Origin of the sequence: Rhizobium sp. TH135 (genome assembly GCF_002855515.1) — a bacterium.
Classification (GTDB): domain Bacteria; phylum Pseudomonadota; class Alphaproteobacteria; order Rhizobiales; family Rhizobiaceae; genus Allorhizobium.
In genome coordinates this window covers 283145-392135 of the sequence record NZ_PKRP01000004.1, presented here as the reverse complement: position 1 = coordinate 392135, position 108991 = coordinate 283145, and the positions used below count along the sequence as shown (strand labels likewise).

The following is a 108991-nucleotide window of genomic DNA, read 5'->3' as shown; positions in this document are numbered from 1 at the left end:
CTGGAACGATACCGAGGGCACGATCGACTTCCTCGTGTCCGGCATCGGCACGGGCGGGACGATAACCGGTACGGGCCAGGTTCTCAAAGGCCGCAAGCCGGAGATCAAGATCATCGCGGTCGAGCCGGCCGACAGCCCGGTTCTGTCAGGCGGCAATCCCGGCCCGCACAAGATCCAGGGGATCGGGGCGGGCTTTGCGCCTGCCATCCTCGACACCCATGTCTATGACGAAGTGGTCACCGTGACCAATGACGAGGCTTTTGAGAATGCACGGCTCGTCGCGCGGCTCGAAGGTGTGCCGGTCGGCATCTCCTCCGGTGCCGCCCTGACTGCCGCGATCAAGGTTGGCCAGCGCGAGGAAAACGCCGGCAAGACGATCGTCGTGATCATCCCGTCTTTCGCTGAACGTTATCTCTCGACCGCCCTGTTCGCAGGCCTCGGCGAGTAAGCCACCACCGGAAGCGCCGGCGCTCGATCGGCGCTTCCTCCATTGCGGGCGTCTCTTTCCCCGGCTAGATTGCCTCACAACAAATTGATTTCGTTTTTCAAGTTCTCCCCGGGGATCCATGCGCGCACTTCTTCACCGGCTGCCTGCCTTCGCTTCCGTCAAAGAGCGACTGTCTGCCGGCGGCCTGATTGCCACCTATGTGGCAAGCCTGATCGTCTTTGCGGTGGCGCTTGCGGTCCGCGCGTGGTTCGATAACGTCCTGCCGGCCGGCTTTCCCTTCCTGACCTTCTTCCCTGCGGTGATCATCTGCGGCTTCGTCTTTGGGCTTCGCCAGGGAGTGCTCGTTGCCATCCTGTCGGGTCTATCCGCCTGGTATTTTTTCATCAGTCCAGGACGGTTCGACTTTTCCATGGGCACGTTGCTTGCCATGGGCCTCTATCTTTTCGTCGTCACCACCGAACTGACCATGATCTATCTGGTTACCCGGGCCTACCGGCAGGAGATCGACACACGCGAAGAAATTCAACGGCTGGCCGAGCAGCAGGAGGTCATGGCGCAGGAGCTCGACCACCGGCTCAAGAATATCTTCGCCACGATCAATGCGATCATCAGCCTCTCCCTGAAGAATGCCTCAAGCGCCGATGAACTCGCCGCCCGGCTGCGTGACCGGCTGGCCGCACTCGGCCGCTCGAACCTTCTGCTGCGGGGCTTACGCGAAGGCGAGGACGCCTCACTGCAGAGTGTCGTCTTCCAGGCGCTCGAGCCTTTCGCGATCGTCGGCACGCCACGGTTCGACGCGAGCGGGCCACGGGTTCCAATCGGCGGACAGACTGTGGTCGTCTTAAGCCTCATCCTGCACGAGCTTGGAACCAATGCTGCCAAATATGGCGCCCTCAGCGTAGCTACCGGTCATGTCGATCTCGCCTGGTCGATCGACGCTCGCCCGGAAGCCGACGAGCAACTCGTGATCACCTGGCGCGAAAGCGGCGGTCCAGTTCCCACCCCGCCGCTCGCCGGTGCGGGCGGGTTCGGCTCCACCTTGATGAAGCGCGTGATCGCCGGCGTGCGTGGACAGACCGAGATCAGCTATCCCGAAACCGGCGCCGTGATCCGCCTGACGCTGCCGGTCGACATGTTGCGCCCGACTGCCGAGCCGCCTTCCGACCATCACTGACAACCGCCGCCGCCCTGCGCCTCATAGCCTTCACATCGCCGCCGTCATGCCGCCGCCGCGAGGCGTTCGGAGGCGATGCGATAAGAGATGGCCTCGGCCAGGTGAATGCGCCCCAACGTATCGACGCCATCGAGATCCGCCAGAGTGCGCGCAACCTTCAGCACCCGGTGATAGCCGCGCGCCGAGAAGCGGAATTTCTCGGCCGCATCGCGCAGCAGCTGGAGCCCTGAGGCATCCGGCTCGGCCAGCGTCTCGATCAGCGCCGTCGAGCACCGGGCATTGGTGCTGAAGGTGAGACCGAGCCGCTCGAACCGATCACGCTGGCGGGCCCGGGCGGCCGCCACGCGTTTCGCCACTTCAGCGCTGCTTTCGGCTGCGCGCGGCTTGATCAGGTCCGTCGCCGAGACCGCCGGAACGTCGATCCTGATGTCGATGCGGTCCATCAGCGGCCCGGAAATGCGCCCCTGATATTCGGTCTGGCAGCGCAATCCACGGGCGCAGACATGTCCGGGCTCCCCCGCCATGCCGCAGCGGCAGGGGTTCATGGCCGCGACCAGCTGGAAATCGGAGGGGTATGACACACGGTGATTGGCCCGGGCGATGATGCACTCGCCGGTTTCGAGCGGCTGGCGGAGAGCATCCAGCACGGGCGGCGCGAATTCCGGCAGTTCGTCGAGGAACAGGATGCCGTGATGAGCGAGCGAGGCTTCCCCGGGCTTGGCCCTGAGCCCGCCGCCGACCAGCGCCGCCATGGTGGCGGAATGATGTGGCGTGCGGAAGGGACGGCGGTCCGACAACTTGCCGCCGGAGAGCTGCCCGGCGATCGAATGGATCATGGAGACTTCGAGCAGTTCGGGCGCTGACAGCGGCGGCAGGATCGAGGGCAAACGCGCGGCCAGCATCGACTTGCCTGAACCTGGGGGGCCAACGAAGAGCAGATTGTGCCCACCAGCGGCTGCGACCTCCAGAGCGCGCTTGGCGCTTTCCTGGCCTTTGATATCGGCAAGATCAGGCAGATTGGCAGGAAGTGCCCGGATCGAAGGCTCGGGTCTGGACAGCACCTGCGTGCCACGAAAATGGTTGGCCAGCGCGATCAGGCTGCGGGGCGCGAGGATGTCGATCTCGCTGCCGGCCCAGGCGGCTTCCGCGCCGCTGTCGGCCGGGCAGATGAGCCCCTTCTCCACGGCATTTGCACTGATGGCCGCCGGCAGCGCGCCGGCGATCGGGGCTATGGTGCCATCCAGATTGAGTTCGCCGATGACCAGGAAGCCGGAGAGTGCGTCTCCGGGGATCGCCCCGAGTGCGGCCATGAGGCCAAGCGCGATGGGCAAATCGAAATGTGAGCCCTCTTTTGGAAGGTCCGCTGGCGCCAGATTGACCGTCACGCGCTTTGCCGGCAGGGCAAGTCCCGAGGCGTGCAGCGCCGCCTGGACCCGCTCGCGGCTTTCCGCAACCGCCTTGTCGGGCAGGCCGACGATCTGCATGCCGGTCTTGCCGGGGGCAACCATGACCTGAACCTCGACGGGCACGCCCTCGATGCCCTGGAATGCAACCGTACTGATACGCGCTACCATCGCCCGCCCTCGCCGATCGACCTATAGTCGCCAATGCAACTTCATATTGCGTGTGGCGACGAGAACAATCTCGCACAAGAGGCATTCGAGTGCAAGAACATTTGCGGAACATCCGCATCTTCAGATAAGGCGTGCGGTTGCATCCGGTTGAACAACCGGAACAACCGCTGAACTTCTAAAGAGGATTCAGAGCGTTAGGCGCGCTTGCGCTCGATCGCATCCCAGAGAAGGGCTGCGATGTCGGCGCCGCCGAACTTCTTTACTTCCCGCAATCCGGTCGGCGAGGTGACGTTAATCTCGGTCATGTAGTCGCCGATGACGTCGATGCCGACGAGCAGGAAGCCGCGTTCGCGAAGCGCAGGGCCAATGCGGGCGCAGATTTCCCGCTCGCGTGCCGTCAGTTCGGTCGGCTCGGGCCTTCCGCCGGCATGCATATTCGAGCGGGCGTCGTGTTCGGCGGGCACGCGGTTGATCGCGCCGACGGGGTCGCCGTCGACGAGGATGATGCGTTTGTCACCCTTGCGTACGGCCGGCAGGTAGCCTTGAGCGATGAAGGGTTCGCGGAACATCTGGCCGAACATCTCCATCAGCGAGGAGAAGTTGCGGTCGTCGCGGGTCGAGTGGAAGACGCCGGCGCCGCCATTGCCGTAGAGCGGCTTCAGGATGATGTCGCCCTGTTCTTCCCGGAAGCGCGCGATCTCGGCCGGATCCTTCGTGATCAGCGTCGGGGGCATCAGGTCGGCGAATTCGGTGACGAAGATCTTCTCCGGCGAATTGCGCACCCAGGCCGGATCGTTGACGACAAGCGTCTTCGGGTGAATGCGCTCCAGCAGATGGGTCGAGGTGATATAGGCCATGTCGAACGGCGGATCCTGGCGCAGCAGAATGACATCCATGGTCGAGAGGTCCACCCGCTCGGGCGCGCCGAGGGTGAAGTGGTCGCCCTTGACGTCGCGGAGTTCCATCGGCTCGACGGTGGCAAAGACCTTGCCATCGCGCATCGAGAGCCGGTCCGGCGTGTAGTGGAAGAGCTTGTAGCCGCGCGCCTGGGCCTCCAGGCTCATGGCGAAGGTGGAGTCGCCCGCGATGTTGATCGTGGATACATGGTCCATCTGGACCGCGACATTGGTAATCTTCGCCATGTGGTCTGTCTCCGTTCGGAAGTCTCGGAGATTTAGGCCGTGCGGCGGGCGATAGCAACGCCGCGCGGCCTCAATTTTGCTGAAGGAGCATTCAGATCAGAGTGCCGAATATTTGCCGCGCCGCAGCGCATTGCGGATGCGGTAGAGCGTTGCCAGCGGCTCGGGGAAGGGTTTGCGCAGGAAGGCAACCTTGCGGACGTAAGTGTCCACCCGCCAGGTGGACCAGGTGCCCTGGCGGAAATAGGCGATGTCGCCGGCCTTCAGCAGACGCTGAACGCCGTCCTCGGCGGTGACATGCACCTCGCCCTCCTGGATGACAACAGTCTCGTCCCAACCGAAGAACCAGCGAAACTCGCCTGCGGTACAGTCCCAGACGGCCGTCAGGCTCGCCTCGTCGCCGCTTTGAGAATGCTCGCCGATGCGAGCGAGCGGCGTGCCGCGAATGATCCAGTCTGGGTTGATCGGTGCAGCCTTGAGTGCCAGATGATCACAGTTGGCGGCGATCACGGGCGGCTGGGCGTCGGCACGGCGGTTCGGCGCCGCCAGCGCCACGCTCGCCATTCCCGCCAGAAGAAGCTTCAGAGCCATCATTTCCCCCTTAAAAGTCGCTGCGGACGTTAGCAGCAAGCTTCTAAGGACGCGTGTTCCCGATCGCTAAAATGCTTCGGATCTGATCAGGCCAGGACCGGGCTTCGCTCGGCCATTGCGGTCTCGGTAGCGCCATCGCGTGCGACAGCTTCAAGGCGCCGACCGGTGTCGAGCGCGAAGAAGTGCAGAAGCTCCGGCGCAATGCGCAGGGGCAGACGATCGCCGAGCGGGACGTTGGAGCCGAGAACGGCGGTCAGAGGCTGATTGCCGACCAGTCCATGGACAAGACGCTGGGCACCCAGCTCTTCGACATAGTCGATCGCGAGGTCAAACATGGTTTCGCTTTCGCTGGCGACGACCAGATCTTCCGCCCTGATACCGACTCGGACCTCGCCCTGAGGCCAGGCACCGCTCAAGGGGATGCGTGCGTCACCGATTGCGAGCTCGGCTCCATCGATGTGGCCTTCAACGAGGTTCATGGCTGGCGAGCCAATGAAGCTTGCAACGAAGGTGGAGGCCGGTCGGTTATAGACCTCGAGCGGCGTGCCGATCTGCTCGATGCGACCGCCGTTCAGGACCACGAGGCGATCGGCCAGCGTCATGGCCTCCAGCTGATCGTGGGTGACGTAGATCGCGGTGGTCTTCAGCCGCTTCTGCAGCTTGCGGATTTCGCCGCGCATGGTGACACGCAGCTTGGCGTCGAGGTTGGACAGCGGCTCGTCGAAGAGGAAGACGGCGGGCTTACGGACAATCGCGCGGCCCATGGCGACGCGCTGGCGTTGTCCGCCGGACAACGCGCGCGGCTTGCGGTCGAGATATTTCTCGATCTCCAGCATCTTGGCGGCTTCCGCCACGCGCGCGGCGATCTCGGCCTTCGGCGTACCGCGGTTTTTTAGGCCATAAGCGAGATTGTCGAAAACGGTCATGTGCGGATAAAGCGCATAGTTCTGGAAGACCATGGCAATGTCGCGGTCCGCCGGCTCGACCTCGTTGACGACGCGGTCGCCGATCGAAATCGTGCCCTGCGAGATGGCTTCCAGGCCGGCCACCATGCGCAGAAGCGTAGACTTGCCGCAGCCGGAGGGGCCGACGAGCACGATGAACTCGCCGTCCTCGATCTGGATGTCGACGGCATCGACGGCCTTAGCGCCGCCCTTGTCATAGATCTTGGAGACCTCGGTGATGTCGATGGACGCCATGGTCGGCACTCCCTTTACTTGTCGGTTTCGGTGAGGCCCTTGATGAACCAGCTCTGGAACACCACCACCACGATGACGGGGGGCAGGAGTGCGAGCACGGCCATGGCAAAGGCTTCGTTGTAATCGGGGATCTGCGAGCCGACCCAGACCTGCAGGATCTGCTTGATGCCGCGCATCAGGGTGTAGAAGCCTTCGTCTGTCGTCATCAGCATGGGCCAGAGATACTGGTTCCAGCCATAGACGAACATGATGATGAAGACGGCGGCGATCATGGTGCGCGAGAGCGGCAGCAGGATATCGATGAAGAATTTGAAGGGACCCGCACCATCGATGCGCGCGGCCTCGAGCAATTCGTCCGGCACCGACTTGAAGAACTGGCGGAAGAAGAAGGTGCCGGTGGCCGATGCCAGAAGCGGCAGGATCAGGCCCTGGTAACTGTTCAGGAGCGAGAGTTCGCTCATGACCTTGTAGGTCGGCATGATGCGCACTTCGAGCGGCAGAAGCAGCGTGGTGAAGATCAGCCAGAAGGCGAGCGTTGCAAAGCGGAAGCGGAAATAGACGATGGCATAGGCCGCCAGCATCGAGAGCACGATCTTGCCGATCGCGAAGCCCAGGCCCAGGATCAGCGAGTTCATCGCCATGGTGAGCCCGGTTACCTGGCCGGTGAAGCCGCCAGACTTGAACAGGACCTTGTCGTAGGTCGTGGCGAAATCATCGCCGATCGACAGCATCAGGCCGTTGGTGTGGATCTCGGCAGCGGAGTGGGTCGACGTCGTGAAGGCGACGACCAGCGGGCCGAGCATGAAGATCACGCCCGCGCTCAGGATCAGGTGGTCGAAGAATTTGGTGCGGTACATGGCGCTCTCCTCAACCGTAATGGACGCGGCGTTCGATGAAGCGGAACTGGATCATGGTCAGGACCAGAACGACCAGCATCAGGATGACCGACTGGGAAGAAGACGAGCCGAGGTCGTTGCCGCGGAAGCCGTCGAGATAGACCTTGTAGACCAGCGTGATCGGGTTGTTCGCCGCCTTGTCCTTCACGATGACATCGATGACGCCGAAGGTGTCGAAGAGCGAATAGGTCATGTTGATGACGAGCAGGAAGAAGGCCGTCGGGGTGAGCAGCGGCAGTATGACCGTCCAGAAACGGCGCGTGCCCGACTTACAGTCGATGGCGGCCGCCTCGCGGATCGAGGCCGGTATGCCCTGGAGGCCAGAGAGGAAGAAGATGAAGTTGTAGGGGATCTGGTTCCAGACCGCGACAGCGACCATGGCGAAGGCCGTGTCGAAATAATTGAGGCCGACCTTCATCTCCCAGCCGAAGAGGGCAGCGAATTTGACGAAGGGGCCGATATGCTGGTCGAAGAGCATCATGCCGATGAGGCCGGCGACCGGCGGGGCAATCGCATAGACGACAATCAGCAACGTCTTGTAGGCCGACTTGCCGCGGATTACTGCATCGGCCTTCAAGGCGAGCAGCATGCCGATCGACAAAGCGAGAAAGGTGACGATCAGGCTGTAGCCGATCGTGAAGCGGGCGATCCGCTGGTATTCCGGCGAGGTAAGCGCATCCGTGTAATTGTCGGCCCCGACAAAGCTCGAACCGAAGCCGAAGGGATCCTCGATATAGAAAGACGAGGTGATCGCCTGCATCGAGGGCCAGTAGAAGAAGATCGAAATGATCGCGAACTGCGGCAGCAGGAACAGATATGGCAGATATCGCGAGTTGAACTGGACGCGCTTCATGGAGCCCTCTCAATGCAAGTCCCGGGGGTTTGTCGCCCCCGGGTCCCAATCAAGTTTCAGAAATGATCAGCCAGCCGTCTTGGCGAAGCGGGCGAGAAGCTCGTCGGCTTCCTTCTTGATCGTTTCCATGGCGTCCTTGGCCGTGGTCTCACCGGCGAAGAGGCGGTTGTATTCGCGCTCCATCACGGCGCGGATCTGCGGGTAGAAGCCCAGGCGATAGCCCTTGTTCCACTCGGCGGTCGGCAGCTGCAGCTGCTGGATACCAACTTCGGCAGCCGGCTTTTCGTTGTAGTAGCCTTCCGACTTCGACAGTTCGTAAGCAGCGTTGGTTATAGCAACGTAGCCGGTGGCCTGGTGGTAGAACTTCTGGACCTCGGTCGAGGTCAGGAAGTTGAAGAACGAGGCCGAGCACTTGTTTTCTTCAGCCGACTTGCCAGCCATTGCGAAGAGGGCAGCGCCACCGATGAAGGAGTGGACGCCAGCGCCTTCGATCGAGTTCCAGTAAGGCAGGAAGGTTGCCGAGAAGGGCATGGTGGCGGTCTTCTGCAGGCCGCCGAACGAACCCGAGGAACCGATCCAGAGAGCTGCCTTGCCTTCTTCGAAGACCTTCTGGTTGTCGTTCCAGGCAGCGCCGTAGTAGCCGAACAGGCCCTGATCGTACCAGGCCTTCAGCTTGTCATACATCATGACGTGGTTTTCGTCGGTGACGTTGATCGTCGTGTCGACGATGCTGTCATAGCCGTTGTTGTTCGAGGCGAACTGGAGGTTGTTGCGCGAGAAGAAGTTCTCGGTGAACTGCCAGGTCAGCTGCGACTGGACGAGCGGGATAAAGCCGGCTTCCTTGAGCTTCGGAGCGATGGCTTCGAACTCTTCCCAGGTCTTCGGGGCTTCGACGCCGGCCTTCTTCAGGGCTTCGTCGTTGATGTACATGATCGGAGCCGAAGAGTTGAACGGCATGCCGACGAACTTGCCGTCCGAGTCAGCGTAGAAGTAGCGGACGCCTTCGATGAAGGCTTCACGGTTGAACTCGAAGCCGTTGTCCTTCAGGAGGTCTTCGGCTGCGATGGTCGCGCCCTTGGCGTTGATGATGGTGGCGGCGCCGGCGTCGAAGACCTGCAGGATGTTCGGCTGTTCGCCCGAACGGAAGGCGGCGATACCGGCCGACAAAGCTTCTTCGTAAGAGCCCTTCGAGACGGGCGTCAGGACGCATTCGGCCTGGGCAGCGTTGAACTTCTGGGCGATCTCGTTGATCACTTCGCCGTTGCGGCCGCCCATGCCGTGCCACCAGGTGATGTTGGTCGCGGCAAGCGTCGTCGATGCGGTCATGGTCAGGGCCAGAGCGGCCAGGGAAATCTTCTTGATCATGGGATAGATCCTCTCCACCGGTTGTTGCGGTGAGGGCTCCATTAGGCGCGCTCCGTGACAGCGACTTGAAAGTTTTATGTCACGGCTGTCACAAAACGAAGGTTTCACTCTCTCCAGGTCGAAGGTGAAACGAAGCTAAAATGCACTCTCAAAATGGGTTGGCCAGCGCCAGGGCCGTACCACGATGATATCATGGCGAAGTGACAGCCGTGTTGCATCAGATTGCCTGCGAAGCCAATGATCTGCGGCATTCGCGATGCGCCGCTCGGCTGCATAGCCGACGGCATCGACGCCGGCGCGCAGGTCTCGTCTGGCTTTCACTTCGACGAAAATGACGAGATCGCCGCGGCGGGCTATGATGTCCACTTCGCCGGCCTTCGTCTTGTAGCGCAGCGCCACGATCCGGTAGCCTTTGAGAAGCAGCGCGAGCGCCGCCCGGTATTCCGACCAGCGGCCCAGCCTCTCGGCGCGGATGCGTTTTCGATCCGCGCCCTTGGGCGTCATGCGGCCCCCTTGAGTTCCAGAAGGCGCTGGTAGAGGTCCTTGCGCGGCAGGCCGGTCAGCTTTGCAGCCTCGGTCGCGGCCTTGGCCGTCGGCATGGTGGCGGAGAGTTCGGAAAGCAGGCTGTCGACGTCGGCAGCGTCAGGGGCAGCATCGGGGGCCGGCGGGCCGATGACGAGGACGATCTCGCCCTTGACCGTTTTGTCGGCATAATCGGCGGCGAGATCGCCGAGCGGGCCCCGGCGGAATTCCTCGAAAGTCTTTGTCAGTTCCCGGCAGACGGAGGCCGGGCGATCATTGCCGAGCTCCTCGGCTGCCGCGACCAGCGTATCGCCGATGCGATGCGGGGACTCGAAGAAGATGAGCGTCGCCGGCACCTTGGCGAGCTCGCGCAGCCGGTCGCGCTTCGCCTTGTCCTTGGTCGGCAGGAAGCCGGCAAAGAGGAAGGCGTCGTTGGGCAGGCCCGAGCCGACCAGGGCTGCGAGCGGAGCAGAGGCACCGGGGATCGGCACGACGCGATGGCCCGCCTCGATGGCGAGTTGGCCGAGGCGATAGCCGGGGTCGGAGACGAGCGGCGTGCCGGCATCGGAGACGAGTGCCACGGACTTCCCGGCTTCGAGTGATGCGAGCAGCCGGGCACCGGCCTCGTCGGCATTGTATTCGTGATAGGCGTAAGGCCTGTTCTCGATGCCGTAGCGGTCGAGAAGGACGCGGGTGACGCGCGTGTCCTCGCAAGCGAGCACATCGGCACCAGCCAGCGTTTCCAGCGCGCGGATGGTGATGTCGCCGAGATTGCCGATCGGCGTCGCCACCAGATAGAGCGCAGGCTCGAGTGGTCGGGCAACAATCAGCGTGTCGTTGAGGCGATAGCGCTTCGAAGTGGCCGCGACCGGCGCATTTTTGTCTTCAGTTGTCATCCGGCCTTTATCCTCCACACCCATGCTCGCGGCAAGGGTGCCGCCGCCATAAACCATTCCGGCAAGCTCTGCTGGGGACTGGCGTGGAAAACCTTGGAGCCTCTTGCTTTTCCCGCTCTTTTACTGCCATTTTGCCCGTCCACATCGTCCGGCCCGGGGACTGCCCGGCCCCTTTTTCCGATCCGGAACTCCGGAAGACGACACGTCGAAAGCGGTAGCATCCCATGCGTATAACTCTTGAACGGTCCAATCTCCTCAAGTCTCTGAACCACGTGCACCGCGTGGTCGAGCGCCGCAACACGATCCCGATCCTGTCGAACGTGCTGCTCAAGGCCGAAGGCGCGGCACTGGACATGAAGGCGACGGACCTCGACCTTGAGATCACCGAAAGCACGGCTGCCATGGTCGAGCAGGCCGGTGCCACAACCGTTCCGGCGCACCTGCTCTATGAAATCGTGCGCAAGCTGCCCGACGGTTCCGAGGTTTTGCTCGCCACCAACCCGGATGGCGGCACGATGACGGTGGCTTCCGGCCGCTCCAAGTTCTCGCTGCAGTGCCTGCCGCAGTCGGACTTCCCGGATCTCACCGCCGGCACCTTTACCCATTCCTTCAAGATGAAGGCCGCGGACTTCAAGATGCTGATCGATCGCACCCAGTTTGCGATCTCGACGGAAGAGACGCGCTACTATCTCAACGGCATCTTCCTGCACACGATCGAAGCCGGTGGCGCGCTGAAGCTGCGCGCCGTTGCCACTGACGGTCACCGGCTGGCGCGCGCCGATGTCGATGCGCCCTCGGGCTCGGAAGGCATGCCGGGCATCATCATTCCTCGCAAGACGGTCGGCGAGTTGCAGAAGCTGATCGACAATCCGGAACTGATCATCGGCATCGAGATCTCCGATTCCAAGATCCGCCTTTCCATCGGCTCGGTCGTTTTGACCTCCAAGCTGATCGACGGCACCTTCCCCGATTACCAGCGCGTCATTCCGCAGGCGAACGACAAGGAAATGCGCGTCGACTGCCAGACCTTCGCGCGTGCCGTCGACCGCGTCTCGACCATCTCGTCCGAGCGTGGCCGCGCCGTAAAGCTTGCGCTGGCCGACGGCCAGCTGATGCTGACGGTCAACAATCCGGATTCCGGCAGTGCTACGGAAGAAGTCGCCGTCGGCTATGAAAGCGATGCGATGGAGATCGGCTTCAATGCCAAATATCTCCTCGACATCACCGCCCAGCTTTCGGGCGAGGATGCGATCTTCCTGCTGGCGGATGCCGGCTCCCCGACGCTCATTCGCGACACCGCCGGCGCCGACGCGCTCTATGTCCTGATGCCGATGCGCGTTTAACGCTTCAAGGTTTCTGGCGGGCATTTTGCCCGCCAGCGTCATTCTCTCTTGCGTTTGCGACAAACTGGCCCAAAATTGTCGCAATCGGCTCGCAGCAATCGAGCAGCAAAAAGAAGAGGGACGATCATGGCCATTCGACTGAAGGAACGGTTCGAAAAGAAATTCGACGAGGAGATCCGTTTCTTCAAGGGCATGATGCAGGGACCAAAGACCGTCGGCGCCATCGTTCCGACGTCTTCCGTGACAGCCAAGCGCATGGCGAGCGTCATTGATGTGAAGTCGGGCCTGCCGGTCCTCGAGCTTGGGCCCGGTACGGGCGTGATCACCAAGCAGATCCTGGCGCGCGGCGTCGCGCCCGAGAAGATTGTCTCGGTCGAGTATTCCGAAGACTTCTACCGCCGCTTGGTGGAGGATTATGCTGGCGTCAACTTCATCCACGGCGACGCCTTCGACCTCAAGAACATCCTTGGCGGCTTTGCCGACCAGACCTTCGACTGCGTCATCTCCGCAGTACCGATGCTGAGCTTCCCGATGGAAGCCCGTATCCAACTGCTTGAAGACCTGCTGTCGCGCATCCCGGAAGGGCGCCCCGTGGTCCAGATCACCTATGGACCCGTCTCACCGATCATCGCCAAGCCGGACCGCTACCACATCCAGCATTTCGACTTCGTCGTGCGCAACATCCCGCCCGCCCAGCTCTGGATCTACCGCAAGGCCTGATACCAAGTGAACGGCCACTTTTGCGGAGAACGGGGGATCGTCGATCCCCCTGCCCCAGTCATGCTTGCGATTCCGCGCGCGGCATGCGAGTGGACGGGCATGGAGATCTGGCAGGAGTCTTTGTCTTGAGCGCACGTCACCGTCTCATCGTCGGACTGGATGTTCCGACAGTCCAGGAAGCGGAGCGCGTCGTCTCGACGCTCGGCGACAGCATTTCCTTCTACAAGATCGGCTACCAGCTGGCTTTTGCCGGCGGCCTGGAATTCGCCCGTGATCTTGCAAGGGACGGCAAGCAGGTCTTCCTCGACATGAAGCTGCTCGACATCGACAATACGGTTGCGTCCGCCGTCGAGAACATCGCGCGCATGGGCATGACCATGCTAACGCTGCATGCTTATCCGAAGGCCATGACAGCCGCTGTCAAGGCAGCCGAGGGATCCGGCCTTTGCCTGCTCGGTGTGACTGTGCTCACGTCGATGGACGAGCAGGATCTGACAGATGCCGGCTACGAATACGACCCGCATACGCTGGTTCTCAGGCGCGCAGAACAGGCACGCGCCGCCGGCATGGGCGGGATCGTCTGCTCGGCCGAAGAAGCGTCCGCCGTACGCGGCATCGTCGGGCCGAAAATGGCGATCGTCACCCCCGGCATCCGGCCGGCCGGTGCTGACAAGGGCGACCAGAAGCGCGTCATGACGCCATCAGACGCGATTGCGGCCGGCTCCAGCCATCTCGTCGTCGCGCGCCCGATCGTCAAGGCCGAGGATCCGAAGGCAGCCGCCCTTGCGATCCTTGCCGAGATGGACGAGGCACTCGCCAAACAGCCATAACGAAAGACAACCCGGGAGGAAGACATGGCCAAGGGCTATTGGATCGCACGCGTGGATATCCGGGACCCAGAACGCTACAAGGACTATGTCGCTGCCGCGAAACCCGCCTTCGAGAAATACGGTGCGAGCTTCATCGCCCGTGGCGGCGCCTTTACCCAGTTGGAAGGCCAGGCCCGGGCCCGCAACGTGATCATCGAGTTCCCGTCACATCAGGCAGCCGTCGATTGCTACAACTCGCCGGAATACCAGATTGCCGCCAAGATCCGCCAGGAAGTGGCGGATGCCGAGATGGTGGTCGTCGAGGGCGTTTGAGCCCCTCCACGCCTTCAGCGGAATGTCCCCAGGGTGCGGCTTTGACGGGCCTTTCCCCGGTCGGACGATTCGGCTAAGAGAGGCCAGATCGCGCATATCGTATGCGCCCATACAGTTCAGGGGAGCCGTCCATGACCTTGTCCAACCTTCCGCCGCTCGTCACCGTTTTCGGGGGCTCGGGCTTCGTCGGTCGGCATGTGGTGCGCACGCTCGCCAAGCGGGGCTACCGTATTCGCGTTGCCGTTCGTCGCCCTGATCTCGCCGGCTTCCTGCAGCCGCTCGGCAATGTCGGCCAGATCTCCTTCGTTCAGGCCAACCTGCGCTACCGCTCGTCGGTCGATGCCGCCGTCCAGGGCGCAGACCATGTCGTGAACTGCGTCGGCATCCTGTTTGAAAGTGGTCGCAACGGCTTTGATGCCGTGCAGGATTTTGGCGCCCGCGCTGTCGCGGAAGCCGCCCGTTCGGTCGGCGCGACGCTGACGCATATTTCGGCGATCGGCGCCGATGCCAAGTCGGACTCGGTTTACGCCGCCACCAAGGGGCGCGCAGAAGCTTCCGTGCAGTCGATCCTGCCTGATGCCACCATCCTGCGTCCTTCGATCGTTTTCGGCCCCGAGGACGGCTTCTTCAACAAGTTCGCTGCCATGGCCCGCATCGCGCCTGCGCTCCCGTTGGTTGGTGGTGGCAAGACGAAGTTCCAGCCGGTCTATGTGGAAGATGTCGCCGAAGTCGTGGCACGCGCCGTTGATGGCTCCATCGCCCGCGGCAAGATCTACGAACTCGGCGGCCGCGACATCGCGACCTTCAAGCAGTGTCTGGAAACCATGCTGGAGATCGTCGGCCGCAAGCGGCCCCTCGTGACGATCCCCTTCGGTATCGCCTCGATGATGGGCAGCATTGCCTCTGCCGTGCCGCTGATCACGCCGCCGCTGACCAGCGATCAGGTCAAGCTCCTGAAGAAGGACAATGTCGTCTCCGCCGCTGCCAAGGCCGAAGGGCGCACGCTCGAAGGTCTCGGCATCCAGCCGGTGACGATGGCCGCAATCCTGCCGACCTACCTCGTGCAGTACCGCGTGCATGGCCAGTATACGGGATCCGGCAAGGCGGCGTGAGCCGCCTTTTCCGGCGCTTCCGATCGGCTGCAACCTGCACCAGCGTTGCACAAAAGACGCAGCTAAACAAAGACCTGCGTTAACTCAGGATAAAGCAAAGTTCGCCTATTGATGGCGATCGTGGCAATGCGTAAAGACTGGCCCCCAACGGTCGGCCGGCGGCGGTTGCCGGCCCCTTATTTCAGACAGTCTCAAGAGGCATTTCATGGGCAAGTCCATCGCACTGTTCTTCGCATGTGCGGCGCTGGTTATCATCGCTGGCTCCTTCGTCGCGCCGACCACGGTTGCGGCCCGCAAGGACAATTGCTCGCCAGCCTATGGCATCGACCCCTGCTCGACGGCGTCTATTCCGTCGACCAACTGATTTCCCAAAATCAAAAAGGCTGCCCCTCGGGACAGCCTTTTCTCTTGTCTCGGACCTGTCGGCCTCAGCCGAACATCAGCAGCCCGAGAATACCTGCCAGGCCGACGGCGATCCGCCACCAGGCGAAGGGCGCATAGCCCCGTTTCGAGACGAAATTCAAAAGCCCCCGCACCACGAAGAGCGCCGACACAAAAGCGGCCACGAAACCGATCCCGATGATCATGGTGTCGTCGACCGTCAGCGCATTCCGGTTCTTGTAAAGATCGAGCGTGAAGGCGCCGAGCATGGTCGGCATGGCGAGGAAGAAGGAAAATTCGGCCGCCGAGCGCTTGTCTGCGCCGAGCAGCAGCGCGCCGACGATCGTGGCGCCCGAACGCGAAGTGCCCGGGATCATTGCCACGCACTGGCAAAAGCCAATCTTGAGCGCGAGCGACAGCGGATATTCTGTGACGTCGTGATATCGCGGCTTCAGCGGCAGACGGTCGATCCAGAGCAGGACGAAACCACCCAGGATCAGGACGATGCAGATGAGCATCGGTGTCTCGAAGAGCACGGTCTTGATGAAATCATGCGCGATGACACCGATCACGGCAGCGGGCAGGAAACCCAGAAGGACCGCACCGACAAAGCGGCGGCTCTCAGCACTTGTCGGCAGCGACAGCGCGATGCCTAAGAGCTTGGCAAAGTAGACGCTCAGGATCGCCAGGATCGCGCCCAGCTGGATAAGCACCGCAAAGGTGTTGCCGGGCGATTCAAAGCCGAGGAAATGGCCGGCCAGCAGGACATGGGCGGTGGAGGATACCGGCACGAACTCGGTCAGGCCTTCAATCAGGCCCAGGACCAGCGCGCTGATAATCGATTGATCTTCCATGAGGTCTCCTTCTAGGGGAAGGCAAAGTGATTTGCTTGTATTGCGGGAGCCGAAACCCTATAGCTTGGAAGCCGCGCTGATGACCAGCCGCTTCGACAGCCTGCGCTGCGGCCACTGAAAATTCCGAGAATCCGAGTTCCGATGCCGACCCTGTATCATCACACGATGTCCACCGCGTCCCGTTTCATTCGCCTGGTTCTGTCCGAATACGGCTTCCAGACGGATCTGGTGGAAGAGCAGACCTGGGAGAAGCGCAAGGAGTTCCTCGCCTTCAATCCCGCTGGCACGCTGCCCGTGTATGTCGACGACAACATGCGGGCGCTTTGCGGTCCGATCATTATCTCCGAATTCATCGACGAGACCCACGGCGTCTTGAAGCGCGACCGGCGGCTCTTTGCGGAAGACCCGTTCCAGCGCGCCGAGATCCGCCGGCTGACGGAATGGTTCCTGCAGAAGATGGAGCAGGACGTGACGAAGCCGCTGGTGCGCGAACGCGTTCACAAGCTGATCATTCCGAACGGCCTCGGTGGCGGTGCACCCGACTCGAAGGTGCTGCGCACGGCACGGTCCAACATCCGCCATCACATGAAGTACCTCACCTGGCTGTCCGGCTCGCGCCAGTGGATCGCCGGTGAGCGGTTGAGCTATGCGGACCTTTCGGCCGCCGCCGCCGTTTCCGTGCTCGACTATCTCGGCGAAATCGACTGGAACGAATTCCCGGTCGCCAAGGAATGGTATCAGCGGATCAAGTCGCGGCCATCCTTCCGGCCACTGCTTACCGAGCGCGTGCGCGGCATCACGCCTGTGTCGCATTACGCCGACCTCGACTTCTGACGGTTACTGTCATGGACGAGCCGCAGATCGATCCCAAGATCCGGAAGCGGCGGGCAGATCTCACGCGGTTTCTGCGCCAGGAGGCAGAAGCTCAAGGCTTCGATCTCTGTCGCATCACGCTGCCGGATGCCATTCCCGAAGCGCCGGCCCGGCTTGAAAGCTTCCTCGAGGCCGGCCGCCACGGCACCATGGCCTGGATGGAAGAGACTAGGGAGCGCCGCGCCGATCCACGCGTGCTCTGGTCCGAAGTTCGCTCCATCGTCATGTTCGGCATGAATTACGGCCCGGACGAGGATCCGCGCCTGCTGCAGGCGCAGCCGGAGCAGGCCGCGATTTCCGTCTATGCCCGTAACCGGGATTATCATGACGTCATCAAGGGGCGCCTCAAGGAAGTCGCGACACGCTTTGCCGCGCGCGCAGGCGCAGACGTCAAGGTCTTCGTCGACACGGCACCGGTGATGGAAAAGCCGCTCGCGGCGTCAGCCGGCCTCGGCTGGCAGGGCAAACACACCAATCTCGTCAGCCGCGACTTCGGCTCCTGGCTATTTCTCGGCAGTCTGTTCACCACGGCGGAACTCGAAATCGACGAAGCCGAGCCCGACCATTGCGGTTCCTGCCGGGCCTGTCTCGACGCCTGCCCGACAGACGCCTTCCCCGCGCCTTACCAGATCGATGCGCGGCGCTGCATTTCCTACCTCACGATCGAGCACAAGGGGCCGATCGACCCTGCACTGCGCCCCGCCTTCGGCAATCGCATCTATGGCTGCGACGACTGTCTGGCGGCCTGTCCGTGGAACAAGTTTGCCGCCGCGGCGCGCGAGATAAAGCTTATCGCGCGCGACGACCTGAAGGCCCCTGACATCGCCTTCTTCCTGACGCTGGACGATCCCACCTTCCGCACCTATTTCAGCGGCTCGCCGGTCAAGCGGATCGGGCGGGATCGCTTCGTGCGCAATGTGCTGATTGCTGCCGGCAATTCCGGCTCTCGCGATCTGGCGCCCGCCTGCGAAGCGCTGCTGGACGATGTCTCGGCGGATGTGCGCGGCATGGCGGTCTGGGCGCTGTCGCGGCTTTTGGCCGAGGAAGGCTTCCAGAGGCTCCGGATGGAGCATCTGGGAAAAGAAACGGACGAGACAGTCCGACAGGAATGGACGAGGGGGAGCTGACGCATGCGTTTGATGATTTTCGGAGCGGGATATTCGGGCAAGGCCATCGGCAAGCTCCTCGGCAGCGAGGGCGCCTCGGTCGCCGGGACCACACGGAGTGCCGAGAAGGGCAAGGCGCTCGAGGAGATGGGCATCCGGCCCTTCGTCTTCGACGGTGCGAGCCTGTCGGAGCCACTTCGTGCCGAGCTCTTGGAGACCACGCATCTCGTTCAGTCGATTGCCCCCGGCAGCGAGGGTGACCCGCTCATCCGCCTCTGCGGACAGCCGGGCATCAAGGCCTTGATGCCGAAGCTCGAATGGATCGCCTATCTGTCGACTGTCGGCGTCTATGGCGACCATCACGGCGCCTGGGTGAACGAGGATAGCGAGTTGAAGCCGGTCTCGGTACGCTCGGTGGAACGCGTCGATGCCGAGCAGGCCTGGCAGGTGGTGGCGGCGCGCGCCGGGCTTCCGCTTTCGATCCTGCGGCTCTCGGGCATCTATGGTCCCGGTCGCAACACCTTCATGAATCTGGCCAACGGGACCGCGCGCCGACTGGTGAAAAAGGACCAGGTATTCAACCGTATCCGCGTCGAGGACATCGCATCGGCGACCGCCTTCCTCGCCGGCCCGAAGACCGGCGGGATCTTCAATGTCACCGACGACATGCCCTCCCCGCCGCAGGACGTGGTGACCGAAGCCGCCCGCCTCATGGAGATGGATGCACCCGCCGAGCAGCCGTTTGAGACGGCAGAGCTGACCCCCATGGCGCGCTCCTTCTACGGCGAGAACAAGCGGGTTTCGAACGCCAAGATCAAGTCCCTCGGATTCAACTTCCAGTACCCGAATTACATTATGTCCCTGGCCGATCTACTTGGCTCCGGCACATGGAACCAACGGGGCTAAAACCGCGTTTCACGGGGTCAAACTTTGCGCTCAGAGCGCCAGAAAGCCTGCGCAGACGAGCGTCTGGCCCCGTCCGCACCACAATTTGGGCAGCAAATATGACGAATGAGCAAAATTTTTCTTTGCCGATTCCGTGAATGCCGCAAAAGGTGGAATCGTGAGTTTTTAATTCCGCGAAGAGTCATGGAATCAAACGATTTTTCCGTAAAATTCATATTTCGTTAAGGTAAAGATCCCACTCGCACTCATCACGAATGTTACATTTCGTAACTTTTCGTGATCGACTATGGGCACGTTTTTGCCATTTTTGACCCTGCCTAGCCGATGCCACGCAAAAAACCGCTCGTGTCAACGACTAGGGACGTAAAACTTGACGATCAACCGACGCTCTATTTTCGCCGCTGCAACTATTGCTGCACTCTGTGCTTTCGCGCCTCACAGTGCAAATGCGAAGTCTTCCTGCGGTGGTGCCTCCTGGTACGCACTGCATTCGAAGACCGCTTCCGGCGAACGTATGAACCCGGCCAAGCTGACGGCAGCCCACAAGAGCCTGCCTTTCGGCACCAAGGTGAAGGTCACCAATTCGCGAAGCGGCAAGAGCGTCGTCGTTCGCATCAATGATCGTGGCCCCTTCATCCGTGGCCGTGTGCTCGATCTTTCCAAGGCAGCCGCGCAGAACATCGGCATGATCCGCTCTGGCCACGCCAAGGTCTGCTACGAAATCCTGGGCTAATACCAAGTGTCGATGATAGGAACCCATAGGATCGGCTCGACCGCCCTTTCTGGCTAGGAGAGGTGCGAAGAGCGATGCTCTCGCATCGGTCAAGGAGCTCGACGACGCCAGAATGGGCGGGAAGCCGACCAAAGGTGGCTTCTTGCAGGCCCCTGGCGTTGTTGCGCCGCTTGGACGATGCGACAGCATCGCCCGGCGCGCCGCGCCGAGCCAGAGACCTGCAATAAGCCATCCTATCGGTTCCGATCATCGACACTTGGTATAAGTGCCCCGACATCCGGGAGCGGCGATCGATCACTCGGGCTTTAGGCGCTTGCTCTTGCCCGTGATCGCCGCTACCACGCTCTCTTCTTTCAGAGGAGAATAACCATGCGTCTGGGCGGCCGTCTTGCCGGTGCGATTGAAGTCTTGAGCGATATCGAGACCCGTCGCCGTCCCGTTGCCGATGCCCTCAAGGATTGGGGCCTTTCGCATCGCTTTGCCGGCTCCGGCGATCGTGCGGCAATCGGCAATATTGTCTACGACGCACTGCGCATGAAGCTCTCCCATGCGTGGCTGATGGACGACGACAGTGCCGGTTCGCTCGGCTGGGCCGTTCTCCTGCGCCAATGGGGCATGAGCCTTGAGGCTCTGCAGGCCGAATTCGAAGGCGACAATTTTGCGCCCACAGCCCTGACCGAAAGCCAGATCCAGGCCTTTTCGAGCCGTGATCTCTCCGACGCACCCTTGCAGGTCCAGGCCGACATTCCCGACTGGGTGCAGCCATCCTTCGAGCAGGCCTTCGGGGACGACTGGCTGGCAGAGGCACAGGCGCTGGCCACGCGCCCGACGCTTGATCTGCGCGTCAACACGCTGAAGGCCAATCGCGACAAAGTCGTGAAGGCGCTCGACCGTTCCGGTGCCCAGGCCTCTCCGATCGCCCGTTTCGGCATGCGGGTGCCGGCCGGAGAAGGTCCGTCGCGGCTGCCGAACGTCACGGCCGAACTTAGCTTCCAGAAGGGCTGGTTCGAAGTGCAGGACGAGGGTTCGCAGATCGTGGCCGATCTCGTGACACCGCGCGAAGGCGACCAGGTGCTCGACTTCTGCGCCGGCGGTGGCGGCAAGACGCTCGCCATGGCGGCTGCCATGAACAACAAGGGTCAGGTTCACGCCTATGACGCCGACCGCAAGCGGCTGGCGCCGATCATCGAGCGGTTGAAGCGCGCCGGCACCCACAATGTCCAAGTCCATGACAGCACCAAGGGGCTTTCAAGCCTGAAAGAACGCTGCGACCAGGTGCTGGTCGATGCGCCGTGCACCGGTACCGGCACATGGCGTCGTCGTCCCGACACCAAGTGGCGCCTGACCGACCGGAACCTGCAGGAACGCGTGGCGCAGCAGCAGGAGGCGCTCACCGAGGCCTCGACCTTCGTCAAGCCGAATGGCTCCCTGCTTTATGTCACCTGTTCGGTGCTGCCGGAAGAAAATGACCGCCAGGTCCAGGCCTTCTGCGAGGCCAATCCGAGCTTCGAGATCGTCTCCGTGGTTGAAGACTGGACGCGTCTGTTCGGGTCGTCAGCGCCGAAGCCGCGCTCGGCGGATGGCAAGACCGTGACGCTCAGCCCCGCCAGCATGGACACAGACGGCTTCTTCTTCTGTCGCATGCGCCGTCGCCCGACGTGATTTGACCATCGTCAATTCCAACGGTTGTTTCTTATAGTCGACTGTTTGACACCAGTTTCTTTTTGCGCGAAGACATGGCGGTCCGTTCAATACGAGGCGCCATCGGCGCCGCAGGGAGACACCATGATCCGGAAATCCGTCATCGGCGCATCGATCGCGCTGCTGGTCACATCGGCTGCCATCTTCGCTGGTCCGGCGCTCGCCGCGCCGGCACCCAAGGACGTGCTGACCCACTACAGCGCGCTGGCTGAAGCCAAGTTCCAGGATGCGCTTTCGACCGCCAAGGCACTCGATGCCGCCATCGACGCGCTGATTGCCAAGCCGAGCGACGAAACGCTGAAAGCCGCACGCGCGGCCTGGATCGCCGCCCGCGTGCCCTATCAGCAGACCGAGGTCTATCGCTTCGGCAACCCGATCGTTGACGATTGGGAAGGCAAGGTGAATGCCTGGCCGCTGGATGAAGGCCTGATCGATTACGTCGATGCTGCTTACGGCACCGAAAGCGACGGCAATGCGCTTTACGTCGCCAACGTCATCGCCAGCCCGAAGGTCAAGATCAACGGCGATGAGGTCGATGCCTCCGAGATCACGCCGGAGTTTCTCGCCGAGACGCTGCATGAAGCCGGCGAAGTCGAAGCCAATGTCGCAACCGGCTATCATGCCATCGAATTCCTGCTCTGGGGCCAGGATCTGAACGGCACCGGTCCGGGTGCCGGCAACCGCTCCTTCACCGATTACGACACGGCCAATTGCACCAATGGCAATTGCGACCGCCGCGCCGCCTACCTGAAGGCCGCTTCCACGCTGCTGGTCCAGGACCTCGAAGAGATGGTCGCTGCCTGGGCGCCAGAGGGCGAAGCGACGAAGGCTGTTCTCGCCGACGAGCAGAAGGGCATTTCCGCGATCCTCACCGGCATGGGCTCGCTCTCCTACGGCGAACTCGCCGGCGAGCGCATGAAGCTCGGCGTGCTCTTGCATGATCCGGAAGAGGAGCATGATTGCTTCTCCGACAACACGCATGCCTCGCATCTGAACGACGCCATCGGCATCGCCTCCGCTTATACCGGCGAATACACCCGCGTCGACGGCACCAAGATGACAGGTCCATCACTCTCGGAGCTGGTTGCCGCCAAGGATGCCGCACTCGATGCGGAAATGAAGGGCAAGCTTGAGAAGACGCTCAATGCAATGAACACGATGGCCGAGCGCGCTCAGGCCAAGGAAGCCTATGACCAGATGATTGGCGAAGGCAATGCCGAGGGCAATGCCACCGTGCAGGCCGCCATCGACGGCCTGATCGACCAGACCCAAACCATCCAGCGCGTCATTGCGTCGCTGGATCTTGGCACGATCGAGCTTGAAGGCTCCGACAGCCTTGATAATCCTGGCGCCGTCTTCCAGTAAGTAGCAAAGGCGGGCCGCCCCTTTCCAAGGGAGCGGCCCGATCCCCCTCATGAGAACTCGCAAGGCCATCCTCGCCGGCCTCGGCATGCTTTTGACGACGGGCCTCACGATCTCGCCCGTTGCCGCCGAAGAGGCTGTCGGGCGGACCGACCTGACGCCGAAGGACACGTCCCGCGTCATCGCCGTGACCCGTCCGACTGGCGACTTCAGCAAAGCCGAGAGTTTCGAACTGATGCAAGGCGGGGCCGGCACGTCCCCACGCGGTGTAAGCGCGGACTCCTTTTCCGATTTTTCCGCCAATATCACCTTTGCCGAGGAGCAGGAGTTCAAGCTCGGGAACGCACTGTTCCGCAAGCTCTGGGTTTCCTCCCCTTCCTCCACCCAGGCGTCCGACGGCCTTGGGCCCCTGTTCAACGCGCGGGCCTGTCAGAGCTGTCACCTGAAGGACGGGCGCGGCCATCCGCCGGAAGGCGATCGCGACCATACCTCGATGTTCTTCCGCCTCGCGCGGCCGGCCGCCACGGCAGAGGAACAGGCAAGGCTTGATCGGCTCGACATCGCCTCGTTGCACGACCCCGTCTATGGTGGCCAGCTTCAGGACCAAGCGATCCCCGGCATGGCAGCCGAAGGGCGCATGGAGATCACCTATGCCGAGGAGCCGGTGACGCTATCAGGCGGCGAGACGGTGATGCTGCGCCGCCCCAGCTATTCCGTCAGCGATCTGAATTATGGGCCGCTCGATCCGGGCACGGTGCTGTCGCCACGTATCGCCAATCCAATGATCGGGCTCGGCCTGATCGAAGCCATCCCCGAGGAAGACATCCGGGCGCTCGCCGATCCCGATGACCTCGATGGTGACGGCATTTCCGGACGCGCCGCCCGCGCCCGCGATCACCGCACGGGTGAGATCAAGCTCGGCCGCTTTGGCTGGAAGGCGCAGAACGCTTCGGTGCGCGACCAGAGCGCCAGCGCCTTTGCCGGCGACATCGGTATTTCGACGCCGGATGATCCCAGGCATTTCGGCGACTGTACCGAAAAGCAGACCTCGTGTTTCGAGGCAGCGACCGGCGTACAGCCGCGGCTGGGCGATACCGAAGGACCTGATCCGGTGCTCGATCTCGTGACCTTCTACGCCAAGAACCTTGCCGTGCCGAAGCGCCGCAATGTCGACGACGCCGAAGTCCTGAGCGGCAAGGAAATCTTCTATGCGAGCGGCTGCACCGCCTGCCACCGACCGAAATTCGTCACCAGCCGGAAGGCTGAAAACAAAGCGCAGGCCTTTCAGCTGATCTGGCCCTATTCCGATTTTCTGCTGCATGACATGGGCGAAGGTTTGGCCGATGGCCAGGCCGTGGGGGATGCCACCGGGCGGGAGTGGCGCACGCCGCCGCTCTGGGGTATCGGTCTGACGCAGGTGGTCAGCGGCCACAGCTTCTTCCTGCATGACGGCCGGGCGCGAAACCTGACCGAGGCTATTCTCTGGCATGGCGGCGAGGCTGAAGCCGCCCGCAACGCCTTTGCCGCTGCCAACCCCGAGGACCGCAAGGCCCTGATCACGTTTCTGGAGTCTCTCTGATGCGGTTTTTCACGCGCCTTGTGCTTCTCTCCACGATGTTGCTGCCCCTGCCAGCCCTGGCTCAGGAATCGAACTCGACCGCTGGCGTGCTTGACGCCGCCAAGGTGCCGGCCGTGATGGCGCGGGCCGTCGACGGTTTCATCCGTCCCGGCTACCGCCATTTCACCGAAGAGGCTGCGACCATGGAGGAATCCATGGCCATGCTGTGCGAGGCGCCCTCCTCTGAAAGCCTGCTGAATGCGCAGTCGACCTTCGGCGATCTCGTCGAGGCCTGGTCGCGGATCGAGATCGTGCGGGTCGGCCCCGTACTCGATGACAACCGCTTCGAGCGGATCCTGTTCTTCCCCGACCGCAAGGGAACCGGGCTGAAGCAGGTTCAGTCTGCCCTTGCCAAGCCCGATCCGAGCGTCACCTCGGTTGAGACACTGAAGGGCAAGAGCGTTGCCATGCAGGGGCTTGGCGCCCTCGAATTCGTGCTCTTCGGCACGGGCTCGGAAACGCTGACGGCCACCGAAAGCAATTATCGCTGCCAGTATGGCACAGCGATCGCAGCCAACCTGCAGCGCCTCGGCTCAGAACTCTCTGCCGCCTGGGATGCCCCCGATGGTGTGGCAGCCGCCTGGAAGGCACCGGGGCCCGACAATCCGCTCTACCGCGACGAGGCGGAGGCCGCCAAGGAGCTGCTCGGCGTGCTCGTGCATGCGGCCGAGACGATCCGCGACCAGCGCATCGAGCAATTCTACAAGGGTGACCCGAAAAAGGCACTGCCGCGCCAGGCGATCTACTGGCGCTCGGGCAATACCTTCCGCTCGATCACCGCCAATATCGAGGCTGTGCGTGCGCTGCTCGACACGTCGGGCATGGTGGAGCTTCTGGCGGAGAGCAATCGTTCGGTCGTCTCCTCGACCGATTTCGTCGCCCGTTCTCTGTCGCGGGTGTCAGCCGACATCAAGCCCGATGTGGCGAAGGTCTTCGAGGATCCGGCCCAGATCGCCAAGCTCGACTTCCTGCTGCTCAACAGCCGCGACCTGATCCTGAGGCTCAACAACGATCTCGGTGGCGGGATCGGGCTTGCCGCCGGCTTCTCCTTCTCCGACGGCGACTGAGATGATCGCAACGCCGCTGATCAATCGCCGTGCCTTCCTGCGCTCTGCAGGCCTCGCCTTTATGGCAGGCCTGGCGCCCCGTTCCGCCTATGCGCTTGAACGGACGGACGCGGTCTATGCCAGTGGCCTCAAACGTGCAGACGGCAGGTTTGCCTTAGGGCTTGTCAGCGAGGCCGGCAGCCTGATCGACGAGTTCGCGCTGCCGGGTCGCATCCATGGTCTCTGCCACAGTGCCGCAAACGGGCTTTCGGTTGCCTTTGCCCGCCGACCGGGGACCTTTGCCGTCATCTTCGACGCCAAGAAGGCTGTTGAGCCGCGCATCATCGCCGCTGCGGAAGGCCGTCACTATTTTGGCCATGGCGCCTTCTCGCCGGACGGTCGGCTCTTCTATGCGAGCGAAAACGACTTCGACGCCAATGCCGGCGTGATCGGGATCTACGACTGCATCTCCGGCTTCGAGCGCGTGGGCGAGGTGCCGGCCCATGGCATCGGCACGCATGACATCACCGTCACGGCAGACGGTCTCCTGGTCATCGCCAATGGCGGGATCGAGACCCATCCCGATTTCGGCCGGACCAAACTCAATCTCGACCATATGGAGCCCTCGCTGGTTCTGGCCGATGCCAAGACCGGTGCGCTGATCGAGAAGCACACACTGCCTCCGGAACTCCGCCAGCTCTCCACCCGGCATCTCGACGTGGCCGCCGACGGCCGCATCTGGTTTGCCTGCCAGTATGAGGGGTCGCGCACGGATCGGCCGCCGCTGGTTGGATATTTCTCCAAGGGTGAGCCGGTTTCCTATGTCCAACTGCCGGACGAGACGACCGACCGGCTCGGCAATTATGTCGGCGCCATCGCCGTCAACCGGACAGAAGGCCTCGTCGGTATCGCTTCGCCAAAGAATGGCCTCTGGGCGGTGCTGGATGGCAAGGACGGCCGGCTGATTTCAAAGACGGTTTTGGTGGATGCAGCGGGCATCGCGCCCTCGCCCACAAGCTTTGCCGTCTCGTCCTATCGCGGCGATTTTCTCGACCAGACGAGCAAGGTCGCCTGGGATCAGCATATCATCCGCCTTTGAGATGCTGGCCAAGCCCGACCTTCCGCCCTAGGTTCCCACTATGTCCAAGATCCTGAGCTACATTCTCTTCATCGGTTTCGTCGTCGGCGCGGGTCTTCTCGCCGGCCTCACCAACACGCCGGGCGACTGGTATCAGTCCCTCGAAAAGCCGTTCTTCAACCCTCCCTCCTGGCTGTTCGGACCGGTCTGGACCACACTCTATGTGCTGATCGGTATCGCCGGCGCCCGGATCTGGCAGCGCGCGCCGAAATCGGCTGCCATGCAGCTCTGGTTCGCCCAGATGGCGTTCAATCTGATGTGGTCGCCGGCGTTTTTCGGCCTGCAGAACCCGGAATTGGCGCTCATCGTCATCGTGGGCATGCTGGTGACGATCATCGCCTTCATGGTCAAGGCAAAGCCGATCGACCGGGTCTCGATGCTGCTCTTCGTGCCCTATCTCGCCTGGGTGGCCTTTGCCAGCCTGCTCAATCTCTCGATTGCCTGGCTGAACTGAATTTCCATTTCGCTGGCTTGCTTGCCCCGAACGGCCATGCCAATTTCGCCGCCGAAGGGGACAATGCATGGTGGACTACGATCAGGAAGCGGTCGAGGCGCGCATTCGGCAAAGCTTTGCGCGCCAAGGGGCGATGGAGACACTCGGGGCAGAGCTCACGCGGATCAGCCCCGGCGTCGTCGAGATCGAGCTCGCCTATGACCGCAAGCTCACCCAGCAACACGGCTTCCTGCATGCCGGCGTGATTTCGGCCGCACTCGACACCGCCTGCAGCTATGCGGCCTATACCGTGATCGAGCAGGAGGCCTCGCTGCTCACCATCGAGTTCAAGGTCAACCTGATGTCGCCGGGGCGCGGCGAGCGTTTCCTGTTTCGCGGCGAGATCACCAAGCCGGGCTCCAACATCATCGTCGCCGACGGGCGCGGCTATGCACTCACCGACGGTCCGGCCAAGCTGATTGCCTCGATGACCAGCACGATGATGGTGATCCGCGGACGAGAGGGGATTTCCGGATGACCTACGAGATGAAGCCGATCGCCGGCAAGAATGTCCTCTTCGTCATGGCAGCCGATGCCGAATATGGCGTCTTTCTGCGCACCCGGATCTCGCCGCTGATGACCGGCGTCGGACCGGTGGAGGCCGCCGTCGTCCTGACGAAGGAACTCGCCCGCCTCTTAAGCCATGACGATCTGCCGGACCTCGTCGTCTCGCTGGGTTCAGCCGGATCGGCAACGCTCGAACAGGCCGAGATCTACCAGGTCTCGGCCGTCTCCTATCGCGACATGGATGCCTCGGCCTTCGGTTTCGAGAAGGGCAAGACGCCGTTTCTCGACCTGCCGGTTTCCGTCGAACTGCCACTCCGGATACCCGGTATCCCGGCGGCCACGCTTTCGACCGGTGCGAACGTCGTTTCGGGTGCTGCCTACCAGTCGATCGACGCCCAGATGGTCGACATGGAGACCTTTGCCATCCTGCGGGCCTGCCAGAGCTTCGGCATTCCGCTGATCGGGCTGCGCGGCATTTCCGATGGCCGCCATGACGTCAACCACATCGACGACTGGACGCAATATCTGCATGTCATCGACAAGAAACTGGCGCTCGCCGTCGACGGCTTGCAGACGGCGCTGGAAGACGGCGTCTTCTGGTTCTGAGCAGGCGCACAAAAAATCGAGATTGTCTGGGCATTCTGCCATTGAAAGATGGGCCCGTTTTCTTTAAAGGCTCGCCATGACCCAGACAGCACATCCCGACAGTGTTCTCATCGTCGATTTCGGCAGCCAGGTAACGCAGCTGATCGCCCGCCGCGTTCGTGAATCCGGCGTCTATTGCGAAATCGTCCCCTTCCAGTCCGCCGAAGAAGGCTTCCACCGGTTGAAGCCCAAGGCGATCATCCTGTCGGGAAGCCCCGCTTCCACGCTCGATGAGGGCAGTCCCCGCGCGCCGCAGGTTCTGTTCGACAGCGGTCTTCCAATCTTCGGCATCTGCTATGGCCAGCAGACCATGTGCGCCCAGCTCGGCGGCAAGGTCGAAGGCGGCCATCACCGCGAATTCGGCCGCGCTTTCCTCGAGGTCGAACAGGATTGCGAACTCTTCAGCGGTCTCTGGTCTGTCGGCTCCCGCCACCAGGTCTGGATGTCCCATGGCGACCGCGTCACCGCGATCCCGCCGGGCTTCAAGGTGCTCGCCACCTCTTCCAACGCGCCGTTTGCCTTCATCGCCGACGAGGCACGCAAGTATTACGCCGTGCAGTTCCATCCGGAAGTTGTTCACACGCCCGATGGCGCGAAGCTCATTCAGAACTTCGTGCAGAACATCGCCGGCGTGAAGGGCGACTGGACCATGCATGCCTATCGCCAGAAGGCGGTGGAGCAGATCCGTGCCCAGGTCGGCGATAAGCGCGTCATCTGCGCTCTCTCGGGCGGCGTCGACTCGTCGGTCGCAGCCTTGCTGATCCACGAGGCGGTCGGCGACCAGCTGACCTGCATCCTCGTCGACCACGGTCTGATGCGCAAGAACGAGGCAGCCGACGTCGTTGCCATGTTCAAGGAACACTACAACCTGCATCTCATCCATGTGGATGCCGTCGACAAGTTCGTCGGCGAGCTGGAAGGTGTCAGCGACCCGGAAACCAAGCGCAAGATCATCGGCCGCCTGTTCATCGAGACCTTCGAGGACGAAGCGAAGAAGCTCGGTGGCGCGGATTTCCTCGGTCAGGGCACGCTTTACCCTGACGTCATCGAAAGCGTCTCCTTCACCGGCGGTCCGTCGGTGACGATCAAGAGCCACCACAATGTCGGCGGCCTGCCCGAGCGCATGAAGATGCAGCTTGTCGAACCGCTGCGCGAACTCTTCAAGGACGAAGTGCGCGTGCTCGGCAAGGAGCTCGGTCTGCCGGATTCGTTTATCGGCCGCCACCCCTTCCCGGGTCCGGGCCTTGCCATCCGCTGCCCGGGTGGTGTCACCCGCGAAAAGCTCGACATCCTGCGCGAAGCCGATGCCATCTATCTCGACGAGATCCGCAAGGCGGGCCTCTATGACGCGATCTGGCAGGCCTTTGCCGTGCTATTGCCGGTCCAGACCGTCGGCGTCATGGGCGATGGCCGCACCTACGAGTTCGTCTGCGCCTTGCGCGCGGTCACCTCGGTCGACGGCATGACCGCCGATTTCTACCACTACGATATGGAATTCCTCGGACGGGCTGCTACCCGCATCATCAACGAGGTCCGCGGCATCAACCGCGTCGTCTACGACGTGACGTCGAAGCCTCCGGGCACGATCGAGTGGGAATGAGGCGCAGGCCTCAACTCTGACAACGTCAATAGAACGGAGGGCCATCGCCCTCCGTTTTTTCTTGGCCCCTTTTCAGAAGCCGAAGGATTGCTGGGCCGGGGTGGTGTCCGGCAATTCGACACCTTCCAGCTCCAGCATACGCTGCTTTGAGTCCGATCCGCCGGGGCCGGAAAAGCCACCGATCTTGCGACCCGCCGCCAGAACCCGGTGACACGGGATGATCAGCGGGATGGGGTTCTTGGCCATGGCCTGGCCGACCGTCCAGGCGCCTGCCGGCCCAAGCTGAAGCTCTCCGGCGAGGCCGCCATAGGTCGTCGTGCTGCCCCAGCCGAGACGAAGAGTGGCCAGGTAGATCTGTCGGTACAGTTCCGTCTGGGCGGAAAGGTCGAGGCGTAGATCGGAGAAGTCGCTGCGTTCACCTTCAAAGTAGCCTCGCACACGATCGATGACGACTGCGATGTCCGCGGTCGGAGACAAGCGCTCCGCACCCGTAAAGCGCCGACGAATGGGGCGCTCTGCCTGCTCCGGCTCGTCACCCGGCAGATGAAAGCCGCAAATGCCCGCATCGGTCCAGGCGATCGCACAGGTGCCACTCTTCGTTTCGAACACCGCAAAAGCGTGGTTGGTCGCCATGATCAAGCATCCTCTCCTGACGCCACAGGTTGGCCCGCTCTCCGCGATCGATCAACCCGTTTTTGCCGGGCCTGCAAAGACTTTCCAACGGGGTGTGCCGCGAGGCCAAGCGGTCGGCTTGCCAGCCGTGGGATCGACTTGCTATCCGTCGGTCACGAACAGGAGACCTGCGGCCCATGGCAATCACCATCTACGGTATCAAGAACTGCGACACGATGAAGAAGGCGCGCACCTGGCTTGAGAGCCAAGGCGTGACCCATGACTTCTACGACTACAAGGCCAAAGGCATCGACGCGTCGACCCTCGACAGCTGGATCGGCAAAGTCGGCTGGGAGGTGTTGCTCAACAAGGCCGGCACGACCTTCAAGAAGCTCGAGGACGCGCAGAAAGAGAACCTCGACGCCGCAAAGGCCAAGGCGCTGATGCTGGAGCAGCCCTCGATGATCAAGCGGCCGGTGCTGGATGTGGACGGCAAGCTTACGGTCGGCTTCAAGCCGGAGATCTATCAGCAGATCTTCAAGGCCTGATCCCATGGCCAAGACCACCCGCGCTACGCAGTTTCTCGACAAGGCCGGTGTGGCCTATACCACCGCGACCTATGACTACGAACCGAATGCCGAGCGTATCGGGCTGCAGGCGGCGGAAGCGATCGGCGAGCATCCGTCGCGGGTGCTGAAAACGCTGATGGCGGAACTCGATGGCAAGCCGGTCTGCGTGGTCGTGCCCTCCGACAAGGAGGTGTCGATGAAGAAGCTGGCGAGCGCCTTCGGGGGCAAATCGGCAGCGATGATGAAACCGGCCAATGCCGAGAAGCTCACGGGCTTCGTGGTCGGCGGCATCAGCCCCTTCGGGCAGAAGAAGCCGGTACCGACGGCCATCGAGATCTCGGCCATGGATGAGGCGCTCGTCTACATGAATGGCGGGCAGCGCGGGTTGCAGGTGCGGCTGTCGCCCAAGGATGCGCTGAAGGCACTTGGCGCCATCGCGGCGGCTCTCACGGCCTGACCTGATCCATGGTTTGGCGCCCATGGTCTGGACTTCGCCATCTTTCCCCTTAAGTCTGGCGTGACAGCCACAACAGGAATACTTCATGACCCTCCCCGATCTCTCCGCCTCCATCGATCCGCACAAGCTCGACAAGCTCGCCGAGGTGGCGATCAAGGTCGGGTTGCAGCTGCAAAAGGGCCAGGACCTGGTACTGACGGCACCGCTGGTCGCCGTGCCGCTGGTGCGACTGATCACGGCGCATGCCTACAAAGCCGGAGCGTCGACGGTCACCACCTTCTATTCGGACGAAGAGACCACGCTTGCGCGTTATCGCCATGGCCACGACGAAAGCTTCGATCGCGCACCGAACTGGCTCTATGACGGCATGGCCAAGGCCTATGAGAATGGGGCAGCGCGTCTTGCGATCGCCGGCGACAATCCGATGCTTCTGGCGCATGAAGACCCTGCCAAGGTCGGCCGTGCCAACAAGGCGACCTCGATCGCCTACAAGCCGGCGCTGGAGCATATCTCCAATTTCGACATCAACTGGAACATCTGCTCCTATCCGAACCCTTCCTGGGCGAAGCTCGTCTTCCCGGATCTGCCGCTAGAAGAGGCCGTGCGCAAACTGGCGGATGCCATCTTCGCCGCGTCCCGCGTCGATCGCGACGATCCGATCGGCGCCTGGGCGGACCACAATGCGGAATTGAGGAAGCGGTCGACCTGGCTGAACGGCGAGCGTTTTGCAGCCCTGCATTTCACCGGCCCCGGTACCGATCTGACCGTTGGCCTCGCAGACGGCCATGAATGGCATGGCGGCGCCTCCACGGCGAAGAACGGCGTGACCTGCAATCCGAACATTCCGACGGAAGAGGTTTTCACCACCCCGCATGCGCTGAAGGTGGAGGGCCACGTCTCCTCGACCAAGCCGCTTTCCCATCAGGGCACACTGATCGACGACATCCAGGTGCGTTTCGAAGGCGGCAGGATCGTCGAGGCCAAGGCCTCGAAGGGTGAGGCCGTGCTCAACAAGGTGCTCGACACTGACGAGGGTGCACGGCGCCTGGGCGAAGTGGCGCTCGTGCCGCATTCCTCGCCGATCTCGGCCTCCGGCGTGCTCTTCTACAACACGCTGTTCGATGAAAACGCCTCCTGCCATATCGCGCTCGGCCAGTGCTATTCGAAGTGCTTCCTGGATGGTGCCTCGCTCAGCCAGGACCAGATCAAGGCGCAGGGCGGCAATTCCTCGCTGATCCACATCGACTGGATGATCGGCTCGGACAAGGTCGATATCGATGGCATCCGGGCGGATGGCTCGAAGGTTCCGGTCATGCGCAAGGGTGAGTGGGCCTGAGGCCCCCGCCTCAACCACGGACAACAAAAAACCCCGTCCTGTTGCCAGGGCGGGGTTTTGTTTTCAGCGTGCTTAGGGCCGATCAGCGATAGTAGACGACCTTGCCGCCGTTGAACGCCGTCTGCACCCAGAGCACATTGTGCGGGGCAATGCCGCGGACTTCGAGGGCAGCCGAAAGGCTCGGGTCTTCCGTCACCATAGCCTGGGCCAGACGCATGCTGTTACCAGTCGGGTAGATGGCCTGCTGGGGGTAGGTATGGCGCTCAAAGCTGCCACGATCAACGCGGATCGCGGTGACATTGCCATTGTACTGCTTGCCGAACAGGATTTCGCGGGGTGTCCAGCCGCCGGCTTCGACATAGGTCGCGGCCTGGGCTGAAACGCCACCGACAGTGGCCGCAGCCAAGGCTGCGGCGAGAACAAGTTTCTTCATCATAGTCATGCTCCGTTTGACCGGATGCTTGGGAGCACATCCGGCTTCTGGCGCAGATGTGGCAATGATGAAGATAGTTGTCTAGTATAATCACATGAGATTGATCGATTGCGCGCAATCGATCTTCACATCATCGATTTTCACATCGGGTGGGCCACCGACTGTCGCGATGGCCTGTCTTCACGGATGGGCTCGATCGCTCATCCGACGGCTGAGATCAGCTCTGGCGCGCCTTGCGGGCGGCGTAACGACGGTCGCGCTCGGCCTTGCGGGCTGCTTCGTCTTCGACGACACGGCTGATGCGCGAAGCTTCTGCGTGTTCGCGTGCGTCCTTTTCGGCGTTGGCCTCGGCAATCAGGGCTTCCTCGCGTTCGCGGGCTTCCTGTTCGGCGCGGGCCTTTTCTTCGGCCTTCAGGCGGGTGCGCTCGGCATGGCGCTGCTCGCGCTCTTCGGCGCGTGCGACACGCTCTGCCATGCGGGCTTCGCGTTCGGGGTCGGCTGCGGCATGGGCCGCCTTATAGGCCTGAAGCAATGCCGCCTTGGCGTCGGTTGCTGTGGTGCGGCGTTCGGCCAGGCCATGGTCTCTGCTGAATTTCATCGGTGCTCCGATCTCTTGGACAATAGGGGGTCAGGTGCGGGCGCGCTTGGCGACGAGAGCCGCCGTGGCGCTTTCGCGCGCTTCGCGTTCGCGGGTGAGGCGAGCCTCGCGCAGGCGGATAGTCTTCTCATCGCGCGCCGAGGTAATCGCGTCCTGCTCGTCGATCGCGCGACCGCGCGCGAGAAACTGAGACTGCGTCTTCGCAAAAGCGATTTCGGCGGTCTGGCGCGACTTGGTGAGTTGTTCGGTCATGTCGTCTCCTTTCAGGAGCACTGCCCTTCCGGGCAATAAAAAAAGGCCAGGCGAACCGCCTGACCTTCCGTGGGATCGTGCCTTCGACAGTGCCAGTACATCCGTGGTCAAAGGAAAGCGGATCCCGGATCTATCAGGCTGCCTGCAGGTTGCAGGCCGACATCTTGCCCGACTTGTTGTCGCGCTCCATGTCGTAAGCCAGCTTCTGGCCTTCAACGATTTCGCGCATGCCGGAGCGTTCGACTGCCGAGATGTGAACGAATGCGTCCGGGCCGCCGTTGTCAGGCTGAATGAAGCCGAAGCCCTTGGTGGAATTAAACCATTTTACTGTGCCAGTGGTCATGATGAACCCTTTCATAGCGCATAGAGTGCCGCAGCGCGGATGCGCTGTGGAGGTAACGATTTTTGAAAGGAAGGTTCGACAGGGCGCGGGCTGTTCCGCGCGATAACCAAAGCTTAGCAAGCAACAATCGATGAGCAATAGATAGAGGCAATCCTAATGAAAGTCAACCATCGGTTTTCATTCTAGCCAAAACCTCAATCAAAAGTGTAACTCGACACAATGCAACCGAGATGCTCTCGGCGTCGCTACAGACCGCCAAAAGCGGCCTTGATCCTTGCCAGGAAGGTCCGGCGCTTCTCATCCGTCGCACGGTCCATGTCGTGAATGGCGAGCATGCGGAAATCCACGCCCTTGGCACAGAAGGCGGCGACGCCGCGCTTCAGGATGCGCTTGACCGGATTGCCCATATAGAGATGCACCACCCACCAGGGTGAGCCCGTCGAGGTCACGACCCAGAAGCTGCGAATATTGGTCATCAAAGGCACGATCCGCCCGCCGGCCTTGTCGTGGCCGAAGGCGACGCCAGGGACGAAGATGCGGTCGATGAAGCCCTTCATGATGGCCGGCAGATTGAACCACCACTGCGGAAAGACGAGCACCAGACCATCGGCCGCCTTCAACCTGTCGACAATGCCGGAGACTTCGCTCGGCTGATATCCCGGTTCCATGTGGGCGGCGCGCTCGGCTGCCGTCAGGCGCGGATCGAAATCCTCGGCATAGAGATCGAGCAGGTCGACTGTGTGGCCCTTGGCTTCCAGCGTTTCCACCACCGCCCGTGCCGCAGACGCGGCAAAGCTTTCCGGCAGGGGATGGGCGAGTACGACGAGGAAGCGTCGGGCGCCCATCAGAAGAGACTGCCCTGCCCGGCCGGCGGCTCGCTTTTGCGGACCGGCTTGGAGACGGCTGCGGCGCGGGCCGGCTGCGCTGCCGACGGTTCCGGTGGTGCTACACCTTCGCCGGCGACGGCGGCAACGCGACCATCGGCAAATTCGATCGCGATCGTCTGGCCATGCGAAAGTCCTTCGGCACGGGACAGCGGGCGATCGTTTTCGTCACGGATCACGGCATAACCGCGGGCGAGCACGTTCTTGTAGGACAGCGACTGCAGGACGCGATCCTGCGAGACCAGGGCCTGACGCGCGCGACGGAGGTCGTTCATCACGGCACTGTCGGCACGACGGCCAAGGCTTTCGAGCCTGTCCTTCGAGCGCTCCGTCATCGCCTTCAGTCGCCCCGGCACCGCAGTCAACGTCGCGTCGAAGCGGCCGAGGCGCGCCTTGTTGCGCTCGATCAGCCGTTCGATGACCCGTTCGGCGCGAACCGCGTTTTCGGATAGTTTCTGCTTACGCTCCACCAATTGCCGCGCCAGCATATCCGGCGAGAGCTTGGCCGCCGCGCGCTCGAAGCTGCGGCGCTTGTTCATGGTGTTGCGCTCGAGGCTCCGTCCCAGTCCGCCGGCCGCCTCGTCGAAGCGGCGGCGCGGCAAAGCCAGCAACTGGTCGAGCGAGGGCAGCGCCCGCACCAGGCTGCGCAGGTTCTGGCGGCGATTGTCCATCTGGCGGTTCATGGCACCGGACAGCCGCGCGGAAAGTGTCGCGACCTGGGCCTCGAGATCGGCTTTGACCGGGACCGCCATTTCGGCTGCCCCAGTTGGCGTCGGTGCGCGGACATCGGCGGCGTAGTCGATCAGCGTCCAGTCGGTCTCGTGGCCGACGGCGGAGATCAGCGGAATGGTGCTGGCAGCCGCCGCACGCACCACCGCCTCGTCGTTGAAGCTCCAGAGATCCTCAAGGCTGCCGCCGCCGCGGGCGACGATCAGCACGTCCGGTCGCGGGATCGGCCCGCCAGGCTCGAACGCGTTGAAGCCGTGGATGGCATTCGCCACCTCATCGCCGGAGCCTTCGCCCTGCACCTTGACCGGCCAGACCAGCACATGCACCGGGAAACGGTCGGAGATGCGGTGCAGGATATCGCGGATGACGGCACCGGTCGGTGAGGTCACCACGCCGATCACCTTCGGCAGGAAGGGCAGGAGCTGCTTGCGCGCCGGGTCGAACAGGCCTTCCGATGTAAAGCGGCGCTTCCTCTCCTCGATCAGTGCCATCAGGGCGCCAGCGCCGGCCGGCTCCATCTGCTCGATGACGATCTGATATTTCGACGAGCCGGGGAAGGTCGTGACCTTGCCGGTCGCGATCACTTCCATGCCCTCTTCCGGGCGATATTTCAGCTTCGAGAAGGAGCCTTTCCAGATCACCGCATCGATACGGGCCTTGTCGTCCTTCAGGCTGAAATAGGCATGGCCCGAGGAATGCGGCCCGCGATAGCCGGAGATTTCGCCGCGCACGCGGACATGATCGAAAGAGGTTTCGATGGTGCGCTTTATCGAGCCCGAGAGTTCCGAAACGGAGAACTCGGTGAGGTTCGTCGGCGAATCGCTGTCGAAGAAATTGCTCATGGCCATTTCCTAGCGGAAAATCGGAGCGAGATCAGCCCGCCTACGCAGGTGATCCCGCGCTTTCCGTCAGGGCAGTTCGACGCTGTAGATCTGCATGCTGGAGGAAGGGTCGACCGGTAACCGTCGGAGATAGGCCGGGACCTCGCCCTTCATCATGCCGGCATAGAGACCGTCGGCCTTGGTCAGGGCGATCTTCTCCGTCTGCGGGAAATCCGGGCAGAAGACGAGGATCGTCGCGCCCGCGCCACGCAGGAAGGCTGCCGCCTCCTCGGGCTTGGAAAGGCCGACATGCAGCTCGGTCAGCATGCCGCCCTGGTTGCGGTGGTAAGGACCGGAGAGCGCCCGGTGGCGGGTCAAGCGAAGGATCTCCGGTCCCATGTCGGATGCGGCCACGACGACGCCGGTCGGCAGGCCATTCAAGGCGGCGAAGCCGGCCGGTGCATCGCAGGCGGCTGTCTGCTCGGTTGTTGCAGCCGGCGTCTGGGACAGGCCCTTCACCCGATTGGTGACACCCGCCGTGCCCTCGACGAAGAGCACGCCGAACAGCGCCCAGGCGCTCGGGACAGAAAGAAAGGCGGCGAGCGCAAAGAGCAGGCCCGTCCCCAGCTGATCGGGTTCTTCGCGCGCCTTGCGACGGAGCTCTGCGATGAGCAGGGCCAAGGGCGGGATGGCCAGCAGATTGGCGAAGATGGCACCGCGCACCTGGATGAGCGCGATCAGCCAACAAATCGCGACCAGTGCCAGGACAATCGCGTGGGCACGCACCCGATCACCGTTGAGGATGCGGAACAGGCAGACACAGATCGCGAAGAAGCCGACGGCATAAAACCCACCAAAGGCAGCCGGCTCCTTGGAGATCTGGTCGAGGAACGACTGCGCTTCGATGACACCGGCAAGCCACATGGACTGGAGAAGCGGGTCGAGTTCGCTGAGCGGGTTTTGCAGGCATTGCGGCGCAATCGTCACCGCACCGAGGCTGACCAGCACGCCGGTGACGCCAATCGCTGCGATGCGAAGGCGCAGATTGCCCATGCCCGGCAGCTGGGTTGCGATGAAGAGCGAGGCGGCGCCGATGCCGACCACGGCGTAAAAGCCGACCGAGAGACTGTCACAGGTGACATCGGCATATTGTGACGGCGGAACGGTCGCAAAGAAGAAGGCCGAGAGGCTGACGAGAAGTGTGAGCGAGAAGGCGCGGGCGGCTCTCGCATAATCCTCGCCTTCCACAGCCCAGAGCACACCGACGATGGCGCAGGCCGCGGCCACGAAAGGCGTTGTTTCGGCACCGATCGCGATGGCCGCGGCGGCCGCGATGCCGGCAAGGGCATGCCCGGCCAGGCCGCGCGCGGGATCGATGAGGCCGGCTGCGATGGTCGCGACCAGGACAAGCTGGACATTGTGATGGTCGATCGAGCCCGGCAGGAAGCGATTGCCGGTGATGACGAAGACGGAGGTCAGCAGTAACGCGAGATGCATGGTGACATCGTCGCCGATCCGACGCGCAGCAATTGCGATGGCCGCCATCAGCGGCAGGATTAGTATGAGCGGCCAAACCAGCAAGGCCAGGGCCTCGGCCTGTTCCATGGGCACGATCTGGGCGAAAACGCGGATCAAAAGCGCGATAGGCAGATCGATCAGCCGCGACCAGTGCATCAAAGTGCCACCGTCGAGCCCCAACCGATACTGCGTCAGGTCGAACCAGGACTGCCCGGCCAGGAGATCGCGCACCTGCACCAGGCGCATGACATCGTCATTGTCGTTGCCGACATAATCGCTGGCGGCCGGCAGGTTGAGCAGGGCGATCACGGCCATGGTGACGAGGCCATAAACCAGCGTCCAGAAAAGAAGCGGACGCGCAGCAGCGGGTTTTGACGCGCTCGGCAGGGTGATGTCGGCCATGCTTGGTCAAACCTCCAGGCCCACCAGGCAATATCCCCTCCGGGAATACAGCGGCAGACCATATTTCAAAGACTGATCGTTCCCGAAACCTAGCCTTAACCTTCTCAAGAAATAGTAAAATCAATGGTGGCCTCAGGGCTGCCCGAACCCCAGCGTTTTGAGCAGGTCCCCATGAGCCGCGCGGCCACCCCTTCCCTCGACATCGCCGTTCTCCTGCCATGCTATAACGAGGCAGCCACGATCGGGCAGGTCGTGACCGATTTCCGCACGGCACTGCCGGAGGCGAAGATCTACGTCTACGACAACAACTCGACCGACGGCACGGCGCTGAAGGCCATGCTGGCGGGTGCGACCGTCGTGCGGGAACGCCGCCAGGGCAAAGGCCATGTAGTGCGCCGGATGTTCTGCGACATCGATGCCGACATCTACATCATGGCCGATGGTGACGGGACCTATGGCCCCGCCGACGCCGAGGAACTGATCCGCACGCTGATTACCGAGCGCGCCGACATGGTGGTCGGCACACGGCGCGGCGTGCATGATGATGCGGGCCGTAACGGCCATGCCTTCGGCAACCGGCTGTTCAACCTGCTGTACCGCGTGCTGTTCGGCAACGACTTCACGGATATTCTTTCGGGCTACCGCGCGTTTTCGCGCCGCTATGTGAAGAGCTTCCCGGCCGTTTCCGCCGGCTTCGAAATCGAGACGGAAATGTCGGTGCATGCCTCACGGCTGAAGCTTCCGGTCTGCGAGATCGAGCTCGATTACGGCCGCCGGCCGGAGGGTTCGCATTCGAAGCTCTCGACCTTCAAGGACGGCTTCAAGATCCTCTGGATGTTTGCCATGCTGATGAAGGAAACGCGGCCCTTCGCCTTCTTCGGCCTGATCGCGGCTGGCCTGATGGGCATCAGCCTCGGCTTCATGGCACCGGTGCTCTACGAGTTCTTCACCACCGGTCTCGTCTCGCGCATGCCGACCTGGATTGCCGCCATGGCGCTGACGATGATGTCCTTCCTGTCGTTCACGGCAGCGCTCATCCTCGATTCCGTTGCGCGCTCGCGCGCTGAGCAACTCAGGATCCACTATCTGACGCTGCCGGCCCTCAGCACGGCCAAGGTCCAGGTTGAACCCGTATCGGCGGAGGAAAAGCCCAAGCGTGAGCGTTCGCCCAAGACTGCGGCCAAGGGCGGCTCGTCCCCCGCGGCATGAAGAAGTTCCTGCGCTTCGTCGTCGTCGGTGCGACCGGCTTTCTCGTCGATGCCGGGGTGCTTTGGCTGTTCCTGACCTTCACCCCGGTCGGCCCGCTTGCCGCCCGCATCGTGGCAATCGCGGTTGCCATGACCACGACCTGGCTGCTCAACCGCCACTTCACCTTCGGCGCCTCGAAGCGTTCGATGGTCAGTGAAGGCTTTCGCTACGGTTTCATTGGGGTCGTGACATCGCTGATCAATTACGGGGTCTATGCCCAGCTTCTGATCGGCGCGCCGCTGCTCAGCCCCTATGCCGCGCTGGTGTTCGCCTCCATCGCGGCCATGCTGTTCAGCTTCTTCGGCTATTCGCGCTACGTCTTTCGCCGCTAAGGGACGAGAAGCGGCTTACACCGCTTCCCAGCCGTCCTTGCCCGCTGCGCGATAGATCGCGTCGATCAGCTTCTGATTCGCCTTCGAGCTTTCCAGCGTGACGACCTCGCCCTTGGTGCCGGCCACGGCACGGGCAAAGGCTTCCGCTTCCAGCTTGTACTGACGGCTGTCGGGGAAGCGGAAGATCTGCGAGACGTTGTGGCCGCGATTGGTGAGCTCGACTTCTTCGGCGCCCCAGCGATCGGCGTTGAAGGGCGACTTCACCTCGATGAAACCATCCGTGCCGTGGAAGACCATCAGCTGTCGGTTGGCCATCTGGGTGGAGACGTAGAAGTTCAATTCGAAATCGGCGAAGTCAGCCTTTACGCTCGCATAGATATCCGTGCCGAAGTCCGGGTCGCGCTCGATGGTCGACTGGACGCGGACCGGCTCCTTGCCCGTGACGAAACGGGTGGTGATCGTGGGATAGACACCGATGTCCGGAAGAGCGCCGCCGCCGAGTTCCGGAATGTTGCGCATGTTGCCGGGGTCGCGGTTGAAGTAGGTGAAGGAGCCCTGCACCATTTTCAGCGTGCCGATGGCACCTTCAGCGAGCAATTCGCGGACCTTCAGCCAGACCGGTGCGTAGGTCACCATATAGGCTTCCGTGATCAGCACCTTGTTGCGCTCGCGCGCCGCGATGATCTCGTCGATCTCTTCAGCCTTCAGCGCGATCGGCTTTTCACAGAGAACATGTTTGCCTGCATCTGCTGCCTTGATCGCCCATTCGACATGCTGCGAAGTCGGCAGCGGAAGGTAGACGGCGTCGATGACGTCGGAGGCGAGCATTTCCTCGTAGGAGCCGAAAGCGTGGGGAACCGAGAAGCGGTCGGCCATCTCGCGGGCTCGGCCCAGATCGCGGCTCGCAACCGCCGTCACAACGGCGTTTTCGGCATCCTGGATCGCCGGCACCACAAGCTCGCGACCGATCTTGGCCGTCGACAGAATTCCGAAACGCAGCATCTGTAGTCCTCCTCAAAATGTCGGGGCGGACATTAGGCGAAGCTCCGGCAGGGCGCAACGGGTTGTCAGACAATGAGCTTGAACCGAGAAGGTCACGCTTGGCCGAAAATGTCCGCTCTTCGTCCGGCAGGCGCATGGTGACTGTGTGCCGGGGATCTATGCTAGTCTTCATCGCAAAGACAGGAGACGAACATGTCCGCTCAAGACACTGCCCTTATCGTGGTCGACGTTCAGGAAAGCTTTCGCCAGGCACCCTATTGGGACGCGTCTGAACTGCCCACCTATCTTTCCCGCCAGCAGGCGCTGATCGATGGCGCCAAGGCTGCCGGCATGCCGATCGTGCAAATCTTCCACGTCGACACCGACGAAGCCTTCCGGCTGGAAAGCGGACTTGTCCGCACGCTGAACGAAATCACGATTGCGCCGGACGTCACCTTCCACAAGGGTGTGCATTCGGCCTTGGTCGACACCGGGCTTGACGCCTGGCTGCGCGCAAACGACATTCGCCGCGTCATCGTCTCGGGCATCCGCACCGAGCAGTGCTGTGAAACCACGACGCGCCACGCATCCGATCTAGGCTTCGAGGTTGACTTCGTGACCGAGGCGACGCTGACCTTCCCGATGACGCATGCCTCGGGCAAAGTCTTCTCCGCCGAGGACATCCGCATCAGGACCGAACTCGTGCTTTCCGGCCGCTTTGCCCGGATCGCAACGGTCGAACAGGCGCTCGCGTCCCTTTCCGCCGCCGCCTGAGATAGACCGCCATGGACGTGATCCCGGTCTTCATCCTCGTTCCGCCTGACACCCTGCTGATCGACATTGCCGGTCCGCTGGAAGTCTTGCGTTATGCGAACCAGGAACAGGACCGGGTCCGCTTCGACTATCGCTACATCTCGGCCGCACCCCGGCAACAGACCTCGATCGGGCTGATGCTGGAGGGACTGGAGTCCCTGCCTGACAGCCTGCCGGACAATGCGATCCTGATGATTTCGGGAAGTCTCACCGTCGGCATCGAGGAGATTGCGCGGGACGCCGAACTGAAGACACTCACGCGCTGGCTGGCCCACACGGTTCGCCCCGACACACGGCTCGTCACCATCTGCTCCGGTGCGCTGCTGGCGGCTGCCGCCGGGCTGATGGAGGGGCATCAGTGCACCACGCATGCCGAGTGTCTGGACGAACTGCGCTCACTCGCCCCAACGGCCAGTGTGCTGGAAAACCGGCTCTATGTCGAAGATGGCAACCGCTTCTCGAGCGCAGGGATTTCGACCGGCATCGACCTGATGCTGCATCTCGTCAGCCGCTTCGCCTCGCCGCAGGCAGCACTATCTGCCGCCCGCAAGATGGTCATCTATCTGCGCCGCAGCGGCCAGGATCCGCAGATGTCGCCCTGGCTTTCGGGGCGCAATCATATCCATCCCGCCATTCACCGGGCACAGGACGCAATCATGGCCGATCCGGCGCTGGACTGGTCCCTGCCCGGGCTCGCCGACATCGCGCATTTGAGCGAACGGCATCTGTCGCGCCTCTTCCGCGAGCATGTCGGTCAGTCGGTCGTCGATTACGTCAACCTCATGCGGGTAACGCTCGCACAAGAGCTTCTCAAGCAATCGAGGCTCGACATGGAAAGCCTGGCGCATCGTGCGGGTTTCGCCTCTTCGCGGCATATGCGGCGGGTATTTGCCCAGCATCACGGCCTGTCACCCAGCGCGTTTCGCAAGACTGGAGACTGAAAGCCCGTGCGACACTGGAAAGCCGCAATGCGAGACCCATATCGAGGCCATGCGCGGGCGACAGGACAAACCCGCTTCAGAACCCATCAATGCTTTTCAATGGTGCCGTCGACTTACGCTTGATAGCGTCGCTCCAATCCTTCCTTCCCCCATCTATCCGAGGCTTCCCATGCAGAAACGTGCTCTCGGCCGCACCGGCCTTTCGATCGCCCCCGTCGTGCTCGGCGGCAATGTCTTCGGCTGGACCGCCGACGAGAAGACCTCGTTCGAGGTTCTCGACCGCTTCTTTGACGCCGGCTTCAACACGATCGACACGGCGGACATGTATTCGCTCTGGGCGGACGGCAATGTCGGCGGCGAAAGCGAGACGATCATCGGCAACTGGTTGAAGCGCGGTGGCGTCAAGCGTGAGGATGCCGTCATCGTCACCAAGGTCGGCGCCGATCTCGGGGGCAAGCGCCGTGGCCTCAGCGCACGCCGCATCGCAGAGGCCGTCGAAGACTCGCTGCGCCGTCTGCAGACCGACTATATCGACCTCTATCTCGCCCATTGGCCCGATGCGGAAACGGATGATGAGGAGAGCCTTGCCGCCTTCGCCAAGTTGAAGGACGAGGGCAAGGTGCGCGCGATCGGCTGCTCCAACCTTGATGCCGAACAGCTTCAGGCGACCTTCGACGCGGCAGCCAAGGCCGGCGTCGGGCGCTACGATGTCATCCAGCCGGAATACAACCTCTATACCCGCGCGAAGTTCGAAAATGATCTTGCTGACCTATGCCAGCGCGAAGAGATCGGGGTCATCACGTACTACGCCCTCGCCTCCGGCTTCCTTACCGGCAAGTATCGCAGTGCGGCGGATACCGAAGGCAAGGCACGCGGCGAGGACATGGAGCCCTATCTCAACACGCGGGGCTTCCACATTCTCGGAGCGCTCGATCAGGTGGCTGCCGAAACAGAGACCAGCCCGGCTACCGTTGCCATCGCCTGGGTTGCTGCCCAGCCGGGGATCACCGCACCGATCGCCTCGGCCACCAGCCTCAGCCAGCTCGACAGCCTGATTGCCGCCGGTAAGCTGGAGCTGACCAAGGCTCAGATCGACGCGCTCAATGCGGCCAGCGCATGAGCCGCCCTCTCGTCATTCGGGACGCCACGGCGGCTGACGAAACCGCCTGGCGGGGTCTCTGGGATCAGTATCTCGCCTTCTACAAGGTAGACCTCGCCGAGGATGTCACGGCCCATACATGGGCGCGCATTCTCGATCCGTCGTCGCGGGTCACCATGCGCGTGGCGGAGGTTGATGGCACGCTCGCCGGTTTTGCCATCCACCATTTCCATGATTCCACCTGGGTGAAGACGCCCGATTGTTACCTGGAGGACCTCTTCCTCGATGCGACCTATCGCGGCCAAGGCATCGGGCGGGCCCTGATCGACGATCTGATCGCGATCACGAAGGTAAAGGGTTGGTCACGGCTCTACTGGCATCCCGACCGGGACAACGCCACGGCGCGCAAGCTCTATTACACTTACGCGCCGGAAGACGGCCATGTGCGCTACCGGCTGAAGCTCGGCTGATACCCGTCAGCCCCGCCAGCGGAAAAATTCGATGAAGGCGCGAAGCGCCGGGCGCATCTGACGGCGGCTGGAATAGTAGAGCGAGAAGCCGTCGAAGGGCGGGCACCAGTCGTCGAGAACGCGGATCAGCCGCCCCTCCCGAATGTCGGTCTCGACGCCAGTATCGAAGAGATAGGCGAGGCCCGCGCCATCGATAGCGGCCTGCCGCATCAGGCCCTGATCGGAGAGGATCAGGGGTCCCCGGACATTGATCGACAATGCGCGACGGCCCTTCTCGAATTCCCAGCGATAGATCGTGCCGCTCTGGAACCGCCTTCGGATACAGGCGTGTTCGGTCACGTCGCGGGGGTCGACGGGGATCGGATGCCTTGCGAAATAATCCGGCGAACCGACGACGGAACCACGCCATGGACCACTCATCCTGACGGCAATCATGTCGGCATCGAGATGTTCGCCGAGCCGTAGGCCAGCGTCATAGCCCTTCTCGACGATGTCCTCGAAGCGATCGTCGGTGACGATTTCCAGCTCGATCTCCGGATAGGCGGCGGCAAAGGCGCCGAGCCGCGGCGCGATCAGGCTTTGCGCCGCCAGCATCGGCATGGTGATGCGCAGCACGCCCGCCGGCCGACCGCTGTTATCGGACAGTGCCTCGAGGGCAGAAGCTATATCGGCAAGGGCTGGCTGCAGGGTCTCCAGAAGCTGGCGTCCCTCCGCTGTCGGCGCGGCACTGCGCGTCGTGCGCGCCATCAGGCGAAGGTTCAGGCTCTCCTCCAGGGACGAGATCGCATGGCTGACCGCAGAGGGCGCAATGCCGAGTTCGGCGGCCGCCTTGCGGAAGCTGCCGTGATGGGCGACGGTGGCGAGGACAGCGAGTTGCGAAAGCTGGGTTCGATTCATTGTTCGAAATGATAGAACAAGGTGATCGGGTCTGCATGCATTTTCTGAAGAGAGCGTGTGCTCTAGTTTGCCATCACCGGTGCAGCAAGACTGCGCTTGCCCATATCACAGGAGGCCATCATGAAGACCCGCACACTCGGCTCACTCACTACTTCGAACATCGGTCTCGGCTGCATGGGCATGAGCCATGGCTATGGCACCAATATCGACGAGACGGCGGCACAGAAGTTGTTCGACCGTGCCGTCGAACGCGGTGTCACCTTTTTCGACACGGCCGAGGTCTACGGCCCCTTCACCAATGAGGAGCTGGTCGGCAAGGGCCTGAAGCGCCATCGCGAGCACGTGGTGATCGCCACCAAGTTCGGCTTCACCATCGGCGAGGAAGCCAAGGCCGCGCGCCCCTCCGGCCTCGACAGCCGGCCGGAGCATGTTCGGGCCGTCGCAGAGGCGTCGCTGAAGCGGCTGGGCGTCGATGTCATCGATCTCTTCTACCAGCACCGCGTCGATCCAGATATTGCGATCGAAGAGACCGTCGGCGCCTTGGCTGAGCTCGTCAAAGAGGGCAAGGTGAAGGCCCTCGGCCTCTCGGAGGCAAGTGCCGCGACGCTGCGGCGTGCCCATGCCGTTCATCCGATCTCCGCCATCCAGAGCGAATACTCCCTCTGGACTCGCGATCCGGAAACCAACGGCGTGCTCGAGACCTGCCGCGAACTCGGCATCGGCTTCGTGCCCTTCTCGCCGCTCGGCCGCGGCATGCTGACCGGCGCGCTCAAGGACCTCTCAAAGCTCGGCAAGGACGACTTCCGCCGCGGGTTGCCGCGCTTCGATCAGGAGAATTTCGATGCCAATCTGGCGCTGGTCACGGCGCTCGAAACCATGGCGGCGGAGAAGGGCGTGTCGCCCGGCCAGCTGGCGCTCGCCTGGGTTCTCGCCCAGGGCGACTTCATCGTGCCGATCCCCGGCACCACCAAGATCGCCAATCTCGACAGCAATATCGATGCGACCGGGATCACCCTCTCGAGCGACGATCTTGCTGCGCTGGCGAATGCCGTTTCGCCCGACAAGGTGGCCGGCGCGCGCTACAACGAAGCCATGTCCAAGATGGCAGGCCGGTAAGTCCGCCTCAGGCAAAGCGCCGGCTTCCCGCCACGCAGAGAACGATCAGCAGGGCTGTCGCCAGCATGGGAAGGCTTACCTTTTCATGCAACAGCCCTGCCGCCAGCACGAAGCTCATAAAAGGCTGCAGCAGCTGAAGCTGACCGACCGAGGCGATGCCGCCCAGCGCCAAGCCGCGATACCAGAAGATGAAGCCGATCATCATGCTGAACAGCGAAACGTAAGCGAGAGCCAGCCAGCCGGATGTTGAAACGGCGCCAAGATCCTCCGGCAGGATCCAGAGCGCGAGCGGCAGCATCACCGGCAGCGAAAGCACCAGCGCCCAGCTGATCACCTGCCAACCGCCCAGCCGACGCGACAGACGGGCGCCTTCAGCATAGCCCAGGCCACAGGCGAGGACTGCTGCGATCATCAGCCCGGCACCCGCGATCGCCATATCCGCCGTCGTCGACAGCGCAAAACCGGCAACCAGCGCCGCGCCCGTTACGGAGAACATCCAGAATATCGCGGAGGGGCGTTCGCCGGCCCGCAACACGCCGAAGAGAGCGGTGCAGAGCGGCAGCAAGCCGACGAAGACGATCGACTGGGCCGAGTTGATGCTTTTCAGCGCCAGCGCCGTCAGCAGGGGAAAGCCGACCACGACGCCGAGCGCTACGACCGCCAGCGGTAGCAGATCGCTGCGCAGGGGACGTTTCTCCCGCATCGCAATCAGCAGGACGGCGCCCAGTGCCGCCGCGATCACGGCTCGCGCCGAGGTCAGGAACAGCGGGGCAAAATCGGCCAATCCCACGCGCGTTGCCGGCAGCGAGCCGCTGAAGATCAGCACGCCGATGAAACCGCTGGCCCAGGCCTTCCAATACGTCGTCATTCTCGTCTCCTTTGTCTGTGGACCCGTATCGCGCGGAGGGGCTGGCGCAGCCAGAGACGGAGCGATACAATCTGGCCAAACTGTATTGATGACAAAGGCCATACAGATGAACGAGCGCGTTCAACCACCGGAGCTGCCAGCCTCGCGGACGGCGCAGGTCATGGCCGACATTCGCGGGCGCATCGGCGCGGGCCAGCTCGTGCCTAATGACCGGCTGCCATCGATCCGCCGGCTCGCCGTCGAGCTTTCGGTGTCGCCCTCCACCGTCGTCGAGGCCTATGACAGGCTCTCTGCCGAAGGGCTGATCCGCCCGCGCCCCGGTTCGGGCTTCTTCGTGACCGAGGCGGGGCGCACGCCTGCACCACTCGTGCGACTGGAGCCGCCGCGTGCGATGGAAGTGGACCCTTTCTGGGTGGCCCGACAGGCGCTGGATGCCGATCCCGGCACCTCCAAGCCCGGCTGCGGCTGGCTGCCACCGGACTGGATGCCGACCGCCCTCCTGCATGCCGGCATGCGAAGCGTGCTGCGCCAGGCGACCAGTCTCACCACCGACTACGGTCCCTCTCGCGGCAGTGCGGCGCTGAGGCGTTTCGTCGAGACGCGGCTGCGTCAGCAGTCGATCACGCTGTCCGAAGATCAGGTGCTGCTTGCCGGTTCCGCCACCCAGGCACTCGATCTCGTCTGCCGGCTGCTACTTCGCCCCGGCGACCGGGTCATCGTCGATGATCCCTGCTATTTCAATTTCCAGACTTTGCTGCGCGCCCATCAGGCGGTCGCGATCCCGGTGCCCTATACGGAAAACGGCCCAGACATCGCCGCTTTCGAGGCCACTGTGACGCGCGAGGCGCCGCGGCTTTATCTCACCAATTCCGGCCTTCACAATCCGACCGGCGCGACACTCTCGCCGCAGATCGCCTTCCAGCTGCTCGGCATCATCGCCCGTTCGGACATGCTGGTCGTCGAAGACGATATCTTCTGTGATTTCGAGCCGGAACCCGCGATCACGCTCGCCACGCTCGACGGGCTTTCCCGTGTCATCCGCATCGGCAGCTTTTCCAAGACCATCTCGGCTTCGCTGCGCACGGGCTTCATCGCCACCGATCCCGAGCGCATCCGGCTGTTGACCGACCTGCAGGTCGCCATCCAGTTTGGTGGACCGAGCCAGGTGGCGACCGAGGCGATCCACGGCGTGCTTTCAAGCGGCGGCTATCGCAAACACCTTGAGCAATTGCATCGCCGCCTTGACACGGAACGGCGCGCGGCCGCCAACCGTCTCGGCGACCTCGGCATCCACCCCGTGCTCGTGCCACGCGGCGGCCCCTATCTTTGGTGCCGCATGCCTGATGGTGTCAGCTCGACCGCTCTTGCCCAGGCAGCCCTGCCCCAGGGCGTGGTGCTGGCGCCCGGCAATGTCTTCAGCCCCTCGCTCTCGGCCGACGGTTTCATGCGCTTCAACGTCGCGCATATGGGCGATGCACGGCCGTTCAGGGTGTTGGAGCGTGCGCTGAAGGCGATGGGATGATCAGCCGCTGACGGCGCGGCGATAGGCAGACGGCGTTGTCCCGGTCACGGCCTTGAACATCCGGGTCAGGTGGCTCTGGCTGCTGAAACCGCAGGCTGAGGCGATCTGGGCAATCGGCTCGGTGCCGGCGAGCATGCGCCGGGCGCGATCGATGCGGCGGTTGAGGATCAAGTCATGCGGGGAAACACCGCAGCTTGCGCGAAACATCCGCTGCAGATGGAATTCGCTCAAGTCCACGAGCTTGGCCAGTTCCTTGAGCGTGATCGTGTGGTCGAGGCTCGCCTCGATATGCTCGACCAGCCGCCGCCGCAGGACGGGCGCCAGACCGCCGCGCAGGACCGGACGCCGCTCGCCACCGTAACGCGGGTCAGCAAAGAGCTGCCCGACGGCCGAGACGATCGCCTGTTCGGCGAGCAGCCGGTTGCCGCCCTGCGTGGCAGTGGCCAGATGCACCAGCGCCTCTGCCAATCGTGGCGCCTCGTCAAAGGTCGCTTCCGGCAGAAGCATCAGCCGGGCATCGCGGTCGAAAGTCTCGGAAAAGAGCCGGCGTAGCTCGTCGTCGGCGACATAGAGGTGCACGAATTCGAAGTTGTCGGTGATCTCCCATTCGGACGAGGCCCCCTGCGGCATGATGCAGAGCGCGCCCGGCCAGCCGGCGATGCTGCCCGCATCGATCCTTCTCGTGCCGTCGCCGCCGCGCAGGTAGCAGCTGAAGGTATGCCCGTCGGTGCGCTCATAGCGCATGCGATCATGGCTGTTGCGCCAGATCGCACTTGCCCTGCCCTCGCCGAGGTCAAGTGTTTCCCCACGCTCGGCACGGGACGAGGCGGACAGGGAGCCGAAAACGGTGGCCGTGTGCAGCATGGAGTACCTTCAAGAGATCGCCTTGCATTCTAGCGCGGTTCCCGGGCTGCGCCATCACCAATCGAATAGGCGTATCGGCCTCAGCGCAGTTCACCGCAAGATCATGCAAGAACGGACCGCGTCAGCGGCGTTACCTGCGTCTCGAAAGCGAGGCGCATGCATGACCAATCTTCTTCTCTTCTCGTCGACCGTGCTGATCTGGGGCACGACCTGGATTGCGATCGCGCTACAGATCGGGCCAGTGCCCGTGCTGGTCTCGGTCTTCTATCGCTTCGCCCTTGCCGCCCTCGTGCTTGTGGGCGTGCTGGCCCTCACAGGTCGCCTGAAGGTGCCGACGCTCAAGCAGCAGCCCTTCATCCTCGTCCAGGCACTGTCGCTCTTCTGCTGCAACTTCCTCTGCTTCTATTATGCGGCGAGCTATGTTCCCTCAGGCCTCATCTCCGTCGTCTTCTCGCTCGCCACCGTCTACAATGCGGTGAACGCCCGCATCTTTTTCGGCGACCAGATCAAGCCGCGCACGCTGGTCGCAGCGGGCCTTGGTGCCACCGGGCTTGCGCTGCTCTTCGGGCCCGAGATCTTCATCGCCGTCAATCCGGACAGCTGGAAGGGCATCGGGCTTTCGGCGCTCGGAACGCTGTTCTTTTCCTTCGGCAACATGGCGTCCCGCCGCAACAGCGCTGAAGGCATTGCGCCCATCACCGCCAATGCCTGGGGCATGAGCTACGGAGCAATCGCATTGCTCGCCCTGATCGGGATCACCGGTACGCCCATCGTGCTGCCGCCGGACCAGACCTATCTCGCCGCCCTCGTCTATCTCTCCGTCATCGGCTCCGTCGTCGGCTTCACCACCTATCTGATGCTGGTCTCGCGCATCGGCTCGCAAAAGGCCGCCTATGCCACGGTGCTCTTTCCGGTCGTCGCGCTGACGCTGTCGAGCCTCTACGAGGACTATCACTTCACGCCGCTCGCGATGGTGGGTCTCATACTGACGCTTGCCGGCAATGCGGTCATGTTTGCCCGGCTGCCGCGCCGGCAGCCCGTTACCGCCGTCGAGCCGGCGGATCTCAAGGCCTGATTGCGGATCCTGCCGGTGCGACGGACAGCGCGGTCGATTTCCCGCGTCAGCGACAACATTCTGCGCTATGAGCGTCACCGTCTGATCCCAACGCTTGAAAGTGCCCATGGCTTTACGTCTCACCCCGGTGATCCGCCCTTGACCGGCCTTAACGATACCGCCGCGCTCTCGCGGCTCGGCTTCAGCGCCTTCTTCGCTGAGCAGGTGACAGCTGACGAGGCCGATCTCCTGGTGCGCCGGATCTCCTCCGTGCATCGCGACCGCCTGGAGGCGATCGACAGCACCGGGCCCGTGGAGATCGAACTTCCGCCCAACAGCAATACGGCGGATTTTGCTGTGGGCGACTGGGTTCTTGCCGCACCCTATACCGGTCTGCTGGTGCGCCGCCTGGATCGCCAGACCGTGCTGCAGCGGCGAACCGAAGGCGCCTTCGGCCAGCAGCTTGCCGCCGCCAATGTCGACACGCTGTTCATCGTCACCTCCTGCAACGCCGATTTCAACGCCGCCCGGCTGGAACGCTATCTGGTGTTGGCCAATGAAGCGGGCACGCGGCCTGTCATCGTGCTCACCAAGGCCGATACCGTCGACAATGCCTCCGTCTATGCCGATGAGGCCAAGGGACTGCAGCGCGATCTGCCTGTCGTTATCGTCAATGCCCGCTCGCCTGAAGCCATCGATCCCCTGATGCCCTGGTGCGGTCTAGGCCAAACGGTGGCGCTGGTCGGTTCTTCGGGCGTCGGCAAATCGACGCTGGTGAATACGCTTGCCGGACACGGCGCGGAGACGGCGCAGAAGACCGGCGCGATCCGCGAGCATGATGCCAAGGGTCGGCACACGACGACGGCGCGCTCCCTGCACGCAATCGCAAGTGGCGGCTGGGTGATCGATACGCCCGGCATCCGCACGCTCTATGTGAGCGACATCACCGACGGCATCGACACGCTGTTTGCCGAAATCACCGAGCTTGTGCCGCATTGCAAGTTTCGCGATTGCAGCCATTCGCACGAAAAGGGTTGCGCCGTACAAGCGGCGATCAAGGAGGGCACGCTCGAGCCTACCCGTCTTGAGCGCTGGCGGCAGTTGCAGGCGGAAAACCGCGACCGGACGCCCGTCTATTCCGGGCCGAAGGGCAACAAGACGCTGCGCAAGAAGAAGTATTGAGCTTTCGGTCTCTTATCCCTACATAAGAGCTATCAGCGACGCCCTTCGCACGCGTCGCATCCGCTCGCCACATGCGAGCTTTTCTTCCCCGTTTACCGCGACATTCCAGGCTCCGGCATCCTGCCGGCGCATTTCCAGAATTGGAGACCAGCATGGCAGACGACAACACCAAGGGCTATGAGCCCATTCCCTTTGCCAAGAAGCATCGCATCTCGGTCGAAGACGCCAAGGCAATCCTTGCCAAGCACGGCGACGACCGCAAGTCCGCCGACAAGGAAGGCCGTCGCGTCAGCCTCTGAGGCATGATGACGAAGCCTGACTTTCCTGACGGTCCATGACCATCGGGTACACATCAAAAAGCCCTTTCCCTGACATGCAAGGAAAGGGCTTTTTCTTTGGTCTCATCGCAAGCGGCTCAGGTCCGCTCGCCATCACAAGATCAAGCGCGCAGCGTGCCGCCCGTCGACTTCTCGACATTGCCGACGATCTTCTTCGTCAGCGCATCGAAATCTTCGTCGGTCAGGGTCTTGTCGGTCGGCTGAATCAGAACCTCGATCGCCACCGACTTCTTGCCCTCGCCGACGGATGCACCCTCGAAGATATCGAAGACATTGACGCCGGAGATCAGCTTGCGGTCGGCGCTTGTCGCTGCCTTGATGATCGCGCCTGCTTCAACTGCCTTTTCGACGACGAAGGCAAAGTCGCGCTTTACCATCTGGAAGGCCGAAAGTTCTAGCGCCGGCTTCGTGCGGGTCGCCTTCTTCTTCGGCTCCGGCAGAGCATCGACATAGATTTCGAAGCCGCACAGCGTGCCGGAAACGTCGAGCGCTTCCAGCGTCTTCGGATGGAATTCACCGAAGGTGCCGAGGATGACCTTGGGGCCGGCCTTGATCGTGCCTGAACGGCCCGGGTGGTACCATTCGGGGCCACCCTGCTCGATCTGCACATTGCTCATCGGAATGCCGCAGGCTTCGAGCACGGCGAGCGCATCGGCCTTGGCGTCGAAGACGTCGACCGGCTTGCCACCGCCCTTGGCACTGTTCGACCACATGCGGCCAGCACCGGTAATCGAGGCCGTGCCACGGCGCACGCCACCGGCGACGCGACGCTGCGTGTCGGGCGTATCGCCCTCATAGGTGCCGGAGACCTCGAAGATCGCCACATCGCCAAAACCACGGTCGGCATTGCGCTGGGCCGCCGTCAGCAAGCCCGGCAGCAGCGAAGGCCGCATGTCCGACATGTCTGATGCAATCGGGTTGACCAGCTTCAGCTTGTCGCTGCCGCCGCCGAAGAGTTTGGCATGCTCAGCCGAAATGAAGGACCAGGTCACGGCTTCCAGCATGCCGCGCGCGGCGAGCGCCCGGCGGGCAGACCGTGTGCGGATCTGCAGCGTGGTCAGGATCTTGGCATTGACCGAACCGGTCGGCGGCAGAGGTTCCGGCTTGATGTTGTCGACGCCAAACATGCGCATGACCTCTTCCACCAGGTCCGCCTTGCCGTCGACATCAGGACGCCAGGAGGGAACGGAGACCTTCGCGGCCTTGTCGTCGCCCGAGAGGATCTCGAAGCCGAGTGCGGACAGGATCTGGCGCGATTCATCGTTTGAGACGGTGAGGCCGGTCAGGCGCTTCACTTCCGCATAGGGGAAATCGACGACCTTCTTCTCATGGCCCTTGAAGCCCTCGACCTTCTTTTCGGCCGCGACACCGCCGCACATTTCGAGAACTAGTTCGGTGGTGCGCTCTAGACCCGGGACCATGTATTCGGGGTCAACGCCACGCTCGAAGCGATAGCGTGCATCGGTGATGATGCCATGGGCACGGCCGGTCTTGGCGATGTTGATGGGATCCCAGAGAGCGGATTCGATCAGCACGTTGACAGTATTCTCATCGCAACCGGAATGCTCGCCGCCCATGATGCCGCCGATGGATTCCGGACCATTGTCGTCAGCGATAACGACGTTGTTCGGGTTGAGCTTGTAGGTGCGGGTATCGAGCGCGAGTATCTCTTCGCCCTCCTTCGCCCGGCGCACGACAAGCGCGCCCTTGACCTTGTCCGCGTCGAAGACATGCATCGGGCGCCCCTGGTCGAAGGTCATGTAGTTGGTGACGTCAACCAGTGCAGAGATCGGGCGAAGGCCGATCGCGAGCAGACGCTGCTGCATCCATTTTGGGCTCGGGCCATTCTTCACGCCGCGCACGAGGCGATAGGCAAAGCCCGGGCAGAGATGATCTTCAAGCTCGAGCTTGACCTGATGCGGGGTTTCGCCCTCGACCTTGAAGGCGGGTGCCTTCGGAGCCTTCAGCGTGCCGAGGCCGGAGGCTGCGAGATCGCGGGCGATGCCGAAGACCGATGTGCAGTCCGGACGGTTCGGCGTCAGGTTGATCTCGATGACCGGATCGTCGAGGCCAGCGTAGGATGCGAAGGAGGTGCCAACAGGCGCATCATCGGGCAGATCGATGATGCCGTTGTGATCCTCGGAAATGTTGAGCTCCTTTTCGGAGCACATCATGCCATGGCTTTCGACGCCACGGATCTTGCCGACCGAAAGCGTCACATCGATGCCCGGCACATAGGTACCCGGACGGGCGAGTGCACCAATCATGCCGGCACGGGCATTTGGTGCACCACAGACGATCTGCACCGGCTTGCCGTCACCGGCATCAACCGAGAGAACTTTAAGACGATCTGCCTCGGGATGCTTTTCCGCCGTCAGGATCTTCGCAATGACGAAGGGCTTATAGGCCGCCTTGTCATCGACATCCTCGACCTCGAGACCGATCGCGGTCAGCCGCTCGCAGATCTCGTCGAGCGAGGCCTCGGTTTCCAGGTGATCCTTCAGCCAGGAGAGTGTGAATTTCATCGAACTTTCTCGTCTTCCTTGATGCGCCTGTCGCGCAATTCACTATTCCGTCGCGGTCGCGTCCGTCTATTTACGCGTCAATTAGGCCGCCTTCTCCGGCGCTTTCGCGCCCGGGGCCTTCCAGCCCGCCAGCATGCCCCGAATTGACAAGTCCTCATCAACATCAGGCCAATGCACACCCGCGAGCATCAGATGGACGTTGTTGCGCTGTGCCGGCGTTGCGTTCAGGAGGCGTGGATACCACCACAGCGGTGTAGACACCTGCCTCCCGTCCGCGAGTCGGACATGAACCGTATGCAGATCACACCAGGCCTCGGTCGGGCGCTCCGCCTCGGAATAGGAATCATGCGAAATAGTCATTCCATGCCTCCAGCATCTGCTGCCTGTGTTCCTCGATCACTTCCAATATACGTGCAAGGTCCCTCTGGCTAAAGCCCCCGGCTTCCGCGACCTTGAGATCAACCAGCCAGACCTTCGCTTCACCTCCATTGCCATCGACGTGAATATGAGGCGGCTCATATCGGTCGGCGGAGTAGAAATGAAAGCGGAACCCATACTTGCGAAGGACCGTCGGCATCAGCTCACCCCTTGCACAATATCCTTCAAGCTGAAGGATCCTGATCCTACTGTCTCGTTCCCATCTGCATCTTGCCCGAAGCGTCTAGCGGTCGCGCGCCTGACGCCTGCCTTCCGAGGAGCATGCTGACCACCGTCACATCGAGATCGATGTCGAGCCAGTGGATGCTCGACGGCATGAATTCCACGTTGTTCCGCTCTACCGGCATCGCCTCCTGCAGGGGCGGGTACCACCAGACCGGTACACTGACGATACGACCGTCCGTCAGTTCCACATGCAGCAGGTCGTCATCGCAAAGCAGATCGACCGGCCGCATGTTGTCGAGATGTTCAATCACGTCACATTTGCCTTCATTCACAAGGATGGGGCAGCCTCCAACTGCCCCCTCCATCTGGCCGCCACGGCAGCCAGTTATTCGCAGATCAGTTGCTCAAACCACCAAACAGCGTCGGCACGTCGAGAGGGCGGAAGCCGTAATGGCTCATCCAGCGGACATCGGCGTTGAAGAAGTCGCGCAGGTCCGGCATGCCGTATTTCAGCATGGCTATGCGGTCGAGGCCCATGCCCCAGGCGAAGCCCTGGTATTCGTCGGGATCAAGACCGCCGGCACGCAGCACGTTCGGGTGAACCATGCCGCAGCCGAGGATCTCCATCCAGTCCTTGCCTTCGCCGAATTTTACGATCGGGCCCGAGGAGCGGTCGCACTGGATGTCGACTTCGAAGCTCGGCTCGGTGAACGGGAAGAAGGACGGGCGGAACCGCATGGTGACGCTGTCGACCTCGAAGAAGGCCTTGCAGAATTCTTCCAGAATCCAGCGCATGTTGGCGACATTCGCCGTCTTGTCGATCACGAGGCCTTCGACCTGGTGGAACATCGGCGAATGGGTTGCGTCCGAGTCCTGGCGGTAGGTCTTGCCCGGAATGACGATGCGGATCGGCGGCTTCTGGGCCTCCATAGTGCGGATCTGAACCGGCGAGGTGTGCGTGCGCAGCACCTTGCGCTCACCATTCTCGTCCGGTGAGAGGAAGAAGGTGTCGTGCATCTCGCGGGCCGGGTGGCCCTCGGGGAAGTTCAGAGCCGTGAAGTTATAATAGTCGGTCTCGATATCGGGACCTTCGGCGATCGAGAAGCCCATGTCGGCGAAGATCGCGGTAATCTCATCGACGATCTGGCTGATCGGATGGATGCGACCGCGCTCGGCCGGCGAGGAGCGGACGGGGAGCGAGACATCAAGCGTCTCGGCCTTCAGGCGGGCGTTGATCGCCGCATCCTTCAGCGCTGCCTTGCGGGTGGTGATTTCCTCGGTGATCTCGTTCTTCAGGGCGTTGATCGCGGCACCGCGCGTCTGGCGCTCTTCCGGGCTCATCGTGCCGAGCGTCTTCAGGAGTTCCGAGACCGAACCCTTCTTGCCCATGGCCGCCACGCGTACCGCCTCGATCGCCTGTTCGTCCGCGGCGGCGGCAATATCGGCGAGAAGCTGCGTCTTCAAACTGTCGAGATCGGACATATTTCCGTTTCCTGCCCTTTGTGTCGCGCCGTGATACCGTCACAGCCTAACGGTCAAAGAAAAACCCGCGCCAGCCGTACCAGCGCGGGTTTCCCAATACTTGAATTTCAGTCGGGAAGCGCTGGCTTACTTGACCGCGCTTTCAAACTCGTTGGCCGTGCCGGCGTCCTTGAGATAGGCAAGTGCCTTCTTGGAAGCTTCGACCAGCTTTGCAAAGGTTGCCGTCTCATGGATAGCCATGTCGGACAGAACCTTGCGGTCGACTTCGATGCCAGCCTTGTTCAGGCCGTCGATGAAGCGGCCGTAGGTCAGGCCGTGTTCGCGGACAGCAGCGTTGATACGCTGGATCCACAGAGCGCGGAAGTTGCGCTTGTTGTTCTTGCGGTCGCGGTAAGCAAACTGCTTCGAACGATCAACGGCAGCCTTCGCTGCGCGGATCGTGTTCTTGCGGCGGCCGTAGAAGCCCTTGGCCTGCTTGAATACCTTGTTGTGCTTGGCGCGGGAAGTTACGCCACGTTTTACGCGTGCCATGTCATGATCTCCTTAATTGTCCAACAGCGATCGGGTCTCAGAGACCGTTCGGCAGGTAGTTCTTGATGACCTTCTTGCCGTCAGGTTCAGCCAGAACCATCGTGCCGCGGGCATCGCGAATGAACTTGTTGGACCGCTTGATCATGCCGTGACGCTTGCCAGCAGCGGCCGCGAGGACCTTGCCGGAAGCCGTGATCTTGAACCGCTTTTTCGCGGAGGATTTCGTCTTCATCTTGGGCATTTTGCTACTCCATTGTTCTTGTATCGAAACAGGCAGACGAATGCCCGTTTTCAAGCATAAAGAACGGCCACGGCATGCCCTGCCGGACCGTTCGGACGGGCGCTTATAACCGCAGACCCAAGAAAGCGCAACGGGTGGCCGAGGTGAATCTTCGACTAGGCTGTCACAGGCAGACGAAGGCTCACCTTCAAACCATCCGATGCCGCGCGTGAAAAGGCGATCGAGCCGCCATAGGCGGTCAGAATATCGGCCGTGATGGCAAGCCCGAGACCCGTGCCCTCATCTTCGCCGATATGGACCCCGCGTGTCGCAATCTCCGACAGCGCCTCCTCGGCGACCCCTGCCCCATCGTCCTCGACGTCGAGCCTGACACAGTCCTTCTCGCGCTCGGCGGTCACCCTGATTTCCGATTTAGCAAAGCGGGTGGCATTGTCGAGCACATTGCCCAGCGCCTCCGCAAGATCGGCCGGGTCCATGTCGACAGTGAGCTGCTCGTCGAGGTCGACATGCCACAACACGTCGCGTGCGGCGGTGACGGGCGCCAGTACCGAAATCAGCTTGCCGGTGAGAGAGGCAAGCCCGGTCTGCGCCATCTGCTCGACGCCGAGGCGTGCCGACTGCAGCTGCCGATCGGCACGCTGCCTGATGAGGTCGACCTGTTGGCGGATAAGCGTCTGCTCGCGCGGCGGCAAGTTGTCGGAGAGCTGCAACAGAACCGTCAGCGGGGTCTTCAGCCCGTGTGCGAGATCACTTGCCCGCGCACGGGCCCGCTCCACAGCTGTTTCGCGCTCCTTCAGCAAGCCATTCAACTCGCTGACAAGCGGGCGGAGCTCCGTCGGCCCGGCGCTGGGCAGTTGGTCGGTCCGGCCGGATCGCACCAGCGCCAGTCCATTCTGCAGCCTGGAGAGCGGGGCAAGCCCGATGCCGATCTGCATGAAGGCGGCGGCGAGAAGTACTGCCGCCGTCAGGACCAGCATGATGGTCATCGCACCATGATATTCCGAGATCGCGTCGTCGATGACCCTGCGGTCGAAAGCTGCGAGCAGCGTCAAGGGGCGCGTCGCATCAGGGTTTTCGATTTCGATTTTTCGCAGCTGGACCAGCAATGGCTCGCCATCGGGGCCGACCCCCTCGCGAAAGCCATAGGGTCCATCGAGAAGCCCCTCCGGCTCGAGCTCGATGTCCCAGAGCGAGCGCGAGCGGAAGACCACGCCATCCTCGGTCACGATCTCCCAATACAGGCCGCTTCCCGGCAGTTCGAACCTCGGATCTCCCGGCTCGTTTTTCATCAGGGCCTTTGCGCCCTGAAACTCCACGCCCGCCGCAAGCTGGTCGATGATAGCGGACATGTCCGCGCGGTAGCGGTCGGCGACGTAATTGGAGAAGATTCGACTGAGGCCGGATGCAACCAGAAGCAGGATGAAGGCAATCGCCAGAACGGCTCCGATGAAGAGACGCAGGCGCAAAGACTGTGTCATGCCCCCTCGCCGGCCAGCGTGTAACCGAAGCCACGACGGGTCGCGATCGCGGACGGGTGGGTCTTGCGGCGAATGCGGGCGACCATGGCCTCCACCGCATTCTTGCCGGCGTCGTCGTCGCGGCCCTGAACCTGCCTGGCAATCTCCAGCGGATCGAAGACGCGGTTCGGTTCGGCAATCAGCATGGTGAGAAGACGAAATTCCAGCGGCGTCAGCTCGATTGGTCGCTCATCATAAGTGACACGCCGCGTGCTCTCGTCCAGCACGAAGCCACCGCCTGCTGCGGCCGTTGTCCGGGACCGCCCGCCTGCGCGCCGAAGCAGCGCCTTCAGGCGCGCAATCAGCTCTTCGCTGCGGAAAGGCTTGGGCAGGTAGTCGTCGGCACCGGCATCGAAGCCATCGACACGCTCCATCCAGGAGCCGCGTGCCGTGAGGACCAGGATCGGCGTCTCCACTCCCGTTGCCCGCCAGCGCTTCAGGATCGACAGGCCATCCATGCCAGGCAACCCCAGGTCGAGGATGATGGCGCCGTAATCGCCCGTCTCCCCTTCCGCCCAGACATCCGGTCCCGTTGTCCGGTGATCGACGATAAATCCCTCAAGCTCGAGCTTGGTGCGGGTGTGGTCCGCAATGGTCTGATCGTCCTCAGCGAGCAGAATGCGCATGGTTCACCATCCGAAGAGATTGAGCTTACGCCCGGTCGCGGCCTCAAGCTTGATTGTCCGGACGCGGGAACCGCTCTGGACCTTCAAAGTATAGTAGGGAGCACGGGCCTTCAGGTTGAGGTCGACCGAGATCACCCGTCCGCCGCCGTGATCATCGACGCGCTTCAGAATTTCGCGCAGCGGCAGGATGCGTCCCTCATCCACCGCATCGCGGGCTTTCTGGTGATCCCGGCGACTTCCGGATTTGCCGGAATTGTCGTCGTCGTCATCCTTGTCGTCGTCGTCGTCATCGTCGTCCCTGTCGCGGCCACCGTCGTCGTCGTCATCATCGTCGCGGTCGGAACCACCGCCGCCGCTGCCGCTGTTGTCGTCGCCACCGTCGTCGTCCCCACCGCTGTCACTGTCGCTGTCGCCGCCATCCTTGGCCAAAGCGCTGCCCACCGGCAAAATGCCGGGGCTCAGGATGCCCAAGAGTGCAATCAAAAAAAGACGACGGTCCATGGTGGCTCGATCAGTGTTCAGTTCAGAGTAGCGTGGCCGGCCGCCGCAGCCAACAGAAGAAAAGCTATCCCCGTCCGGTGGGGGCCGGACGGGGCGAAACGGATCGAAATTACCCGCGGCGGCTCGGGCTTCGCCGTTCCGGTTCGATTACGGTGCGGGGATGACGGTGACGCCCGTCAACGTTCCCTTCGGCGCCCGAAGCTTGATTTCTGTCTGGCCATGCTCCTGCTCGACTTCGAAGCCAAGGCGCTTGCCATTCTGGTCGACCGGGATCATCGAGCCGCTGAGCAGTCCGGACAGCTGGTTTTCGTTGACGATCAGGCGAATTTCATCGCGGTCACCGCCACGGCCACGGCCGTTGTCATCATCGTCGTCGTCGACGGAATCATCGTCATCATCATCGCCGCCACGACCCCGACCGCGACCACGGTTGTCGTCATCGTCATCATCATCGTCGCTGCTGCTGCCACGATCCCGGCCCGAGCTGTCGTCGTCGCTGTCGTCACGGTCGCTGTCACTGTCGCGACCGCTGTCGTCGCTTTCGCTGCCGCTGTCGTCATCACCATCGTCATCACCACCGCGGGCCTGGGCCTCATCGGAAACGAGCGCTGCGAGGGAACCGGGGAGCATGGCGCCCAGCGTCGGAACGAAGGTGATTGCGATCAGTGCGGTGCTGGATACCAGCAGTGCGCGGCGAAGGAGCTTGGTCATCAGATTTCCTCCAGAAGGGGCTCGATGTGTTTCGATGGGAGGATCATGCATCAGGCACGCTGACAAAGCGGCCCGCGATGTTGTCAGGGATCTGTCAGCCAAGCGGGCCCTCATTGGGGCGGATATCGGAGGCTGAAAGAAAGCTCCAAAACGTAAAAAGCCGCCCCGAAGGGCGGCCTTTTGAACGTCACGGTCGTCTCCAGCTCACTTCGGAGCGAGAACCATCATCATCTGACGGCCTTCAAGCTTCGGCTCGGCTTCGACCTTGGCGATGCCGAGTGTGTCTTCCTTGACCTGAAGCAGAAGCTTCATGCCGAGTTCCTGGTGGGCCATTTCGCGGCCGCGGAACTTCAGGGTCACCTTGACCTTGTCACCCTCTTCGAAGAAGCGGTTCATCGCCTTCATCTTCACCTCATAATCATGGGTGTCGATGTTGGGGCGCATCTTGATTTCCTTGACCTCGACGATCTTCTGCTTCTTGCGCGCTTCAGCCGCCTTCTTCTGGTTGGCGTATTTCAGCTTGCCAAGGTCGAGGATCTTGCAGACCGGAGGCTCGGCATTCGGCGAAATCTCGACCAGATCGAGCCCGGCTTCTTCCGCCATGCGCAATGCCTGATCCGTCGCGATGACACCGAGGTTCACGCCCTCTTCATTGATCAGCTGGACTTTCGGAATGCGGATTTCACGGTTGGAGCGCGGCCCGTCCTTCACGGGGGCATCGGTCTTGAACGGTCTGCGAATGGTCGTATTCTCCTCAAACAATTTCGGAATGTCGCAGCGTTTCCCCGCGCGCATCCGCGTCAAAGGGCTATGTGATATCTGCGACGGCAGTGTCAATAGCATGCTTCCGAAAGAAAATCACCTGTTGTCGGTGAGTTCCTGAATGTGTTTTACAACCGTCGACAAAAGGAGCACGCAATGACCGACAGGGCCAACATCCTCAGACAGACCATGATCACCGTCGGAGCCGCCGATATGGCGCGCGACATCGCGGTGATCACCCGTCTCGGTACGGATGCGGATCGTCCGGCTCTCGTCTGGCTCGGCGGCTATCGCTCCGACATGTCGGGCACCAAGGCGATCGAGATGGATGCGCTTGCCGCAGAGCAGGGCCTATCGGCCATCCGCTTCGACTATTCCGGCCACGGCGTGTCGGGCGGGGATTTCGCCAAAGGCACCATTTCGCGCTGGACTAAGGAGGCGCTCGCCGTCATCGCTGCATCAGGCGTCAGCAAGGTCGTCCTGATCGGCTCCTCCATGGGCGGCTGGATTGCGCTGCGCGTCATTCAGGAGGCGCGCCGCCTCAATCTGCCCTTTACGGTCGACGGCCTGGTATTGATCGCACCGGCGCCCGACTTCACGTCTGAGCTCATCGAACCCAGCCTGACGGAAGCTGAACGGCAGTCGCTTGCCGAACGCGGCTATTTCGAAGAACCGTCCGAGTACAGCCCGGAGCCGAACATCTTCACGCGCGCACTCATGGAAGACGGGAATGAAAACCGGGTGCTGACGGGCCTGATCGAGACGGGCTGCCCCGTGCATATCCTGCAGGGCATGAAGGACCCGGATGTGCCGTATCAGCACGCCTTGAAGCTGATGGAATTCCTGCCGCTCGACGATGTCGTGCTGACCCTGATTCGCGATGGAGACCACCGCCTGTCGCGCCCGGAGGATATCGCCCGCATGAAAGCGGCCATCCTCTCGATGCTCTGAATATCACGGGTTTTCGATATCTTGGCCTTCCTTGGGAACCGATTCTCTTTCCGAGGGTTCGAACTGTCGCATTTTAACCATAGCGGATGAATTGCGTGGGTGAGCACCGCCCACGGCGTTGACTCATGTCCTCCTGCAATCTTAACGTTTTGTTAAGGATACAGGGGACGTGTTCATGACGAACGGCTCGCGCGCCATCAAGGCGCTCATCATCGCAGTTGCGGTTCTTGCGCCTGCTCATGCGGGCTTCTCGGCGCCGCAGTCGCTGCGATCGATGATCACGGGCAACGTCACCTCCCAGCCCATCGGCCACTACGAATTCTGCAAGGCCCTTCCCCAGGAATGCGCGGTTCGCAACCGCCCTTCGACCCCTCCGAAGGTCACCGACCATGGCTGGGGCGTGGTGCAAGACATCAATGCCAGCGTAAACCATGCCATCGTGCCAATGACGGATGCGGAGATCTACGGCCACGAGGAAGTCTGGGCCTATCCCGTCGATCTCGGCGATTGCGAAGATTTTGTCCTGCTCAAGCGCAAGAAGCTGATGGAAGCCGGCTTTTCGGCAGCCGACCTCCTGATCACCGTGGTCCGCAAGCCGGATGGCGAGGGCCATGCGGTGCTGACCGTCCGCACCCAGTCCGGCGACTTCGTGCTCGACAACCTCAATGACGAGGTCAAGCTCTGGACCGAGACGCGCTACGCCTTCCTCAAGCGCCAGTCGTCGACCGACAGCGGCCGCTGGGTCACGATCGAGAACGGCACGTCCGACGTGCTCGTCGGCGCGCTGCAGTAATCCAAGCTTTCACCGTCGGGTGAGCGCCAGCGTCGCGACAACAGCGACGCCGGATACCGCAATGAGCGCGCCAAGCGCGGCAGACGGTCCCAGCGCTTCGTTCAGCCAGATCACCGAGACCGGCGCGATCGCCGAGGCAATGATCCTTGCGGATGCAAGCGAACCCATGGTCCGCCCATAACCTGCCGTGCCGAAATAATGCAGCGGCAGCACGCCACGGACGATAGACGTCAATCCCTGCCCCGCACCGTAGAAGACCGCGAAGGCGATGGCGAAGCCCGCGAGCGGTGCCCAGAGCGCACCGGCCAGCAAAACCGTGCCGAGCGCCATGGCGAAGGCTGCTATAATCGCGGTCAGCGGCGGGGCAAAAAGGTTGCGCCTCGCATATTCAACCAGACGCGCGGTCACCTGGCTCGGTCCGATGAGGCTGCCGGCCAGTGTAGCCATCGCGGTCGCGTAGCCGAGATCGCGCATCAGGACGAGAAGCGTGGCACCGACCGCAGACATGACGAAGCCGCCCGCCGCGAAGGCCGTCGCCATCAGCACCATCCGGCGCCTGCGCTCTCCGTCGGGTTTCACCTCCGCGCTCGGCTCTTCCACACGGGCAGCCTCCGGCTCATTGATCCGAGCCCGCGGCAAAGCGAGATGGATGGGCAGAGCAATCAGAAGGTTCATGGCCGCCAGAACGAGATAAACATCGCGCCAGTCCATCCAGGTGAGCAACCACTGCAGCAGTGGCCAGAAGACGGTGGAGGCAAAGCCCGCGATCAGCGTCACCAGCGTTATATGGGCGCGGGCCTCGCGTCCATGGCTCTGGGCAAGCGCCGCAAAGCCCGCATCATACTGGACCGCCAGGGCAACAAACTCGGCCACCAGCGTGATTGCAGCAAACTGCCAGGCATTCTGCATGACGGCAAACAGGGCGAGGGAGATGGTGGCGGCGATCGAGCCGAGGCAGAGGATCAACCGGGCCCCGAAGCGATCAACGAGACGACCCAGTACCGGGGCTGCCACAGCACCCGCGAGCAGCCCGAAGGAGAAGACGCCAAAGACATAAGCCTGCCCCCAGCCGAATTCGCGGGCGATTTCGGGGGCAAGCACGGAGAAGGAATAGTAGAGCGTCCCGTAACCGATAGTCATGGTGACGCCCAGACCGATGGTCGCGGGAGAGGCTTTCATGGATGCGCCATAATGCGTTTCGATGATCGCCAGATGACAGTCCTGGACGAGGCTCCGTCAAGCCTCACTTTTGCCCTCTACCCCTGCCCGATCAGGACGCCAGCGGCCAGCACCAGCGAGCCGCCGAGCACCACCTGCATGGCGGCGCGCCAGAAGGGCGTCTCCATGTAGCGGTTCTGGATGAAGGCGATTGCCCAGAGTTCGAAGAAGACGACGATGATCGCGGTGATCGTCGCGGTCCAGAAGTGCGGAATGAGATAAGGCAGCGCGTGGCCGAGGCCGCCGACCGTGGTCATGATGCCGGAGGCAAGGCCCCGCTTCAGCGGCGAGCCGCGGCCCGAGAGCTTGCCGTCGTCATGGGCTGCCTCGGTGAAGCCCATGGAGATACCCGCACCCACGGAGGCCGACAGGCCGATCAGGAAGGTCGACCAGGTATCACCGGTCGCGAATGCCGCCGCAAAGATCGGGGCGAGCGTCGAAACAGAGCCGTCCATCAGTCCGGCCAGGCCCGGCTGGATGTAGGTGAGCACGAACTGGCGCTTCTTCGTCTCGTCTTCCGTCGCCCGGGCATCCTCCGGCAGATGCCGCTCGCCGAGCATGGTCGCGACCTCTTCATGGCCCTGTTCGGCCATGGCGAGGTCACCAAGCAGCTTGCGGATGCCGGCATCGGACGTATGCTGGGCGGCTTCATGGTAGAAGCGATAGGCGCCGTCTTCCATCCGCATCGCCTCTTCGCGGATCTGATCGAGTGTGAGGTTCTTGCGCAGCCAGTCGGGCTTGCGATCATAGAAGCCGCGCACATGCTCGCGGCGGATCAGCGGGATGCGCTCGCCGAAGCGGTCACGATGCATCTCGATCAGCATGTTGCGGTGGGTATGCTCAACCTCGGCCATGTCCTCGAAGACCTTGGCCGATTGCGGAAATTCGCCGCGCAGCTGGTCGGCATAGGCGAGGTAGATGCGGGCGTCGTCCTCCTCGGAGGAAATGGCGAGCGCCAAGATCTCCTGTTCGGAGAGCGTCTCGAAGCCGCGCTTGCTGCCCCGGAATGAAATGCTGAACATGGCGACCACCAATCAAATTAGAATAATTCTAAACTTAGGGCAGATGGAGGCTTGTATCAAGATGCCGCATGGACCATTTGCATGACGAGGTCCATCACCCCTCAGACAGACATCAGTAACGAGACACACCATGACCACCGATCTGACGGGCCGCGCCGCCCACCGCGCCGAAATCACCGCCCGCGCCGAAGCCGAGATGGCCGCAATGGGCGTGGATGCCGCCTTCATCGATCGGATGGTTGAAACCTTCTATGGCAATATCCGCGAGCACCCGGATCTCGGACCTGTCTTCGAGGGGCGGCTTGCCGGTCGCTGGCCCGACCACATGATCAAGATGAAGGCCTTCTGGGGCTCCGTCGCCTTCAAGACCGGCGCCTATGGCGGCAAGCCCGTCATGGCGCATCAGGGCGTCGACGGCATGGCGCAAGGCCTCTTCCTGCAATGGCTGCAGCTTTTCTCCGACACGCTGATCCAGATCGGTGCGTCTGAAGACGCGCATCGCTGGTTCATGGCGAGCGCCGAGCGCATTGCCAAAAGCCTCGTGCTGTCGCTTTTCTACAATCCCGCTCTCGACGATCCCCGCCTGCGTAGCCCGACCTGACAGTTCCTTGCGTGGAACAACAATCCGGCGAAACAAAACGCAGATTTGGTCCGGTTGCCAGACAATTTCCTGAGCATTTGACCTTGCACTCCCTGCCCTGCCCGACTAGACCCGCCCCGGGAGCTGGAGGAGTGCGTACAATCAGAGGCAAGAGATCATGAACCGCCGTCAATTCTTCAAGCAGGCCGGCGTTGCCGGCGTCGGGGCAGCCGCACTTGCAGCGCCCGCCATTGCCCAGGAAAACCCCAAGGTTACCTGGCGCCTCGCATCGTCCTTCCCGAAGAGCCTCGACATCATTTTCGGTGCCGCGACCGACATCGCTGAAAGCGTGTCGAAGGCGACCGACGGTCAGTTCGAGATCCAGGTCTTCGCTGCCGGTGAAATCGTGCCGCCGCTGCAGGTGGCTGACGCCGTCACCGCGGACACCGTCGAGATGGGCCACACCTGCTGCTACTATTATATCGGCAAGGATCCGGCCTTTGCGCTCGGCACCGCCATACCCTTCGGTCTCAACGCCCGAATGACCAATGCCTGGTTCACGGCCGGCGGTGGCAACGAGCTGCTGAACGAGTTCCTGGCCAGCCACAAGCTCTACGCGCTTCCGGCCGGCAATACCGGTGCGCAGATGGGCGGCTGGTACCGCAAGGAAATCAAAACCATCGACGACCTCAAGGGTCTGAAGATGCGCATCGCCGGTCTCGCTGGCGAGATCATGGCCAAGGTCGGCGTGACCCCGCAGCAGATCGCCGGTTCCGACGTTTATCCGGCGCTGGAAAAGGGCACGATCGACGCCACCGAATTCGTCGGTCCCTATGACGACCTGAAGCTCGGCTTCTACAAGGTCGCGCCTTACTACTACTACCCGGCCTGGTGGGAAGGTGGCCCGACGGTCCATGCCTTCTTCAACCTCGACAAGTTCAATGCGCTGCCGGAAAACTACAAGCGCATCCTGACCGACGCGTGTGCGGCCGCCAACGCCCGCATGCTCGCCCGTTACGACGCGTCCAACGCCCAGGCGCTGCGCGAGCTCGTTGCTGGCGGTGCGCAGCTGCGTGCCTTCTCGTCCGACATCCTCGACACCTGCCACAAGGCTGCCAAGGAAACCTATGCGGACCTCTCGGCCAAGAACGAGTGGTTCAAGAAGCTCTATGACAGCCAGCAGACGTTCAAGCAGGACGCCTATCTCTGGGCGCAGATCGCCGAATACAGCTTCGACACCTACCAGATGATCCAGCAGCGCCAGGGCACGCTCTGACGCTTTCGATCGTCGCAAACGACAAGAGGCCCGGGCATCAAACCCGGGCCTCTTCGTTTTTCAGGCGTCGACCTCAGTGGCAGCAGCCGCTTTTCGTCTCGGCCTTGGGCGCACAGCAATCCGCCTCCCGGTTGTCGCGGCTGTGGCCGTTTTTGTCGGCCGGCAGATCCATCGCGATATTGGCGTCGAAGAAGCCGTTCGGCTTCAGCGTGAAGCCGGCATATTCGACCGGCATGATCGGGAAGTCCTCCGGCTTGCAGACATGGGTGTGGCCGAAGGAGTGCCAGAGAACCACGTCGGCATTCTCGATGTCGCGGTTCTGGGCGACATATTTCGGCAGGCCATCGCCGCCTGCATGGACGTTCGGATAGTCGCCGGAGGCATATTTCTCCGCCGGGTCGAAGGCCGTCACCCAGATGTGCTTCTTGGCAAAGCCGCCACGCTGGGCAACGGTGGAGCCCTCCTGCGCCAGCATCAGCGGGCTCGGCATCACCACCATCTTGTAGCCAGGCGCCTTGCCGACGGAGTTCTTGATGTTGGGGTTCTGTACCTTCCAGTAACGCCCGGTCTCGCCATTGGCGACAGCGGGTGAATCCAGCTCGCGCTTCAGCACCTTGGTCTTGGTATCGAAGACGTTGCCATAGGGGTTGTCGTCGCCCCAGGGGCGGGGGACGAACTCATGCTCGGTGACGGTATTGCCGCCGCCATCGACATCCATGTGCAGGCGGGCGTTGAAGAAATGCTGATGCGTCGGGCCACCGAGATTGTCGTCGACCATGCCGCCCCATTGATAGGTCTCGCCGGGGGCGACGGCTGCCGTCTGGATGATGCCGGTCAGCTTGGCCTCGAGCTGGATCGTGCCGTCCTGGTAGAGATACCAGTAGAAGCCGTAGTCGTAATTGCCGACGGTGGCGAAGAAGGAGATGACGAGGCGGCGCGAGCGGCGCACTTCGAAGATGCCGTTGCGGAATTCGTAGTGCTTCCAGAGGATGCCGTAATCCTCCTCATGCATGCAGATGGCATTCTTCATCACCATCGGCTGGCCGAAATCATCGGCCGAGGGCACATCGAAATAGTGGATATGGCCGAGGCAGTCGCAGCCGAGTTCCAGGCAGTTGGCGAGACGGCCGAGACCATATTCGCCGGCGTCGAAGGCGCTCTTCCAGAAGTGGTTGGCCGTCGGATCGGCATAGGGCACGACCATTTCCGTCACCGAGGCGCGGAAGATGATCGGACGGATCTTGCCGCCGTCCTTGATGCCGAGTTCATGCAGCACGAGCCCTTCGCGCGGGGTGAAACCGACGCGGAAGGACCAGTTCTGCCACTCGACCTTCCAGCCGTCGACGGTGAAGCTCGGGCCCTCCGGCTGAACGATATCGAGGGGTTTGAGGCCCTGGCGCGTCTCGGGAAAAGCCTCCTGGCCGTAATTGCGCTTCTTCTTCGGCACCGGAATGATGCGGCCGTCATCGACCAGATCGACTACCTGATTCTTCACCAGATCGACTACGGCCACCACCCCTTCGATCGGATGGGAATAGCCATTGTCCCTGACGTCCTCGCGCCAGTAGGAGACGGCGCGCACGATGCGCTGGCCCTTTTCGAACTCCAGGCCGAAATAGCCTGACGAAAACGGGTCGATCTGGACGAGCGGAATGTCCTCGTCGGTGATGCCGCGCTTCTTTACGGCTTCAATCCAGCGCGAGTCCGCCTTCACCGTCGCCTCGACGGTCTCGAACTCGCAGAGCATCACCGGCGGCTGGCCATAGGGCAGTTCGTCATGAGGCAGGCGCTTGTGGTCCGCAACAGTCTTGGCTGTGAGATCGACGATGCTCTCATGGGTCTCACCGGTGGTGATGTCGAGCGAGAGGATGAAAGCGAGGCGGGCCAGCGGCTTGCCGGTGCGGAAGGCGGCGAGATCCGCCTTGGTTGGCTCTTCCAGCCGAATGATCGGAAAGCGGATGGTTTCCGCGAGTGCCTTCTCATCCTTGAGGATGGCAACGGCTTCCGCGATTTCGGACAGGCTCAAGGGATCGAGCGGGTGGAGGATGGTGTCGACGACGGCGTCCATGGAACGGTCCTTTGGCAATTCGGTGAGTTTTCGGGTGGCGCGGTCACGCCACCCGTGTGGTGTCAGCCGCGGCCGGCGCAAATCTCGGTGTCGACCACGGGCATGCCATGGATGCAGAAGAGATTGCAGAAGGCATGGGCCTCGGTGGTGAGCAGGATGGTGGCTGCCGTTAGGGCGATCAGGACCGCTAAGAGAAGCCGGTCGGTCGGGAGCAGGGTCTGGATCGCGTTCATTCGAAAGCCTTTCCGAGCGAGGCATAGAGCTCCGGCTTGGCCTTCTTGATCTGTATGGCGAAGGCAGCACCCAGGAGGCCAACGAGCACGATCAGATAGGGGAAGGACTTGACGATGAGGCTTTCGGAACCCGACAGCAGTGACAGGTTTGCGATGACCAGTGCAAGCGCTCCAAGGAGGCCGGCCAGGCCGAGTGCCGGGGCAATCAGGGTGGTCCAGGGGCCGTGACCCGTCTTCACCTTGCGGAAGAAGAGAATGATGGCGACCGACACCAGCGCCTGGACGGCGAGAATGCCGATGACCGCGAGCGCCGACATCCAGGAGAAGACCACCGTATAGGGATCGGCACCGGCGAGGATGAATAGCACCAGCACAATCGCGGCAATCGCGCTCTGCAGCATGCCGGCGACATAGGGCGAACCATGCATCGGGTGCACCTTGCCGAGCAGCTTGAAGGCGAGGCCTTCGCGACCAAGGGCAAAGAAGTAGCGGTTCAGCGTGTTGTGGAAGGAAAGCACGCAGGCAAACAGGCTGGTGATCAGCAGGATGTTCATCACCTGCGAAGCCCAGGGGCCGAGGATGGTGTCGGTGGCGGCGAAGTAGAAACCCTCGAGACCCGCGGCCGCCGTCGGCTGCACCGCTGCCGGACCGTAGAACTGGACGATTGCCCAGGTGGAGAAGGCATAGAAGACCGTGATCAGGAGCACCGCGACGTAAGTTGCGCGCGGAATGGTCTTTTCCGGGTTTTCCGCCTCTTCACCGAAGATCGCGGTGGCCTCGAAGCCGATATAGGAACCGACGACGAAGACGAGCGCCACACCGAGGCCCGGCGCAAAGACAGTGGCGGGCGAGAACGAGGTGAAGCCGAAGCCTTCAGGTCCGCCACCGGCCATGACGATACCGATGTCGAGGAGCAGCAGAATGGCGATCTCGGCGATCATGCAGACGCCGAGGATGGCGCCGGAGAAGGCGATATTGCGCTGGCCGCAGACATGCACGATCACGAGCGCTGCAAAGGACCAGACCCACCAGGGCAGATCCACGATCGGCGCCATGGCACCCGCCATGAAGACGCCGAAGAGGCCGTATACGGCGATCTGAACCGCCGAATAGGTGACCAGCGCCATCAGCGCGCCGCCGACTCCCGCCGGCTTGCCGATGCCGTGGGTGATGTAGGTATAGAAGGCGCCTGCCCCGCCGACATGGCGGCTCATGGCCGTGAAGCCGACCGAGAAGAGCAGATAGAGGATGCCGGCGAGCACGAAGGCACCGGGGACGCCCGCACCATTCCCGAAAGCAAAAGCGGCCGGCGTTGCTCCGACCACGGCGGTGAGCGGTGCTGCAGCCGCGACGACGAAGAAGACGATATGTGCGAGGCCGACGGAATTCTTTGCCAGCCGATCCGTGGGACCATCCGCAATGGATTGTAATGTCATGGGAACCCCTCTTGTGCTTGATTTTCATCAAGAGGGTAGGCGCGACACTTTGGCCCCGAAATTGCACTTCATGCCATAGAATCGATAAACCGCGCCACGCGGCCGTTCCAGGATGGTGAAAATGGCAGTTGCACCGCAAATGAACAGGCCAATGCCCGTAATTGCATCCATTCGGGCCTCGGTGCTTGCTCCGCTCGTCGAACAAATCGACCGGCGCAGTGGCAAGACCGACCTTTTGCTCGCCTCACACGGCATTCTGCGCAGCCAGCTGGACGATCCCTACGCGATGATCCCCATGGCGCGTTACGTCGCGATCTTCGAAGAGGCGGCGCTCATCACCGGCGAGCCCTCGCTGGGCGCCCGGCTCGGCACTCTGTTCAAGCCAAGTGATATCGGCCCGATCGGCGTCCTGTTCTCGATCTCGGGCACGATCCGGGCCGGCTTCGAGCGCCTGGCGAAATATGTCAACACGGTGCAGAGTGCCACGAGTTCCGGCGTCTTCGAGGAAGACGGCAATCTCGTCTGGAGTTACCGGCTGGAGGATGCGCGGATGTGGCCGAGGCGGCAGGACAGCGAATTTTCCGTCGTCGCCTCCTGCCAGCTGGTGCGCTCGTGTTTTGCCAAGAGCTGGAAGCCGCTGGAGGTGCATTTCGAGCATCTGGCGCCCCGGGATCGTTCGGTGCTGGAGCGCATTTTCCGCTGCCCGCTGAAATTTGGCGAATCCGCCAACCGCATCATCGTCGACGGCCGCGATGCCGCCCGTCTCTACCGCCAGGAGGACCCGGCGCTTTCTGCCGTTCTCGAACGGCATGTGGCGGAACTGGTCGGCAAGGCAATTACGCCCGACAGCATCAGCGAGCGGGTGCGGGCCCTGATCGGCATCTATCTCGGGCACAAGCCGATCACCCTTCCCTCAGTCGCTGCCGAACTCAGGATTTCGGTCCGCACGCTACAGCGTCGTCTCGCCGAAGAGGGAACCTCACTGCGCCATCTCGTACGCGAAACCCGGGAAGCCATCGCCGCCACGCAACTCGAGGCTCATGTGCAAAAGGCACGCATCGCCGAGGTGCTGGGCTATGCGGATTCGACCGTCTTCTGGCGTGCCCAGAAGGGCTGGAGCCGGCGGCAGGGCTAACCCACCGACCGGGCGCCGCCATCAGCCCTCAAGCCCCTTCAACACATTGGCGACGTTGAGCCCGATTTCGGGCACGCCGTAGCCGCCTTCCATGAGGGTCAGCACGGGCACGCCACTGGCCGCGATCATTTCGCCCATGCGGATATAGTCAGGGCTCTTGAGCTTGAAGAAGCTGATCGGGTCTTTCTCAAACGTGTCGACGCCGAGCGAGACGACGATGGCTTCCGCGCCATAGGCCTTGATCTTCTTCACGCTGTCTTCGAGCGCAGCCGACCAGACGTCGAAAGGCGTGCCTGAGGGCATCGGGTAATTGGCATTCAGGCCTTCGCCCTCGCCCTCGCCGGTCTCGTCGGCATAACCGAGGAAGAAGGGGAAGGCGTCTTCCGGCTCGCCATGCAGCGAGGCGAAGAAGATGTCGCCGCGGCGATAGGTGATGTCTTGGGTGCCGTTGCCATGGTGGAAGTCGACGTCGAGGATCGCGACTTTCTTCGCGCCATGGTCGATCAGCCGCTGGGCGGCGACTGCGGCGTTGTTGATGAAGCAATAGCCGCCGAAGAGATCGATGCCGGCATGGTGGCCCGGCGGGCGGCAGAGCGAGAAGGCGAAGCGGTTGCCTTCGTTCAGCCAGTCGGCACCCGAGAGTGCAACATCCATCGAGGCGATCGCCGCCTCATAGGTGCCCTTGGAAATCGAGGTCTCAGCCGAATTGGTATAGTAGCCGACAGCGCCGTCGATGTTCTTCGGCACGCGGCCCGTCTGGCTGCGGCGGCAGGGGAAGGAGGTGGCGATCGCCTCGCCCTCGAAGCCATGCGCCTGCCAGCGATCCCAGCAGGTGCCGAGGAATTCGAGATAGCCGGCATCATGCACCTTGAGCGCCGTTTCAAGCCCGTGTTCGGCCGGTGCACGGACATCGGTGAAACCCGCGTCCTTGACGCCCGCCAGCACCCATTCGGCGCGGAACGGCCCCTCGAAAGGTTTCACAAGCAGGCCGCCATGCAACTCGGTCTTTGCGTCTCGGAGCTTGTGCTTTTCGGAATAGAATACGCGCATGTTGTGGTGTTTTCCCTCTGGTCGTTTTGGAGGAAAACTAGCGCCGTCCACGCCTCAGCCACAAGTGCAAAGGGGGCGATTTTCCTAGTCATTCGACCGGAAAATCGCCCCCTGCCCCTCGGCCCCCGCCGATCTGGTCTTACTCGGTCAGATTGATCTGCTCGGTCTCGCCACCGGTGCAGGTATAGCAGCAGTTTTCGCAGGTCTCGGCGTTGTCGGGACCCGTGCCCCAATAGCTCTGCTTGTCGCCGGAAATCCAGGCGCCATAGCAGATCGTCTCGCCTTCCTCGCAGGACAGCGGGATCTGCTTGGTCTCGCCGTCGTCGAGGTAGAAGACTTCACCATTGCCCGGCCAGACATATTCGCGGTCCTGGCTATAGAGTTCGACCTCGACGGCGTTCGGATGGTCGTTGCGCATGACGAAGGTGACGTCTGCCGAAAACGCCGGCGCCGCCACTGCCATGGCCAACCCTAAGGCCACCCATTTCAAAATTCCGTTTCCGACCATAAGCGCCTCCCTGGCTGCCGAATTGCGGGACGATAAGCCTATGCTCACAGGAATGTGAAGAGTGGATGCCGGACGTTTTTTGGGCGAGATCTCAATCGCTTGGCAGCGATGCGTTCAAGCCACAGTCTTCCAGAAGATGACGGTGTCGCAATAGCGACCATCCGGGAAGAGCGCGTAGTTCGGAATGACGCCAGAACGCTGCCAGCCGAGCTTCTCGTAGAGCGTCTCTGCGAGCTCGCCGGCTGCCGTGTCGAGCACCAACAGCGTGCGCCCGGCCTTCGCTGCGCCGGCTTCCGCCGCCGCCATCAGCGCCTTCGACAAGCCGAGGCCCCGGGCATCGCGATGCACGAGCAGCTTCATCAGGTCACCCCGATGCGGCTGGTTCGGCTTGGACGCAAAGCCGACCTGCACGGTGCCAACCAGTCTATCTCCGACAAAGGCGCCATAGAGAAGGACCTCACCGCGCCCGACCGCCTCGGCCACGCCTGTCCAGAAGGACTCGCCATCCCTAGGCGTAAAGGGCGACATGAAGCCGAGCGATGCGCCGTCTTCCACGCAATCGGACAGGGCCTCGCAAAGATCGGGCAACAGAGCGAGGGCATCGGCTTTAGACAGCAGGCGGATATCGGGCTTGGTGGCAGGCATGGTTCAGGTCCTGTGGTGGGAAAAAAGTCAGGGGCCGAGGGAGATCACCACGGCATAGCGGGCGGGTTGATCGGTCGGGTTGCGGTAGCCGTGCACATCGCCGACATTCATGAACAGGCAGTCGCCGGCCTCCAGCCGGTGCACTGTCTCGCCGACGATGAGTTCGATCACGCCCTCGAAGACCCAGACATGCTGGGTTTGGCTTCGACCGGTCGGGCGTCCGGGAAACCGCACCTCGGCACCGGCCGGAAACTCGACCTCGACGATATCTGTCCCGCTGCCCGTTTCCTGCGGAGAGACTGCGCGGCGCAGATATCCGCTTTCCGGATCACGCCAGACTGGCTGATCGACGCGTCGCGCAAGCGGCGAAGGCTCGGCCTCGGTAGTGGCGAAAAAGACGGATAAGGACACCCCGAGGGCCGAGCACAGGCGTGCCAGAAGGGCCGCCGTCGGGCTTGCCTCGGATCGCTCGATGCGAGAGATCATCGCCCGGCTGACGCCTGAAAGGTCCGCCAACTGGTCAAGCGTCAGCCCCCGCTCGACGCGCAGGCGCTTCAGCCGTTCGGCGACATGTTTCTCGAAGTGATCTTCTGATTCCATTATCTGAGAATTTCATGCGCAGATACTGGAGTCAAGCTTTCATGCTCGCCCTCTTCCGTTGCGCCTGCCGGTCGGCGTAAAAGGGGCGGTCGGCGCCCGCCGGCGAGACCGCAGGACAAAGCCCATGCAGCAGCACACTCCCGAGATCGGCCCGGCCATCAAGCGCGAGCGCAAGGCGCGCAAGCTGACGCTCGAACAGCTCGGTACACTGTCCGGCGTCTCCAAGTCGATGCTGAGCCAGATCGAGCGCGGCGAGGCCAATCCCACCTTTGCGGTGCTCTGGAGCCTCACTCAGGCAATGGAGATCGAGCTTTCAGACCTGATCGGCAACGGCACGTCGGTCGCCGGGCGCGAGGAGATCGAGGTGACCTCGGTGATGCACACGCCGGTGATCCGCAGCGCCGACGGCTCCTGCCGGCTGAAGATCCTGAGTTCGCCGCGGCTCGCCGGCCAAACGGAATGGTACGACCTTGAAATGGATCCGGGCGGCGCGCTCGTCAGCCAGCCCCATTCGATCGGCGCCTTCGAGCATTTCACCGCCGTTACCGACGGTTTCGAGATCTCCAGCGGCGGCAGCAAGACGGTCATCAGGGCCGGCGAAACCGCCCGCTACCGGGCCGATGTTCCGCATGCGATCCGCAATGGCGGAACGGATATCGGCAAAGGCCTGCTGGTCGTGCTACACAGATAGCCGAAAAGGCAATTCCAAAATATCGATTGCCGCAAGGCAAAATTCCGATATGCTGGAATTATTCAGCATAGAGGGATTTCCCATGCAGACCGGCTTTCTCGACCACATCACCGATACTCTCAAGGGCATCGAAGCCGATGGGCTTCTGAAGCGCGAGCGCGAAATCGTCAGCCCGCAATCGGGCCGTATCCAGGTGCGCGATGCCAGAGGCACGCGCGAGATGATCAATCTCTGCGCCAACAATTATCTCGGCCTTGCCAACCATCCCGAGATCGAACAGGCCGCCAAGGCCGCGATCGACAGCCACGGCTTCGGGATGGCTTCGGTGCGCTTCATTTGCGGCGCGCAGGATATCCATCGTCAGCTCGAACAGGCGATCGCCCACTATCTCGACAAGGACGATGCGATCCTGTTTGCCGCGTGCTTCGATGCCAATGGCGGGATTTTCGAGACGCTGCTCGGGCCTGAAGATGCGATAATTTCCGACTCGCTCAATCACGCCTCGATCATCGATGGCGTGCGCCTCTCCAAGGCAAAGCGTTATCGCTATGCCAATTCGGACATGGACGGACTGGAAGACGAGCTTAAGAAGGCAATTGCCGAGGGCACGCGCTTCCGGCTGATCGTCACCGACGGCGTCTTCTCCATGGACGGCTATATCGCCAAGCTCCCGGAGATCTGTGCGCTCGCCGAGAAATACGGCGCCATGGTGATGATCGACGAATGCCACGCCACGGGCCATCTGGGCGACAAAGGCAAGGGCACCCCGACGCTGACCGGTGTCGGCACCCGCGTCGATATCATCACCGGCACCTTCGGCAAGACCTTGGGCGGCGCCATGGGCGGCTTCATCGCGGGGCCGAAAGCCGCGATCGATCTCTTACGCCAGCGGGCGCGGCCCTATCTCTTCTCGAACAGTCTGGCGCCCGCCGTGGCTGCCGGCTCGCTAAAGGCGATCGAGATTGCCGAAAGCGCCGACGACCTGCGCGCCAAGCTCTCCGGTCACACCAAGCGCTTCCGCCAGGGCCTGACCGATGCCGGTTTCGAACTGCTTCCCGGCGAAACGCCGATCATTCCGGTCATGACCCATGACGCGGTGCTCGCCCAAAAGCTTGCCGCCGAGCTCGATGCGCGCGGCGTCTATGTCGCCGGATTCTTCTTCCCCGTCGTGCCCAAGGGTCAGGCCCGCATCCGCACCCAGATGTCGGCAGCGCTCTCCGAGGCCGATATCGACACCGCCATCGCCGCATTCATCGATGCCGGCAAGACCATCGGGATGATCTGATCATGAAGGCGCTTTCCAAGCAGAAATCCGAAGTCGGCATCTGGATGATCGACGCGCCGGTCCCGGAGATCGGGCCCGACGACGTGTTGGTCAAGATCAACAAGACCGGCATCTGCGGCACAGACGTCCATATCTACAAATGGGACGAGTGGGCGCAGAAGACGATTCCCGTGCCAATGATCACGGGCCATGAATATGCCGGCGAGATCGTTGCCGTTGGTGCCAATGTCCGCAACCTCCAGATCGGGCAGCGCGTCTCCGGCGAAGGCCACCTCGTTGGCATGAACAGCCGCGCCTCACGCGCCGGCAAGTATCATCTCGACCCGGAGACCAAGGGCATCGGCGTCAACGTGCAGGGCACGTTTGCCGAATTCGCCAAGATCCCGGCCTTCAACATCATCCCGCTGCCGGACACGATCGATGACGAGATCGGCGCGATCCTCGATCCGCTCGGCAATGCCGTGCACACGGCGCTCGCCTTCGACCTCGTCGGCGAGGACGTGATCATCACCGGCGCCGGCCCGATCGGCATCATGGGGGCGGCCATCGCCCGGCATGTCGGCGCGCGCCACGTTGTCATCACCGACGTCAACCCGGAGCGCCTGGCGCTTGCGGCTGAGGTCGCCGACGTGCACCCGGTCAACGTGGCGAACGAAGACCTGCGCGACGTCATGGCGAAGCTGAAGATGAAGGAAGGCTTCGATGTCGGGCTCGAGATGAGCGGCTCGCCGGCAGCGCTTGACCAGATGATCGACCATCTCGTCATGGGCGGTCGCATCGCGCTCCTGGGCGTTCCGGCGCGGCCCTTCCATTTTGACCTCTCCAAGGTCGTCTTCCGCATGGTGACGCTCAAGGGCATCTATGGCCGCGAAATGTTCGACACCTGGCATAAGATGCTCGCCATGCTCGAAAGCGGCCTCGACATCCGCAAGGTCATCACCCACCGGATGAAGGTGGACGACTACGCCGAAGCCTTCGAACTGGCCTCAGCCGGCAAGGCGAGCAAGATCGTGCTCGACTGGACCTGACGGTGCCACGGGGCTAAAGCACGCCCGCGCAGAATTTCTGGAACATAGAGCGACTATCCCGCGTATGGTGATCGTTTGAAACGAGGAACAACCATGCGCAAAATCGGTCGAGTGCGGGAAGTCTGGCGCTATCCGGTGAGTTCTGTCGGCGGGGAGACGCTCTCCTCGATCACCGTGTCACCCGAGGGCATCGCAGGCGACCGACGGTTTGCGCTGTTCGATCCGGAAACTGGTCTTGCTGCCGCGCCTGAAAAGGAAACGCGCTGGCGCCCCGCCCTCTTCATCACCGCCTCGCAACCGCCTTCCGGATTGCCGGTGCTCCGCTTCGCCGACGGCGCGGAGCATGCGCTCGATGATGGCGCATTGCCGGACCGTCTGGCGGAGCATTTCGGCTTCCCGGTCGCGGTCGGGCTCGTCGGGTCTGGCGATTATCGCTTCCCCGTCGTCTCCAACCGTTACAAGCCAGCGCCGCTTCACCTGGTGACGACAGCTTCGACGGAGGCGCTCGCCGCGATGACAGGCCTTCCGCCACTGGACGGAAGACGGTTCCGCCCCTCCGTGCTGATCGAAACGGAAGATGGCGAAGGTTTCATCGAGAACGACTGGGTCGATCATACCGTGCGGATCGGAGATGCGGATATCCGCGTCACCGAGGCGTCGCGCCGCTGTGGCATGACGCTGGTGGCGCAGCCCGGCATGGCGGAAGAGCCGGACGTGCTGCGCGGGATCATGCGCCACAACAAGCGCAATCTCGGCGTCTATGCCACGCCCACCGAGGGCGTGACGATCAACGTCGGGGATCCCGTTTATGCCGAGATCTGAAAGAGCGGCGTTTCCGCCTCCGAGATATCATTCAGTATTGCCCGACCGACGGTTTCGCCGATATCCCGAGCACTCGTGATGCCCTGCACGAAGGGCTCCTTGTGCAGCAGGAAGGCGATCGCTGCGCAATAAAGCCGGCCTTCCGACATCAGGCCGAGACGCGGGCGATAGAATTCATCGACATCGATGCCGCCGGTGCGCACCATATCGGGATCCCGGTCGAGCGACAGGATCGCCTTGACCTTGGGCGTCGCGGCTTCGCGCACGCCACCCTGATCGACAAGCGTCGGAAAGGGGAGATCCGTCGCCGAGAGGGTTTCCTGACCTGTCGCATCGATGAAGGCGCCGAAGCGATGCGTGGTGCCTGCCACCTCGACCTCTGCGCCCCGCTCCAGACCGTCCTCGGCCGTGCGGATCGTATAGTCTTCGCCGAGCCGCAAGATCGACAGCTTGCCGGCACGCGACAGTGCGAGCAGCCTGCGGATCGACATCAGCGGCACGGTTGCATAGTCGTCGATGAAGATGCCCTTGAAGTGGCGGTGGAAACGCTTGAGGTCTTTCTCGTCCAGATGCGGAATGACGCGCGCGACAATCTCGTGGGTGATCAGGATCGCATAGCGCCACGGCACGGTATAGCGCTTCACCCTGTTGTCCTCGGCCTCGGCCAGGTTCTTCGCGGCCCAGACGAACGGATCGCTTTCGGTTCGGTCGGCATAGTAGGCGGCTGCGAAGGTCTCGACGGTCAGCTGCGAAAGGCCGATGCGGGCGGCATAACCGGGGTCGCGGGCGACGATTTCTCCGCGGAACAGCTCGAAGACCTCATCGAGCAGGTCGTGACGACCTGTCGCGATCAGCGCGTCTATGGCCTCTTCCGTGCAGACGAGCGGCGTCACATAGGGCAGCGGGCAGTAGAAGTCGGCCTCCGGCAGGATGCCCTTGCGGGACATCAGCGTCGCGCGAAAATCCTCAGTCCCGGCAGCCGGCTGATATTGCAGATCACCCGCCGCATCGCTGTAGAACATGCCGTGGGCCGTCGCCACGGTCATCAGGGCGTCGATCCCGCTCAGCGAGGTGCCGAGAATGCCGACGGGTTCATTGCGGATCGACTTCAAAACAGTGGCCGGCCAGGGCGAAACGAAATAGCCCGGGCGGATTTCCGTGCTGTCCGGCCAGTTGTGGCCGGTTGCCATCACCACATGGTCGAAATTCGCGTCACTTTCCCCATCGGGATTGGAGACACGCAGGCGGATCGCATCGTTCTGGATCTCGATGTCCACCACCTTGTGATGGGCGAGCACAGTGATCTCATGACCACGCTCGGCGGCCACCGCCAGCATGCGCTCGAACTGCGCCTGCATATAGTCGCCAAGCACCAGGCGCGGGTAGAATTCGCGCTCGTCGATCGCTTCGCGGCGGATGCCGTGGCGCATCAGCGTGTCGTCATTCTGCCGCCGCAGCCAGTCGGCCAGCGTTTCGGTGAAGGCTGGCAGCTCGATGCTCGGAATGTTGGAGAGCATGGCCGGGTCGTTCATGTCGGGATGATAGGGCGTGCCCTTGCCCGGTTCGCCTTCCGCCTCAAAGAGCGTGATGGACAGCGGGACGGTCGAGGCAATCAATTGCTTGAATGTATAGAGGCCGGTCGGGCCGGTGCCGATGATCGCAATTCTCGGAAGCATGGATGAGCTCGCTGTTCGGCGAGGGATCTCGCGCGGTTTCGTTCAATGCGCGCGGGGCAAGGTTGTTCCGCCGCTTTTGCTACCTGCGCCAAAATGACTTTGCCGGAACAAATTCCGCAGCTCGCGCCTTTTCCGACCATCGCAACACACAGAGGAGCATGACCAATGATTTCTGCAGACGAGATCCGCGAACACATGGAAGTTTTGGCCCAGGACGGCGCCCATGTCGGCACCGTCGACCACATGGATGGTCCGAGCCGCATCAAGCTGACCAAGAGCGATTCCTCTGATGGCCAGCACCACTACATTCCGCTCGACTGGGTCGATCATGTCGACCAGCACGTGCATCTGTCGAAAAACGCCGACGACGTGAAGAGCAACTGGGCGGTCAACTGATCCCCATCCGTTGACCAGACAAAAAAGGAGGCCGCGGCAATGCCGCGGCCTTATTCGTTTCATCAGACGCGAGGATCAATCGTCATCGTCGGACGAGTTGGACGACGAATTCGAGGACGAGTTCGACGAAGAGTTGGAAGACGAGTTCGACGAGGAATTCGAGCTCGAATTGCTCGAGGAGTTCGACGAACTGTTGGAATTGCTGTTGGAGTTGCTGTTCGAACTCCAGCCGCCGCGATCGTCATTGCGGTTCCCGGAGCGCGCATGGGAGCGCCCCTCGCCTGTGCTTCTGTCGAGGAAGCGGGTCAGCGGATCGTCGGCCAGAGCGGGGGCCGGGGCGGTGGTGCCGATGGCGAGCACAGAGCTCAGGATGGCGATGAATTTCTTCATGGTCAGTCTCCTTGGTTTCTTTCACGGCAGCACGTCGGCTGCAGGGGAAGAACGGATCGCCTCGAGGTTTATTCCGAAAAAAATCATTTATTTTCAGATATTTATTTCTGAATACCGGCAAAACCGGAAGCGCCACCCGAAACGGCGTTCCGGGTGGTCTGCAACAGGATGATTCTGATTCTGTCAGCGCTGGGCGCGGGCGAACTTCCGGTACCAGCCTTCGGAGGCGATCGTCTTGCGGAAGATCGTCTTGCGTTTCGTCTGCTCCTCATCCGTCTCGCTGCGGATGTCGCCTTCGAGATCCGAGGTCTCGCGCCGGAAGGGGATCACCTGGACGATCGGCGTGCCGCGTTCGAGCACATGCAAGCCATCCGGGCCCGTGGCGAAAAAGGGAAAGTGGATTTCCGACTGATAGGTATCGGTATCAACGACACCTGCGACCACCTCGAAGAGCCCGTTCGGGCGATTGAGCGGGGATACGAAGAGGCAGCTCCAGCCGGGCGGCGTGCGGATGGTCCAGTAGTTGTGAAACTTGCAGGGCGGCATCGGATCCCGCGGATTGCCGGCCACCTGATGGGTGGCATGGTTGCTCACGAGGGTGCGGTCGAAATCCCAGCCGCAATTCACCGTGCGGCCGCCATCGGAAATTTCCATGCGTACGGTTGCCGGCAGGCCGATTACCCAGCCTGCCATCATCGCATCGAGAAACGGCATGCAGCGCTTTACGGTCAACCCGCTATCGGTCGGCGAGACCTTGTCTTCCGTCACCGCCGGCAGTTTGCGGAACCACTCGGGCAGCACGGTTTTCGCGCGGACCGGCGGCGTGATGACGCCTTCGTCTTCGCGGCGGCAGGTGAAGGTGATGCGGGGTGTGGGACGTTTCAGCAGCGAGAGCTTCATCGGCTTTCTCCAGATCCTAGTCTGCTCTGGAGAACGGATGCGCCGGGGAGTTATTCCCGATCCGCATCATTTTTTTCGTTTCAGCGGCTGCGAAGTGCTTCGATATCGGCGATTTCTTCCTGGGGCGACAATGGCGCACCCGCGCCGATGCCGGAAAGGAAGGCATCCAGCGTGTCCGTGGTCGAGGCCGGCACGTAGCCTTCCGCCACCGGGTTGGTCAGAGCAAACCGCGTCTGCCAGCCCGCCGGACCATGGCAGGCCACCGCCGTGGTCACGGCATCTGCCGCCTTGCGCTCGTATTCGCGGCAGAGATGCCCTTCGGCATCGCGAAAGCTCGCGATCATGTGCAGGCTTTCGGCGTCAGAGAGCGCGCGGTCCCCGCCCGAGGGCAGGTTTTCCAACGCCTCGTTCAGTGCCAGGTTCGCGCCATCAGGCGCGACGGCGGTCGATTGGCCGAGCAGGAAACCGCCGAGACCGACCACGACCCCGACGAAGGACGCGGCAAGGGCAATGCCCCAGGGCGACGTGATCACCGATCCCGTGGACCGAGCGGCAGACGTTGACGACGCACGCGGCCTGAGCGGCACGACAGTCTCGGTTGTTTGCGGCTTGGCGCCCTGCGTCTGCCGGCCGGTTGCGATCGCAGCGGCAAGGGAGGCCTTAAGTGCTGCCGGCACCGGCTCATCGATCAGCGGCTTCATCGTCGCCGAGAGCTGATGTCTCGTGTCCATGAATACGGCGAGGCGCTCGGCGAGAGCCTCGTCCTCGGCGAGGGCCGCCTCGATTTCGCTCTGTTCGGCGGGGGCCAGTTCGCCATCGGCAAAGGCCATCAGCATTTCGTCGGAAATCGCGCGTGTCATGGAGTGTCCGCCTTTCTCATGGCGAAGAACGTCTGGCTTCGGGATTTATTCCCGTCAATTCGGAAAGTGCCTTTCGGGCGCGGGCGAGCCGGCTCATCACCGTGCCCACCGGGATTTCCAGCACGTCGGCCGCATCGCGGTAGCTCAGCTCCTCGATGCAGACCAGCACCAGAACTTCGCGCTGCTCGGGGGGCAATTGCTGCAGGGCGACCTCAACCCTTTCGAGCGCCAACCGTGCCTCACTCTGCGCTTCGCCTGATGTCACAGACAGATCATGGATGTCATCGATATCGACGGCAGGGCCTGCCGTCTTTTGCCGGCGCAATTGGTCGAGCCAGAGATTGCGCAGGATGCGGAAGACCCAGGCGTCGAAGCGGGTGTCTGGGTCGAAGCTTGCAGCTGCCGCCAGGGCACGCTCGCAGGTCTGCTGAACCAGATCATCGGCAACATCGCGTGCACGGCAGAGCGAAATCGCAAAACGCCTGAGGTTCGGCAGGAAGGAGACGAGGCGCTCTCCGACGATATCGACAGGCTCAACCATAAAAACTTTCCGTCTCTCCGGAATAAACCAGCGGCTCGCACGTATAACCTGACATCACACTCGTCGACGGGTCTCGAAGGCCCGGCGCCGACCACGGAGAGATGGAACATGGATCGGGTCTTTGCAAGGTTGCTCGGCGGATTGCTGGGGCTCGCGGTGGTCCTGCCACCACCCGTCTCTCTCCCCTTTGACCCGACATACCAGCTCCTCACACCTGCGCATGCTGACGACGACGATGACGGTGGTGGGGACGACGATGGCGGGGGTGGGCGCAGCGAAGGCGGCTCCGGTCGATCAGGGGATCGCGTCCCTTCGAGGCAATCCGGCTTCACGCTGTTTCCTTTCCTGCAGCCACAACGTCCGGCACCTTCTCGTCGCGCGGCCCCCGCCATTCCCGACCGCGTGCCGAACGAAATCATTGCCGCAGGCCTGCCCGAGGCGGCCATCACCCAGTTGACCGGTGAAGGCTATGCCGTCGCCGAGCGCCAGAGCCTCGGCCTGGTGACCACCGGGTCCGCCACCGAGATCGTGCGTCTCGTCGTGCCGCGCGGCACCGGGCTGGAGGCGGCGCGCGAGAGGGTCACATCCCTTGCCCCGGTCGCTCAGGTTGATTTCAATCACTATTACCGGCCCGAGCAGACGGAAACCGCACCCGATTGCGGCGGCCAGACCTGCGCCCTCGTGCGCGAGATCATAGGCTGGCCCATCGATCCTGCCGGACTTGTGCAGCGCTGCGGAAGCCTGCCGACGATCGGTCTGATCGACACCGCCATCAATCCGGATCACCCCTCACTCGGCGATGCGCGGCTCGAAGTTATCCGGATCACCGACGATGCCTTGCCGCAATCCGGCCGCCAGCATGGGACGGCTGTCGCGGCGCTTCTCGTGGGCGCGGCCGGCAGCCGGGCACCCGGCCTTCTGCCGTCATCCGAGGTGATCGCCGTGGATGCCTTTCGTCGGCTCGGCGGGTCGGCCGATGTCGCCTCCACCTTCGACCTGGTCAGGGCGCTCGACGCGCTGGCAGGTCGCAATGTTCGGGTGATCAATCTCAGCCTTGCCGGTCCGGACAATGTACTGCTGAAGACAACCGTGGAGGCCATGATCACCCGCCGCGTGATCCTGGTGGCCGCGGTCGGCAATGCCGGACCCAGGGCGAAACCACTCTATCCCGCCGGCTATGACGGGGTGATCGCAGTGACGGCCGTCGACAGAGGCCGCAATGCCTATCGCCGCGCGAACCAGGGCGCGCATGTCGATATCGCCGCACCTGGTGTCAATGTCTGGACAGCCGCCTCGATCAGCGGCGCCCGTCCGAAGAGCGGCACATCCTTTGCCGCCCCCTTCGTCAGTGCCGCAGCCGCCGTGCTTCTTGCCGAGCGGCCGGACCTCACACCAGTTCAGATGGCCGAGGCGCTCTCCGGACTGGCGCAGGATATCGGCAGCCCCGGCAAGGACCAGGTCTTCGGCTGGGGCCTGCTCGATGCGCGTCGTCTCTGCACGGCCGAGGCCACGCCCTCACCGTGAAGGCGCGGCCTCTATCCGCTGGTCAGCCGCCGACCTGGGCGATCCAGTCGGGCAGGCTGTAATAGTTGGAGATTCGGGCGACCTTGCCGTCGCGGATCTCGAAGAAGGCGCCGGCAGGCAGGCGGTAGGTTTGGCCGTTGGCTTCCGGCAGGCCCTCGTCGGTTGCGAGATAGGTGCCGTTGACGATGAATTCGGCCGCACCCCGCGTGCCGTCCTCATTCACCATCACCACCATGTCGGTCAGCTCTTCCTTGTAGCAGCGGTTCATGTGGTCCATGAATTTCGCGAAGGCTTCCTTCCCCGTCTGGCGGGCACCCTGGTTGATGTCGTGCGCGACATCATCGGTCAGGAGTGCCAGAAAACGGTCCATGTCGCCGGCATTGAAGGCATCGTAATAGGCACGGATGGTGGCTGCGGCGGTCATCGATCACTCCTCGTCGTGGAATTGCTTTCTCGGGTCGTGGGAGATGGGTATAACCACTCCGCAACGGACTGAAAACACTCTATGGCCCTCAAGATCCAATCCTTTTCCGGCAGCGACGCGACGCCCTTCTTCGGCGACCTCGCGCGGCTCAGATCCACCGTCTTTCGCGCCTTTCCCTATCTCTACGAGGGAAATCCTGACTACGAGCAGACCTATCTGTCGACCTATGCCAAGTCCGAAGGCTCGGTCTTTGTGCTCGCCATCGATGGTGACCAGGTGGTTGGCGTTGCCACGGGAACGCCGTTGGTTGGCGAAACGGACGAGGTCAAACGTCCCTTCCTTGAGGCGGGGCTCGACCCACAAGAGTTCTTCTATTTCGGCGAAAGCGTGCTCCTGCCCACCTATCGCGGCCAGGGTATCGGCGTGAAATTCTTCGAGGGCCGCGAGGCGCAGGCGAAGAAACTCGGCCTGCGCTATGCCACCTTCTGCGCCGTCGAGCGCCCTGCCGACCATCAGCGCCGACCGGCAGATTACGTGCCGCTCGACGCCTTCTGGGCCAAGCGCGGCTATACCCATCACCCCGAGCTTCGGACCACCTTCACCTGGCGCGACCTCGACGAAAGCGTCGAAAGCCCGAAGCCGCTTTCCTTCTGGATCCGGGATCTCAAAGCATGACAGCCCTCACCCTTGCCGCCTGCCAGTACAAGATCGCGTTGATCGAGAGCTGGGAAGATTACGTCCTGCACCTGACGGGCCTGGTCCATCAGGCCGTCGAACGCGGCGCGAAACTCGTACTCCTGCCGGAATATGCCGGCCTGGTGCTCGCCGGCCAGCTCGATCCTGAAACCCGCTCCGACCTGCACGGCTCGATCGCCGGCATCCAGCCGCTCATCCCGGCCTGGGTCGAGCTCTGCGAAGAGCTGGCGCGCACGCATGCCATCGTCTTCCAGCCGGGCTCCGCACCGGTGCTCGACCCCGATGGCCAATACAGGAACCGCGCCTTCCTCTTCGGCCCCGACGGTCTGATCGGCCATCAGGACAAGATCATCATGACCCGCTTCGAGCGCGAGCAATGGGGCATCGCCGCCGGACGCGACGGCCTCACCGCCTTCGACACGCCGCTCGGCAAGCTCGGCATCCTTATCTGCTACGACAACGAATTCCCGATGCTGGCCCATAACCTCGCCGAACAGGATGTCGACCTCATCCTTGCCCCCTCCTGCACGGACACGCTGGCCGGCGCCTATCGCGTCCGCATCGGCGCCCAGGCCCGGGCACTGGAAAACCAGATCGCCGTGCTCGCCTCCCCCACCGCGGGTACCGCCCCCTGGTCTCCCGCACTCGACGAAAACCGCGGTCGCGCCGCCCTCTACGTTCCCTCCGACTACGGCATGCCGCCCAACGGCATCTATGCCGAAAGCGAGAGCGACGAAGTCGAGGAAAGCCACTGGCTGATTACCGAAATCGATCTCGATACGGTCCGACGGCTGCGCACGGAAGGCCAGGTCGCTACACGCCGCGACTGGCCGGAGCAGTTCGGGGTGTAATCGCTCAGGACGCCACAAACGCGTCCCGCCGCCGCTCCAGAAACCGCCGCTCCGCCTCCCCAGGCGAGAGCGCCAGCGCGCGGTCATAGGCCTCCAAGGCCTCAACAACCCTCCCCTGCCGCGCCAGCAAATCCGCGCGGGCTGCATGAAACGGCAAAAAATCCGACAGCGTTTCGGCATCCAGACAATCGAGCTCGGCGAGCGCCTCCTCCGCCCCCTTTACCTCCGCCAGTGCCACAGCCCGGTTGATACGGATAATCGCGTCGTCACGCAGTTCGACGAGAATATCATAGGCCGCAAGAACCGCCTTCCATGGCGGCTGATCGGCGAGGCTCTTCCTGCCGCACCAGAGCGCGTGGATCATCATCTGCAGAATGCGCGGACCCGGACCCGAGATGCCAAGCGCCCGCCCGCAATAGCGCCGGGCATCCTCGATCAGCGGCTTCGACCAAAGCGCCGGATCCTGCTCGGCGAGCGGAACCATCACGCCCTCCGCATCCATCCTGGCCGGCCGCCTGGCCTCGGCAAAGCGGATCGTCGCAGCGAGTGCCAGAACCTCTGCCTCCCGTGGCAACATCTCTGTCAAGAGCGCCGTCACTTCCAGCATCTCTCGGGCAAAACCCGCATGCCGGCCAGAGCCCGCCGCATCCTCATGCGCCTTGGCATAGGCGACTTCCATCGTCGAGAGCACCGCCGCCAGCCGCTCGGTCCAGTGCTCCGGCCCCGGCACCTCGAAACTCACGCCGGCCTCGGCAATCTTGCGCTTGGCGCGGACCAGCCGCTGGGCGAGTGTCGTTTCGGAAACGAGAAAGGCACGCGCCACCTCCTCCGTCGAAAGGCCACAGACCATTTTGAGCGTCAGCGCAGCCCGGCTGTCTGCGGCCACCGCCGGATGGCAGCAGACGAAGATCAGTTTCAGCCGCTCGTCGGGAATGACGGCGTCGTCGCTTGTCAGCCGATCCTCGGCGGTCGGCTCGGGCTCCGGCTCGTCCGGCCGGTTTTCAGCCCTCGTTCGCCTTCGCCTCAGGATATCGAGAGCGGCGCGCTCGGCCACCCGGTAGAGCCAGGCGGCCGGATCGCGCGGCAGGTCGTGTTCCTCATCACCCCAGGCTTTCACCGCCTTGAGGCAGCTTTCGGCAAAGGCTTCTTCCGCGATGTCGAGATCGCGGTAGCGGGCGGCGAGTGCGGCGCGGATACGCCCGCCCGCCGCCCGAAACGTCTCGTCGAGGACCGCTGCCCGCATCGTTTCAACGCTTCATCGCAGGCCCGGCGGCATCGGCAAGACCGGCCGGACCTCGATTGCGCCATCCTTGCCGAGCGGCACCTTCCTGGCGATCGCGATCGCCGCATCGAGGTCCTCGGCTTCCACGAGATAAAAGCCGCCCAGCTGTTCGCGCGTCTCGGCAAAGGGACCGTCATGGATGGTCTGCTTGCCAGCCATGGTGCGCACGGTGGTCGCAGCCTCCGTGCCCTTTAGCCCGGCGCCCGCATGCATTTTCTCGCCCAGCTCGTGGCTGAAGGCGAAATGGCGGGGGCCGAGATCGGCCATGATCGGGCCCATCTTGTCCGGACCGCCAAAGATTTCTTCGTTTTCGTAGATCAGCAGCAGGTATTGCATCGGTTTTGCCCCTCCTTCGGGCCCTTGCGGCATCGTCGATCGATCCCGTCGATGAAGAGACGCGGCTCGGACATCGGATTCGACAACGACCAGAAGATTTTTTCGGGCCCCACCCACTATCGGCGACAGCCGCGCCGCTGACAACGGCTCGGCCTCAGGCTGCAAACCTTGTTGCCTGCGACGTCAAAACCGCCGTGATCGCCTGCAAAACCCGATCTTTCCGCTTTGCGATACAAGGGCTCGCTGCTATATGCGCGAGCCATGAGCACCGATCGCACGCCCCTGAGCCATATCCGCAACTTCTCCATCGTCGCCCATATCGACCATGGCAAATCGACGCTGGCTGACCGCCTGATCCAATCGACCGGCGGCCTCGCCGACCGCGAGATGTCGGAGCAGGTCCTCGACAACATGGACATCGAGAAGGAGCGCGGCATCACCATCAAGGCCCAGACGGTGCGGTTGCACTACAAGGCCAACAATGGCGAGACCTATGTGCTGAACCTGATCGACACGCCCGGACACGTCGACTTCGCCTATGAAGTCTCGCGCTCGCTGTCGGCTTGCGAAGGTTCGCTGCTCGTCGTCGATGCCTCCCAGGGGGTCGAAGCCCAGACGCTGGCAAACGTCTATCAGGCGATCGACAACAATCACGAGCTGGTCACGGTCCTCAACAAGGTCGACCTGCCGGCCGCCGAGCCCGAGCGCATCAAGGAACAGATCGAGGAAGTCATCGGCATCGATGCCTCCGAGGCCGTTCTGATCTCGGCGAAGACCGGTCTTGGCATCCCTGACGTTCTCGAAGCCATCGTGCACAAGCTGCCGGCACCGAAGAGCGAAGGCGGCGAGAAGGCTCCGTTGAAGGCCCTCTTGGTCGACAGCTGGTATGACACCTATCTCGGCGTCATGGTTCTCGTGCGCGTGCTCGATGGCGTGCTGACCAAGGGCCAGACGATCCGCATGATGGGCACGGACGCAAAGTATGCTGTCGAACGCGTCGGCGTGCTGACCCCGAAGATGGTGGCCGTCGATTCCCTCGGTCCGGGCGAAATCGGCTTCTTCACCGGTTCGATCAAGGAAGTTGCCGACACGCGCGTTGGCGATACCATCACGGAAGACAAGCGCCCGACCGCCAACATGCTGCCGGGCTTCAAGCCGGCCCAGCCGGTCGTCTTCTGCGGTCTCTTCCCCGTCGATGCCGCCGATTTCGAGGACCTGCGCGCTGCCATGGGCAAGCTGCGCCTCAACGACGCCTCCTTCTCTTTCGAAATGGAATCGTCTGCCGCTCTCGGCTTCGGCTTCCGCTGCGGCTTCCTCGGCCTGCTGCATCTCGAAATCATCCAGGAGCGTCTCGAGCGCGAATTCGATCTCGACCTGATCGCAACCGCCCCTTCGGTCGTCTACAAGCTGTTCATGACCGACGGCACGGAGCGCGAGCTGCACAATCCGGCCGACATGCCCGACGTGGTCAAGATCTCCGAAATCCACGAGCCGTGGATCAAGGCAACGATCCTCACCCCCGACGATTATCTCGGGGGCATCCTCAAGCTCTGCCAGGACCGCCGCGGCGTCCAGACCGAACTCACCTATGTCGGCAAGCGCGCGATGATCACCTATGAGCTGCCGCTCAACGAAGTGGTCTTCGATTTCTACGACCGGCTGAAATCGATCTCCAAGGGCTACGCCTCCTTCGACTACCATCTCGATGGCCATCGCGAGGGCAACCTCGTGAAGATGTCGATCCTCGTCAACGGCGAGCCCGTCGATGCACTCTCGATGATGGTCCACCGCATGGCGGCGGAAAAGCGCGGCCGCGACATGTGCGAAAAGCTCAAGGACCTGATCCCGAAGCACATGTTCAAGATCCCGATCCAGGCCGCGATCGGCGGCAACGTGATCGCCCGCGAAACCATCTCGGCACTCCGCAAGGACGTGACCGCCAAGTGCTACGGCGGCGACGCTTCGCGAAAGCGCAAGCTGCTCGACAAGCAGAAGGCCGGCAAGAAGCGCATGCGCCAGTTCGGCAAGGTCGAGATCCCGCAGGAAGCGTTTATCGCAGCGCTGAAAATGAGCGACGAATAAAGACAGAGTTGGCGCCGGCGAAAGCCGGCGTTTTCTTTTGGCTTGTCAGCTCACACGTCGAACGTCATCAAGGCAGTGTCCGACCGCTCAGATTTTCTCGCATCATGCGCAAGGCCCCAGCTGCCCATGGCATCGAGCACCGGCACCAGCGAACGACCGTAACAGGTATAGTCATACTCGACATAGACCATGTCGCCCTCTTTGTGGGGCTGGCGTGACACGATGCCGTCCTGCTGCAAGGCTGCCAGATTCTCCGCAAGAACCTTTTCGGACACGCCCACATAGCGGCGCAGGTCGCCAAAGGTGACCGGCCCATCGCGCAGGCGCCAGAGGATCCTCGGTTTCCACTTGCCGCCGATCACATCGATCGTCGCCATGACCGGACAGTCGCGCATCTTGTCTATGCCCACCGGATATCCCTCCTGGCCCAGCTCGCGACGGCAAGCCCTAACCTCCAGGTAAGCCCTTGCATGCTCGCAGTTTTTGGCCAGCATGCGTTTTCACAACCGGAGGACGTTGAACATGATCGTCGAATATATCCGCTACGAACTCAAGACCCATCAGCCCCACGACCTTGTCGAGGCCTATCGGCTGGCCGCGCCGCATCTCGAGGCGGCACCGCAATGCCATGGCTATGAACTCTCCCATTGCGTCGAGGAGCCTTCGAGCCTGACGCTCCGCATCCTCTGGACCTCGACGGAGGACCATCTGCAAGGCTTTCGCAAAGGCCCGCATTTCCCACCTTTCCTGTCGGCCATCCGGCCCTTCATCGGCGAGATCGCCGAGATGCGCCACTACGCCCTGACAGCCGTCGCCTGGGCCTGTACCGAAGGTAAATGGCTACAGAATTGATGCCGCAAGAGCTTGGTTTGGAGTGGAGGGCCGCTCTACCCGCCTTGCTCGTTTTGCGCTAGGATGCATCATCCTCGGAGTTGCGCCATGTCGATCGAAGCCCGCAAACCGCATGACCTCACCGTCAGTGACGACCTCATTGCCGAAGCGGAAGCCCTCGGCCTCGACATCAAGGGCGCTGCCGAGAAAGGCATCGCTCTTGCCATCAAGGCCGAAAAGGAACGGCGCTGGAAAATTGAGAACGCCGAGGCGATCAAGGCCGACAACGACTATGTCGCCAAGCACGGACTGCCGCTCGCCAAATACCGGCAGTTCTGACCATGACGCGGTTTCGGATCCATCGCCTGAAATCGGAAGACCAACTGGTCGTGGATCTCAAGTCCGACTTTCTCCATGACCTGCCGACACGGGTCGTCGCTCCATTGCAGCAGGTCGAAGAGGTTTCCTGCGTGATCGCGCGCCTGACGCCTCGTTTCGAGGTCAGTGGCCAAACCTATGTCATGGCGACCCACCGTCTCGCCGCTCTTCCACTCTCCGAGATCGGCCCCTCGGTCGTCGATCTCTCCGCCCGCGCGGACGAGATCACTGGCGCCACGGATTCCTCTTCCAAGGTTTTTGAGTGCTTCTTGCCCGCCCGCTGCCGTCACGCTAGCATTCGCATGCAATCATAAGCCGATGGACAGGCATAGAGGGAGACGGGCATGCACAAGTTCAAGATCCTGAAGACCGAGAAGGGCGAGTTCCGCGTCCAGTTCGTCTACAATTCCGAGGTCATGGTGTGGTCGGAGAACTACGCCTCCAAGGCAAGCGCGAAGAACTGCGTCGAGTCGCTGAAGAAGAATGCGCCTGCGGCGCCGGTCGTCGACCTCACCAAGCAGGAAACCGGCAGCGGCTATCGTTTCGAGATCGACGAAGCCAAGAACGGCGAAACCTTCGTCCGCTTCCGCGCCGCCAATGGCGAAATCATGGTGCGCTCGGAAACCTACAAGTCGAAGTCCAGCGCGAAGAACTGCATCGCCTCCTTCCAGAAGCGTGCCGCAGAGGCTGCCGTTGAAGACGCGGAGTGAGGGCTCGGCATTATCAGTCAAACCGAGGGCCCAGCGGTTCCATCCTCTCCCCTTTGGTGGGAGAGGAGAGCCTCACATCCCCTCGCCCGGCGTCCACGCTCTCGGCGCCTTGCCCGGTTCGACCATATAAAACCCGTCAGCCGCCACCTTTTGCCAATTACCGGCCTCGCCGTCCGGCCACAGCACGCGGATCTCGGTTTCACCCAGTTGCCCCAAACCGACATGATGCCAACCGGTCTTGCCGCCGGCATGCCCGCCGCCGATCATCACCTCGCGGCGCTGCACGACATTGCCGGTCTTCACCTCGATCCAGGCACCGACCGCATCGCGGTTGGCTCCCTCCTGGCGGAGCGCAATCTGCAGGAAGCGGCCCGCGCCTTCGGTCGTGTTGCGCCAGATCTCGACGGGCGAGCCCTGGTTGACGACGAGGAGATCGACCAATCCATCGAGATTGAAATCGGCGAGCGCCCCGCCCCGGCCCTTGGCCATCGAGGCGACGCCGGCCTTGTCGCCCATTTCAATGAACTTGCCGTCCGCGCCCTGGACGAGCAGATTGTTGGGGTCCTTTTCGGCGAAGTCGGGCATCTCGGCGACATTGCCCTTGGCGACGAACAGATCGGTGCGGCCGTCATTGTTGACGTCCTCGAACTCCGTGTGCCAGGCGGTCGAGGGGCGGATTTCGCCGCCGGTATAGGGCCGGTGAGCGGTCGCACCCTTGGCAAAGGCAACATCGTTGTAGGAGGGTTTCGGCTTGCCATCAGCGGGGATTTCGCCAAGCTTTTGCAGCTTGTTGTCGGCCATGCTGGTGAGAAAATATTCCGGATAACCGTCGAAATCGAGGTCATGGGCAGCGATGCCCATGCCCCAGATGCGCAGGTATTTCCAGCCTTCGGCCTGTGTGTAGAGCTCCGGCGCCGTGCCCGGCTCGACCTTCCACATCTGCTCCTGACCGCCCTTGTAATATTCGCGGTCGTTGGAGACGCGTAGCGATGGCGTGCCGGAGCGGTTCCAGTCGGTGAAGAGGATCGAGAGCGGGCAGAAGGAGGGAGTGAGCGCGAGCGGCGGGGCAAAGCGTCGCTCCGCCGTCGATGCCGGGCGATGCAGCCAGTTGTCGGTGCAGGAGCCCCAGGGCTCGAAGTCCTCGAAGCGGTCGATGTAATTGCCGATGGCGAGTGTCGGCCAGGTATTGTCGCGCTCCCAGGTGGCGGAGAAGGCGGTCGACCAGACGTCGCCACCGTCGAAACCCCAGGCCTCGTTGGCGCGCTCGAAGCGGCATTCGCCGAGGCCGCGCATCACGACATTCTCCCCGGAGCGCAGCAGCACGACGTCCTGCAGCCCGTCGCCATCGATATCCAGCGGATAGGCGCCGATCACCTTGTCGAGTTCGAGGCCCGAGACCTTTTCTTCGAATTTCAGCGCCCCGCCCTGGCTGCTGCGGTTGAGGTAGAATTTCGCCTTGTCCTCGCCGCCAGCCAGCACGAGGTCGGGGAACCCGTCGGCATTGCAGTCGAAGCTGCCGGCGCCGCCGCCGACCATGTATTCCCAGTCGCCGCGATAGGTGCTGGCGATCCCGCTGGAGGCGGTTTCGTCGGTGAAGCGGGGAACGACGGGGCCGCCATTGGCGAGTGCTGGCGCTGCCTCAGGCAGCGACAGCAGCAGGGCAAGGCCCGCGAGCCGAGCTGGAAGACGAACGTTGTTGCGCCCGGTCATCCGCGCGTCCTCAGGGCAACTGTCTTTTCGCCGATGCAGCGGCCCTGGTCGAGACCACGATCGATGGCGGCGCGGAAATGGATGCCGCCATAGAGGCGGGAGACGCCGGCTTCCTCGGCCGCATCCCAGAAGCTCTTGAAGCTCCGGTTCGGCAGCTTGTCCTTTTCATGCGTGTTGTCGGTGAAGGCGAAATTGTCGCCGAAGAAGGCTGTAAGAACGGTCGCGGCGGCACCCGACTGGGTGGAATGGCCGCTCGGATATTCCGGGAAGGGCGGCGTGATCAGGATCGGCTCCCATTTGGGATCAATCACCCGCTTGATGTAAGTGACGGGGCGCAGCAGGTCGTATTCGAATTTCGAATGCCAGCAGCCGATGAAGGCGTCGGCGAGCGTGACACCGAGGCGGGCGAGCAGGTCGGCATGCTCGGCGGCACTCGCCTTGCGTTCGTCGAGGATCTTCAGGCCGATCACCATCCAATGGCCGGGCGGGGTCGGCGAGAGCATCGGATCATCTGACCAGAAGCGTGCGACGGCACGCTGTTCCGGCGTCAGGTTCTTGACGGTCTCGTAGACCTCAAAGGCTTCCTGATAGAAATCGGAGCCCTTTTCCTCGCTATAGGCGGGCGGTGCCGGAAGGGGGCAACCATTGCCCGTTTCCATCGCGAAGGGACGGTTCTCGCCCCATTTCGGCAGAAGCGGCAGCTGCTGCTGGTTGATCAGGCTTGTTGGAACCCAGTTCGATGGCCCCTTGTTGAGCGTGAACTCCAGCGGGAAGCCCATGTTCTCGACCTTGGCGCCGCCATCGCCCTCAGACCAGCTTAGGATATGCGCGGTGACGCTCTCACCATAGGCCTGGCTTCGGGCGACGAGATCAGGGGCGAGACCGGTCGAGACCTCCTTGGCAAGCTTTTCCGTCATGCGCTTCATGGCGCGCTGGCCGGTCGGGCCGGTATTGCCGAAGAGCTGGCGCGCGGCGGAGGAGAGTGCGGCCTGCATAACGACGGCCTCGTCATAGGCGACACCCGCTTCACGCTGCGGCACGGGCGTGAGGCCATTCAGCTGGCCCGCCAGAGACGTCAGTGTCCGATCGCCGGAGGCCAGCCCCTCGTAAGCGGTGACGCCGAGATAGGCGAAGGCGCGGCTCGCAACCGGTGGCGAATAGGTCGGCGTGTGCCGCACCAGTTCGAGCACGAGGCGGTACCAGTCGCGCATGACCTTGTCGGCTCCGACAGAGCCTGCCTGAGCCGGCTGCACGGCCAGCGCCATAATGATGAAGCAGAGCGCCAGGAGGCGCGTCCCCACTGCCTTCATGTCCCCCTCCCACAGGTTTCAGAAGCGATCTCAATCGATTGAATGTCGATTAAGCACGGGGGCGGACGGCTCGCAAGAGGGCGGCGGGTGACGGGTGCTCAAATCCAGCCGATGGCGCGGCCGGCGAGGCTGATGGCGAAGACGACGAGGAAGCTTGCGGCGACGCGACCGAAGAGCAGCGGATTGGTGGTGGCGACACGGCGCAGGATGGCGGCCCCGGCGCTCAACCAGCAGGTGGCGACGAGCACTACCATGAGCGCAAAGAGCGCCAGGTAGGGAAGCGGGATGACAAGCGTTTCAGGTGCTGAGAAGGAGGCGGGGGGAATAAGCGCGAGGCCGATGATCAGGGCCTTGGGGTTCAGCACCGTGGTGCCGTAGACGGTCGCTGCGGTAATTGCACCGGGCTCGGTGGCCGAGGGCGGGCGGGTCCAGAGGCGGGCGGCAAGCAGCAGGACCCAGAGCGTCGAGGCGAGCTTGATGACCAGCGAGGCGACGGATTGGTCCGCGAGCAGCGGGGCAGCCAGGAAGACCAGCGGAACGATGGTGGTGAGATAGCCCGCGAGTTCGGCGCCGATCAGCGGCAGGGATGCCTTGAGGCCGCGCGCTGCGCCCGAGACGGCGAGCAGGGTATTTGTCGGCCCCGGCGTCAGGAGAAGGAGGAGAACGGCAAGGGCAAAGGCGGACAGGGACATCGGGGGAACTCCGTAGCATTCGTGCCGGAGATAACAGGTTGGCCAGAGCTGCTGCTTGATTTCGGTCAAACCCGTCGCTCAAGGCGGAAAGTTGCAGCCCGATGCTCAGGAAGGACGGATCTGGCGGACCCAGGCGCGGGCGAGGGTCAGGCCAGCTTCGTCGGAGAGGTGCCCGTCCGTCGGCTCGATTTCGGGATGGCGGGCGAGCCAGCCGGGTTCCTTGCGCTCGATCACCTCAGGGAAATGCGTCATCCAGTTGCGCACGACCTCCCTATTGGCCTCGAAATGGAACTGGAAGCCATAGGCGGCGCGTCCCACGCGGAAGGCCTGATGGCGGGCGGCTTCGTTTTCCGCGAGATGGGCAGCGCCTTCAGGCAAGGTGAAGGTGTCGTCGTGCCATTGGAAGGAGAGGAAGCGGTCGGGCAGGACCGAGAGCACCGGATCGGCCTTACCGGCCTCGGTGCGGCCAATGCTGCGCCAACCGAATTCCGGGGCGGCGCCGATCAGGTTATCGCCGCCATAGGCTCGGGCGAGCAACTGGCTGCCAAGACAGATGCCAAGCACCGCCTTATCGCTGTCGCCGAAGCGGCGCATCAGGCTTGCGAGCGCCGGCAGATAGGGGTGCTTTTCGTCATCGCGGGCATTTTGCTCGCCGCCGAAGACGACGAGGGCATCATGCGCGTCGAACTCCGGGAGAGGTTCACCCGCATAGGCGCGGATCGTGACGATCTCTGCTGCGGCTTCGGCCAGGGCGATGCCGACCTGACCGGCTTCGGTGACTTTGGTGTTCTCGACAATGGCAACGCGCATGGGGAATCGGATCTCGTGGGCGGTTGCCTCAGAGAAAGCATGCGCCCGCGATCACGGCAAGACGGGAGGGCGCCGCTTGAAGCCCCCTCCCCCAGGCTTCAGAAGGTTTTCTTCAGGCGCGCATCAACCGACTGGCTGTTGCCGCCGCGAATCACGAAGAAGAAGGTCATCGCCGCCCAGAGCAGAGACTTTTCAGCGCCTGAGAAGCCCTGGTCGAGCTGTACCCAATGGAAATAGACGGTGACGAGCAGGACGATGGTGGCGGCAAATGCCGCCGGGCGGGTAAGGAGGCCGATTGCGAGCAGGATGCCGCCGAAGAATTCTGTGGCGGCGAGCAGCGGCGACCAGAAGACGCCCGGATAGAAGCCGAGACCTTCCACCATCTGGACGGCGCCGAAGGGATCGACGATCTTGCCGGCACCGTGGATCACGAGAAAGCCGCCAGCGACAAGACGCAACAAAGTCTCGACCAGGTCATGGCCGGATCGATAGATGGGAGCGAGCGCCGGGATGAAAAGACGGTTCGGTTCAGTGGACATGGGAAATTCCTCGACAAACAATGATCTCGGCCTCTTGGCGGAAGGCCGAGGGCATGGCAATTACGGGGAGACAGAAAGTTGAATTCTTCAGTTAACTTATGCGTGAAGCAAGGACGATGATGATGGCGAAACCCCGGATCTCGATCACCTACTGCACCCAGTGCAACTGGCTCTTGCGCTCCGGCTGGATGGCGCAGGAACTGCTGCACACGTTTGCCGACGATCTCGGCGAGGTAGCGCTCATTCCCGGCACCGGCGGGATCTTCGAGATTCGGCTGAATGAGGAGCTGATCTGGGAGCGCAAGCGAGACGGCGGTTTTCCCGGGCCGAAGGAGCTGAAGCAGAAGGTGCGGGATGCCATCGATCCGGAGCGGGATCTCGGCCATGTCGACCGCTTCAGCCGCAACGAAGGGCTGGACAGCTAAGATGAAAAAAAGGCGGCCTCTCGGCCGCCTTTGCACGTCGTCGCTCTCAATAGAAGGGCGACTGGCAGACCTTGTAGTAGCCCCTCGACGAGAGGAACTGGTTGGTGCGCGGATTGTAGGACCTGTAGCGGTTCAGGCACCAATCGACATGGCGCTCCCAGCCTCGGCCGGGCGGGCGATAACCCGGATCGGCGTAAACTGGCGGGCGAGGCCGCGGACGGTAACCGGGCTCCACATAGACGGGCGGACGCGGGCGGGGACGATAGACCGGCGGCTCGTCATAAACGGATGGCGGATAGTATTCCGGCGGCAGAGGGCGCGGGCGGCGCGGCGGCGGACGGTCCCAGGTCTCGTAGCAACCTGAAAAGTCGCAGACGAGATCGACCTGTTCAGCATCCGTGTGCTGGCCCAGGACCGGCTGGACCGGTTTCGGCATGGCGGCTTCCGCCACAGGGGTGAAAATCTGGGTGCCGGCCAGTGCCAGAGCCACAAAAGCAGAGCGTAACTTCATCTCGTCATCCTGTTCCGGTCCCGGCAAAGTGCAAGAGGCGCTTCGCCGACTGCGAGATAGAGCGGATTGATCACGGCTTTTTCACGACAGCGTCATCGGTATCACCAGGAGCTTCAAACGGCCACAAGCCCTATCCACCGGGGCGTTGAGCGTGAGCGCACGAGACTCTTTCGAAGCGCTTTCGATACGCTGACACGAAAACTTCAAAATGGCGGTTGACAGGCCGAAGCAGTCCCTTTACACGGCTCCTCGTCGCCCAGATGGCGGAATTGGTAGACGCGCCAGCTTCAGGTGCTGGTACTCGAAAGGGTGTGGAGGTTCGAGTCCTCTTCTGGGCACCAAATTCCGATTTGAGATCAGCAGTTTATGCGATCGTCAAACAGTTGAAAAAAGCCCGGCTTGCCGGGCTTTTTTCTTGTCTGCCGATAGGCTTTTGACGCCTGTGCAAAGCCATTTTCGACCGCATTCCGCAGCCCTCTCCCGAACGCCCGCGCATAGCCGAAAAGGACAGACCATGGACGAGACCGTCGCCATCGAAAGCCGCAGCGAATTCGCCCTTTGGGCCATCGAGCGGGCCAAGGAAATCGTCGCGCAGGAAGGCACAGCGCTGGCGCTCGCGGCACGCGACATGGACGAAGAAGGGCTGCGTGAAGCCGGCCAGAAGCTCGGCGGCGCGATCAGCGAAGCGCTGCTCGAAGTGTTCGACGGCCTGCTCGGCGAGCTCGAACAGGGCTGACGACAGATAGGGGCGTCCAGCCGACGCCCCGAACCTTCCGGACTGCAGTTTTCACCCTGCCTGGCTCAACGCAGGATGCGGGGATTGGCGAGGCCACTGGTGGACGTCGTTCCACCCGCTTCCAGCGGTTCGATCTTCCAGTTCGACGAATTCATGATGATGGTGTTGACCACGAGCGTGATGTTGTTCGTCTGATTTGTCGTCGAATTGTAGGTCACGTCGCGATTGGGCAGATGAATGATGCCCTTGAGGATCTCGCCCTTGCTGCCGTTGAAGATGTATTGCTGCGGGTAGCGGTTGTTGCTCGCATCGCTCGTCTTCTCGAACATCAGGATGTTTTTGTAGTCGCCCGACGTTGGGGCAGTCGCCGTAAAGGTCAGGCCGCCATTGGCGCGGATCTCGCTGTTGACGTCGGGGAAGTAAAAGGTCACGCCCTCGGCCTTTACGGTCGCGCCCGAGTTGATGATCATGCGGCCGGAAATGATGTGCAGGCCCGGCTTGAAGGTGATGGTCGGCGAACCGTTGAAAGTGGTGCCGCAATGCTTGCCCGGTTGGAGCGTGATGGACTGACCATCCATCGTGCCCGAGGTGGTGCAATTCGCCGGGATCTGCGGCTCGGGCATCTTGCCGGCAAAGGGATCGGCTTCGGCAGCGCATTTGGTCTCAAGATTGGTGAGCGTGCCACCATTCTTGATGTAATTGGCGCCCTTGACGCAGAACTTCGCCGTATCGATCGTCGCGCCCGCATTCATGATGAAAGCAGGGTTGCTGGTCGAATGGACATGGACCTCGCATTTGGTCGATTTGACGTTGGCACCCGAGTTGATCAGCACCGCCTGGTTCTGATTGCCGAGCGCATAGATGCAGCCATTGCCACCGGTCCCCTTTGCGGCGCTGGCCGCCACCGTGGTGTTGACGCCGACGTTGAAGTTCGACAGCCCGATGATGCCGAGGAAGCGGTTCTCGACCGCCTGCTGGTAACCACCGGTGATCGAACCATCGCTGTTGACCGTCAGAACGAAGCCCGTCGTTTCGCTGAGCTTGTCCTCCTCGGCGCTGAGGCCGAGGAAATTGCGCGCCTCCAGTTCCTGGGCGCTCTTGCCGCTCTTGCGGGCGGCTGCCAGCATGGCGGCATCGAGTTGCGCCTGCATGTCGACCCGGGTGTTGTAAGCAGAGGCGACATCGAGCGCGCCGCCGGCGGACACGAGCAGAACCGGCGCGAGCAGCGCGGAGATGATGCCAAAGTTGCCGGAGCGATCCAGCCAACCCTGACGAAGTTTTTCCAAAAACATGCCCATCCCTCTTTCGTCTCAAACAACGGGTGCGGGTCCAACCTTAATCGAGCGGACACAGCGTTTGAGGGAGCATCCGGGCAAGATGCTACTTTGAGGTTTGTTCCCTCGTTAAAATCTTAGACAAAGCGATCACAATAAGGGGTGCGGCGACCTTTTCTGGACCAATCTGACGTTTTCGTACCAGTTCGTCAGTCAATGACGCGCGGATTGACGCCCGGATACCATTGGCGCCCGGTGCGTGGCGGCTGGGTCCCCTGGTAAACGATGCCATTCTTTTCGCAGCGGTAGACAGTGTAAGGCAGGACATCGCGCAGCTCGCGCCGGCCTCCAAAGCCGGGTCGGGGGGACACCGTGCGTGTTTCGCAGGTGACGCCTTCACCGAACTGATTGGCGGGATCCTGTGGCTTCACGCCGGGCAGATCCTTGAAGCTTTCCTGTCCGGCATTGCCCCAGGCGATGCCCTCGGCGGCGAAAGCGGGCGCGACAAAGGCCGCGAGGCAGACGAGCAGAGACGCCTGTGCAATCCTGCGGCTGATCTTGCGGGGCATGGGCTTTTTTTCGCGGACCGGCTGCATGGGCAATCTTCTCGTAAGCTTGGATGCCGTCGATATAAGCACTTGAGCCCAACGGACCAAGCCCGGCTGTATCACGTTTCGGCGACGGGGCGGCGGTAGCCGGTGGGTTCGCCATAGAGCCAGCCGATGCGTTCGATGGCCGCTGCAAGCGTTTCGCGCGCGACGCTCATGGTGTTGCCGTTGGCATGGATCATGCTCTTCTCGTCTTCCATGATGGCCACATGCCCCTTCCAGAAGACGAGATCGCCGCGCCTGAGCGCGTTGCGGTCGATCGCCTGTCCCAGGCCTGAGGCCTGCATGTCGCTATCGCGCGGGGCCGCATGGCCGGCCATCAGCATGGCAAGCTGTACGAGGCCGGAGCAATCGATGCCGAAGCCGGATTTGCCGCCCCAGAGATAGGGCGTTTCGAGGAAGAGGGCCGCAACCGCGACATAGTCCGGCGCCGGCGGATCCGACATCGGCCGGAGGTGGCGGGCAACGAGGGCGCCACCATCGGCGAGAAGCAGGTATCGCGTGCCACGGATTTCGGCTTCGCCTGAGATCGTGAGCCGGCTGCCCATCGACAGGGCGGTGCGGGTCGGGAAACGCAGGTCGGCGCCGGAATAGACGAAGGTGCGCGGGGCGGTGACGATGTGGGTCGGAGCGACGATAGGGCCGAGGGCCTCTTCCGGGAGGTAGCCGACATAGCCGTCATCCACGGCCTGGACCCAGGCCCAGCCGCCCGTTCGCTCGAAGACGCGGACCTCCTCGCCCATCAGGAGCTCGGTATCGATACCGCTGGAGAGATCCGGCTTTGGTCGCAGCGCCACGACCGGCTCGCTGACCATCGCAGGTTCAGGGGCGACGAAGCGTTCGGCATCCACCTGCCCTTTGAGGGCGATGTCGGCGAGATCAGGGCGGAAGGCGTTCAGGCGCCGATCGAGCATGGTAGTCTCCGTCAGCGGAGCGCGCGGCCCCGGGCGATGATGATATCGCCAAATTTTTCGAGGAAGAGCGCACCTGAGACGGTGCGCTTGACGATGACGCTGCGCCGGTCGAGCTCGTCGCGCACGCGGTCCACGAGGCCCATTTCTCCCAGCGTATCGAGGGCGCGGGTGATGACCGGCTTGGTGACGTTGAGGGTCGCGGCGAGGCCGCGCACCGTGTGTGGTGGGGGCACGAGATAGATCTCGAGCAGCACGGCGAGCTGGCGCATGGTGAGATCAGGGCCTTGGCTCTGGACCTGATCCAGGGTCACCCTATGCCAGAGGCCGAGCGCCTGGGTTGCCGTCATCTCGAGGCCCATGGCCCCTCTCCCCTCTTCATCGCGTGGGGCATCTGCCCCTCACCCATATCATTCCGGCAAAGGAACGATCTGGCAAGGGGCGACGTGCGGCAGGCTCAGTCGGTGCCCGCCTGGAGGTAGCGGTAGAGGGCGCGGATCGCCTGGGCTTCGCCGCCGACGGGCGAATGGGCGCGCTCGGTCTGCGACCAGCCGAAGATATCGAAATGTGCCCAGCGGCGACCGGGGGAGACGAAGCGCTTGAGGAAAAGGGCTGCGGTGATCGCACCCGCCATGCCGCCGGAGGGGGCATTGGTGAGGTCGGCGATATGGGCTTTCAACATGCGCTCGTAACCCTTGTGGAGCGGCAGGCGCCACAGGGGGTCGTCAACCTCGAGGCTCGCTTCGGCCAGCGCGTGGGCCAGATCCTCGTCGTCGGTGAAGAAGGGCGGCAGGTCGGGGCCGAGGGCCACGCGGGCGGCGCCGGTGAGCGTCGCCATGTCGATCAGCAGTTCCGGCTCCTCGGCATCGGCGTAGCTAAGCGCATCGGCGAGGATCAGGCGGCCTTCGGCATCGGTGTTGTCGATCTGGACGGTGAGGCCCTTGCGACTCTTGTAGACGTCGCCGGGGCGGAAGGCATTGCCGGCGATGGCATTTTCGACGGCGGGGATGACGACGTGGAGGTCAACCTTCAACTTGGCGTCCATGATCATCAGGGCAAGGCCGAGCACATTGGCGGCACCGCCCATATCCTTCTTCATCAGCAGCATGGAGGAGGCCGGCTTGATGTCGAGGCCGCCGGTGTCGAAGCTGACGCCCTTGCCGACCAGGGTGACCTTGCGGTGACCCTTCTTGCCCCAGCGCATCTCGATGAGGCGAGGGGCAACTGTGGAGGCCCGGCCGACGGCATGGACGAGGGGGAAGTTCTTTTCGATCAGCTCGTCGCCGGTGATGACGGAGACTTCGGCCTTGTAATGTTCGGCGAGACGGCGAACGGCGGCTTCGAGATCGGCCGGGCTCATGTCGTTGGCGGGCGTATTGATCAGATCACGGGCGAGAAAGACGCCGGCAATCTGGCGCTTGATGTCGGCGGCATCGGCATCCTGGGGGATGAGCAGACGCGGTTCCGTGACGCGTTCGGAGCGATAGCGGTCGAAGCTGTAGGCGCCGAGGCCATAGCCCAGCAGAAGGCGGTTGGCGGTGAGCGGCGCCGTCTCGACGTGCCATTCACCGGCCGGCAGGGCGCGGGCGAGCTTGCCGGTCAGATAAGGGTTTTCCGAGGGGTTGGCGCCGAGGCCGAAGAGTGCGCCACCGACATGGGCATCAGCCGTCGGGATCAACAACACCGAACCTGGCTCGGCCTTGAAGCCAGCCTTCTTCGCCCAGTCGAGGGCGAGTGGCTCAAGCGTGCCGGTTTCGACATGGGCCGGGGTGACGGCGAAGACCGGCAGCGTCTTTCCGCCCTTGGTGCTGAAGGGGGACGGTCTTTCGATGTACTGGAACGGGGCCATGATGGACGCTTTCTGGGAGTCGCCTTGAGAATCGCAGGGATGCTCGATTAACACTCCATTAGGGTTAACGGATTATTGCTTGAGCGGAGATTGCGCCGTCCGGGACAAGGGCGGCGGTGGGGACTATTCAACTCGGGACGATCACCATGCGCATGCAGAACCCAGGCTTCGCAAACCGTTTGCAGATCATGGCCACGGCTGGTCTGGTACTCGCCGCGCTTGCGCTGACCGGCTGCGCCTCGTCCAAGAAGGAGCTGACGACCGGCTCGATCCCGAAGGCGAATCGCCAGCTCGATGCGCTGAGCGGGCCGCAGCTTTCCCGCGCTGTTGACGGTATCGGTCAGGCCTATGAGCGCAATCCACGCGACCGCAATACCGGACTTTCCTACGCCAACGGCCTGATGATGACCGGGCGAAACACCCAGGCGCTGGCTGTCATGCAGCAGGTGGCGATTGCCCATCCGAGCGACCGCGAAGTGCTGGCAGCCCTCGGCAAGGCACAGGCCGCAGCGGGGCAGCTGGAGAAGGCGCTCGGCACCATCCAGCGGGCACAGACACCCGACCGGCCCGACTGGCGTCTCTATTCCGCCGAAGGTGCGGTACTCGACCAGCTCGGCCGCTCCAGCGAGGCGCGCTCGCGTTACCGTATGGCGCTGCAGATCCAGCCGAACGATCCGAGCGTGATTTCCAACATGGGCATGTCCTTCGTGCTGTCGGGCGACTTGAAGACGGCGGAGGACTATCTGCGCCAGGCTTCTCAGCAGCCGGGTGCGGACAGCCGCGTGCGCCAGAACCTGGCACTGGTGGTCGGCCTGCAGGGCCGGTTCCAGGAGGCCGAGCAACTGGCGGCGCAGGAACTCGATCCGCAGCAGGCAGCGGCAAACCTGCAATATCTGCGCGGCATGCTCGCCCAGCAGAATTCCTGGAAGCAGTTGTCCACCCAGGACATGCCGAAGAAGAAGAGCTGAGAGGCTTCAATCCGGAAAGATGAGGTTCGACCGGCCGCTGGTGAGATCGCGCACCAACCGGATCGCCTGATCCTCGTCTCCCTCTCGCAGGGTGACCGTCAGGTCCACACCCTCAGCCGTGAAGTTCTCTGACAAGACGAGATGCGGGATCGCGGTCAGTCGCGATTTGACCAGGGCAAGATCGGAAAAGCCGACTGCACAAAAGCCGGAGACCAGCGGGATAATCTCGCGCTTTTCCGCTGCGCGCAGCATCTGGGCGGCGGTTCCGCCATAGGCGCGGACAAGCCCGCCGCTGCCAAGCAGGATACCGCCGAAGAAGCGGGTGACCACCACCACGACCCCATCGAGATCCTGCCCATCGATCGCTTGCAGGATCGGCTTACCGGCCGTGCCTGAGGGTTCACCGTCATCGGAGAAGCGATAGGCCTGCCCGATGCGCCAGGCCCAGCAATTGTGATTGGCGGCGGGATCCGAGACGCTTGCGAGAAAAGCCTTGGCTTCGTCTTCGCTGGCGATCGGTGTCGCCTTGCCGATGAAGCGGCTCTTCTTGATGTCCTGGACGAATTCGACGGGAGCGACGAGCGTGTGGGGCATGGCCGGCTCAGCCGTGCTTCTCGTGGGCCGCGAGCCATTCGGCGAGCGCTGCGATCACCGAAAGCCGCAGGGACGCCTTCATCGCGAGTGCGCGGGTGAGCGAGGCATCGCGGCTGGAAAAGCCGAGCTCGGCCATGACACCTGATGGGGAGAGCTTTCGGGCGCGCATCACCGATTCGATCCGCTCGATGGTCGACGGCAGGAGATAGCGGCCATTGGCGATGAGGGCTGCGGCATCCTCCGGGACTGGCTCGGCGCCTAAAGGCTTATCTGCAGTGGAGCCTGCCGCGCGGGCGCCGGCCGAGACCAGATCGAGGAAGGCCTGGCGCTCCTCGGGATCTGCTGATGTCCAGGCCTTGAGGAGCTTCTTCAGCGGGCTGGGCTTCTCTTTCTTCGACATGACCGGCTTTCTGTTGGTGTCCGTCCATAGCCCGAGCGGGGAGCCGGTGCGAGAAAAAAACTTGAGCTTCCGCTTCTTCCCGCGCGGGACAAAATTCGGCTTTGGCAACAGCGGCATCGCGGCTGAAAAGGGCCCGGACAGACCTCTCGTGCATTAGCTTTTTCTGCCGGACGGAAAGCGGTCGTTAACCTTTATTTTCTACTCAGATAGCTCAGTTTTCGCGTCCCCGTATCCCGTCAGAGTTCAGGTTTTCGATGCACCCTCCCCGTTCAAATTCCGCGTATCAGGCCAATCAGTTAGGGGACAACCAGGGTGAAGGTGCCGATCAGTCGGCGGCCAACCAGATCGAGGGACGCGAGGAAACGCCCGTCTGGCAGAAGGCCTTCGTGCTGGGGCCGAATGTGCGCTTCACGCGCACGCCCGATCGCACACCGGCCAAGCCGGAGACCGCCCCAGTCCCTGCACCTCAGCCAAGTGCGCCGACTGCGCGGACGACACCTCCGCAGCAGCAGATGGCGCAGCAACCGCCGAGACAGCCGGTCACGCAGGCGAGCCAGCGCCTAACCGCAAGCCAGCCACGGTACACGGCTGCCCCCTCAACCAGCGTGCCTTATGCGGGCTTGCCGCGCACGGGCGCACCGGCGCCCGCGCCGAAACCGGAAGCACCGCGTATGCCGGCTTCTGTGACGCTGCCGCAGCCGCCGGATGCGATCGGCGCACGGGCGCTGACCTACAAGCTTCGCCGGGAACTGGCGCGCCAGCAGGCCGAACAGGCTGCCTGGGAGGCATCCATGGCAGACGGCGGCGTTGGTCAGATCGGACCGGCGCCGCAACTGGCACAGCCGGCACCACTGGTGCAGGGCATGCGGACCGTGCTTGCAAGCACCCAGGCCGCCAGCGTCGGCGCCACCGTGCAGCCGACAACCGCGGCCCATGTTCCGCCGCATCTGCAGCGATCAATCGCCCAGCAGGCGGAAGCTGCACGCCTTGCCGCACAACAGGCAACGCCTGCGGCCCGCCCGCCGATGGTGCGCAACGCGTTCCTGCGCACGCCGCCTGTGCAGGCCAATCCGGAGCCGGTTCCGGCACCGCCGCCTGTGCAACAGGTTTCTGCCGCTGCAGCAGCCAGCCAGCCCCAGGGATCGGGCTTTGCCGCCTGGGCGCAGATGACCAATCCGCCTGCCCCGCAGGCTGAAGTGGCAGCACCCATCGTCGACACCGCCGCGCAAGGCGTGCGGCCTCCGATTGCCGCACTGCTGTCGGACCACATCTTCTTCGAAGCGATGATCGCGCCTGTCGAGGCACCTCAGGATATCGAGATGGTGCGCCCGAGCGTGCCGCAGGCGAGGCTGCAGACACCCGTGCGCACGGCACCACAGCCGGTCCGCCAGGTCGCACCGCCGGCGGTCCGCACCATGGCGCCGCAGGCTCCGGCTGCCATCCGGGCCGAAGTGGTACGGTATCGCCCCGATGCCCTGATGACCTCGGTGCAGCCTGTGACGGCCCTGCCGCGCAAGCCGGCTTTCGAGGCGACACCTGGCTCGGTCGTTGCGCTCTACCGCGAAGTCGCCCACCGCGAGGTGTCGGCTGCCTACTTTGCGGCGACGCAGGCGCAAACACCGATGACGGAGACCGTCGCCCCCCTTGAAGCGGCTGTTCCTGCACCACTCCAGACGAACAATTCGTCAATTGCTCCCATGTCCGCTGCACTGCCGCGCCAGCCGCTGTTCAAGGCACAGGAAGCGCTGGGCGAAGGCGAATACGAGTTGCCCTATCTCGACTTCCTGCAGATGCCGCCCGTTCAGACCGGCGTCACGATGACGGCTGAGGCGCTGGAGCAGAGCGCCGGGCTTCTGGAAAGCGTGCTGGAAGATTTCGGCATCAAGGGCGAAGTGATCGACGTGCGCCCCGGCCCCGTCGTCACGCTCTACGAATTCGAGCCGGCACCAGGGGTCAAGTCCTCCCGCGTCATCGGTCTCTCCGACGATATCGCCCGTTCGATGTCGGCGCTTTCGGCGCGTGTCGCCGTGGTGCCCGGCCGCAACGTGATCGGCATCGAACTGCCGAACCCGGTGCGCGAGACTGTCTATCTGCGCGAGCTGATCGAGACGCTCGATTATGCCGAGACGCGCTACAAGCTGCCGGTTTGCCTCGGCAAAACCATCGGTGGCGAGCCCGTAATCGCGGAGCTTGCAAAGATGCCGCATCTGCTCGTGGCCGGCACCACCGGCTCGGGCAAGTCGGTGGCGATCAACACGATGATCCTGTCCTTGCTCTACCGCTTCAGGCCAGACGAGTGCCGCTTGATCATGGTCGATCCG

122 protein-coding genes, 1 tRNA gene and 1 pseudogene (2 of these 124 cut by a window edge) are annotated in these 108991 nt (G+C 62.7%); 60 read left to right on the top strand and 64 right to left on the bottom strand.

Going from position 1 to position 108991, the window contains the following annotated elements; all coding sequences use genetic code 11:
* On the top strand, positions 1–448 hold the 3' portion of the coding sequence (cysK, locus tag C0V73_RS14705) for a cysteine synthase A (RefSeq protein WP_102020730.1). It extends 521 nt beyond the left edge of the window; the window shows 448 of its 969 coding nt (coding positions 522–969); its start codon lies beyond the left edge, outside the window; the stop codon is at positions 446–448.
* A 118-nt stretch (positions 449–566) separates the two neighbouring features.
* Positions 567–1622: an HWE histidine kinase domain-containing protein gene (locus tag C0V73_RS14700; RefSeq protein WP_102020729.1), complete on the top strand. Its 1056-nt coding sequence runs from the start codon at positions 567–569 to the stop codon at positions 1620–1622.
* 44 nt (positions 1623–1666) lie between these two features.
* Here C0V73_RS14700 and C0V73_RS14695 read toward each other — a convergent pair whose 3' ends face one another.
* The 9 genes from C0V73_RS14695 to rsmI form a co-directional block, all read right to left on the bottom strand.
* Positions 1667–3196: a YifB family Mg chelatase-like AAA ATPase gene (locus C0V73_RS14695; RefSeq protein WP_102020728.1), complete on the bottom strand. Its 1530-nt coding sequence runs from the start codon at positions 3194–3196 to the stop codon at positions 1667–1669.
* 194 nt (positions 3197–3390) lie between these two features.
* Positions 3391–4338, bottom strand: coding sequence for a glutathione synthase (gshB, locus tag C0V73_RS14690; RefSeq protein WP_102020727.1), 948 nt, complete (start codon positions 4336–4338; stop codon positions 3391–3393).
* A gap of 96 nt (positions 4339–4434) precedes the next feature.
* Positions 4435–4926 carry a cupin domain-containing protein gene (locus C0V73_RS14685; RefSeq protein ID WP_102020726.1) on the bottom strand — a complete coding sequence of 164 codons (492 nt, stop codon included), beginning with the start codon at positions 4924–4926 and terminating at the stop codon, positions 4435–4437.
* Positions 4927–5012: 86 nt separating this feature from the next.
* Complete coding sequence (locus C0V73_RS14680) at positions 5013–6125, bottom strand: sn-glycerol-3-phosphate import ATP-binding protein UgpC (RefSeq protein WP_102020725.1); 1113 nt, start codon at positions 6123–6125, stop codon at positions 5013–5015.
* A 14-nt stretch (positions 6126–6139) separates the two neighbouring features.
* On the bottom strand, positions 6140–6982 hold the full coding sequence (gene ugpE / locus C0V73_RS14675; protein ID WP_102020724.1) for a sn-glycerol-3-phosphate ABC transporter permease UgpE: 843 nt from the start codon (positions 6980–6982) through the stop codon (positions 6140–6142).
* A gap of 10 nt (positions 6983–6992) precedes the next feature.
* Positions 6993–7874: an ABC transporter permease subunit gene (locus C0V73_RS14670; protein ID WP_102020723.1), complete on the bottom strand. Its 882-nt coding sequence runs from the start codon at positions 7872–7874 to the stop codon at positions 6993–6995.
* A 66-nt stretch (positions 7875–7940) separates the two neighbouring features.
* Positions 7941–9239 (bottom strand): extracellular solute-binding protein, encoded by a 1299-nt coding sequence (locus C0V73_RS14665; RefSeq protein WP_102020722.1) that lies wholly within the window; start codon positions 9237–9239, stop codon positions 7941–7943.
* Positions 9240–9374: 135 nt separating this feature from the next.
* A complete protein-coding gene (locus C0V73_RS14660) occupies positions 9375–9743 on the bottom strand; it encodes a YraN family protein (protein ID WP_102020721.1) in 369 nt (122 codons plus the stop codon).
* Positions 9740–10657: a 16S rRNA (cytidine(1402)-2'-O)-methyltransferase gene (gene rsmI, locus C0V73_RS14655; protein ID WP_102020852.1), complete on the bottom strand. Its 918-nt coding sequence runs from the start codon at positions 10655–10657 to the stop codon at positions 9740–9742. Before rsmI ends, C0V73_RS14660 begins: the two co-directional genes overlap by 4 nt.
* A 224-nt stretch (positions 10658–10881) precedes the next feature.
* Here rsmI and dnaN point away from each other — a divergent pair, with 224 nt between their 5' ends.
* The 6 genes from dnaN to C0V73_RS23115 all read left to right on the top strand — a co-directional run bounded on the left by dnaN (position 10882) and on the right by C0V73_RS23115 (position 15338).
* On the top strand, positions 10882–12000 hold the full coding sequence (gene dnaN, locus C0V73_RS14650) for a DNA polymerase III subunit beta (protein ID WP_102020720.1): 1119 nt from the start codon (positions 10882–10884) through the stop codon (positions 11998–12000).
* Positions 12001–12126: 126 nt separating this feature from the next.
* Complete coding sequence (pmtA, locus tag C0V73_RS14645) at positions 12127–12720, top strand: phospholipid N-methyltransferase PmtA (RefSeq protein WP_102020719.1); 594 nt, start codon at positions 12127–12129, stop codon at positions 12718–12720.
* A gap of 125 nt (positions 12721–12845) precedes the next feature.
* Entirely contained in the window at positions 12846–13550 is a 705-nt protein-coding gene (gene pyrF / locus C0V73_RS14640; RefSeq protein ID WP_102020718.1) for an orotidine-5'-phosphate decarboxylase, read from the top strand.
* A 24-nt stretch (positions 13551–13574) separates the two neighbouring features.
* Entirely contained in the window at positions 13575–13862 is a 288-nt protein-coding gene (locus tag C0V73_RS14635; protein ID WP_102020717.1) for a DUF1330 domain-containing protein, read from the top strand.
* Positions 13863–13993: 131 nt separating this feature from the next.
* Positions 13994–14974, top strand: coding sequence for a complex I NDUFA9 subunit family protein (locus tag C0V73_RS14630; RefSeq protein ID WP_102020716.1), 981 nt, complete (start codon positions 13994–13996; stop codon positions 14972–14974).
* A 205-nt stretch (positions 14975–15179) separates the two neighbouring features.
* A complete protein-coding gene (locus C0V73_RS23115) occupies positions 15180–15338 on the top strand; it encodes a hypothetical protein (RefSeq protein ID WP_167494938.1) in 159 nt (52 codons plus the stop codon).
* A gap of 64 nt (positions 15339–15402) precedes the next feature.
* On the opposite strand, the gene C0V73_RS14625 is transcribed toward C0V73_RS23115, so the two are convergent.
* Complete coding sequence (locus C0V73_RS14625; RefSeq protein WP_102020715.1) at positions 15403–16209, bottom strand: undecaprenyl-diphosphate phosphatase; 807 nt, start codon at positions 16207–16209, stop codon at positions 15403–15405.
* A 141-nt stretch (positions 16210–16350) separates the two neighbouring features.
* Here C0V73_RS14625 and C0V73_RS14620 point away from each other — a divergent pair, with 141 nt between their 5' ends.
* From C0V73_RS14620 to guaA, 13 genes are all read left to right on the top strand, one after another.
* On the top strand, positions 16351–17043 hold the full coding sequence (locus C0V73_RS14620; protein ID WP_102020714.1) for a glutathione S-transferase family protein: 693 nt from the start codon (positions 16351–16353) through the stop codon (positions 17041–17043).
* Between the two features lie 11 nt (positions 17044–17054).
* Positions 17055–18209 carry a tRNA epoxyqueuosine(34) reductase QueG gene (gene queG / locus C0V73_RS14615; RefSeq protein ID WP_102020713.1) on the top strand — a complete coding sequence of 385 codons (1155 nt, stop codon included), beginning with the start codon at positions 17055–17057 and terminating at the stop codon, positions 18207–18209.
* Positions 18210–18212: 3 nt separating this feature from the next.
* Positions 18213–19094, top strand: a complete 882-nt coding sequence (locus C0V73_RS14610) for an SDR family oxidoreductase (RefSeq protein WP_102020712.1) — start codon at positions 18213–18215, stop codon at positions 19092–19094.
* Positions 19095–19464: 370 nt separating this feature from the next.
* On the top strand, positions 19465–19827 hold the full coding sequence (locus C0V73_RS14605) for a septal ring lytic transglycosylase RlpA family protein (RefSeq protein WP_172450182.1): 363 nt from the start codon (positions 19465–19467) through the stop codon (positions 19825–19827).
* Between the two features lie 369 nt (positions 19828–20196).
* Positions 20197–21489 (top strand): RsmB/NOP family class I SAM-dependent RNA methyltransferase, encoded by a 1293-nt coding sequence (locus tag C0V73_RS14600; RefSeq protein WP_102020711.1) that lies wholly within the window; start codon positions 20197–20199, stop codon positions 21487–21489.
* 123 nt (positions 21490–21612) lie between these two features.
* Positions 21613–22893: an imelysin family protein gene (locus C0V73_RS14595; protein WP_102020710.1), complete on the top strand. Its 1281-nt coding sequence runs from the start codon at positions 21613–21615 to the stop codon at positions 22891–22893.
* Between the two features lie 85 nt (positions 22894–22978).
* A complete protein-coding gene (locus C0V73_RS14590) occupies positions 22979–24469 on the top strand; it encodes a di-heme oxidoredictase family protein (RefSeq protein WP_245407989.1) in 1491 nt (496 codons plus the stop codon).
* Positions 24469–25575 carry an imelysin family protein gene (locus C0V73_RS14585; RefSeq protein WP_102020708.1) on the top strand — a complete coding sequence of 369 codons (1107 nt, stop codon included), beginning with the start codon at positions 24469–24471 and terminating at the stop codon, positions 25573–25575. Before C0V73_RS14590 ends, C0V73_RS14585 begins: the two co-directional genes overlap by 1 nt.
* A 1-nt stretch (position 25576) precedes the next feature.
* Positions 25577–26653: a DUF1513 domain-containing protein gene (locus C0V73_RS14580; RefSeq protein WP_102020707.1), complete on the top strand. Its 1077-nt coding sequence runs from the start codon at positions 25577–25579 to the stop codon at positions 26651–26653.
* Between the two features lie 40 nt (positions 26654–26693).
* On the top strand, positions 26694–27146 hold the full coding sequence (locus C0V73_RS14575) for a TspO/MBR family protein (RefSeq protein WP_102020706.1): 453 nt from the start codon (positions 26694–26696) through the stop codon (positions 27144–27146).
* 67 nt (positions 27147–27213) lie between these two features.
* Entirely contained in the window at positions 27214–27663 is a 450-nt protein-coding gene (locus C0V73_RS14570) for a PaaI family thioesterase (protein ID WP_102020705.1), read from the top strand.
* Positions 27660–28298 (top strand): 5'-methylthioadenosine/S-adenosylhomocysteine nucleosidase, encoded by a 639-nt coding sequence (locus tag C0V73_RS14565; RefSeq protein WP_102020704.1) that lies wholly within the window; start codon positions 27660–27662, stop codon positions 28296–28298. The genes C0V73_RS14570 and C0V73_RS14565 overlap by 4 nt, the downstream gene beginning before the upstream one ends.
* Positions 28299–28374: 76 nt before the next feature.
* A complete protein-coding gene (guaA, locus tag C0V73_RS14560) occupies positions 28375–29937 on the top strand; it encodes a glutamine-hydrolyzing GMP synthase (RefSeq protein WP_102020703.1) in 1563 nt (520 codons plus the stop codon).
* A gap of 72 nt (positions 29938–30009) precedes the next feature.
* On the opposite strand, the gene C0V73_RS14555 is transcribed toward guaA, so the two are convergent.
* Positions 30010–30573, bottom strand: a complete 564-nt coding sequence (locus C0V73_RS14555; protein WP_102020850.1) for a methylated-DNA--[protein]-cysteine S-methyltransferase — start codon at positions 30571–30573, stop codon at positions 30010–30012.
* 173 nt (positions 30574–30746) lie between these two features.
* On the opposite strand from C0V73_RS14555, the gene C0V73_RS14550 reads away from it, so the two are divergent.
* The 3 genes from C0V73_RS14550 (at position 30747) to C0V73_RS14540 (ending at position 32911) form a co-directional block, all read left to right on the top strand.
* Complete coding sequence (locus tag C0V73_RS14550; RefSeq protein ID WP_102020702.1) at positions 30747–31097, top strand: ArsC family reductase; 351 nt, start codon at positions 30747–30749, stop codon at positions 31095–31097.
* 4 nt (positions 31098–31101) lie between these two features.
* A complete protein-coding gene (gene ybaK / locus C0V73_RS14545; RefSeq protein WP_102020701.1) occupies positions 31102–31575 on the top strand; it encodes a Cys-tRNA(Pro) deacylase in 474 nt (157 codons plus the stop codon).
* An 85-nt stretch (positions 31576–31660) separates the two neighbouring features.
* On the top strand, positions 31661–32911 hold the full coding sequence (locus C0V73_RS14540; RefSeq protein ID WP_102020700.1) for an aminopeptidase: 1251 nt from the start codon (positions 31661–31663) through the stop codon (positions 32909–32911).
* Positions 32912–32993: 82 nt separating this feature from the next.
* Here the strand turns inward: C0V73_RS14540 and C0V73_RS14535 are convergent, their stop codons facing one another.
* The 7 genes from C0V73_RS14535 to C0V73_RS14505 all read right to left on the bottom strand — a co-directional run bounded on the left by C0V73_RS14535 (position 32994) and on the right by C0V73_RS14505 (position 38891).
* Complete coding sequence (locus tag C0V73_RS14535; RefSeq protein WP_102020699.1) at positions 32994–33347, bottom strand: hypothetical protein; 354 nt, start codon at positions 33345–33347, stop codon at positions 32994–32996.
* 214 nt (positions 33348–33561) lie between these two features.
* The gene (locus tag C0V73_RS14530) at positions 33562–33942 is read right to left on the bottom strand and encodes a DUF6481 family protein (protein ID WP_102020698.1); all 381 of its coding nucleotides are present in this window, start codon (positions 33940–33942) and stop codon (positions 33562–33564) included.
* A 30-nt stretch (positions 33943–33972) separates the two neighbouring features.
* The gene (locus tag C0V73_RS14525) at positions 33973–34194 is read right to left on the bottom strand and encodes a hypothetical protein (protein ID WP_102020697.1); all 222 of its coding nucleotides are present in this window, start codon (positions 34192–34194) and stop codon (positions 33973–33975) included.
* 133 nt (positions 34195–34327) lie between these two features.
* Positions 34328–34537: a cold-shock protein gene (locus C0V73_RS14520; protein WP_006725042.1), complete on the bottom strand. Its 210-nt coding sequence runs from the start codon at positions 34535–34537 to the stop codon at positions 34328–34330.
* 245 nt (positions 34538–34782) lie between these two features.
* Complete coding sequence (locus tag C0V73_RS14515; RefSeq protein ID WP_102020696.1) at positions 34783–35382, bottom strand: NAD(P)H-dependent oxidoreductase; 600 nt, start codon at positions 35380–35382, stop codon at positions 34783–34785.
* Entirely contained in the window at positions 35382–36992 is a 1611-nt protein-coding gene (gene xseA, locus C0V73_RS14510; protein ID WP_102020695.1) for an exodeoxyribonuclease VII large subunit, read from the bottom strand. Before xseA ends, C0V73_RS14515 begins: the two co-directional genes overlap by 1 nt.
* A 66-nt stretch (positions 36993–37058) precedes the next feature.
* Entirely contained in the window at positions 37059–38891 is a 1833-nt protein-coding gene (locus C0V73_RS14505; protein ID WP_102020694.1) for a hypothetical protein, read from the bottom strand.
* 171 nt (positions 38892–39062) lie between these two features.
* Here C0V73_RS14505 and C0V73_RS14500 point away from each other — a divergent pair, with 171 nt between their 5' ends.
* Both C0V73_RS14500 and C0V73_RS14495 read left to right on the top strand, forming a co-directional pair.
* Entirely contained in the window at positions 39063–40100 is a 1038-nt protein-coding gene (locus tag C0V73_RS14500) for a glycosyltransferase (protein WP_102020693.1), read from the top strand.
* On the top strand, positions 40097–40471 hold the full coding sequence (locus C0V73_RS14495) for a GtrA family protein (protein ID WP_102020692.1): 375 nt from the start codon (positions 40097–40099) through the stop codon (positions 40469–40471). Before C0V73_RS14500 ends, C0V73_RS14495 begins: the two co-directional genes overlap by 4 nt.
* A 15-nt stretch (positions 40472–40486) precedes the next feature.
* On the opposite strand, the gene C0V73_RS14490 is transcribed toward C0V73_RS14495, so the two are convergent.
* Positions 40487–41473: a Gfo/Idh/MocA family oxidoreductase gene (locus tag C0V73_RS14490; RefSeq protein WP_102020691.1), complete on the bottom strand. Its 987-nt coding sequence runs from the start codon at positions 41471–41473 to the stop codon at positions 40487–40489.
* A 192-nt stretch (positions 41474–41665) separates the two neighbouring features.
* On the opposite strand from C0V73_RS14490, the gene C0V73_RS14485 reads away from it, so the two are divergent.
* The 4 genes from C0V73_RS14485 (at position 41666) to C0V73_RS14470 (ending at position 44775) form a co-directional block, all read left to right on the top strand.
* Entirely contained in the window at positions 41666–42226 is a 561-nt protein-coding gene (locus C0V73_RS14485; protein WP_102020690.1) for an isochorismatase family protein, read from the top strand.
* A gap of 11 nt (positions 42227–42237) precedes the next feature.
* The gene (locus C0V73_RS14480) at positions 42238–43206 is read left to right on the top strand and encodes a helix-turn-helix domain-containing protein (protein ID WP_102020689.1); all 969 of its coding nucleotides are present in this window, start codon (positions 42238–42240) and stop codon (positions 43204–43206) included.
* A 169-nt stretch (positions 43207–43375) separates the two neighbouring features.
* Positions 43376–44326 (top strand): aldo/keto reductase, encoded by a 951-nt coding sequence (locus C0V73_RS14475; protein WP_102020688.1) that lies wholly within the window; start codon positions 43376–43378, stop codon positions 44324–44326.
* Positions 44323–44775 (top strand): GNAT family N-acetyltransferase, encoded by a 453-nt coding sequence (locus tag C0V73_RS14470; RefSeq protein ID WP_102020687.1) that lies wholly within the window; start codon positions 44323–44325, stop codon positions 44773–44775. Before C0V73_RS14475 ends, C0V73_RS14470 begins: the two co-directional genes overlap by 4 nt.
* A gap of 6 nt (positions 44776–44781) precedes the next feature.
* On the opposite strand, the gene C0V73_RS14465 is transcribed toward C0V73_RS14470, so the two are convergent.
* A complete protein-coding gene (locus C0V73_RS14465; RefSeq protein WP_102020686.1) occupies positions 44782–45672 on the bottom strand; it encodes a LysR family transcriptional regulator in 891 nt (296 codons plus the stop codon).
* Positions 45673–45792: 120 nt separating this feature from the next.
* Between C0V73_RS14465 and C0V73_RS14460 the strand changes: the two genes are divergently transcribed.
* Positions 45793–46788 carry an aldo/keto reductase gene (locus C0V73_RS14460; RefSeq protein WP_102020685.1) on the top strand — a complete coding sequence of 332 codons (996 nt, stop codon included), beginning with the start codon at positions 45793–45795 and terminating at the stop codon, positions 46786–46788.
* A gap of 7 nt (positions 46789–46795) precedes the next feature.
* On the opposite strand, the gene C0V73_RS14455 is transcribed toward C0V73_RS14460, so the two are convergent.
* Positions 46796–47656, bottom strand: a complete 861-nt coding sequence (locus tag C0V73_RS14455; protein ID WP_102020684.1) for a DMT family transporter — start codon at positions 47654–47656, stop codon at positions 46796–46798.
* Positions 47657–47816: 160 nt separating this feature from the next.
* Here C0V73_RS14455 and C0V73_RS14450 point away from each other — a divergent pair, with 160 nt between their 5' ends.
* Positions 47817–49178, top strand: coding sequence for a PLP-dependent aminotransferase family protein (locus C0V73_RS14450; protein ID WP_102020849.1), 1362 nt, complete (start codon positions 47817–47819; stop codon positions 49176–49178).
* On the opposite strand, the gene C0V73_RS14445 is transcribed toward C0V73_RS14450, so the two are convergent.
* On the bottom strand, positions 49179–49922 hold the full coding sequence (locus tag C0V73_RS14445) for an AraC family transcriptional regulator (protein ID WP_102020848.1): 744 nt from the start codon (positions 49920–49922) through the stop codon (positions 49179–49181).
* Between the two features lie 280 nt (positions 49923–50202).
* Between C0V73_RS14445 and C0V73_RS14440 the strand changes: the two genes are divergently transcribed.
* From C0V73_RS14440 to C0V73_RS23110, 3 genes are all read left to right on the top strand, one after another.
* The gene (locus C0V73_RS14440; protein ID WP_102020683.1) at positions 50203–51117 is read left to right on the top strand and encodes a DMT family transporter; all 915 of its coding nucleotides are present in this window, start codon (positions 50203–50205) and stop codon (positions 51115–51117) included.
* Between the two features lie 138 nt (positions 51118–51255).
* On the top strand, positions 51256–52278 hold the full coding sequence (rsgA, locus tag C0V73_RS14435) for a ribosome small subunit-dependent GTPase A (RefSeq protein WP_102020847.1): 1023 nt from the start codon (positions 51256–51258) through the stop codon (positions 52276–52278).
* Between the two features lie 152 nt (positions 52279–52430).
* Positions 52431–52577, top strand: a complete 147-nt coding sequence (locus C0V73_RS23110; protein ID WP_166600004.1) for a hypothetical protein — start codon at positions 52431–52433, stop codon at positions 52575–52577.
* Between the two features lie 140 nt (positions 52578–52717).
* On the opposite strand, the gene pheT is transcribed toward C0V73_RS23110, so the two are convergent.
* The 12 genes from pheT to infC form a co-directional block, all read right to left on the bottom strand.
* Positions 52718–55141, bottom strand: coding sequence for a phenylalanine--tRNA ligase subunit beta (pheT, locus tag C0V73_RS14430; RefSeq protein WP_102020682.1), 2424 nt, complete (start codon positions 55139–55141; stop codon positions 52718–52720).
* Between the two features lie 81 nt (positions 55142–55222).
* On the bottom strand, positions 55223–55501 hold the full coding sequence (locus tag C0V73_RS14425; protein ID WP_102020681.1) for a DUF2442 domain-containing protein: 279 nt from the start codon (positions 55499–55501) through the stop codon (positions 55223–55225).
* Positions 55485–55718 carry a DUF4160 domain-containing protein gene (locus C0V73_RS14420; protein WP_102020680.1) on the bottom strand — a complete coding sequence of 78 codons (234 nt, stop codon included), beginning with the start codon at positions 55716–55718 and terminating at the stop codon, positions 55485–55487. The genes C0V73_RS14425 and C0V73_RS14420 overlap by 17 nt, the downstream gene beginning before the upstream one ends.
* Before the next feature lie 46 nt (positions 55719–55764).
* Positions 55765–56055, bottom strand: coding sequence for a DUF2442 domain-containing protein (locus tag C0V73_RS14415; protein ID WP_102020846.1), 291 nt, complete (start codon positions 56053–56055; stop codon positions 55765–55767).
* 85 nt (positions 56056–56140) lie between these two features.
* Positions 56141–57226 carry a phenylalanine--tRNA ligase subunit alpha gene (gene pheS / locus C0V73_RS14410; protein WP_102020679.1) on the bottom strand — a complete coding sequence of 362 codons (1086 nt, stop codon included), beginning with the start codon at positions 57224–57226 and terminating at the stop codon, positions 56141–56143.
* Positions 57227–57352: 126 nt separating this feature from the next.
* The gene (rplT, locus tag C0V73_RS14405) at positions 57353–57757 is read right to left on the bottom strand and encodes a 50S ribosomal protein L20 (RefSeq protein WP_102020678.1); all 405 of its coding nucleotides are present in this window, start codon (positions 57755–57757) and stop codon (positions 57353–57355) included.
* Between the two features lie 37 nt (positions 57758–57794).
* Positions 57795–57998 (bottom strand): 50S ribosomal protein L35, encoded by a 204-nt coding sequence (gene rpmI, locus C0V73_RS14400; RefSeq protein WP_102020677.1) that lies wholly within the window; start codon positions 57996–57998, stop codon positions 57795–57797.
* A gap of 155 nt (positions 57999–58153) precedes the next feature.
* The gene (locus C0V73_RS14395) at positions 58154–59476 is read right to left on the bottom strand and encodes a HAMP domain-containing sensor histidine kinase (RefSeq protein WP_102020676.1); all 1323 of its coding nucleotides are present in this window, start codon (positions 59474–59476) and stop codon (positions 58154–58156) included.
* Entirely contained in the window at positions 59473–60141 is a 669-nt protein-coding gene (locus C0V73_RS14390; protein WP_102020675.1) for a response regulator transcription factor, read from the bottom strand. The genes C0V73_RS14395 and C0V73_RS14390 overlap by 4 nt, the downstream gene beginning before the upstream one ends.
* Positions 60142–60144: 3 nt before the next feature.
* Positions 60145–60642: a hypothetical protein gene (locus C0V73_RS23105; RefSeq protein ID WP_172450181.1), complete on the bottom strand. Its 498-nt coding sequence runs from the start codon at positions 60640–60642 to the stop codon at positions 60145–60147.
* Between the two features lie 147 nt (positions 60643–60789).
* Positions 60790–61353: a hypothetical protein gene (locus C0V73_RS14375; protein WP_102020672.1), complete on the bottom strand. Its 564-nt coding sequence runs from the start codon at positions 61351–61353 to the stop codon at positions 60790–60792.
* 204 nt (positions 61354–61557) lie between these two features.
* On the bottom strand, positions 61558–62094 hold the full coding sequence (infC, locus tag C0V73_RS14370) for a translation initiation factor IF-3 (RefSeq protein ID WP_245407988.1): 537 nt from the start codon (positions 62092–62094) through the stop codon (positions 61558–61560).
* A gap of 177 nt (positions 62095–62271) precedes the next feature.
* Between infC and C0V73_RS14365 the strand changes: the two genes are divergently transcribed.
* Together C0V73_RS14365 and C0V73_RS14360 are read left to right on the top strand one after the other, a co-directional pair.
* Positions 62272–63066: an alpha/beta hydrolase gene (locus C0V73_RS14365; RefSeq protein WP_102020670.1), complete on the top strand. Its 795-nt coding sequence runs from the start codon at positions 62272–62274 to the stop codon at positions 63064–63066.
* 175 nt (positions 63067–63241) lie between these two features.
* Positions 63242–63859: a transglutaminase-like cysteine peptidase gene (locus C0V73_RS14360; protein ID WP_102020669.1), complete on the top strand. Its 618-nt coding sequence runs from the start codon at positions 63242–63244 to the stop codon at positions 63857–63859.
* Positions 63860–63868: 9 nt separating this feature from the next.
* Here the strand turns inward: C0V73_RS14360 and C0V73_RS14355 are convergent, their stop codons facing one another.
* Both C0V73_RS14355 and mbfA read right to left on the bottom strand, forming a co-directional pair.
* The gene (locus C0V73_RS14355; protein WP_102020668.1) at positions 63869–65038 is read right to left on the bottom strand and encodes an MFS transporter; all 1170 of its coding nucleotides are present in this window, start codon (positions 65036–65038) and stop codon (positions 63869–63871) included.
* 77 nt (positions 65039–65115) lie between these two features.
* Positions 65116–66099, bottom strand: a complete 984-nt coding sequence (gene mbfA / locus C0V73_RS14350; protein WP_102020667.1) for an iron exporter MbfA — start codon at positions 66097–66099, stop codon at positions 65116–65118.
* 130 nt (positions 66100–66229) lie between these two features.
* Between mbfA and C0V73_RS14345 the strand changes: the two genes are divergently transcribed.
* Together C0V73_RS14345 and C0V73_RS14340 are read left to right on the top strand one after the other, a co-directional pair.
* On the top strand, positions 66230–66700 hold the full coding sequence (locus C0V73_RS14345; protein WP_102020666.1) for a globin: 471 nt from the start codon (positions 66230–66232) through the stop codon (positions 66698–66700).
* A gap of 157 nt (positions 66701–66857) precedes the next feature.
* Positions 66858–67955: a TRAP transporter substrate-binding protein gene (locus C0V73_RS14340; RefSeq protein ID WP_102020665.1), complete on the top strand. Its 1098-nt coding sequence runs from the start codon at positions 66858–66860 to the stop codon at positions 67953–67955.
* Positions 67956–68028: 73 nt separating this feature from the next.
* On the opposite strand, the gene C0V73_RS14335 is transcribed toward C0V73_RS14340, so the two are convergent.
* The 3 genes from C0V73_RS14335 to C0V73_RS14330 all read right to left on the bottom strand — a co-directional run bounded on the left by C0V73_RS14335 (position 68029) and on the right by C0V73_RS14330 (position 71692).
* Positions 68029–70023, bottom strand: coding sequence for a primary-amine oxidase (locus C0V73_RS14335; protein ID WP_102020664.1), 1995 nt, complete (start codon positions 70021–70023; stop codon positions 68029–68031).
* A gap of 62 nt (positions 70024–70085) precedes the next feature.
* Positions 70086–70256 carry a hypothetical protein gene (locus C0V73_RS23100; protein WP_172450180.1) on the bottom strand — a complete coding sequence of 57 codons (171 nt, stop codon included), beginning with the start codon at positions 70254–70256 and terminating at the stop codon, positions 70086–70088.
* Positions 70253–71692: an APC family permease gene (locus C0V73_RS14330; RefSeq protein WP_102020663.1), complete on the bottom strand. Its 1440-nt coding sequence runs from the start codon at positions 71690–71692 to the stop codon at positions 70253–70255. The genes C0V73_RS23100 and C0V73_RS14330 overlap by 4 nt, the downstream gene beginning before the upstream one ends.
* Before the next feature lie 121 nt (positions 71693–71813).
* Between C0V73_RS14330 and C0V73_RS14325 the strand changes: the two genes are divergently transcribed.
* Entirely contained in the window at positions 71814–72827 is a 1014-nt protein-coding gene (locus C0V73_RS14325; protein ID WP_102020662.1) for an AraC family transcriptional regulator, read from the top strand.
* 21 nt (positions 72828–72848) lie between these two features.
* Here C0V73_RS14325 and C0V73_RS14320 read toward each other — a convergent pair whose 3' ends face one another.
* The 4 genes from C0V73_RS14320 to C0V73_RS14305 form a co-directional block, all read right to left on the bottom strand.
* Entirely contained in the window at positions 72849–73877 is a 1029-nt protein-coding gene (locus tag C0V73_RS14320; RefSeq protein ID WP_102020661.1) for a histone deacetylase family protein, read from the bottom strand.
* Between the two features lie 139 nt (positions 73878–74016).
* Positions 74017–74340: a hypothetical protein gene (locus C0V73_RS14315; protein WP_245407976.1), complete on the bottom strand. Its 324-nt coding sequence runs from the start codon at positions 74338–74340 to the stop codon at positions 74017–74019.
* 159 nt (positions 74341–74499) lie between these two features.
* Positions 74500–75030: a GNAT family N-acetyltransferase gene (locus C0V73_RS14310; RefSeq protein ID WP_102020660.1), complete on the bottom strand. Its 531-nt coding sequence runs from the start codon at positions 75028–75030 to the stop codon at positions 74500–74502.
* Between the two features lie 27 nt (positions 75031–75057).
* On the bottom strand, positions 75058–75633 hold the full coding sequence (locus C0V73_RS14305) for an XRE family transcriptional regulator (protein ID WP_102020659.1): 576 nt from the start codon (positions 75631–75633) through the stop codon (positions 75058–75060).
* Between the two features lie 121 nt (positions 75634–75754).
* On the opposite strand from C0V73_RS14305, the gene C0V73_RS14300 reads away from it, so the two are divergent.
* The 4 genes from C0V73_RS14300 to C0V73_RS14285 all read left to right on the top strand — a co-directional run bounded on the left by C0V73_RS14300 (position 75755) and on the right by C0V73_RS14285 (position 79456).
* On the top strand, positions 75755–76321 hold the full coding sequence (locus tag C0V73_RS14300) for an XRE family transcriptional regulator (RefSeq protein ID WP_102020658.1): 567 nt from the start codon (positions 75755–75757) through the stop codon (positions 76319–76321).
* Positions 76322–76403: 82 nt separating this feature from the next.
* Positions 76404–77606, top strand: a complete 1203-nt coding sequence (locus C0V73_RS14295; protein WP_102020657.1) for a glycine C-acetyltransferase — start codon at positions 76404–76406, stop codon at positions 77604–77606.
* Between the two features lie 2 nt (positions 77607–77608).
* Positions 77609–78634 (top strand): L-threonine 3-dehydrogenase, encoded by a 1026-nt coding sequence (tdh, locus tag C0V73_RS14290; RefSeq protein WP_102020656.1) that lies wholly within the window; start codon positions 77609–77611, stop codon positions 78632–78634.
* A 93-nt stretch (positions 78635–78727) separates the two neighbouring features.
* Positions 78728–79456 (top strand): MOSC N-terminal beta barrel domain-containing protein, encoded by a 729-nt coding sequence (locus C0V73_RS14285; RefSeq protein ID WP_102020655.1) that lies wholly within the window; start codon positions 78728–78730, stop codon positions 79454–79456.
* Here the strand turns inward: C0V73_RS14285 and C0V73_RS14280 are convergent.
* A complete protein-coding gene (locus C0V73_RS14280) occupies positions 79441–81132 on the bottom strand; it encodes an FAD/NAD(P)-binding protein (RefSeq protein WP_102020654.1) in 1692 nt (563 codons plus the stop codon). The genes C0V73_RS14285 and C0V73_RS14280 overlap by 16 nt on opposite strands.
* A gap of 165 nt (positions 81133–81297) precedes the next feature.
* Between C0V73_RS14280 and C0V73_RS14275 the strand changes: the two genes are divergently transcribed.
* Together C0V73_RS14275 and C0V73_RS23095 are read left to right on the top strand one after the other, a co-directional pair.
* Complete coding sequence (locus tag C0V73_RS14275; protein ID WP_102020653.1) at positions 81298–81528, top strand: DUF2171 domain-containing protein; 231 nt, start codon at positions 81298–81300, stop codon at positions 81526–81528.
* Between the two features lie 97 nt (positions 81529–81625).
* Positions 81626–82090 (top strand): hypothetical protein, encoded by a 465-nt coding sequence (locus C0V73_RS23095; protein WP_172450178.1) that lies wholly within the window; start codon positions 81626–81628, stop codon positions 82088–82090.
* Positions 82091–82101: 11 nt separating this feature from the next.
* On the opposite strand, the gene C0V73_RS14265 is transcribed toward C0V73_RS23095, so the two are convergent.
* The 3 genes from C0V73_RS14265 to C0V73_RS14255 all read right to left on the bottom strand — a co-directional run bounded on the left by C0V73_RS14265 (position 82102) and on the right by C0V73_RS14255 (position 84219).
* Complete coding sequence (locus C0V73_RS14265) at positions 82102–82818, bottom strand: DUF6065 family protein (RefSeq protein ID WP_102020651.1); 717 nt, start codon at positions 82816–82818, stop codon at positions 82102–82104.
* An 80-nt stretch (positions 82819–82898) separates the two neighbouring features.
* The gene (locus tag C0V73_RS14260; RefSeq protein WP_102020650.1) at positions 82899–83678 is read right to left on the bottom strand and encodes a zf-HC2 domain-containing protein; all 780 of its coding nucleotides are present in this window, start codon (positions 83676–83678) and stop codon (positions 82899–82901) included.
* Positions 83679–83694: 16 nt separating this feature from the next.
* The gene (locus tag C0V73_RS14255; RefSeq protein ID WP_102020649.1) at positions 83695–84219 is read right to left on the bottom strand and encodes an RNA polymerase sigma factor; all 525 of its coding nucleotides are present in this window, start codon (positions 84217–84219) and stop codon (positions 83695–83697) included.
* Between the two features lie 108 nt (positions 84220–84327).
* On the opposite strand from C0V73_RS14255, the gene C0V73_RS14250 reads away from it, so the two are divergent.
* Complete coding sequence (locus C0V73_RS14250; protein WP_102020648.1) at positions 84328–85743, top strand: S8 family serine peptidase; 1416 nt, start codon at positions 84328–84330, stop codon at positions 85741–85743.
* 22 nt (positions 85744–85765) lie between these two features.
* Here C0V73_RS14250 and C0V73_RS14245 read toward each other — a convergent pair whose 3' ends face one another.
* Entirely contained in the window at positions 85766–86167 is a 402-nt protein-coding gene (locus tag C0V73_RS14245) for a ketosteroid isomerase-related protein (RefSeq protein WP_102020647.1), read from the bottom strand.
* An 81-nt stretch (positions 86168–86248) separates the two neighbouring features.
* On the opposite strand from C0V73_RS14245, the gene C0V73_RS14240 reads away from it, so the two are divergent.
* Both C0V73_RS14240 and C0V73_RS14235 read left to right on the top strand, forming a co-directional pair.
* The gene (locus C0V73_RS14240; RefSeq protein ID WP_102020646.1) at positions 86249–86842 is read left to right on the top strand and encodes a GNAT family N-acetyltransferase; all 594 of its coding nucleotides are present in this window, start codon (positions 86249–86251) and stop codon (positions 86840–86842) included.
* Positions 86839–87714, top strand: coding sequence for a carbon-nitrogen hydrolase family protein (locus tag C0V73_RS14235; protein ID WP_102020645.1), 876 nt, complete (start codon positions 86839–86841; stop codon positions 87712–87714). Before C0V73_RS14240 ends, C0V73_RS14235 begins: the two co-directional genes overlap by 4 nt.
* Positions 87715–87718: 4 nt before the next feature.
* Here the strand turns inward: C0V73_RS14235 and C0V73_RS14230 are convergent, their stop codons facing one another.
* Together C0V73_RS14230 and C0V73_RS14225 are read right to left on the bottom strand one after the other, a co-directional pair.
* Positions 87719–88957 carry a sigma-70 family RNA polymerase sigma factor gene (locus C0V73_RS14230; protein ID WP_102020644.1) on the bottom strand — a complete coding sequence of 413 codons (1239 nt, stop codon included), beginning with the start codon at positions 88955–88957 and terminating at the stop codon, positions 87719–87721.
* Positions 88958–88969: 12 nt separating this feature from the next.
* A complete protein-coding gene (locus tag C0V73_RS14225) occupies positions 88970–89332 on the bottom strand; it encodes a YciI family protein (protein WP_102020643.1) in 363 nt (120 codons plus the stop codon).
* Positions 89333–89593: 261 nt separating this feature from the next.
* Between C0V73_RS14225 and lepA the strand changes: the two genes are divergently transcribed.
* The gene (gene lepA, locus C0V73_RS14220) at positions 89594–91414 is read left to right on the top strand and encodes a translation elongation factor 4 (protein WP_102020642.1); all 1821 of its coding nucleotides are present in this window, start codon (positions 89594–89596) and stop codon (positions 91412–91414) included.
* Between the two features lie 50 nt (positions 91415–91464).
* Here lepA and C0V73_RS14215 read toward each other — a convergent pair whose 3' ends face one another.
* The gene (locus tag C0V73_RS14215; RefSeq protein WP_245407975.1) at positions 91465–91824 is read right to left on the bottom strand and encodes a helix-turn-helix domain-containing protein; all 360 of its coding nucleotides are present in this window, start codon (positions 91822–91824) and stop codon (positions 91465–91467) included.
* A gap of 112 nt (positions 91825–91936) precedes the next feature.
* Here C0V73_RS14215 and C0V73_RS14210 point away from each other — a divergent pair, with 112 nt between their 5' ends.
* The 5 genes and pseudogenes from C0V73_RS14210 to C0V73_RS23395 all read left to right on the top strand — a co-directional run bounded on the left by C0V73_RS14210 (position 91937) and on the right by C0V73_RS23395 (position 93333).
* Positions 91937–92266, top strand: a complete 330-nt coding sequence (locus C0V73_RS14210) for an antibiotic biosynthesis monooxygenase (protein WP_102020641.1) — start codon at positions 91937–91939, stop codon at positions 92264–92266.
* Positions 92267–92353: 87 nt separating this feature from the next.
* Positions 92354–92584 carry a type II toxin-antitoxin system CcdA family antitoxin gene (locus C0V73_RS14205; protein WP_102020640.1) on the top strand — a complete coding sequence of 77 codons (231 nt, stop codon included), beginning with the start codon at positions 92354–92356 and terminating at the stop codon, positions 92582–92584.
* Between the two features lie 2 nt (positions 92585–92586).
* Complete coding sequence (locus C0V73_RS14200; RefSeq protein ID WP_102020639.1) at positions 92587–92937, top strand: CcdB family protein; 351 nt, start codon at positions 92587–92589, stop codon at positions 92935–92937.
* 30 nt (positions 92938–92967) lie between these two features.
* Positions 92968–93138 (top strand): annotated as a pseudogene (locus C0V73_RS23305) (DUF1508 domain-containing protein); the annotation flags it as partial.
* Between the two features lie 33 nt (positions 93139–93171).
* Complete coding sequence (locus C0V73_RS23395; RefSeq protein WP_280951008.1) at positions 93172–93333, top strand: YegP family protein; 162 nt, start codon at positions 93172–93174, stop codon at positions 93331–93333.
* Positions 93334–93405: 72 nt separating this feature from the next.
* On the opposite strand, the gene C0V73_RS14190 is transcribed toward C0V73_RS23395, so the two are convergent.
* The 5 genes from C0V73_RS14190 to C0V73_RS14170 form a co-directional block, all read right to left on the bottom strand.
* Positions 93406–95043: a CRTAC1 family protein gene (locus C0V73_RS14190; protein ID WP_102020637.1), complete on the bottom strand. Its 1638-nt coding sequence runs from the start codon at positions 95041–95043 to the stop codon at positions 93406–93408.
* Positions 95040–96353: a vanadium-dependent haloperoxidase gene (locus tag C0V73_RS14185; protein ID WP_172450177.1), complete on the bottom strand. Its 1314-nt coding sequence runs from the start codon at positions 96351–96353 to the stop codon at positions 95040–95042. The genes C0V73_RS14190 and C0V73_RS14185 overlap by 4 nt, the downstream gene beginning before the upstream one ends.
* Positions 96354–96451: 98 nt before the next feature.
* Entirely contained in the window at positions 96452–97045 is a 594-nt protein-coding gene (locus tag C0V73_RS14180; protein WP_102020636.1) for a hypothetical protein, read from the bottom strand.
* Positions 97046–97150: 105 nt separating this feature from the next.
* Entirely contained in the window at positions 97151–97855 is a 705-nt protein-coding gene (locus C0V73_RS14175) for a type 1 glutamine amidotransferase (protein WP_102020635.1), read from the bottom strand.
* A gap of 98 nt (positions 97856–97953) precedes the next feature.
* Positions 97954–98394, bottom strand: coding sequence for a DoxX family protein (locus C0V73_RS14170; RefSeq protein ID WP_102020634.1), 441 nt, complete (start codon positions 98392–98394; stop codon positions 97954–97956).
* A gap of 119 nt (positions 98395–98513) precedes the next feature.
* Here C0V73_RS14170 and C0V73_RS14165 point away from each other — a divergent pair, with 119 nt between their 5' ends.
* Positions 98514–98819 carry a SelT/SelW/SelH family protein gene (locus C0V73_RS14165; RefSeq protein WP_102020842.1) on the top strand — a complete coding sequence of 102 codons (306 nt, stop codon included), beginning with the start codon at positions 98514–98516 and terminating at the stop codon, positions 98817–98819.
* Between the two features lie 46 nt (positions 98820–98865).
* Here the strand turns inward: C0V73_RS14165 and C0V73_RS14160 are convergent, their stop codons facing one another.
* On the bottom strand, positions 98866–99330 hold the full coding sequence (locus tag C0V73_RS14160; RefSeq protein WP_102020633.1) for a BA14K family protein: 465 nt from the start codon (positions 99328–99330) through the stop codon (positions 98866–98868).
* A 254-nt stretch (positions 99331–99584) separates the two neighbouring features.
* On the opposite strand from C0V73_RS14160, the gene C0V73_RS14155 reads away from it, so the two are divergent.
* Together C0V73_RS14155 and C0V73_RS14150 are read left to right on the top strand one after the other, a co-directional pair.
* Positions 99585–99671: transfer RNA gene (locus tag C0V73_RS14155), tRNA-Leu, on the top strand.
* Between the two features lie 173 nt (positions 99672–99844).
* The gene (locus C0V73_RS14150; protein ID WP_102020632.1) at positions 99845–100066 is read left to right on the top strand and encodes a hypothetical protein; all 222 of its coding nucleotides are present in this window, start codon (positions 99845–99847) and stop codon (positions 100064–100066) included.
* A 65-nt stretch (positions 100067–100131) separates the two neighbouring features.
* Here C0V73_RS14150 and C0V73_RS14145 read toward each other — a convergent pair whose 3' ends face one another.
* The 5 genes from C0V73_RS14145 to C0V73_RS14125 form a co-directional block, all read right to left on the bottom strand.
* The gene (locus C0V73_RS14145) at positions 100132–101358 is read right to left on the bottom strand and encodes a TadE/TadG family type IV pilus assembly protein (protein ID WP_102020841.1); all 1227 of its coding nucleotides are present in this window, start codon (positions 101356–101358) and stop codon (positions 100132–100134) included.
* 191 nt (positions 101359–101549) lie between these two features.
* Positions 101550–101909: a hypothetical protein gene (locus C0V73_RS14140; RefSeq protein WP_210200167.1), complete on the bottom strand. Its 360-nt coding sequence runs from the start codon at positions 101907–101909 to the stop codon at positions 101550–101552.
* Between the two features lie 98 nt (positions 101910–102007).
* Positions 102008–102862, bottom strand: coding sequence for an NlpC/P60 family protein (locus tag C0V73_RS14135; RefSeq protein ID WP_102020631.1), 855 nt, complete (start codon positions 102860–102862; stop codon positions 102008–102010).
* Between the two features lie 11 nt (positions 102863–102873).
* On the bottom strand, positions 102874–103221 hold the full coding sequence (locus tag C0V73_RS14130; protein ID WP_102020630.1) for a MarR family transcriptional regulator: 348 nt from the start codon (positions 103219–103221) through the stop codon (positions 102874–102876).
* Between the two features lie 95 nt (positions 103222–103316).
* Positions 103317–104708 (bottom strand): M17 family metallopeptidase, encoded by a 1392-nt coding sequence (locus C0V73_RS14125; protein ID WP_102020629.1) that lies wholly within the window; start codon positions 104706–104708, stop codon positions 103317–103319.
* Positions 104709–104854: 146 nt separating this feature from the next.
* Here C0V73_RS14125 and C0V73_RS14120 point away from each other — a divergent pair, with 146 nt between their 5' ends.
* Positions 104855–105676 (top strand): tetratricopeptide repeat protein, encoded by an 822-nt coding sequence (locus C0V73_RS14120; RefSeq protein ID WP_102020628.1) that lies wholly within the window; start codon positions 104855–104857, stop codon positions 105674–105676.
* Positions 105677–105682: 6 nt separating this feature from the next.
* Here the strand turns inward: C0V73_RS14120 and C0V73_RS14115 are convergent, their stop codons facing one another.
* Together C0V73_RS14115 and C0V73_RS14110 are read right to left on the bottom strand one after the other, a co-directional pair.
* On the bottom strand, positions 105683–106270 hold the full coding sequence (locus C0V73_RS14115; RefSeq protein WP_102020627.1) for a YigZ family protein: 588 nt from the start codon (positions 106268–106270) through the stop codon (positions 105683–105685).
* A 7-nt stretch (positions 106271–106277) separates the two neighbouring features.
* Positions 106278–106670: a hypothetical protein gene (locus C0V73_RS14110; protein WP_102020840.1), complete on the bottom strand. Its 393-nt coding sequence runs from the start codon at positions 106668–106670 to the stop codon at positions 106278–106280.
* A 254-nt stretch (positions 106671–106924) separates the two neighbouring features.
* Between C0V73_RS14110 and C0V73_RS14105 the strand changes: the two genes are divergently transcribed.
* Positions 106925–108991, top strand: the 5' portion of a protein-coding gene (locus C0V73_RS14105; RefSeq protein WP_102020626.1) for a DNA translocase FtsK. The gene runs 984 nt beyond the window's last position; 2067 of the gene's 3051 nt are visible here — the first part of the coding sequence; the start codon lies at positions 106925–106927; its stop codon lies beyond the right edge, outside the window.

Excerpts from the sequence above, each read along its gene's own strand:
- C0V73_RS14700 (WP_102020729.1), top strand. The coding sequence starts at position 567 with ATGCGCGCACTTCTTCACCGGCTGCCTGCCTTCGCTTCCGTCAAAGAG.
- C0V73_RS14695 (WP_102020728.1), bottom strand. The coding sequence starts at position 3,196 with ATGGTAGCGCGTATCAGTACGGTTGCATTCCAGGGCATCGAGGGCGTG.
- gshB (WP_102020727.1), bottom strand. The coding sequence starts at position 4,338 with ATGGCGAAGATTACCAATGTCGCGGTCCAGATGGACCATGTATCCACG.
- C0V73_RS14685 (WP_102020726.1), bottom strand. The coding sequence starts at position 4,926 with ATGGCTCTGAAGCTTCTTCTGGCGGGAATGGCGAGCGTGGCGCTGGCG.
- C0V73_RS14680 (WP_102020725.1), bottom strand. The coding sequence starts at position 6,125 with ATGGCGTCCATCGACATCACCGAGGTCTCCAAGATCTATGACAAGGGC.
- ugpE (WP_102020724.1), bottom strand. The coding sequence starts at position 6,982 with ATGTACCGCACCAAATTCTTCGACCACCTGATCCTGAGCGCGGGCGTG.
- C0V73_RS14670 (WP_102020723.1), bottom strand. The coding sequence starts at position 7,874 with ATGAAGCGCGTCCAGTTCAACTCGCGATATCTGCCATATCTGTTCCTG.
- C0V73_RS14665 (WP_102020722.1), bottom strand. The coding sequence starts at position 9,239 with ATGATCAAGAAGATTTCCCTGGCCGCTCTGGCCCTGACCATGACCGCA.
- C0V73_RS14660 (WP_102020721.1), bottom strand. The coding sequence starts at position 9,743 with ATGACGCCCAAGGGCGCGGATCGAAAACGCATCCGCGCCGAGAGGCTG.
- rsmI (WP_102020852.1), bottom strand. The coding sequence starts at position 10,657 with ATGACAACTGAAGACAAAAATGCGCCGGTCGCGGCCACTTCGAAGCGC.
- dnaN (WP_102020720.1), top strand. The coding sequence starts at position 10,882 with ATGCGTATAACTCTTGAACGGTCCAATCTCCTCAAGTCTCTGAACCAC.
- pmtA (WP_102020719.1), top strand. The coding sequence starts at position 12,127 with ATGGCCATTCGACTGAAGGAACGGTTCGAAAAGAAATTCGACGAGGAG.
- C0V73_RS14635 (WP_102020717.1), top strand. The coding sequence starts at position 13,575 with ATGGCCAAGGGCTATTGGATCGCACGCGTGGATATCCGGGACCCAGAA.
- C0V73_RS14630 (WP_102020716.1), top strand. The coding sequence starts at position 13,994 with ATGACCTTGTCCAACCTTCCGCCGCTCGTCACCGTTTTCGGGGGCTCG.
- C0V73_RS23115 (WP_167494938.1), top strand. The coding sequence starts at position 15,180 with ATGGGCAAGTCCATCGCACTGTTCTTCGCATGTGCGGCGCTGGTTATC.
- C0V73_RS14625 (WP_102020715.1), bottom strand. The coding sequence starts at position 16,209 with ATGGAAGATCAATCGATTATCAGCGCGCTGGTCCTGGGCCTGATTGAA.
- C0V73_RS14620 (WP_102020714.1), top strand. The coding sequence starts at position 16,351 with ATGCCGACCCTGTATCATCACACGATGTCCACCGCGTCCCGTTTCATT.
- queG (WP_102020713.1), top strand. The coding sequence starts at position 17,055 with ATGGACGAGCCGCAGATCGATCCCAAGATCCGGAAGCGGCGGGCAGAT.
- C0V73_RS14610 (WP_102020712.1), top strand. The coding sequence starts at position 18,213 with ATGCGTTTGATGATTTTCGGAGCGGGATATTCGGGCAAGGCCATCGGC.
- C0V73_RS14600 (WP_102020711.1), top strand. The coding sequence starts at position 20,197 with ATGCGTCTGGGCGGCCGTCTTGCCGGTGCGATTGAAGTCTTGAGCGAT.
- C0V73_RS14595 (WP_102020710.1), top strand. The coding sequence starts at position 21,613 with ATGATCCGGAAATCCGTCATCGGCGCATCGATCGCGCTGCTGGTCACA.
- C0V73_RS14590 (WP_245407989.1), top strand. The coding sequence starts at position 22,979 with ATGCTTTTGACGACGGGCCTCACGATCTCGCCCGTTGCCGCCGAAGAG.
- C0V73_RS14585 (WP_102020708.1), top strand. The coding sequence starts at position 24,469 with ATGCGGTTTTTCACGCGCCTTGTGCTTCTCTCCACGATGTTGCTGCCC.
- C0V73_RS14580 (WP_102020707.1), top strand. The coding sequence starts at position 25,577 with ATGATCGCAACGCCGCTGATCAATCGCCGTGCCTTCCTGCGCTCTGCA.
- C0V73_RS14575 (WP_102020706.1), top strand. The coding sequence starts at position 26,694 with ATGTCCAAGATCCTGAGCTACATTCTCTTCATCGGTTTCGTCGTCGGC.
- C0V73_RS14570 (WP_102020705.1), top strand. The coding sequence starts at position 27,214 with ATGGTGGACTACGATCAGGAAGCGGTCGAGGCGCGCATTCGGCAAAGC.
- C0V73_RS14565 (WP_102020704.1), top strand. The coding sequence starts at position 27,660 with ATGACCTACGAGATGAAGCCGATCGCCGGCAAGAATGTCCTCTTCGTC.
- guaA (WP_102020703.1), top strand. The coding sequence starts at position 28,375 with ATGACCCAGACAGCACATCCCGACAGTGTTCTCATCGTCGATTTCGGC.
- C0V73_RS14550 (WP_102020702.1), top strand. The coding sequence starts at position 30,747 with ATGGCAATCACCATCTACGGTATCAAGAACTGCGACACGATGAAGAAG.
- ybaK (WP_102020701.1), top strand. The coding sequence starts at position 31,102 with ATGGCCAAGACCACCCGCGCTACGCAGTTTCTCGACAAGGCCGGTGTG.
- C0V73_RS14540 (WP_102020700.1), top strand. The coding sequence starts at position 31,661 with ATGACCCTCCCCGATCTCTCCGCCTCCATCGATCCGCACAAGCTCGAC.
- C0V73_RS14535 (WP_102020699.1), bottom strand. The coding sequence starts at position 33,347 with ATGATGAAGAAACTTGTTCTCGCCGCAGCCTTGGCTGCGGCCACTGTC.
- C0V73_RS14530 (WP_102020698.1), bottom strand. The coding sequence starts at position 33,942 with ATGAAATTCAGCAGAGACCATGGCCTGGCCGAACGCCGCACCACAGCA.
- C0V73_RS14525 (WP_102020697.1), bottom strand. The coding sequence starts at position 34,194 with ATGACCGAACAACTCACCAAGTCGCGCCAGACCGCCGAAATCGCTTTT.
- C0V73_RS14520 (WP_006725042.1), bottom strand. The coding sequence starts at position 34,537 with ATGACCACTGGCACAGTAAAATGGTTTAATTCCACCAAGGGCTTCGGC.
- C0V73_RS14515 (WP_102020696.1), bottom strand. The coding sequence starts at position 35,382 with ATGGGCGCCCGACGCTTCCTCGTCGTACTCGCCCATCCCCTGCCGGAA.
- xseA (WP_102020695.1), bottom strand. The coding sequence starts at position 36,992 with ATGAGCAATTTCTTCGACAGCGATTCGCCGACGAACCTCACCGAGTTC.
- C0V73_RS14505 (WP_102020694.1), bottom strand. The coding sequence starts at position 38,891 with ATGGCCGACATCACCCTGCCGAGCGCGTCAAAACCCGCTGCTGCGCGT.
- C0V73_RS14500 (WP_102020693.1), top strand. The coding sequence starts at position 39,063 with ATGAGCCGCGCGGCCACCCCTTCCCTCGACATCGCCGTTCTCCTGCCA.
- C0V73_RS14495 (WP_102020692.1), top strand. The coding sequence starts at position 40,097 with ATGAAGAAGTTCCTGCGCTTCGTCGTCGTCGGTGCGACCGGCTTTCTC.
- C0V73_RS14490 (WP_102020691.1), bottom strand. The coding sequence starts at position 41,473 with ATGCTGCGTTTCGGAATTCTGTCGACGGCCAAGATCGGTCGCGAGCTT.
- C0V73_RS14485 (WP_102020690.1), top strand. The coding sequence starts at position 41,666 with ATGTCCGCTCAAGACACTGCCCTTATCGTGGTCGACGTTCAGGAAAGC.
- C0V73_RS14480 (WP_102020689.1), top strand. The coding sequence starts at position 42,238 with ATGGACGTGATCCCGGTCTTCATCCTCGTTCCGCCTGACACCCTGCTG.
- C0V73_RS14475 (WP_102020688.1), top strand. The coding sequence starts at position 43,376 with ATGCAGAAACGTGCTCTCGGCCGCACCGGCCTTTCGATCGCCCCCGTC.
- C0V73_RS14470 (WP_102020687.1), top strand. The coding sequence starts at position 44,323 with ATGAGCCGCCCTCTCGTCATTCGGGACGCCACGGCGGCTGACGAAACC.
- C0V73_RS14465 (WP_102020686.1), bottom strand. The coding sequence starts at position 45,672 with ATGAATCGAACCCAGCTTTCGCAACTCGCTGTCCTCGCCACCGTCGCC.
- C0V73_RS14460 (WP_102020685.1), top strand. The coding sequence starts at position 45,793 with ATGAAGACCCGCACACTCGGCTCACTCACTACTTCGAACATCGGTCTC.
- C0V73_RS14455 (WP_102020684.1), bottom strand. The coding sequence starts at position 47,656 with ATGACGACGTATTGGAAGGCCTGGGCCAGCGGTTTCATCGGCGTGCTG.
- C0V73_RS14450 (WP_102020849.1), top strand. The coding sequence starts at position 47,817 with ATGGCCGACATTCGCGGGCGCATCGGCGCGGGCCAGCTCGTGCCTAAT.
- C0V73_RS14445 (WP_102020848.1), bottom strand. The coding sequence starts at position 49,922 with ATGCGCTATGAGCGCACCGACGGGCATACCTTCAGCTGCTACCTGCGC.
- C0V73_RS14440 (WP_102020683.1), top strand. The coding sequence starts at position 50,203 with ATGACCAATCTTCTTCTCTTCTCGTCGACCGTGCTGATCTGGGGCACG.
- C0V73_RS23110 (WP_166600004.1), top strand. The coding sequence starts at position 52,431 with ATGGCAGACGACAACACCAAGGGCTATGAGCCCATTCCCTTTGCCAAG.
- pheT (WP_102020682.1), bottom strand. The coding sequence starts at position 55,141 with ATGAAATTCACACTCTCCTGGCTGAAGGATCACCTGGAAACCGAGGCC.
- C0V73_RS14425 (WP_102020681.1), bottom strand. The coding sequence starts at position 55,501 with ATGACTATTTCGCATGATTCCTATTCCGAGGCGGAGCGCCCGACCGAG.
- C0V73_RS14420 (WP_102020680.1), bottom strand. The coding sequence starts at position 55,718 with ATGCCGACGGTCCTTCGCAAGTATGGGTTCCGCTTTCATTTCTACTCC.
- pheS (WP_102020679.1), bottom strand. The coding sequence starts at position 57,226 with ATGTCCGATCTCGACAGTTTGAAGACGCAGCTTCTCGCCGATATTGCC.
- rplT (WP_102020678.1), bottom strand. The coding sequence starts at position 57,757 with ATGGCACGCGTAAAACGTGGCGTAACTTCCCGCGCCAAGCACAACAAG.
- rpmI (WP_102020677.1), bottom strand. The coding sequence starts at position 57,998 with ATGCCCAAGATGAAGACGAAATCCTCCGCGAAAAAGCGGTTCAAGATC.
- C0V73_RS14395 (WP_102020676.1), bottom strand. The coding sequence starts at position 59,476 with ATGACACAGTCTTTGCGCCTGCGTCTCTTCATCGGAGCCGTTCTGGCG.
- C0V73_RS14390 (WP_102020675.1), bottom strand. The coding sequence starts at position 60,141 with ATGCGCATTCTGCTCGCTGAGGACGATCAGACCATTGCGGACCACACC.
- C0V73_RS23105 (WP_172450181.1), bottom strand. The coding sequence starts at position 60,642 with ATGGACCGTCGTCTTTTTTTGATTGCACTCTTGGGCATCCTGAGCCCC.
- C0V73_RS14375 (WP_102020672.1), bottom strand. The coding sequence starts at position 61,353 with ATGACCAAGCTCCTTCGCCGCGCACTGCTGGTATCCAGCACCGCACTG.
- C0V73_RS14365 (WP_102020670.1), top strand. The coding sequence starts at position 62,272 with ATGACCGACAGGGCCAACATCCTCAGACAGACCATGATCACCGTCGGA.
- C0V73_RS14360 (WP_102020669.1), top strand. The coding sequence starts at position 63,242 with ATGACGAACGGCTCGCGCGCCATCAAGGCGCTCATCATCGCAGTTGCG.
- C0V73_RS14355 (WP_102020668.1), bottom strand. The coding sequence starts at position 65,038 with ATGAAAGCCTCTCCCGCGACCATCGGTCTGGGCGTCACCATGACTATC.
- mbfA (WP_102020667.1), bottom strand. The coding sequence starts at position 66,099 with ATGTTCAGCATTTCATTCCGGGGCAGCAAGCGCGGCTTCGAGACGCTC.
- C0V73_RS14345 (WP_102020666.1), top strand. The coding sequence starts at position 66,230 with ATGACCACCGATCTGACGGGCCGCGCCGCCCACCGCGCCGAAATCACC.
- C0V73_RS14340 (WP_102020665.1), top strand. The coding sequence starts at position 66,858 with ATGAACCGCCGTCAATTCTTCAAGCAGGCCGGCGTTGCCGGCGTCGGG.
- C0V73_RS14335 (WP_102020664.1), bottom strand. The coding sequence starts at position 70,023 with ATGGACGCCGTCGTCGACACCATCCTCCACCCGCTCGATCCCTTGAGC.
- C0V73_RS23100 (WP_172450180.1), bottom strand. The coding sequence starts at position 70,256 with ATGAACGCGATCCAGACCCTGCTCCCGACCGACCGGCTTCTCTTAGCG.
- C0V73_RS14330 (WP_102020663.1), bottom strand. The coding sequence starts at position 71,692 with ATGACATTACAATCCATTGCGGATGGTCCCACGGATCGGCTGGCAAAG.
- C0V73_RS14325 (WP_102020662.1), top strand. The coding sequence starts at position 71,814 with ATGGCAGTTGCACCGCAAATGAACAGGCCAATGCCCGTAATTGCATCC.
- C0V73_RS14320 (WP_102020661.1), bottom strand. The coding sequence starts at position 73,877 with ATGCGCGTATTCTATTCCGAAAAGCACAAGCTCCGAGACGCAAAGACC.
- C0V73_RS14315 (WP_245407976.1), bottom strand. The coding sequence starts at position 74,340 with ATGGCAGTGGCGGCGCCGGCGTTTTCGGCAGACGTCACCTTCGTCATG.
- C0V73_RS14310 (WP_102020660.1), bottom strand. The coding sequence starts at position 75,030 with ATGCCTGCCACCAAGCCCGATATCCGCCTGCTGTCTAAAGCCGATGCC.
- C0V73_RS14300 (WP_102020658.1), top strand. The coding sequence starts at position 75,755 with ATGCAGCAGCACACTCCCGAGATCGGCCCGGCCATCAAGCGCGAGCGC.
- C0V73_RS14295 (WP_102020657.1), top strand. The coding sequence starts at position 76,404 with ATGCAGACCGGCTTTCTCGACCACATCACCGATACTCTCAAGGGCATC.
- tdh (WP_102020656.1), top strand. The coding sequence starts at position 77,609 with ATGAAGGCGCTTTCCAAGCAGAAATCCGAAGTCGGCATCTGGATGATC.
- C0V73_RS14285 (WP_102020655.1), top strand. The coding sequence starts at position 78,728 with ATGCGCAAAATCGGTCGAGTGCGGGAAGTCTGGCGCTATCCGGTGAGT.
- C0V73_RS14280 (WP_102020654.1), bottom strand. The coding sequence starts at position 81,132 with ATGCTTCCGAGAATTGCGATCATCGGCACCGGCCCGACCGGCCTCTAT.
- C0V73_RS14275 (WP_102020653.1), top strand. The coding sequence starts at position 81,298 with ATGATTTCTGCAGACGAGATCCGCGAACACATGGAAGTTTTGGCCCAG.
- C0V73_RS14265 (WP_102020651.1), bottom strand. The coding sequence starts at position 82,818 with ATGAAGCTCTCGCTGCTGAAACGTCCCACACCCCGCATCACCTTCACC.
- C0V73_RS14260 (WP_102020650.1), bottom strand. The coding sequence starts at position 83,678 with ATGACACGCGCGATTTCCGACGAAATGCTGATGGCCTTTGCCGATGGC.
- C0V73_RS14255 (WP_102020649.1), bottom strand. The coding sequence starts at position 84,219 with ATGGTTGAGCCTGTCGATATCGTCGGAGAGCGCCTCGTCTCCTTCCTG.
- C0V73_RS14250 (WP_102020648.1), top strand. The coding sequence starts at position 84,328 with ATGGATCGGGTCTTTGCAAGGTTGCTCGGCGGATTGCTGGGGCTCGCG.
- C0V73_RS14245 (WP_102020647.1), bottom strand. The coding sequence starts at position 86,167 with ATGACCGCCGCAGCCACCATCCGTGCCTATTACGATGCCTTCAATGCC.
- C0V73_RS14240 (WP_102020646.1), top strand. The coding sequence starts at position 86,249 with ATGGCCCTCAAGATCCAATCCTTTTCCGGCAGCGACGCGACGCCCTTC.
- C0V73_RS14235 (WP_102020645.1), top strand. The coding sequence starts at position 86,839 with ATGACAGCCCTCACCCTTGCCGCCTGCCAGTACAAGATCGCGTTGATC.
- C0V73_RS14230 (WP_102020644.1), bottom strand. The coding sequence starts at position 88,957 with ATGCGGGCAGCGGTCCTCGACGAGACGTTTCGGGCGGCGGGCGGGCGT.
- C0V73_RS14225 (WP_102020643.1), bottom strand. The coding sequence starts at position 89,332 with ATGCAATACCTGCTGCTGATCTACGAAAACGAAGAAATCTTTGGCGGT.
- lepA (WP_102020642.1), top strand. The coding sequence starts at position 89,594 with ATGAGCACCGATCGCACGCCCCTGAGCCATATCCGCAACTTCTCCATC.
- C0V73_RS14210 (WP_102020641.1), top strand. The coding sequence starts at position 91,937 with ATGATCGTCGAATATATCCGCTACGAACTCAAGACCCATCAGCCCCAC.
- C0V73_RS14205 (WP_102020640.1), top strand. The coding sequence starts at position 92,354 with ATGTCGATCGAAGCCCGCAAACCGCATGACCTCACCGTCAGTGACGAC.
- C0V73_RS14200 (WP_102020639.1), top strand. The coding sequence starts at position 92,587 with ATGACGCGGTTTCGGATCCATCGCCTGAAATCGGAAGACCAACTGGTC.
- C0V73_RS14190 (WP_102020637.1), bottom strand. The coding sequence starts at position 95,043 with ATGACCGGGCGCAACAACGTTCGTCTTCCAGCTCGGCTCGCGGGCCTT.
- C0V73_RS14185 (WP_172450177.1), bottom strand. The coding sequence starts at position 96,353 with ATGAAGGCAGTGGGGACGCGCCTCCTGGCGCTCTGCTTCATCATTATG.
- C0V73_RS14180 (WP_102020636.1), bottom strand. The coding sequence starts at position 97,045 with ATGTCCCTGTCCGCCTTTGCCCTTGCCGTTCTCCTCCTTCTCCTGACG.
- C0V73_RS14175 (WP_102020635.1), bottom strand. The coding sequence starts at position 97,855 with ATGCGCGTTGCCATTGTCGAGAACACCAAAGTCACCGAAGCCGGTCAG.
- C0V73_RS14170 (WP_102020634.1), bottom strand. The coding sequence starts at position 98,394 with ATGTCCACTGAACCGAACCGTCTTTTCATCCCGGCGCTCGCTCCCATC.
- C0V73_RS14165 (WP_102020842.1), top strand. The coding sequence starts at position 98,514 with ATGATGGCGAAACCCCGGATCTCGATCACCTACTGCACCCAGTGCAAC.
- C0V73_RS14160 (WP_102020633.1), bottom strand. The coding sequence starts at position 99,330 with ATGAAGTTACGCTCTGCTTTTGTGGCTCTGGCACTGGCCGGCACCCAG.
- C0V73_RS14150 (WP_102020632.1), top strand. The coding sequence starts at position 99,845 with ATGGACGAGACCGTCGCCATCGAAAGCCGCAGCGAATTCGCCCTTTGG.
- C0V73_RS14145 (WP_102020841.1), bottom strand. The coding sequence starts at position 101,358 with ATGTTTTTGGAAAAACTTCGTCAGGGTTGGCTGGATCGCTCCGGCAAC.
- C0V73_RS14140 (WP_210200167.1), bottom strand. The coding sequence starts at position 101,909 with ATGCCCCGCAAGATCAGCCGCAGGATTGCACAGGCGTCTCTGCTCGTC.
- C0V73_RS14135 (WP_102020631.1), bottom strand. The coding sequence starts at position 102,862 with ATGCTCGATCGGCGCCTGAACGCCTTCCGCCCTGATCTCGCCGACATC.
- C0V73_RS14130 (WP_102020630.1), bottom strand. The coding sequence starts at position 103,221 with ATGGGCCTCGAGATGACGGCAACCCAGGCGCTCGGCCTCTGGCATAGG.
- C0V73_RS14125 (WP_102020629.1), bottom strand. The coding sequence starts at position 104,708 with ATGGCCCCGTTCCAGTACATCGAAAGACCGTCCCCCTTCAGCACCAAG.
- C0V73_RS14120 (WP_102020628.1), top strand. The coding sequence starts at position 104,855 with ATGCGCATGCAGAACCCAGGCTTCGCAAACCGTTTGCAGATCATGGCC.
- C0V73_RS14115 (WP_102020627.1), bottom strand. The coding sequence starts at position 106,270 with ATGCCCCACACGCTCGTCGCTCCCGTCGAATTCGTCCAGGACATCAAG.
- C0V73_RS14110 (WP_102020840.1), bottom strand. The coding sequence starts at position 106,670 with ATGTCGAAGAAAGAGAAGCCCAGCCCGCTGAAGAAGCTCCTCAAGGCC.